Consider the following 115,343-nt stretch of genomic DNA (forward strand, 5'->3'; position numbering starts at 1 on the left):
TCACCTACAATGGCACGGATCTCAACAAGAGAAGTGAGGCGCAATTTTTAGATGATAAGAACAATTACAGCCTCACCCAATCTAGCACCAATAACGCCTTCAAAGGTGGAGGGGCGCAAAAGAAAAGCGAAGATCTCAAACTCACCCTCACCGCGCGCATTGTCAAGGTGCTAGAAAATGGGAATTACTTCATCCATGGATATAAGGAGATCCTTGTAGATGGGGAGAAACAGGTGATCGAGCTTAGCGGGGTGGTGCGCCCCTTTGACATCACGCGTGATAACACCGTGCAGTCCAAATACATCGCCAACGCCAAGATTTCTTACACCAATATTGGGGCTTTGAGCGCGAGCAACAAAAAGAAATTTGCCAACGATGTGTTAGAATCCCAATTCCCCTATTAAGGTGCGCATGTTAGCCTTGATCTTAGCGCGTGCGGGCAGTAAGCGCATCCCCCACAAGAACATCTACCCCTTTTTAGGCAAGCCCTTAATAGCCCATGTTATAGAGATCGCTATGTCCTCCCAACTCTTTAGCCAAGTGTTGGTTTCTACAGATAGCCCGCAGATCGCCAAAATCGCCCAAGATCATGGCGCGCATGTCCCCTTTTTGCGCCCCGCGCCTTTAGCCGATGACTTCACACCCACCCTCAAGGTTGTAGCGCATGCCCTCACACACTTGCAAACCCCTTTAGAAGACATGGTGTGTGTTCTCTATGCTACCAGTGTGCTCTTGCAAGCTAGCTACCTAAAAGAAGCGCGCCAAGCCCTTCTAGATCATCCCCACTGCAAATACGCCCTAGCCCTCACCCCCTATGCCTCTTCGCCCTATCGAGCCCTCACTGCCCAGATGACCCCTCTTTTTCCCCAGTGCTTGCAAGAGCGCTCCCAAGACCTCCAGACTCTCTACCATGACAGCGGGCTGTTTTACATGGGAATAGCTAGGCACTTCCTCCAAGAAGAACCCCTCCTAGCCCCCCACTCTTACCCCGTGCTTGTGCCCCATTTATACGCTCAAGACATAGACACCCTAGAGGATCTAGAATTAGCCAAACTCAAATACCAGCTTGTGCATGCCTGCGATCAAAATCCTAGCTGATGCCACGCCCCAAAGCGGGTTGGGGCATTTAAGACGCGCCCAAAAGCTCAAAGGGCATTTAGCCAACTTGGGGTTTAGCGCGCAAGTGCTAGCCCCCCACCCCTTGGCTGATCAAAACCTAGATTGGTTGCGCGCGCTAGAAATTGCCCCCCATGATGTGCTGTTCATAGATAGCTATCTAGCCCCTTTGGATTTTTACCACCATGCGCATGCGCATGCGCGCACCGTCGTTGTGCTAGAGGATAGTCCGCATGCCAACTTGCCTCCCAAGACTTTCATCATCAATCCATCTTACCAAGCCGAGCAACTCTACACCCAAATTAAGCCGCGCATGTTTTTGGGCTGTGCGTTCATGCCTTTTGAAAAGGCGTTCAAGCTGGATCACAAACCCCTAAAACCCAATCCCACCACCCTCTTGATGTGCTTTGGAGGGAGCGCACAAAGCCTGCCATTTTACCAACAAGCCCTAGAGATACTCGACAAAAGCCCCCTGCATGTCCAAGTGATCGCGCCCCCGCAATTGGCACTAGCCCTCCCCAAGACCTCCGCATGTGTGCATACCCATTTGGATTTGTTCGAGATTGCTAGCTTAATGCATGCTAGCGACATCGCGCTTTTGGGTGGGGGGGGGATGCTCTATGAAGCCATGCTAGCTCTAAGCTCGATTCTAGCCCTCCCCATCGCCCCCAACCAACTACACCAACTCGCAGCTCTAAGCGGGGTGCATGCCTGCTTATCTAGTAGCCTAGACACACTCTTAAGCGATCTAGCCCAATTTGGCTTAGCTACACGCGCGCGCATGCAAGTAGCCCAAAAAGCCCTCAATATCGGCTCTGCTCTCCAGTCCACTTTACAGGCGATTTTACTTGGATAACCCGCTGTGGCTTAGTTTTGACATCCCCCCCACCACTTTGGCTAAAGATGCCAAACCCTTGCACGCCTGCCATTTCATCCACACCACCCAAGCCGAACGCCTAGAGATTCTCTCCTTTCGCAACCATGCAGACACCAGCGCTTGGATGCTCAACGAGCACATCAGCCTAGAAGCGCATTTGCACTTCATAGAACAGCTCAAAACCCACCCCTCTAGCGCTTATTATCTCTTCAAACAAGAGGGTAAACTCTTGGGCGTGGGGTCTTTGACACGCGTCCATCCCATCCACCGCCATGCCTTTTTAGGGATTTATAAAAACCCCCACTTAGAGCATGTGGGCGCGCAAATCCTAGACGCTCTGGAATTTATCGCCTTTTACAAATTGCAATTACACGCCTTGCATCTAGAAGTGCTCACTAGCAACACTAGAGCCCTGCGCTTTTACCAACGCCATGCCTACCGCAAAGAGGGTTTTTTACGCGATTTTATCTACCGCGATGGGCGTTACTACGATGTGTGGCTATTTGTGAAATTCTCCCCTCTTAGCTATAATGCCACGAAAAAGAGTTAGTATGCCCGCCCCTTTTATTGTCGCCGAACTGAGTGCCAACCACGCCCAATCCTTAGAGATCGCCCTTAAATCCCTTGCATGCATCAAAGCCATTGGGGCTGATGGGGCTAAACTCCAAACCTACACCCCAGATTGTCTCACCCTCAATGTCCACAAACCCCCCTTCATCATTCAGGGCACACTATGGGATCAACAGAGTTTATACCAACTCTATGAGCGCGCGTGCATGCCCTTAGAGTGGCATGACGAACTCTTTGCATGCGCTAAAAGCTTGGGGCTAGAACTCTTTAGCTCCGTCTTTAGCCTCAAGGGATTGGAGCTCTTAGAAAAACTAGACTGCCCCAAGTATAAGATCGCCAGCTTTGAGATCACGCATCTAGAACTCATCACCCAAGTGGCTAGCACGCGCAAGCCCATGATTCTCTCCACAGGGATTGCCACCCACACCCAAATTTTAGACGCTTTGCAAGCCTGCTACAAGGCTAATAACTCCCAAATCACCCTCCTGCACTGCACTAGCGCTTACCCCGCCCCCTTGCACCAAGCCAATTTGCTAGCCATGCCCAATTTAGGCAAGCGCTACAAAGTCCTCTATGGCTTGAGCGATCACACTCTGGGATCTTTAAGCGCGATCATCGCGACCGCACTCAAGGCATGCATGATTGAAAAGCATTTTATTTTGGATAAGAACTTAGAAAGCCCCGATCAAGCCTTTAGCATGGACGCTGACGCGTTTGCGAGCATGATCGCCCAAGTGCGCGACACACATTTGGCTTTGGGCGCAGAAGAGGGCGCAAGCACCCCGCAGGGACAGCAATTTGCTAGAAGCCTTTTTATCACCAAAGCCCTCAAAAAGGGCGAAACCCTCACAAGAGAACACCTCCAAGCCCTGCGCCCCAATGCGGGGCTAGCCCTAAATTCCTCCCCCAAGTCTTAGGCAAGAGAGCCACCAGAGATTTAGAATACGCCCACCCGCTCACCCTCCAAGACATAGAACCCTAATCGCGCCCCTGTGCCAAGCACTTAGCGCACACCACGAACATTTTCATGTCATGGCTGACTAGCTTGGCTTGGAATTGTTTGGCGACCTCCATTTGGCGCTCCTCAATTTGGGCGTCTACAAACTCAATGATTTCCCCACATTGCAAGCAGATAATGTGATCGTGGTGTTCCTTGGCTGCGATCTCGTAGCGGCGACCATTTTTATTGGTTTCTAAGGTGTAAATAAAGCGTTCTTTTTCCAAGAAATTTAAAATGCGATAGACAGAGGAGATACTCGTATTCTTATCGCTCAAACGGATACTTTGGGTGATTTCTTCGGGGCTTAGATGAGTCCCGCTCTTGTATAAAACACTCACAACTTCTTCACGCTGTTTGGAATTCTTCAAACCATTTTTCCTAATTGAGACTCGCAAACGCTCTAAAATAGACTCTAGGGTTTCTAGTCGGCGCACAAACTCTCCTTAATTTGCTAATCCAAATGCCATAAATGCCATAAATGATGAGTAACTTCTCATGATAACATCATTTCTTAAACATGAATAAACAAGCACGCCAACAGCTGGCTATTTTACTTAAGCAAAATTTAGCTACAATCAGAGCAAAACTTTGTGGAGAGTTGGCATGAAAAAAGGAATCCATCCGGAGTATATCCCTTGCAAGGTAACCTGTGTTACCAGTGGCAAACAAATTGAGGTGCTCAGCACCAAAAGTGAATTACGCATTGACATCTCTAGTTTTTGCCATCCCTTTTACACCGGAAGCGACAAGATCGCTGACACCACAGGGCGCGTGGAGAAATTCCGCCAAAAATACAAATTGCAGTAGTTTTGCTAAGTCTGCTCCCCACCCCCATAGGCAATCTCAAAGACATCACTTTGCGCACGCTTGACACTTTGGCAAGTTGCGATGTGCTATTGTGTGAGGATGTGCGCGTTACCAAGCGTCTGTTGTTTTTACTCTCTGCGCAGAAGGTGTTGCAGATGCCCTCTAAACCCATGCACGCTTTGCACTCCCACAACCAAGAAAGCTTTTTAGCCCAAGTGGGGAGTGCTTTTTTCAAAGATCAGCATGTGGGCTTTTTAAGCGATGCGGGCATGCCCTGTGTGAGCGATCCGGGGGCTAGATTGGTGCGCTTCGCGCTAGAACATGGTCTTGAATACGAAGTCTTGCCCGGGGCTAGCGCGTGTGTGAGCGCTTATGGCGCGAGCGGGTTTGAGATGGGTGCTTTTTTCTTCGTGGGCTTTTTACCCCCCAAGAGCGTTGATCGGCGTGCCAAGATCGCCAAACTCAACGCCAGTGTTGCGGTTTTGCAGACCCAAGTGGCTTTGGTGATCTATGAAAGCCCCAAGCGCTTGCTAGACACTTTGGGCGATCTAGCCTTGCTGATCCCTAATTGCCCTGTATTTGCGATCAAAGAGATGACAAAACTGCATGAACAACGCTACTATGGCAATGTCCTAGAAGTGCATGGCAAACTCAAGGCTCTACCCTCTGTAGCCCTACGGGGTGAGTGGGTGTTGGTGTGTGGCTTGCACCCCTGCGCCCAGCCCACTTTGTCCTACCAAGAGATCGCTGATATGCCCTTGCCCCCTAAGATCAAAGCCAAATTATTGGCTAAACTCAAGGGGGTGTCTCCCAAAGCCCTTTACGCTTCGAGCATGCGCTCATGATTGTCTTTGGCAAGCGGGTGCTCTTGCACCTTTTGGCACACCACCCTAGCGTGATCCTAGAGTGGTATTTGGCTAAACAAGTGGATAAGACTCTCTTTGCGCGCTTGTGCGCCCATGCCAAAGAATACGATCGCCCCCTTGTGCGTGTGGACGCTAAGAAAGCCCAGAGCATGGCTAGGGGGGGTAACCACCAGGGGTTTTTAGCCAAAGTGCGTCCCCCTAGAATCGATTCTCTAGCTACGCTCAAACATTGCAACAGGCTTTTGGTGCTGTGTGGTGTGAGCGATGTGGGGAATGTGGGGGCGTTGTTTAGAAGTGTAGCATGCTTGGGTTTTGAGGGGGTGGTGATGGATACACCCTTGCCCTATGAGGGGTTAGCGCGCACGAGCATGGGCGCGCTCTATGAAGTGCCTTTTTGCGTGTGTGCGCGCTTGTTAGACGCGTTGCAAGAGCTCAAAAGCGCTGGAGTGCGTTGTTATGGGGCGCACACACAAGGGTGTGATGTGCGCCAAGTGGCGTTCAAAACCCCCTTGGCGATCTGTTTGGGTGCTGAGGGAAGCGGGTTATCTCCTAAGGTTTTACGCAAAATGGACGCGATCGTGCGTATTAACATGCATGGCAACATCGGTTCGCTCAATGTGGGTGTGGCCGGAGCAATTATAATGGATAGGACACAATGATGGACGAACAGGCAAAGCTAGCAGAATTAGACAAGAATTTAGAGATTCTCAAGGACAAGGGGATCGCCCAGATCGCGCAAACCACCAAGATCGCCAACCCCAAGATCAAGGCGATCCTAGAAAAACGCTTTGAGGATTTGCAGCGCGTGCACGCGGTGGGCTTCATCCAAATCTTAGAAAAGGAGTATGGGCTTAACTTGGGGCAGTGGCTCATGGAATATGACAAGAGTCTCTTTGTCAAACCCTCCATAGAGGATAAAGCTGACACGCCCGAAGAATCCCCCTTTGTCAATACCCCACGATCCGACCCTGAGGCTCTAGCCTCTTTCAAGCCTAAAAAGACTTCTAAGTGGGCGTGGGTCTTGCCCTTGATCTTATTGGCGGGTGCTGGGGGGTATATCTACTACAATAAATACGCTTCTTTAGCGCAACCAACTCCCCCACCTCCCCAAACCACTCCTTTGGAAAGTAACGCGCCCAAGAACGCCCCTTTGCAGGTAGAACCCACTCCCCCCCCCCAAGCCAGCACACAACCCCCTAGCCCACAACCCTCCAACCCCCCAGAGGACAAACCCCAGAGTCTCCAAACCCAAGAACCACCTCAGGAGTCCCCAGAGAGTGTTAAGCAAGAAACCCCCATTGATAAATCTAAAGTGATTGTGATCACCCCCAAAGAAGAAATTTGGATGGAGAGCATCGATTTGAGCAATAAGAAAAAAAGCCAAATCACCATCAAAGATCGCTTGATCTTAGAAACTAAGGGGCATAAGTGGCTGTTAGCCTTTGGGCATGGCAATGTGTCTTTGGAGGCTAATGGACAGGTTTCAGACTTCCACCAAGAAAGACCCTTAAGATTGCTCTATACCCCCAAAAACGGCTTGCGCCGTATCAGTTACGCGCACTATCAAGAACGGAGCAAATAAGTTTGAGAGTGCTAGCATGCCTAGTGTTGTGGTTGGGTTGGCAAGGATATTTGGGTGGCGATGCCCTAGAGGACAAGATTAAAAATCTCGTCGGAGAGAGGTTTTATCAAACCAATAGGAATTTCATCGCGCGGGTGTTTGCCAAGCGCGGTAATTTTTACACTCAAGGACAATTACGCGCCAAGAAGGTGGTGGATACCCTTAAAGACAATGGTCTTTTGCCCTTAAAGTTTGGTAAACCCGGGGTGTTGCATGTGAGTTTTCAAGCAAAAACCTCGCCTTTGTTGCTCTTAAAAACCACCCAAAGCGTGTTAGCCTCCATGGGCTATGCCTACTTCATGGTGTTAGAGGTGGATTACCAAGATTCTTGGAGTAAGGCGATCTTTGCGCTCAAGACCGAATACGCCCTAGACCCCACTCTCATCGCCGCCCTCTTTGCCAAAAAGGGCTTTGTTTTCACGGATTTAGAACGCCGTAGTTTGCAAGATTGGGTGTATTACTTTGGGGTGCGCACCCAAAATCGCCAATAGCGCGACTGTTATCCCCTCGGGCAATTATTTAAACCTCAAAGAGATTAGTGGGGAGTATTGGTTGGATATGGGCTATAGTGGTAGGTTGCACATTGTAGCTAATACCGATGCTTGGCATCCCCAAATTAGCTTTTTTGATTCATCCTTGCGCATGTTGGATTTCACCCATAGCCCCACCCCCACTTCCCAAATTAGCCTAGACATTCCCGATCGGTGCGTTTCATCAAAATTAGCGACACAAAAAACCCCTTGATCCTCAAGGCGGGTATAAAAGTGCTATTAGAACCTTTAAAGCACTAGATAATTGCCTAAAGGGGGGCTTTTATGTTATTATGGCGTTCTTAAAATTCGATCAAGGGAGTCGTTTATGAGAAAAATAGTTGTAGGCGCGTTGTTGTTTTCTGCTCTAGCGCACGCAAGCAGCATCGATACAGGCAAGCTGAGTATGAGTTTCACAGCGTTCAAAACGCCCAAAAAAGTCGGGGTAGAAGGCACTTTTGATGGGGTGAATTACCGCTTCAATAAAGACCATTCCAGTGTGGTGCGCATGCTAGATAAAGCCAGCGCGACCATAGATGTGTCGCATGTGAATTTACATGACGCGCTCAAAAGTAAGAATGTCAAAGAAGCCTTCTTTGATCTCTTTAAGGACAAGAATCTCAGGGTAACTTTTAGAGATATTGTAGCAGGCGAAAACCAAGGCACTATTTTAGCTAGCGTGCGCATGAATGCCAAGAGCGTCAAGGTGCCCATGAATTACACCATTGAGAAAGATCAGCTAGTTGTAACCGGCGTGCTAGATATTCTAGAATTTGGGCTTAAAAACGCGTTGGCTAAATTGGCTAAAGCCTGTGAACCCATGCACCAAAAATTGACCTGGTCGCAGGTGCAAATCACTTTCAAAGCGGGCTTAAAAGACTGATGGCAAAAAAACAGCTGGATCACGCTTTGTTGCACAGCATTAATGATTTCAACGAAGCCAAGCAGGTGATCGTGGGGGGGGTAAATTCCCCTGTGCGGGCGTTCCAAAATGTGGGGGGCACACCCCCTTTTATTTTCAAGGGAGAGGGGTATTCTCTATATGATGTAGATGGGAATTCCTATGTGGATTTCGTGCAAAGTTGGGGACCTCTACTCTTTGGGCATGCCAATTCCCAAATTCAAGAGCGCGTGATTGAAGTCTTGCAACGAGGTTTGAGCTTTGGCGCGCCCACAGAATTAGAAACCACTCTAGCTAAAAAGATCGTGTTGAGTTACGAGGGCGTGGAGAAAGTGCGCTTAGTCAATAGCGGGACAGAAGCGACCATGAGCGCGATCCGTTTGGCTAGGGCTTTTTCTCAAAAAGACGACATTATCAAGTTTGAGGGATGCTACCACGGGCATAGCGATAGCTTGTTGGTGGGGGCTGGGAGCGGATGTGCCACCTTTGGAGTGCCTAACTCTTTGGGCGTGCCCAAGAGCATCGCCCAACACACCCTAGTGGCGCGCTATAATGACATCCAATCGGTGCGCGCTTGCTTTGAGGCTAGTAAGAATGTAGCTTGCGTCATCATCGAACCCATTGCCGGGAATATGGGCTTAGTGCCGGCTAAACTGGAATTTTTGCAAGAACTCCAAACCCTATGTCAAGAACACCGCGCCGTGTTGATCTTTGATGAGGTGATGAGTGGTTTTAGAGCCGGAGCCCATGGCTCTCAAGATTACCACCATCTAGTGCCCGATCTAGTTACCTTTGGTAAAGTCATTGGTGGGGGCTTGCCTTTGGCTTGTTTTGGGGGTAGGGCTGAGATCATGGAATTATTAGCCCCTGTAGGTGGGGTGTATCAAGCGGGGACTTTGAGCGGGAATCCGGTGGGCGTGGCTGCGGGCATTGTGGCTTTGGAAAAAATCGCCCAAGATCCCAAACTGTATCCCAGATTGGAGGCGTTGGCTTTGCGTTTCACGCAGGGCTTAGAACAAGCCGCACAATCTTGCCATATCGCCTTGCAAACCTGTGTGCGCGGGAGCATGTTTGGCTTTTTCTTTAGCGAGCAGGAGGTGTGCGACTTTGAGGGGGCTAAGAGCTCTAGAAACGATCTCTACGCTATTTTCCACCAGAAGATGTTGCAAAAAGGGGTGTATCTTGCGCCTTCCGCCTTTGAGAGTGGGTTTATTTGCGCGCCCATGCATGAAAACATCATTGAGGCTTGTGTGCAAAAAGCCCAAGAGAGCTTTAGCGAAATGGCGCATGGACTCTGAGCCTAAATTCAAGCGGATCGTGGAGGGGGCGAGTGTTCTGAGTTTGGGGATTTCCATCGTGGTGGCCATCTTGCTAGGCATTGCCATAGGTTATGGGCTAAAACGCCTAACCGGTGTGGCTTGGTTGTTCTGGTTGGGGGTGTTTTGGGGAGTGGGGGGGGCAATTTTGAATGTTTACAAAGCCTACAAGCGGGCTAAAAGAGATTTAGATGCGTTGGCTAGTGATCCCAAATACCAAAATCGCGATGTGTAGTCTTAAGTGCGCCTTATTTGTGTTCTTGTGCAATGTGGGGGGGGCTGGTGGAGTGGCTTATGGCTGGGGGGCTGTGGGTTTACTCAATTTTGAAGGGGCTTTTATAGGCTTTTTACTGGTCTTGCTCACAGGATACCAAAAACTCAAAAACGCCTTGCAAAACCCCACGCAAAAAATCCCTTCTAAATTTGTGCTGGGCATGGAATTGGGCTTGAGCTGGGGCAAGATCGGAGCATACATGTTACTCTTGGGCGCGCTCTTGGCTCTCATGCGCTTTGGACTCTTTGTTCCCCTCCCCTATCTTTTGGGGCTTGGGGTGTGTTTGGGGAGCGCGCTGGGTCTTTGCCTGCTTAAAAAACCCTAGGCTTGTTTGAGCTTTTGGACGATCTGAGAAGTTTGCCTAGCAATCGCCCACTCTTCATTGGTTGGCACGCGCAAAATCTGCACGGCTGTGTTGGGTTGGCTTAGATTCACCACGCCCTTGGGCAAATTTTCATTGAGTTGCGCATCGAGTGCCATGCCAAAGTTCTCTAAATTGGCGCAAACGGCTTTGCGTAGGCGCGCGCAATTCTCCCCCACCCCTCCCGTGAAGATCAACGCATCAATTCTGCCTAGGGCTAATAAGTAAGACCCGATGTATTTGCGGATACGATAGGCATACATTTCAAAGGCAAGTTTGGCTTTTTCATCGCCTTGTTCGATCAACGCCTCCACGCTACGCATATCGCTTTTACCACACAAGCCCTTTAACCCGCTTTCTTTGTTCAACACATCATTAACCTCTTGTAAGCTCTTGCCCTGAATTTGCATGATATAGCCTAGTAAAGCCGGATCCAAATCCCCCGAGCGCGTCCCCATAATGAGCCCCTCTAAGGGAGTCAATCCCATAGAGGTGTCTACACTCTTGCCCTCTTTAATGGCGCACACACTTGCCCCATTGCCTAAGTGCAAAGAGATGGCGTTGAACTGATCGTAGGGGATGTTTAAAAACTTGGCTGCTTCCATCGCCACGAAGTGGTGTGAAGTGCCATGGAAGCCATAGCGGCGCAATTTGTAGGTTTCATAGAGATCATGGGGCAGGGCGTAGGTGAAGGCATGGGGGGGGATGCTTTGGTGGAACGCGGTATCAAAAACAGCCACTTGGGGGATGTGGGGGGCGCGTTTTTTCAGGGCTTGGATCCCCCTTAAGTGCGCAGGATTGTGTAGGGGGGCTAGGAAAGCGAGTTTTTCAATGTGGGCGATCACCCCCTCATCAATCAGTGTGGGTTCAATGAATAAATCCCCCCCATGCACCACGCGATGCCCCACTCCATCTACATGCCCCAAACTCTTTAACACCTCTAGATGTGCCAAAGTGTCCTCTATGTGTTGCAAACCGGCATCGTAGGTAGGGATGTCCAAACATTCCTTACTAATCTGGGCGTGCCCTTGGTGGGTGTAAATTTGGGCTTGCGAACACTCCCCGCCAATCTGCTCTACAATGCCCTTAGCCAGCACGCTTTTTTTCTCCATGTGGAACAACTGGAATTTAATAGAGGAACTCCCTAGATTTAAGACGAGAATACGCATGCTCTACCCCTGTGCTTGGATAGCGGTGATAATGATCGTGTTGATCACATCTTCTACCAAACAGCCCCGACTCAAATCATTGACCGGTTTTTTAAGCCCTTGCAATACAGGACCGATGGCTAGAGTTTTTGCGGTGCGTTGCACGGCTTTATAGGCGATATTGCCCGCGTCTAAATCCGGGAAAATAAAGACATTGGCTTGTCCGGCTACAGGGCTTCCGGGCATTTTCTTAGCCCCTGTTTTAGCATCGATAGCCGCATCAAATTGCAAGGGACCATCAATGAGAAGATTCTCATCTAAATGGCGCGCGATCTCCAAAGCCTCACGCACCTTATCTACATCAGGACCCTTGCCAGAAGTGCCCGTAGAATAAGAGAGCATGGCAATTTTGGGCTCGATACCAAAACTCTTAGCCGTGCGCGCGGAACTAAGAGCGATATGGGCTAACTCTTGCGCGCTGGGGTTGGGGTTGATCGCGCAATCAGCAAAGACTAGCACACGCGTATCCAAGCACATGAAAAACACACTAGACACCAAACTCACACCCGTGTGGAGTTTGATAGTTTGCAAGGCAGGGCGCACGGTGTCTGCTGTAGTGTGCGTGGCTCCTGAAACCATACCATCGGCATGCGCGCTATAAACCAACATGGTCCCAAAATAAGTCGGGGTTTTGACTAACTCTTGGGCTTCTTGTAGGCTTAACCCCTTGCTTTGGCGCAAAGCATAGAGGGTGTTAGCAAAATTGTCTAAATACTCAGAGGTATTAGGGTCTATGATCGTGCACGCTTGCAAATCAAGCCCTAAGTCTTTGGCATCTTGGGCGATCTTGCCAGCTTGACCCAGCAAGATGATCTTAGCGGCTTGGCTTTGGGTGATCGCTTGGGCAGCTTGCAGGATTCTAGGGTCTTGACTCTCGGGCAAAACAATGGTCTTGAGCGCGCCTCTAGCGCGCCTAAGCAACTCGGCTTGGAAGCGCACCGGGCTTAGGATCGCGCTCTTGCTTTGCTGGATGGCTTGTAGTGCTGGGCTTAAATCTTGTGGCAGGGCATCTAAATCCAAGACAAGGTGGTTGGTCTCACTCTTGTGATACCCCTGCGTCAAACTCAGCGGGTTAACAAGCCCAGCACGCACCAAGCTAGAGTGGGCTAGCGCGCACGCATGCGCGTCCCCTTGTAAAGCATTGATCACCACCAAATTCAGATGTTGGGCGAGTTTGGTAGCGATATTGGGGTCTAAGGCTTGCAAATTCTCCAACGCGCTAGAGCGCAACAGGAGATAATCCTGCTTGGCTAGTTGATCTTGATAGGCTTGTAGCCAAGGCGCAAAATCCCCTTTTTCTAACAAGGCGATGAGCCTAGGCACGGTCAGACCTAAGGTGGCTTCTACAACCTTAAAACTCTTAGGTTGCGTGGCGAACATGCCCTCTAAACAGGCTAAACTCTTTTCTTCTAGCGCGCCACTTGGCGCGATCAACAATATCCCATAACCCATTGGTCGTCCTTTATGTAAAGATAGTGTTATTATAACTTACTCTTGATCCAAGAGCTTTAAAATTTGCGCGACCACTTGGGGGGGGGGTTGGTTGGCGTTGATAATGTGTTGGGCTAGGCGCGCATACAAAGGGGCGCGCGCTACATAGAGCTCATAAAGGGCTTGTTGGCTTGTAAATAAGGGGCGTTTTGGGCTATCTTGTAACAACCGTGCGTGTAGAACTTCAAAATCGGCTTGCAAATAGCACACCACCCCGCTCCCTAGAGTATTATAAAGGGGCATACCCCCCCCAGTAGCTACCACGCAATTAGAGAGCCCGTTGAGGCGCGCGATGCATTGGGCTTCTAAATGCCTAAAATGCGCATCCCCATAGAGGGAGAAAATTTCCCCCACACTCAACCCCACTTCTTGGCAAATCGCCACATCGCTATCCACAAAGCCATAACCCAAATGTGTGGCTAGCAACTCCCCCACACAACTCTTCCCACTCCCCATAAACCCAATGAGCCACACCTTCATGCAAAGAGTTTGCTACCCAAAAATTCCCCTTGCATTTCTTGGGCGATCTCTAATAAGCGGTTGTATTTGGCGGTGCGCTCCCCCCTAGCTGGCGCGCCTGTCTTAATCTGGGCGGTATTAAGCCCCACAGCAAAATCCGCGATAAAACTATCCTCACTCTCTGCGCTACGGTGGCTCATCACACAGGCATAGCCCGCACGCTGGGCGCATTGGATTGTCTCTAAAGTCTGGGAGAGCGTGCCAATTTGGTTGGGCTTGATGAGAATCGCGTTGGCTAATTTGCGCGCGATACCTTGTTCTAAAAGGGCTTTATTGGTTACAAAGAGATCATCGCCCACAAGCTGGATTTTATTCCCCAAAGTGCTGGTGAGTTGCGCCCAGCCTTCGTAATCCTCCTCACCTAGAGCGTCCTCAATAGACACAATGGGGTATTGGCGGCACAGCACACTGTAATGTTCAATGAGCTCCTCACTCTCTAATTCCTTGTCCTCGCTATTGAGGGTGTAACGCCCTTGGGGGTTTAGCAGTCCACTACTAGCGATGTCTAAAGCCAGCGCGATCTGCGCGCCCGGCTTATAGCCTGCCTTTTCAATGGCTTTGAGCAACCACTCTAGGGGTTCTGTGTTGTTTTTAAAATCGGGCGCAAACCCCCCCTCATCGCCCACCCCCACGCTATAGCCCGCCTCAGACAACATCGCTTTGAGATGGTGGTAAACCTCCACACCCGCGCGCAGGGCTTCAGAAAAGTCTTCAAACCCTAAGGGCATGATCATATACTCTTGGAAGTCTAGGCAATTATTGGCATGCGCCCCCCCATTGATGACATTGAGCATGGGCACGGGCAAGATACGCGCGTTTAACCCCCCTAAGTAACGATAAAGAGGCAGGTGCAAGGACTGCGCGCTGGCGCGCGCCAACGCCATAGACACCCCTAAAACCGCGTTTGCGCCTAAATGCGCGTAATTGGGGGTATTATCTAGAGCTAGCATGAGCGCGTCTGCTCCAGCTTGATCATAGGGGTCTTTGCCCTGTAAAGCGGCGTTGATGTGCTGGTTGACAAAATTGCACGCTTGCAAAACCCCCTTGCCTAAAAACTTAGAAGAATCCCCGTCTCTTAGTTCTAGCGCCTCTTTCTTGCCCGTGCTAGCTCCGCTAGGCACGATCGCCACACCCACACTCCCATCGCTAAGAACTACCTTAGCTTTTAGCGTGGGTTGGGCGCGGCTGTCTAGGACTTGGCTGGCATAAATTTGTGCAATATGCATTCTATTTTCCTTAAATGGTGTGTAAGGATTTTAGCAGAGTATTGTTAGATTTGGACGATCAAAGCCAAAATCCTAAAATGTGCCTATTACGCGTTAGTGTTACTAAATGTAAGTCGCGCCACACCTAATTTATAATATTCAAGGTTTATTAACTAAACGCTTATTTTAGTGCACGACAATGCTCGGTAAATCTTTCAAGGGGATGAGATGGCAGAACAAGCGGAAGTTTATATTTACAGCGCGAAGCGAAGTCCCATTGGGTCGTTTAATGGGAGTTTGTCTAGCGTGCCGGCCACAACTTTAGGGAGTGTGGTGGGCGCACAAGCCCTAGAGGCTAGCGGGTTTGATTCTAGCTTGGTAGATACCTGCATTGTGGGCAATGTGATCAGCGCTGGACTCAAGCAAGCCCCCGCTAGGCAAGTTGCCCTCAATGCTAATTTGCCCAAGTCTGTGGGCTGTTTTTTGGTGAATGAAGCTTGTGGCTCGGGCTTGCGCGCGGTGATGCTAGGGGCTAATGCCATCGCCCTAGGGCGATCCCAAGTGGTTTTAGCTGGGGGGATAGAAAACATGAGCCTAGCCCCGCATTTGCTCATGGGGAGTAGGGGGGGGTTTAAAATGGGCGATGCCAAGTTAGAAGATAGCTTGTTTAAAGATGGCTTGCTAGATGCTTACCAGCACGCCTTAATGGGGGATTTTGCCGAAGGGTGCGCTAAGGATCACAAGCTGAGTAGAGAAGAACAAGATGGCTTTGCCAAACACAGCTATGAAAAAGCCCTCAAGGCACTTGAAACGAAGGCTTTTGATTTGGAGATCGTGCCCATTAGCGTTAAAGGCAAAAAGGGGGAGGTGCTGGTGAGCCTAGATGAGGAGCTAGGCAAGGTAGATTTTGACAAGGGCTTGAAACTCAAGCCTGCCTTTGATAAGGAGGGGACGATCACCGCCTTTAATGCCAGTAAGATTAGCGATGGGGCGAGCATGTTAGTCATTGCTAGCCAAGAGCTAGCCAAAGACACTTCTACTAAACCCTTAGCTAAAATCCTAGATTACAATTCTTTCAGCCACGATCCCCATCTCTTCCCCATTGCCCCTGCTCCGGCTATCAAAGAGCTTTTAAAACGCAACCACAAACAAGTGGGCGACATTGATCTCTATGAGATCAGCGAGGCTTTTGCGGTGGTGGGGCTTTTAACCCAAAGAGATTTGGGGCTCAAAGATACACGGGTGAATGTGCATGGGGGCGCGATTGCTTTAGGACATCCCATCGGGGCGAGTGGGGCTAGGATTTTAACGACTCTAGTCCATGCCCTGCATACCCACAACAAGCATTTAGGCGTGGCGTGTCTGTGTGTGGGGGGGGGCGAAGCGGTGGCGATGTTGGTTGAGAGATTATAGGGAGCGCAGATGAAGGTAGTTAGCAGTATTGAGCAAGCCATTGCAGGCGTGCAAGATGGCATGACGATCATGTTTGGGGGCTTTGGGCTGTGTGGCATTCCAGAGAATGCCATTTTAGCCCTAAGCAAAAGCGGAGTTAAAAACATCACTTGTATTTCTAATAACCCCGGGGTAGATGACTTTGGGCTGGGCTTGTTAGTGAGAAACAAGCAAATTAAAAAGATGATTGCTAGCTATGTGGGCGAAAACGCCACCTTTGAGCAGCAATTTTTAGCCGGCGAAGTAGAGGTAGAATTTAATCCTCAAGGCACTTTAGCCGAGCGCATTAGAGCCGGGGGGGCGGGCATTCCGGGCTTTTACACCCCCACCGGGGTAGGCACTATCATTGCCGAGGGTAAGGAGCACAAAGAATTTAACGGACGCACCTACATTTTAGAAACCGCACTTAAAGCGGATTTTGCTTTTATTAAAGCCCAAAAGGCAGACAGCTATGGCAATTTGATTTTCAATAAAACCGCGATGAATTTCAATCCCATGATGGCTAAAGCGGCTAAGGTGAGTGTGGTAGAGGTAGAAGAGATTGTAGAACTAGGCGCGTTGGATCCTAATTTTATCCATGTCCCCGGGGTGTATATCGATCGCATTTTCAAGGGGAGCTTTGAAAAGCGCATCGAACAACTCACACTCAAAAAGGGAGAATGATGGATTATAGCAACATGGGTTGGAGTCGCCAGCAAATGGCGCAAAAGGCGGTGGAGGATATTAAAGACGGGTATTCCATCAATCTAGGCATTGGCATCCCCACTTTGGTAGCCGATTTCATCCCCAAAAATATCCGGGTGATGTTGCAAAGCGAAAATGGGATGCTTGGCATGGGACCCTTTCCCACACAAGAAGAGGTCGATCCCGATCTCATCAACGCGGGCAAGCAAACCATCACGCAAGGGATTGGGGCGAGTTATTTTAGCTCCGCTGAGAGTTTTGCGATGATTAGAGGGCAACACATTGATTTAACGATTCTAGGGGCGATGGAGGTTTCAGCCCAAGGGGATTTAGCCAGCTGGATGGTGCCCGGTAAGCTAGTGAAAGGCATGGGGGGAGCGATGGATCTAGTGGCAAGCGCGAAAAAAGTCATTGTGCTCATGCAACACACCGATAAAAAGGGTAATTGTAAGTTAGTCAAGGAGTGTAGCCTGCCCCTCACAGGTCCTAAGTGCGTTTCTAAGGTGATCACCAATTTGGGGGTTTTTGCGATCAAAGAGGGCAAGTTCATCCCCCTAGAGTTAGCCCCGGGGGTGGATCAAGCCCCATTACCTTAAAAGGAGGTGCTAGAACATCATCATGCCTTATGTCATCACAATCCAAAAAACAGCAAAGGACGGACATGAAATACCTAGTCAATTTAGATAATGGCGGGACTCTCACAGATATTTGTGTGGTGCGCGGTTCAGAGGTGCGTTACACCAAAACTCTAACAACCCCCGTGGATTTATCTGAGTGCTTTTTTAAAGGCATCACAAAAGCCAGTGAGGAGATTTATGGCGCAGGTGGTTTTATCAAGCTATTGCACACCACTGAGCTGATTCGCTACTCCTCCACCCAAGGGACAAACGCCCTAGTGGAGCGCAAGGGACCCAAGCTAGGTTTGATCACCGATGATCCCCACTTGCATGCCAAACTCACCCAAAGCGCGAATCAAAAAGACCTCTTTGAAAGTTTGGTTGGCACGCGTTTAGTGCTCTTGGGTCATATCCACGATCCCCATAAAATAGAGAGTGAGTTGGTGAGCGCGGTTAACACCTTGACTAATAAGGGCGCAGAACGCTTGGTGGTGGCTATAAAGGATAAGGACACCGAAAGGGAGTTCAAGCATGTTTTTTTACTGCAATTCCCTAGGCACTTGCTAGGTTCTGTGCCCGTGCTCTTTTCATGGGAATTTACTAATGACACCAGTCGCACTAGACGCATTTGGTCAGCGTTGCTTAATAGCTTTTTACACCCCACGATGGAGCGTTTTTTATACTCTGCTGAACACCGCCTCAAAGCCCATAAGGTGAAAAATCCCTTGCTCATTTATCGTAACGATGGCGCGTCCTCGCGGGTGGCTAAATCTGTCGCGCTTAAAACCTATTCCTCAGGTCCTAGAGGGGGGATTGAGGGCACAAAAGCCCTAGCCAAAGCCTATGGCTTTAACCATGTCTTGATGGTGGATGTGGGGGGCACCACTTCAGATGTGGGCGAAGTGGAGGCACACAAGATCAAGACAGAGAGGCGCGGATCTGTGGAGGGGATTCAAATTTCTTTTGAACTCAGCGATGTGAAATCTTTTGGGGTGGGAGGTGGATCAATTTTGCGCGTGGATGATAAGGGCAGTATCACCGTGGGACCAGATAGCGTAGGGGCAGCCCCCGGACCGGCTTGCTTTGGCTTTGGGGGCAAGGAGGCGACCATGACCGATGTCAATGTGGCTTTAGGGATTATCGATCCAGACACCTATTTGAATGGGCAACAAAAACTAGACAAAGAACGCGCCATTCAGGCGATCAGCGAGAAGATCGCCAAGCCCTTGGGCGTGAGTTTGGAAAAAGCCCTATTTGCCATACAAGAAGCCTATGCCCAAAAATTAGCCACATGTTTGAGCGCGCATGTGCAAAAAGACACGGTGCTAGCAGCCTTTGGGGGCGGGGGACCTATGAGCGCGTGTTTGGCTGCAAAAAAAGCGGGCATCAAGCGCGTGATTGTGCCTAAATTGGCTGCGGTGTTCTCTGCTTATGGGATCAGTTTCTCAGATGTCGCCCAAACTTTTGAGCGCGACATCACGGACTTGAGTAAGTCTGAGATTGAAACAATCCAAGCGCAAATGCATGAGCAGGCAAAACGCCACATGTTCCAAGAGGGTTATAACTGGAATGAGTGCAAGCATGAATGGAAGGTGGTGGTAGAAAATGCCGATGGGTCTGAAGACCATGTTACCCACTTGGGGGACACCGCCCAAATCAATGTGGATCAAAGGCGCATTTTGGCATGCCATGTGCGCTACGAACTCTCCCACCCTAGTTTGCGCGCCAGCTTGCCCAAACCTAAAACCAGTGCCAAAGTGAGCGGTAGCCGTGAGGTGCTACAAGAGGAGGGGAAACGCCCAACTCCTGTGGTGATCTTGCTAGACCAACAAGCCGGCGCGCACATGGACGGTCCTGCCATTGTGGAGGGTCCCTATTTCACTACAAGAGTGCCTGAGGGGTGGAGTTTGCTCATCACCGACAATGGCGATTTGATTTTAGAAGACAAAGCTTAAGGAGAAACCATGCGCGTTCCCATGACAGAATACTTGATGATCGATCTCAATAGTGAAAGGTGGCTGTGCCGTGTGTGTGGGCATGACTTTGGGGATGCTAGAGACACCTATAAAAAAGGCACTCTCATTTACGATCGCAACCCCGAGGAGATTCACCCCCCCATTTTAGACCCCAAACGCTACCAATACACTTTCTCCCCCGATCCCAAATTTTGCCGGATCTATGAATACTACTGCCCCACCTGTGGGACCCAGATTGAAACCGAGTATGTCCCCCCCCATTACCCCCCCACCATTGACATGCTCTGGGACATTGACGACTTAAAAAGGCGTTGGCAAGAAATTGGGGAGGACCCAGAAACCAGCGTGCATTATGGTCCCGGGGAAAACGCCCAAGCGGATTTGCGCGCCAAATTTGACAAAAAATAAGGAGCTGGCATGAAACGCATTTCTGTAGACATTGGTGGGACTTTCACGGATTGCTTTTTTGCATGGGATGGGACTTACATTGAATCTAAATCCCTAACCACGCACCATAACCTCTCTTTGGGTTTTAATGCCGCGCTAGATAACGCCTGCAAGATGGCGGGACTTACCCGTGAGCAGGTGTTAAAAGAGGTGGATAGCGTGCGTTATGCCACCACTTTGGGCACAAACGCCCTCATTGAGGGCAAGGGTCCTAGAGTGGGAGCCATTGTTACGCATGGCTTTGAGGACACCATCCACCTTTCAAGAGGCAAGGGCTATGGGGAGGGGCTAGATGTTACCGAGCAGGGCAATATGCCCAATGCCCAACGCCCCGACCCCATCGTGCCAAGGCGTATGGTGCGCTCAGTCAAAGAGCGCGTAGATAGCGTGGGCGAAATTTTAGTCCCTTTGCAAAAAGAGGATGTGCGCAAACAGGTGCGCGATTTGGTGGATAATGGCGCACAAGCCATTGTAGTCGCGCTCACCAACGCCACAGAGAATCCTAGCCATGAGCAATTGGTGTTAGAAACCATCTTAGAAGAATACCCCGCCCACGAACTAGGGGCTATCCCGGTGATTTTAAGCTCCCAAGTCTCAGGGCGTAAGGGCGAATATGTGCGCGCCAACACCACCATCATTGATGCCTTTTTGTATGAGATCATGTTCCACGCCCTAAGCCAGCTTAGCTCTAACCTGCGCGATAGCGGGTATGGCAAGCCCATGCTGGTGATTCACAACAGCGGGGGGATGGCACAGAGCAACTCCACAGATAGCTTGCAAACCATCCACTCTGGACCTGTGAGTGGGGTGAGTGCCTCCCAGCACCTCTCAGAAACTACAGATATTGGCAATGTGGTTTGTATGGACATGGGCGGGACTTCCTTTGACATTGGGATTTTGCCCAAAGGCGGGGTCAAGCACTACGACTTCCAGCCTGTGATCTGCCGCTGGCTCGTAACCCTGCCTATGATTCACTTAAACACACTAGGAGCGGGAGGGGGGTCGATTGCCACCTACGATCGCATCCACAAAGCCGTTAAAATCGGACCTGAGAGTGCCGGCTCTGACCCCGGACCTGCTTGCTACGATCGCGGGGGACTTAACCCTACGGTAACCGATGCGGATTTGCTCCTAGGCTATTTGGATCCTGAAAATTACGCCAATGGGGTGATCCCTCTCAACCCCAAACGATCCAAATTTGTCATTGAAGATAAGCTTTGCGATTTTCTAGATTTGGATGTGATCGAGGTAGCAAAGGTCATCAAGCGCACCGTGGATGAGCAAATGGCAATTGGCATTGAAATGGAGCTTAGAAAAAACGGGGGCAATGTGGATGAATTCACCATGGTGGCTTATGGGGGTAATGGACCCCTGCATGCCTGCGGGATTGCCTACCATGCGGGCATTAGTAAAATTCTCTTCCCTCCCTTTGCGTCTGTATTCTCAGCTCTTGGGGCGGGCAATATGAAACCCCTGCACATCCATGAGCGCAGTGGCTACATCGTGCTTTACGAGCCCATTGAGCGCAAACTCTTTGATGAATACGAGCGCATGAACGAGTATATCGAGGAGCTAGAAAGACGGGGCAAGGAGGATTTACGCCGTCAGGGTTATGACATTTCAGGCGTGCAACACCGCTTGGAAATGGACATGCGCTATGGCAACCAACGCGTTACCACCTCTGTCGTGCTGGACATCAACCGCTTTAACCATGTGGGTGATGTCTTGCGCGCGATTCGCACTTTCTCAGATGTCTATGCTAAACGCTATGGTAAGGGGGTAGAAGCCCCAGAGGCGGGCGTGCGCGTGCAAACCGTGCGGGTGGCAACCTTCATTGAAACCGATGTGGTGCATTTTAAAGAGCTCTACAGCGATCACAAGCGCACAATCCCTAGCGCTAAGAGCCACCGCAAGGTGTATTATGTGGATGAAAAAGAACCCATTGAAACCCCTATTTACGATGAGAGCGTGTTGAACGCTAACTATGTCATCCACGGACCTGCCATCATCACCACCAAGAGCACCACCTACTTGATTGAGAAAAATTGGCGCGTAGAACCCACGCCTCAAGGTGCTGCTTGGCTTTTAAAAGACGGAGTAGATTCTAAATAAGGAGAGAACATGCAAAACCAAGGAACCCATGTGCAAGCCCACAAACACCCCCATGCCCACAGCCACCACGAACACGCCCCTAAAAAGGAGCTCAGCGCGGAGGAACAAGCGTGGGTGGATGATTTTATGAACGAAACCACCCTCTTTTTAGGTCCCGATCCAGCCATCATGCGCCACCACTCTATTGCTAAACGCACTCCCCTAGAAGAGGAGGTGCTTAAAAAAGGGGGTAATCCTCTGCTTTATGATAGGATTCGCCGCCGCCTAAGTGGCTCTTTAGATGAAGCTTTTGAGATGTGTGAGAGCATGGGGGCAGCTCCGGGGGCAAAATGGGCGGATTTATCCGTAGCGGTCTATACTTCTAGCGGGGATGTGTGCTACATGTCTAATCGGGGTGTGATCGCCTTTGCCGCTGTCTTGCACCACCCCATCCGCTACATCATGAAGTATTGGAAAGATGAGCCCACCGTGGGGATTCATCCCGGGGATGGTTTTTTCCACAATGACGCGCGCTTTGGGTGCGTGCATAACACCGATCAATCCATGCTCACTCCGGTAATTCGCAATGGAGAGATCATCGCTTGGGTGGGCGCGACCATCCACGAGGGCGAAAATGGGGCATGTGAGCCCGGGGGGATGCCCTCTGGCTCTGAAACCCCCTTTGATGATGGCTTGCGCGGGAGTCCTATGAAAATTGTCGAGCGGGGCAAATTGCGCCGGGATTTGCTCACCTTTTTGCAACACTCCACGCGCGATCCTAAGTTGATGCTCGCCGACATTAAGGTCAAAATGGGAGCAGTGCGCCGGGTGATGGACATTGTGGATCGCATGATCGATGAATATGGCATCGATGCCTTTGTGGGGGCAATTCGCATGACTGTGGAGGATGTGGAAAACGAAGTGCGCCGCCGTATCGCTGCCATGCCCGATGGCATGGTAACCGTGGAGCAATTTGTCGACTCCACACTCAAAGAAAATATCTTGATCAAATTTGCCTGCAAGATCACAGTCAAGGGCGATCACATGACTGTGGATTTGAGAGGCTCTGGCAAGGAGATCATCAACCGCGCCATCAATTCTCCCCTAGCCTCCACGAAGGCGTTCTTTGCCCAAGCGATCTTAAATCACTGGTGGCCCGATCTGCCCCGCTCTACAGGGGCGCTCTCACCCATTGAGATCATCTCCGATGAGGGCACTTGGGGGGATTGCTCTTATGACGCGCCCAATGGACAAAATTTGCAAGCCTCCTTTAGGGCATTTAGCGCTTTGCAGATCGCTTATGCCAAATTGCAATTCTCCATGCACACCAAATACGCCAATGTCCTAGCCCCTTGGTTTAACCAAATCAACGACTTTTTATGGGGTGGGGAGACTCAACATGGCGAGCAGGTGGGCAACTTGTGCGCGGATTTGAATGGCATGGGCGGGGGGGCAAAAGCCTTTAGAGATGGCGAGGATGCAGTCGCGCCCCTATTCTGTGCGATGGCAGACATTGGCGAACAAGAGGTGATGGAAGAAGAAGTGCCCTTTTTGCAACTGGTGAGTAAGCGCGTGGTGCGCGACAATCAGGGCTTTGGCAAGTATAGAGGGGGGATGGGCTATGAGATGATTGTGGCTGCGCGCAACACCCCCGAATGGGGCTTTATGACGGTTACCTCTGGGGCGAAGTTCTCTAGTGTCCCCGGGCTCTTTGGGGGCTATGGGTGTGCCACCTACCCCCTAGCGATGGTTAAGGGGATCAATATCTTTGAGATCATTAAGAAAAACCCCGAAGAGTTTGATCTCTCAATGGAGCGCGTGATGAATGAACGCCCCTTTAAAGGGGGGGTTTATACCACCTACCACATGGGCTTGCAATTTGACCGCTCCCAAGAGGGCGAGCTTTACATGATTGCCCAAGGCTGTGGGGGGGGTTATGGGGATGTGCTCGAGCGCGATCCTGAGATGGTGATGGAGGATTTACAAATCGGGCGCATCTCTGAACATGTCGCCTCCAACATCTACAAAGTGGTTTGGGACAAAGAAACTTTTGTCGTGGATGAGCAAGCCACCGCCCAGCTGCGCGCCAATGAGCGCAAAGCCCGCTTAAAAAGGGGACTGCCCTATGATGAATTTGTCAAAAAACATGTCAAGGACGAACCGCCCAAAGACCTTTACTATTATGGCTCTTGGGGCGAGGACAACCCTGAAGAGTTGATTGCCACCGTGTGGGATCACCACGGACCCAAACGCATTAAAGGCAAGCTCAAAGACATCCCCCTAGTGGTGATGCCAAATCGCCATGTCGTCAAAATCGCCCAGCTAGAAAAACGGGTTGAGGAGTTAGAGATCAAATACGAGGGGGGAGTTAGACCTAAGTTGGTCTAGGATTTTGCAAGCCCAGCTTGGGCTTGCGTTAGCTTAAAATTAAGCTACAATACCCTTTTTTCATACAAGGGGTTTGATGATTAGCGCAGACAAGAGTACAGCAGACAACAAGATCACAGCAGGCAATTTAAAAGAAGTCCTCCAAGGTTTAAACTTCACCCAAGAGGGCGATCTTTTCACCCACACCTACGGCAACCATGCCAAAATCAGCGTGGATTTCAACGCCAAAAGCATCACCTACTCCCCGCAAGATGAAAATTTTAAGGAGGGGGATTATCCAAGTAAGAAAAACCCTAGCACGGGCTTTATCATCCACCGCAACACCACGACCAATTTTAGCGCCCATGAAAATTTTGTCTGTTTAGTGGCACTGCATAAACTCTTAGCAAAGGGCTATGCCCCTGAGCACATCATTTTAGAGCCCACCTTTAAAGTCGGGCATAACCAGCAAGTCTATGGCGATATTTTACTGCTCGATCAAGAATTTAAACCCCTTGTGCTCATTGAGAATAAAACCTATGGGGGTGAGTTTAGCAAGGAGTGGAACAACACGCAAAAAAATGGCGGGCAACTCTTTAGCTATTACGCCGTGCATAAAGTCCCCTATCTGTGCTTGTTGGCTTTTGCCGATGCCCACACCTATGAAATGCGTTTGGTTTGCACCCTAGACAATGAAAAGCACCTACAGCGTATCAACAAGGACCGCAAAGAGAGTCAGAAATTGCGCGCCTTTGCCGACCCCACCAACGCCAACGCCCAAAGTTATTTTGAAGTGTGGAGTCAAACCTATTCTAACGCCTCCACCACAAAGGGCATCTTTGAAGAGGACATCCAAGCCTACCACATTGGCAAGGAAAAATACAGCCTCAAGGATTTATCTGTGGTGTCTGCTAGCCAAATTAGTGGCATTTACAACACCTTTGCCACGATTTTACGCCACCACTCCATTGGCAACTACGAAAACAGCTTTTATATTTTGGTGGATTTGTTTTTGTGTAAGGTGATCGATGAGATCAAAAACCCCCATGACTTGCAATTCACCTATAAGGGCGTGATCGCCGATAACCCCTTTGCCTATTGCGATCGGCTTTTAAATCTCTATGAAATGGGGGTTAAAGAGCTGTTTAACAAAGAGGTGATCAATGTCAAAAAAAGCGCGATTGGGGATCTCTTTAAAGAAGCCATGCGTTATGAGGGCAAGTTTAAAGAAAAGTTAGACGACATCTTTGATCAACAAAAGTATTTCAATATCAAAAAATTTAACTTCATTGAGGTGGAGAACGCGCAAGAGTTTTACCTCAATTTTAAGGTGTTGGTGCAGGTGGCAGGCTTGATCGAAAATTTTTACTTGAGCCAAAGCGAACACAACCAATTCTTAGGCGATCTCTTTGAGGGCTTTTTAAACAAGCACATCCACCAAACGGAGGGGCGTTTTTTCACCCCCACACCTATCACAAATTTTATCATCCACTCTTTGCCCCCCCTGCCAAGCCACCCCAAAGTGCTAGATTTTGCCTGTGGGGCAGGGCATTTTCTCACTGAGATGATGGCGTGTTACAAGGACGCACAAGTTTATGGCATTGAGAAAAATAAAGACCTCTCTAAGGTGGCTAAATTGGCGTGCATTTTTCACAACCCCAAGAGTCAAAGCCAAATCATCTTTCAAGACGCGCTAGATACGATCCAACAGCCCCACTCTGTGCCCTTTAAATTAGAAAGCTTTGATGTGATCCTTAGCAACCCGCCCTATTCTGTCAAGGGCTTTTTAAGCACGCTAGAGCAGGCGGTGATTAGCCAATTCACCCTAAGTCAGGGCATCGACTCTAAGAGCTATGAAAACAACAACGCCATTGAATGCTTTTTCTTAGAAAGGGCGTTGTCTTTTTTGAAAAAAGGGGGGCTATGCGCGCTCATCTTGCCCGTGAGCGTGTTGCAAAAAGGGGGGATTTATGAAAAAACCCGCGCCCTCTTGCTCGAGCATTTTAAAACCCTTTGCCTTGTGGAGCTCAATTCGCGCACCTTTGGTAGCACGGGCACACAGACTATTATTTTATACGCCCAAAAGGTGGAGAAATACGGCACAGACTTGCTAAATGCCTTGCAAAAGGCGCGCTTTGAGGGCGCAAACTTAAAAGGCGACTTTGCCCAAAACGCGCTTTTAGAGCACTATTGCGCCTTTAGAGATTACCCCCTAGAGGATTTTAAGGCATTCTTAGCCACGCAAACCCTAAGCCCCCATTTAGCCCAAGCCTTAGGCTTTAAAGAATATTTAGACGACTTTAACGCCAAAGAGCCCAAGATTTTTAAGCGCAAAACCCCCACTGAGGCGCAAAGAAAAACCCAGCAGAGTGAGCAAAGCCTAGCAGATTGGCAATTAGCCCAAGCCCTAGAGCAAATGCACGCCCTAGAGCTAGAAAAAATGCGCGCCTTTGCCAATATTAAGAGCGAAGAGGTGCTGATTTTAAAAAGCCCCCCGGATAAATTGGGCAGTGGGAGCAATAAGGCTAAGATTGTGGAGTTTTTGGGCTATGATTGGAGCAAGCGCAAGGGCGATGAGGGGATCAAATACACCAGCACACCTAGCACGCAGGACACAGAGAGCCAAACACTGAGCAATATCCAATCTGCCAAACACATCCAAACCCCGCTGTATAACCCTAGCGACCCTAATGATTCGAGCAAGCTTGCCTATAAGCTTAAAAGCTTTATGCAAGCCGTGCTTGAAAACGCTAAAACCCCCGCATACCAAGAAGAGGAGGGCTACCAGCTTTACACCAGCCCCCTAGTGCAGATGTTAGACTTCTCTAAAGGGGTGTTTGATTTGGCGATCAGTTTAACGCCCAAACTTGAGGGGGCTAACCCCTTTGCGGGGTGTAGGTATGCATTGGTGAAGTTGGGGGAGGTATTAAAGAGTATGGGTAAGGGCAAACGCCCCGCTTCATTTGAAAACCCAAAAGGCACGATTGATTTTTATAAATCCTCTTTAGAGGTGTATAAATGCGAGGCGCATGACTTTGATATGGAGGCGTTGGTGATAGGCGATGGGGGGAGTGCTAATGTGCATTATGTGTTGGGTAAGTTTGCAAGCTCGGATCACACCTATATTTTTACGGGGCTTAACCCCGCTGTGCGTTTAAGGTATGTTTATCTTGTGTTGCGCCACCATTTAGAGCTTTTAGAAGCGGGGTTTAAAGGGATTGCCCTGAGAAATATCGCTAAAAAATTTATTGAAAATATTGCTATCCCCCTACCCCCCCTCCAAGTGCAAGAGCAAATCATCGCCGAGTGTGCTAAGGTAGAAAAGCAATATCAGCAAATCCGCATGGGGATTGAGCAATACCAAGCCTTGATTTTAGCGGTGTTAGAGCGTTGTGGGGTTTGTCAGGGGCGAGGCGTTACCTTAGAGAGCCTTTTAGAGTCTTTAAGAGGGCTAGCCTTGGAGGTCAGCACAGACTTACAAGGGCTTTTAAAAACTCTACCCACCCCACCAAGCGGGGGATGGGAAACAATCTCTTTAAGCGACCCCAATAAATTTAGTCTAAGCATTGGCAAGCGGGTTTTAGACAGCGAGCTAGACCCAAAGGGCAAAATCCCCGTTTATAGTGCCAATGTGTCAAAGCCCTTTGGCTTTACCCATCAAGAGCTTTTAAAAGATTATGCAAGCGATTGCGTGCTGTGGGGCATTGATGGGGATTGGATGACTGCCTACATGCCCAAAGACACGCCCTTTTACCCCACTGATCATTGCGGGGTGTTGCGTCCCCTTGAGCCTAACATTAAGGCACAAATCTTACGCTATAGTCTCCAACAAGTGGGGCAAGAAGTGGGCTTTTGCCGTAATTTGCGCGCCTCAATCCAAAGAGTGAGCGCCCTTAAAATCCCCCTACCGCCCCTAAAAGCCCAAGAGCAAATTATAAGCGTGCTAAGCCACATTGAGCAAGAAATCACCCGCCTAGATCAAGAGATCGCCACCTTAGAGGGCAAAGAACAAGAGATTTTAAAGGAGTTTCTTAGGTGTAGCTAGCAAAGAGAGAGAGAGAGAGAGAGAGAGAGATCGCAAAAACTTAAAGCAATCTTAGAGCAAATCCAAAGCAAGCAAAAGGCTAAAACAAAATACCAAACCCTTTTACAAGCCATTTTGACCCACACCGGGCTAGCTAAAGACTCGCTAGAAAATTTGATCAACGCTTTGCCTAAGGCACCGGCTAAGGGGTGGGAGATGAAAAAGTTAGGGGAGGTGCTTAACCTAGAATATGGCAAGGCATTACAAGAGGGCAAAAGAAGGGCGGGCGGATATCCCGTAGTGGGCTCAAATGGGATTGTCGGCTATCATGATACCTACATTGTTAAAGCCCCTTGCATTATCGTGGGGCGTAAGGGCTCGGCTGGTAAAGTAACTGATATAGAAAAAGATTGTTATCCCATTGACACAACTTTTTATAACCAAATTGGATATCAGTGCCAAAGAGATTCCCTGAGGTCTTGGCAGAGAAACCTAACGCTTCTTGTGGATAATAAAAGGGTTAATCCCATGTGCTTGGAGTTGCAAAAGGGGCATAGAGAAATGCGTTAATGTGTGAAAAGTCTAAAGCAATTTGTGTGGCTGTCTTGCTAAATTGGGGCACTTTGGGATCATCTGGCATGGATTCTTTGATAAGCTCTAAAAGGATGAGCGCGCTAAAGAGATGCATCGCTTCTAGCATGGCGCGCTCTTTGGGGGTGTTTGCCTTGAATTGCTTTAAGATGGGGATGGCAACACTTTTGGCTAGCTGGATTATTTCTTGTCTTTGGGGACTTAGGTTTGTCAAAAAGGCATGCAAAGAGGGAGGGTGTGTGTGCCCATATAAGGCTTGTATCTTGTCAATGGGATTTGCCAATAGAGGGAGAAAGAGTAAGCCCATCCAAAGTAAAAAGGGCATAGATTGTCTTAAAATTTCATCTTTTTTAATACAAGGTAAACAAAACTTGAGTTTTTACCATACTAATAATAGGATTTCAACTGAATACTATCATCAATGCGGATTTTACTCTATATCAATGCGGATTTTACTCCATGTTAGTCAAAAATTCCCGACCGCGAAGTCCCTGCCACAGGGACTTGAAAACAAAAAAAGCCTAAAAGGTTAAAAAAGCTACGCTTTTTAAAAAGGGTTAAAAACCTGCATGCGCATGCGCATGCGCGCATAGCGCGGGCGCGCATAATGCGCGGGACCCGCGCGCGCATGCGCGAGCTTTGCTTAAAAAAAAACGAGAAATTTTGCTAGATCGTGGTGAATCGCTAGGTAAGCCAAGCTTGCGCTTGGCATTCATATTGCTCTTGGGGGCAAGCCCCCAAACCCCCAAGAGAGGGCTTTTGAAGTGAAGAGAAAGGGTAGATAGCAGAATGGATGATTCAAGAGTTTTTGGGAGAAACGCGGTTTGTGAAAAGAGGGGTAGAGCAGATATAGCGTTTAAAAGCCCGTACAACGCTTTGGAGAGGTGGAGGAGTGTAGGGTATGGGTTGGTGGTATTGTTGCGATTGTAGAGCCTTCTAGGGGGCTAGAAAGGGCATTCAAGTGTAGGGAAAGATGACAAAAACGATCTGCGCCTAGAAATCGCTCAAAAAATGGCTTTTTGGGTCTTGCATTGAGAGTTTTTGGAGCTTTGAGAAGTGGATGGGATTGTTTGTTTAGAGTGCTTGGAGTTTTTAGGCAAAAGTGCCTGTTTTTGTCTTGTCAAGCAAAGTGAAGCAAAGCCCTAAATCAAATATAGCGTTTAGAGCGATTTTAAGGGGTCATAGAGCGCAAGGTTAGTGGCAAACTATGGGTTTTGGGGGGTTGGAAGCGATTTTTGGGGATTGGGGTCATATATAACAAAAACCCATAATATGTGCTAAAATAGCCCCTTTTTTGAGGATTTCATGCAAGAAGCCAACACACCAACAAAGCAAACCAACAACCAAATCCCCCAAACAGGGCGCACAGAGTTATTTAAAACCATTTGGAACATCGCGGATAAATTACGCGGAGCGGTGGATGGTTGGGATTTTAGGCAATTCATTTTGGGCATGATTTTTTACCGCTATCTCTCGGAGAATCTCACAAGTTACATCAATGCCAACGAACAAGCCCTAGACCCAAACTTTAATTACGCCGCCTTAAAGGATGAAGAAGCGCAGATGGCTAAAGAGGCACTTTTAGAAGAAAAGGGCTATTTCATCCCGCCCAGTGGGCTTTTTAGCAATGTGCTTAAAAGGGCAGATAAAGACGACAGCCTGAACACCACCTTAAACCAGATCTTCCAAAACATCGAAGCCTCTAGCTTAGAGGGGGGGGCGTGTGAGAATTTTAAGGGTCTCTTTGCAGATTTGGACATGAACAGCGACAAACTGGGCAAAAGCCTTAAAGAGAAAAATGAAAAAATCATCAGCCTTTTAAAAGCCGTGGGGGGCATGCAAATTGGCGGCTACCAAGAGAGCGGGATCGATGTCTTTGGGGATGCTACGAGTTTTTGATGGGCATGTATGCCAGCAGCGCGGGCAAGAGTGGGGGCGAGTTTTTCACGCCCCAAGAGGTGAGCGAGCTTTTGGCTAGGCTGGTCCTCCATGGGCAAAAGGACATCAATAAAGTTTACGACCCCTGTTGTGGGAGTGGCTCACTCTTGCTCAAATTTGCCAAGATTTTAGGCAAAGAGAACATCAAACAAGGCTTTTTTGGTCAAGAGATCAACCCCACGACTTACAATCTTTGCCGGGCGAACATGTTTTTACACAACATTGACTACGATAAATTCAACATCGCCCACGGGGACACCCTCATAGACCCAAAACATGAAAGCGATGAACCCTTTGATGCCATTGTTTCTAACCCGCCTTATTCCACCAAATGGGTGGGCGATGACGATCCGCTGCTCATCCACGAATCGCGTTTTGCGCCAGCCGGCGTGCTTGCCCCCAAAGCTAAGGCGGATTTGGCGTTCACGATGCACATGCTCTCTTGGCTCTCCCCTAGGGGCACATGCGCGGTTGTGCAATTTCCCGGCGTGTTGTATCGGGGTGGGGCTGAGGCAAAAATCCGCCAATACTTGGTGGATCGTAACTTTGTGGATGCCGTGATCGCCTTGGGGGATAATCTGTTTTTTGGAACCAACATCGCCACCTGTATTTTAGTGCTGAGGAAAAATAAAAAGGACGATGCGACTCTCTTCATCGATGCCACGATGGAGTGTATCAAGGAGGACACAAAAAATAAACTCAGCCCGGCTAACATCGCCAAAATCCTAGAAGTCTATGAGAAACGCACAGAATGCCCGCATTTCTCTATTTTAGTGCCCTCCCAGCAAATTAGGGAGAATGGCTATAATTTATCCGTGAGTCGCTATTTAGACCCCAAAGAGGAGAGCCAAGATTTAGACATCACAGAGCTTAACCGCCAAATCGCCGCCATAGTGGCAAGGCAACAAGCCCTAAGAGAGGGGCTAGATGCCATCATTGCAGGGCTAGAGAGTGCCTAAGCACCCCCTAGAGAAGTTATTACAAGAGCATGCCCCTAATGGGGTGGAGTGGGTGGCAATTAAACAGATTTGTAGGCGTAATGCTGGCACAAATATAACCGCCACACAGATGAAAAACTTACATGTAGAAAGTGGAGCTGTGCGGATTTTTGCAGGGGGGGCGACTAGGGCAGATGTCCCACTTGAGAGTATTCCAAAAAAAGACATTATTACAGATGAAAGCGTCATTGTAAAATCAAGGGGATACATAGGTTTTGAATACTATAACCGCCCCTTTTCTCATAAAAACGAGTTTTGGTCTTATACGCCCAAAACAGACAGGCTGGTAGTGAAATTTTTGTATTACTATCTTTGTAGCCAACAGCCCTATTTTCAAAAATTAGCAAAAATGAGTGCTGTTAAAATCCCACAATTAAAGGTTAAAAATACAGACGATTTTCTCATCCCCCTCCCCCCTCTGCCTGTGCAAGAGAAAATAGTAACTATTCTTGATTGCTTTACAGAGCTTACAGCAGAGCTTACAGCAGAGCTTACAGCTAGAAAAAAACAATATTCTTACTACCTCAATGCGCTTTTAGACTTTGGGCGTGATCCCAGTGGGGGGGGGGGGGGGTAAGTCTTGAGTCTTATGATTTTACCCATGCCCTTCTCAAAAAATCGTTTAAGGTGGAATGGGTGAGGTTGGGAAACATTCTAACTTTAGAGTATGGGGCAAGTTTGCCCGCTCTAAAAAGGATAGAGGGAGATTACCCAATTATGGGTTCTAATGGTATTGTAGGCTATCACAATGTTTTTTTAGTAAAAGGTCCTACCATCATTGTAGGGCGTAAAGGTTCAGCAGGTAAAGTTAATTATACAGAACAAGATTGTTACCCAATCGATACAACTTATTTTGTGAAACTTAAAACCGATATAACACTTTTGAAATTCATCTATTATCTATTGCTTACTTTGCGTTTAGAAAATCTAAGAATTAGCGGGGGTGTGCCAGGATTAAACCGCAATGATGTTTATAAAATTTTAATCCCCCTCCCCCTCTCCCCCTCCAAGCCCAAATCGTAGACATCTTAGACAAGTTCCACGCCCTCACCACCGACCTACAGCAAGGCTTGCCCGCTGAGATACAAGCAAGGCAAAAGCAATATCATTACTATTTAAACGCCCTGCTAGATTTTAAGGAGAGTGCATGACCACTTTAGAAAAAATTGCCCAAGGGGAACTTAGCACTGTAGTGGCTCAAAAGCCCACAAGCAAGGCTAGAGCCACTGCCTACCAAAAAGAAGCAGAGTTAGAAACCTATTTGATCGAGCAACTCCAAGCACAGGGTTATACTTTGCTCAAACCCGCCACGCAAGAGAGTTTAGAAAAGAATTTAAGAGCCCAAATTGAAAAACTCAACAACCTTACTTTTAATGATTGGGAATGGAAGCGTTTCACCCAACAAATCAAGCCCACGAACGCCACCCCCACCGACAAAACCCGCACCATCCAGCACGAGAGCACCCAACTCTTTAAGTTTGACAATGGGGAGAGCAAAAACATCAAACTTTTGGATAAAGAATACATCCACAATAATTCTTTACAAGTGATCCACCAATACCCCACCCCAGATAGAAAGAACCGCTACGATGTCAGCATTTTAGTCAATGGCTTGCCCTTGGTGCATATCGAGCTGAAACAAAGAGGGGTGAATCTCAAAGAGGCTTTCACCCAAATCAGACGCTACCAAAAAGAGAGCATGGGCATTCCAAACAGCTTGTTTGGTTTTGTGCAAATCTTTATGATCAGCAATGGCACGCAAACTAAGTATTACAGCAACACCACAGCCAGCGATATGAGTAAAGATTCCTATAAATTCACAAGCTTTTGGGCGGATGTGCATAATGATTGTATTGAGGATTTAGAGGAGCTTATCCCCACTTTCTTTGAGCGGCACACTCTTTTAAGCCTGTTGCTTTATTACTGCGTCTTTACCAGCGAGTCTAAATTGCTTGCCATGCGCCCTTACCAAGTGGCCGCCGTAGAGGAGATTTTAAGGCAAGTTGCGATCACACATCACCAAAAGGACTATGGCAAATCTAAAAATGGGGGCTTCGTGTGGCACACCACGGGCAGTGGCAAGACTTTAACCAGCTTTAAACTCGCCCAACTGGCCGGGCAATTAGACTTCATTGCTAAAGTGGTCTTTGTGGTCGATCGCAAGGATTTAGACCACCAAACCATGAAAGAGTATGAAAAATACCAAAAAAACAGTGCCAGCTCCACGAAAAACACCAAAGCCTTGCAATACCAGCTAGAGCTAGGCGATCCAAAGAAAAAGACGATCATCACCACGATCCAAAAGCTCCATAAATTCATCAAGAGCAATCCTAAATCCCCTATTTTAGATCAAGAAGTGTTGTTTATTTTTGATGAATGCCATAGAAGCCAGTTTGGCAAAATGCACGCCGACATCGCGCGCGCCTTTAAGAAACACCATTTTTACGGCTTTACGGGGACACCTATTTTTGAGGCTAATTGCGATGGTAAGGATTATGCCATGACAGCGGAGAGGTTTGGCAGAGAGTTACACCGTTACACGATTATAGATGCGATCCGTGATAAAAATGTGTTGCCTTTTTTGATGCACTACTACGCTATAAACACAGACATAGAGCCAAAGAGCGAGGCGGATTTTACCCACCCCCAGCGCATCACCCAGGTTACGCAACACATTTTAGAGAGTTTTACAAAGACCACCCACAATAAAAGTTTTAACTCTATTTTGGCTTGTGCCAGCATTGAGGCGGCTAAAAAATATTACCAAACCTTTAAAGAGTGCGCGCATTCTCTAAAAATTGCCACCATCTACAGCTATAGCCCTAGTGATGATTTAGAAGATGAAAACAACGAAGAGACAGACAAGCTCAAGGATAACGACAAGGATTTTTTAAGCCACGCGATTCAAGATTATAACCGTCTGTTTGGGGATAATTACAGCCTTGAGCTTTTCAACGACTACTATAAAAATGTCTCCAAGCGGATGAAAGAGAAAGAGCTAGATTTACTCATTGTGGTCAATATGTTTTTAACCGGTTTTGATGCACCCACTTGCAACACCCTTTGGGTGGATAAGAATTTAAAATACCATGGCTTGCTGCAAGCTTTTTCACGCACAAACCGCCCTTATAACAGCGTTAAAAGTCATGGCAATATTGTGTGTTTCAGGCCTTTAGAAGACAATTTAAACGAAGCTTTAAAGCTCTTTGGTTGTGAAAACCCTCATGCCCATGTGATTTTAGGAGGTTTTGAAGAAATCTACAAAGAATACGAAAAGAAGGCATCTGAGCTTTTGATAAAGTATCCATTAGACACATTTTCTCAGCACACAATCACAGAAAGTGCGCAAGAAGCGTTCGTTAATCTCTATGGCGACATTCTCAAAAAACGCAATATTTTAGAATGCTTTGCCGAGTTTAGCGCGGATAAAGACCCCATAAGCCCTAGAGATTTACAAGACTATCAAGGGCATTATTTAGATTTATTTGACAAGTTTAGAGGGCATCAAGAAAGCCAAGACAAAGCACATCGGGAACTTGATGATCACTGTGTGTTTGAGATCGAGCTCATCAAGCAAGTGGAAATCAACATTGACTACATCTTAAATCTCATCGCACAAGGCACATCCGCAGAAGATGTCTTGCGTGCCATCAAATCTAGCCCCAAAATGCGCGGCAAACAAGAGGTGATTTTAAGCTTTTGGGAGCACTTTAAAAAATGCCCAGATCCAAACATCCATGTCAGTTTTAGAAATTACATGGACCATCAAAGAAAGCAAGAGTTTGCCCACATTATCCAGCATTACAAACTCCAAGAAAATCTAGCCCATGGTTTTATCGCCAAAGCTTTCAAAGACAAAAAAATTGACTTTAAAGGCACACAATTCCCTAAACTCCTGCCCCAAGAGAAAATATCTTTTTTTGCTTTAGACGCTAAGGGTCAGTCCATGCGTAACCAGTTAAAAAAGCAAGTCCAAGCCGTGTTGCAGGCTTTTTTGAAAAATACCATGACATTTCTAGTGGGGATTGGAGATGAGATAGACATATGCGCAAGTCCAAGCCTTTAAAAGCGACATTAGAAATCTCATATCCTTAAGAGCGTTTAAAGAACTATGGCAATGACATTACCAAACACAATGCCAGTTTAGAGTTCAATGCTAGGCTTTGGTTACAAGAATTGCGCGAGCAGAAATCTACTTGAGGCATATTGTGGATTTTTGCATGCAACTTGACACTAACAACCCTGCACGGATTGTGGGCGAGTCCTACTTAAGCAATGAGATAGAGAAGATCCATAAGCGTACAAGGAGAGATAAGTCAGCCCAAGAGGGTATAGAACAGCCAATTTGTTGATCTAAAAGCTTACAATTCGTATTTATTGCCTAATTTAACCTTGGGGTCTGTTATCGTTGTCATCAAACAAAACCATTTGCAAAATTTGATTTTTGATTTTAGAAAACATAGGCTAGATTTTAGGGATTTTTGCAGTCTTCTTATATAAAAGAGTGGATTTAAAACTGCCTAACTATTACAAAGTTAACATTGTTTTGGACTTATTCTCTAACCTTAGAAATGCTTGTTTTCATTGGGAAAATCTAGCAAAGACTAGAGTCAAAGATGGCATTGCTTATCCAAGACTTTCTGTGCGTGTTCTAAGTGGCGAGATGGGTATGGAAGTGCAAATATCTAGCGAATTTACAGAGTGGCTGAAAAAGCTTAAGGATTTTGGAAGACGGGATACAATTTTGCGCCGTATTGATACCCTGAGAGAAAATGGACACTTTGGCGATCACAAGCATATAAGCGGAAAGATTTTTGAACTATGAATCCACACAGGTCCAGGGTATCGGCTGTATGTGGCCAAGCGGTGTGAGACTTTGGTGATTTTGCTATGTGGAGGCGATAAAAGCACACAGCAAAAGGATATAATCAAGGCGCAAAGAATCTTAGAGGAATTGCCATGAAAGTAACCCTAAAACCCTTTGATGCAGCCGAGTTTTTAGACTCTGATCAAGTGCGCTTATCCTACCTTAATGCCGTTTTAGAGGATGGCGATATGACAGAACTTAAAGATGCCTTAGCAGTTATTGCAAAATCTAAAGGCATCGACTTACCCCCCTTTAAGGGGGATGCTTTGGAGTTTGCAAGAGTTTTAAAAAATTAGGTTTTTGTTTGCAGTCCTTAGAGATGTTAAAATGTCACACCGCTTAAAATGTTTCGCAGTGTTTAAGTGGCTTATAAGATTCATTACGGATAGGGTTTCATACGGTACCGGAGCAGACACCATGAGAGCTCCATGCATGGACTGAGTTGATAGCGTTAATTGAGCGGGGTTGCAAAGTTAATGTGGGCATCAAACCCTAAGATAGGGACTTACCCCTTTAATCCTACAAACAGCGTTAAGGCACAACTAAGCACTCCACACCCTTAAAAACCTATCACTCCACCTAATTTCACTTAGCTACACCCAGTGAGTATAATAAATCCTAAAGTTTCTAAGTGTTCTTATGCGTTATTGCTATTGCTCCTGCTCCTCTTGCTCTAATTCTGCCATTGCCTGATTATAACTATCACACTCTAGGACAATCTGATCTGTCAGGGTGCCGATCTCTTGGCTCTTAAAAGTGTGCTCCATAACAGATTCACAAAGACACTCGATCTCTAAGTGGCGTTTGCTGTAATCATAACGACCTGTCCATCTAGCTTGAGGGCAAAATTGGCATAGAGTAGGTAATATACAATCGGTTGGGATTTGCAAAGCTTCTCTATCTTGCTCACTGAGCTTAAAATTTGCCTCTAGTCTTTCTTGTAAAGCCTCAATTCCTTCTCTTTGTCTGCCTTTAAGGTGCTCAGGGTTGTTGATAATCGACTCTCATCTACTTTGGACGTGGCAAACTCCTTTGTTAAATTTTAAATCCACCACCCTTGCTAGGGTTTTTGGGTGTTTCTTGTGGCGTGAGTGTAGCACGCTGGGGAGTGGATTGATCTGTGGTGGGCGATTTGACCTCTTGGACTGGACTTTGAGTATTGTCTAGACTTTGAGTGGGTGTTGTGGGCGATCTGAGCTGGTAGATGAGCTTGTTTATCTTGGGTAGCTCGGGAGCAAGCTTATATAGGGGTATTTTATAGGGAGGCTGAAAGCCTGCGGGAATATGCGTTAGCCACACTCGTAGCTCAAAAGTAGTCTTTCCTGTCTTTTTACAGAGTAGTTTCTCTATGTAATCGCAAACATCTCTACCTTGCTTGCCCTTGCTGGTAGGTTCAGCGAGCCCATCATACTCTCCTTTTAGAGCGTTGAATATAAACTAAAAAAGCCCCGCAGGGTAAACTAGCCAAATGAGCTCGCGAATGTCCCTCCAGGCAAATCCAAAGCTGTTCCACATAAATTAACGATTCTGTCGTTGTAAGAATTTAAGAAAATCACAGGCAAGACCATACCCATTGTCGCAAGCTTTTGTGTAGTACAGTACAGTCTTCTTATGGCTGACAGGAACACCCTCTCCATACTCGTGCATAATTGCCAAATAAAAGTAAGCCACAAGATTTCCCATTTTTGCAGACGCTTTATAATACATCAAAGCTTGAGAGTAATTTCTAGGAACGCATTCACCATGCTCATAGAGTGTTGCGAGATTAAGATAAGCCACAGCATCTCCCTTAGCCCCAGCTACCTCGTAATATTTTATAGCTTTGTCACAGCTTACAGGAACGCCCTTGCCATATTGATACATAAAAGCCAAATTATTGTAAGCTGCAGCATCCCCCTTAAATCCAGCCTTCGCATAATATTTCATAGCCTCGCTGTAGTTCATGCTTTCATCTTTTTTTAGCGCCAAATTAAAATTTTCCTCAGCACTATCCAATACGCCCACAGGGACTTCCTGCGGTGTACCCTCTTGTACCATTATTGGGCCAAAAGGAGGATTCGGCTCTTGTGCACGCAAACCTACATACATACACACCAATAGCACCGATAGACACACGACACACACCGAACCCAAAACGAATACGCTTCTTTTTTTAGTAAATACATCTTTGATATTCATCTTGATCCTTTATTTTCTAATATCATGCCGCATGATAACTTAAAAAAACTGCTCGTCAATGTCTGGAGGTTTTATCTCCTCATCCAACACAACCTCTTCATCTTACGAATTACTTTGTCTAAAATATTTTCGTGCAAGTGGAAGCGTTTTTAATGCCTTTTAGAGCTTTCAGATGCATCTATGAGGGAGATTTAGTACTAGAGCCATATTTCAAGTCAATGTGCTTAAAACGTATTTTAAACTTAAAAGCAAATTGAGCAAAAAGTGAATCTTATCCGCAAAAGGATGAAAGATTTACGGCAAAAAGTGAACAAAGTTCACTGGTGATGGTGAGTAAAAGTGAAAAAGTTTACTACAGTGCATTAGCCATAAGCCCATATTAGGAAAACAGCATCGTTCTTAGTTATGATTTTATAAAGAAAATTTTGTGAGTCTGAGACTTGCTATTGATGATTTGCCTCATATCAAGAGCGGTGAGAGTGGGAATCATTTATGTTATCGATATCCAGCCAACAACCCTTTTTTAGAATTTGTGCGCGATAGCAGTGTGTTGAGCGAACATGCAAGTCCCAAGAATAATCCGCAACTCATCCAGACATGGAGTTTTTAAAGGATGATCAAGACAGGGGGGAGTCTTACCCCATACTCCAACCCAAATCTGGTTATGCTAACACCTATGCCAAAATGCATTGGGAACAGCCCGCCCCTATCATCCCAAGAAATTTTGCAACACCCAGTAGCTCAAGGTGTATCCACCCTAGAGATTCAAGGGCTCTGAGTATCAGAGAGGGGGCGCGCTTGCAGAGTTTTCTAGATAACTATGTTCTCTATGGCAGTGCAAGTGCTAAGAGACTACAGATTGGGAATGCAGTTCCCCCACTTTTAAGCATATCTTTAGCTAATGCATTCAATTGCTATCTGAAGGAATTATAAATGTTTGGTGCTAGTGATTTCAAGAAATATCGTAATAACTTAGGTTTTAATTCTCAACAAGATTTTAAGGTGTTTTTGAGTGCCAAAGATATTAGACCACAGGTCGATTTTGCATACATTGATGCCCTAAATTTGAGAATTGATGAGATATTTCGCAAAACTGAACTCTATCTACTATAAGCCTTGCAATGTGGACGCTTCTTTACAAAATACTCTTCTAAACATCTATCAAATCATCAAAGATCAAAATATCTTAGAGAAACTTAACAATCAGGGTAGGCGCAAGGAGGAAGTTTATTTTAGCTGGATGCGTGGGTTTTTAGTTTGCGAATACTTTAAAGAGGCTTTAGCTACCATCTTTGGCGTTTCTGTAGAAAAAATACGAAATATTGGAGAAGATGATTTTTCTAACATAGAAGTGTTTAAACGAACCCCCGGAGCTGATTTACAAATCGCTCAAACAAGATTAGAAATCCAAAGTGGTTTTCAAGGCGTTAATGACATTAAAGAACACAAAGTGAGAGAGGCTAAACGGGTCTTTGAAAATCAAAAGCAAGAGACTCTTGTTATGCATGTCGATCTCTTCAATGGGCAAGTAGCTTTGTCAATATCTCTCAAATTGAGAGTAACGATCTCAATTGGATTACTAAACAGCAAATGGAAGGACAGAGTGTTTTTAACATAGGACAAAATCACTTTAAATGGCTTCTAGGTAGCCCTCCCCCTAAGATAGCTACAATACTCGCTGATTGGTAAGAGTAGTCCTGCACAAGCATTTGCTATCATTCACTAACAAAATGAGCAGGATTTTGTTGGATTCTATCTAAGGGATATAGTTGGGTCGCAAACGCTGACTTCGAATTAGACCAAAATAACTCCATGTATTTCTAAGTTCTTATATTGTAGAATGTTGTAGCGTTGTCAAGGTCCTCCTGCTTTTGATTAGTAGCAAGAATGAGGGTGTGTGCTGTAGTTTTCTCGACTTCACCGTGGCGTCTGTGTTTGTTTGGAATTGCTGGATTTGCATACGATCAGTGGAAGCGGAGGTGGTGATAAAATTTGGAATGCAGTGCTGACGCACTGCTTACATTTTGTCTTATGGAAAAGACTCCCCACATCCCTCTTAGGCTTTCGAGAAAGAGATGAATTACTAAATAATGGACAGAAATATTCAGAGATTTTCAAATCACTTTAAGGGGTTATCTAGTGGAGTTAAAAAAGGGAATGCAATCAATTTCAAAAGAGGAAGAGCGCAAGATCTTTCAGAGGTACGAGCGAATAGCTAGGTCTCTAATTATGGATTTTTGGGGATTGGATAGAGAAAAAGTAAAAGAAGTGAAGGTGGAAAGTTATTGTTTTTTTGTTGGTTCTTACGGGAGGGGTACGGCAATCGGGTCGAGTGATGTCGATATTTTGATGTGCTTACCGGAAAAGGAGTTTTATCGTTTTAGTGCTTATAAGAACAATGGACAATCCTCGTTAATCCAAAATTTTAAACAAGAAATTCAAGACAACGATGCTAGATTGGCTAGTGTAGAGGGTGATGGACAAGTAGTTGTTATAGAGTTTTGTGATGAGACAATCTTTGAAATTCTGCCGGCATTTAAAAAAGTAGGAACAATAGGAAAATACACTTACCCAGAATATATCCATCCGGATAGTAATAAGGGTGGAAAATGGAGATCGACAGATCCGTTAAGGGAACAAAAAGCAATTCGGGACAAGAATCGAAAGAGTAATGGTTTGCTTGTTGATACTTGTAGGTGTATACGAAAAATCAGAGATGATGAGGGATTATATGTCCCGGGCTGTGTCATTGACAGTTTTGCTTGTGATGCAATTGGGCATTGGAAATGGAAAGATCCGAGACAGGGAAGTATGGGATTTGGAGGTAGCAACTCTACTTTAAATCAATTTGTAAGACGATTATTGTCGATGGCAACAAAGGATTTGGGTAATTCACTAAAAATGCCAGGAAGTGGAGATATTGTAAGGGTTCAACGAGATGAAGTAAAGAACTTGGTAAAAATTTTAGAGTGTATCTCATGAGTTTAAAGTTGTGTTATAGGGGTGCTCTCTTGCAAGAGATTAAGGAGTCGTATGGTAGAGTGACTCACAGCAAGACAGCTTTTAATAGAGAGTTGAAAATTAGGGAGCGAGATTATAAATGTTTTAGATGGGGGCAGGTGACTTTATCTGTATTGACTTTCGTTTGTTCGTCAATCTCTATCGGCTTTAGTCATTGGTCTCTGCCTTGGTTAGGAGTGTTTCTTTCCATGCCTTTACTTGCGCTTAACCTTTATGTGAAAGAAACTGACATTGTGAAAGAGATAGAGTCGTATAGACAAGGTGCCGATGAACTTTGGTTTATTTGTGATAGGTATATCGCATTGATGACAGATTTTCAGGTACTTTCTGATGTAGAGATTAGAGATAAAAAAGAGAAGCTAGATAAAAAGCTTGGAGAAATTTATAAAAAATATCCGAAAACAAACCGCAAGGCTTATGAACAGGCTAGACAAGCTCTCAAATCAGAAGAGGAGCAGTTCTTTTCTGAGGAAGAGTTAAATAAGATATTGCCTAGGCATCTGAGGAGCAGATGTTGGTGCGGGTGTAAAAATAGCTGTACTGTTAAAGAGGACTCCTCGGCATGAGGGTTGCCCTATTTTAAAAGTCATCCTTGTATCTGCTTGAGTCATTTGCGCGTGAGGTTTTGCGAAGTGGTTCTTTATCCATCTGTTTTTTAATATCAAGTGGTTTAAGTTGTTGCTGGGTTGTTATCGGTTGTCAAAGATATAAGGCATTACAGCTTGCATCGCTCTCTTGAGTATGTTTTGTAGCTTTTGGCTGTGATCTTTAAGAGTATCTGCCAAATCCTTTCTCCTCCTTATCTTGCTTGCTCTCTACAGGGTTTATAGGAGAGTTTATAGCGGTCTTGTTTTTTCACTCCGTATTTGCTACTTCAAAAGTAGCTAGGGCTATAGTCTTGATTCTGTGAAGTCTATTTGCTTCGTCTTCGGCTTGATTAGCCAAAAGCTCTAGCTTTCTAAAATGCTCCCGTTCATAGCCCTTTGGATTGTTTCTAAGACTTAATTGAGTGTATCTACTTCCTCTTGTTTGGCAATTAATTTACTCTTTGTCGTGTCTAGTTCTAATTGAAGGGTTTTTAATTTGGCCCTGTATTTCTTTTTGCCAGCATTAGCTATCATTGCATAGGCTCGACCACCTAAGTGCTTGCGCTTGCTTGTTTCTACACATTCCCCTCTCTCATAGCATAAGTTCACAACTTTATCCAAACCTACGGGACTAAATCTATGACATAGATGCTAGATGGTGTACATCAAGTTAACGTACCACACATAACGCCTGATGTCTTTTACTTCCTCTGTAATCCTTTGGGGGGATCATAGGAAACTTGATTCCCGCTTGGATGGCTCCATGTTCTTTAATTCGGACTCGACCACCCACACTTAAAGAGAAGCTGAAAACCGGTATGAGATAAAGTTACTACGACTCTAGATGTTGTCTGATAGTTGAACACTTCACACTAGATCAAAGACTAAGAGAGTCAGTTGCAACAGATCACAAGCGCACCTGCAACCCTCCTCCACCATAGTGTCAACATCCCATTTGCCTCCTACAGATTTCCCAAACTGCTTCTAAACATGTTATTACTGAAGAAACCGCTGTAGTTTCAATCAAAGGAGCCATACATTGTCCAAAAACAAACCCAAAAAAGGCACAAAAAATGACAATTCAGAGAGCCCACAAACCGCTCAAGATCAAAGATAGTGTTTTTAACCCCGTAAAGGGGTCATACAGCGCGATTCAGACAAAAACCATACCCCCCTAAGACACCCCCCACCCCCAAATGTGCTTAGAAAGCTATTCTGAGCGTTTTAGAGCATACAACCCAACTACCCTTCTACTTCCCAAGCTCATCTAAGCACTCAACTTCCCAGTGTATTGTCTACCCCTTCCACACTGTTCAATCTTTCCAAACCTCACTTTTCTCTTAACATCTCACTTCTAAAGTCTATCTCAAACCGTTCAATCACCAGAAACCACCAAACTTAACCAGCTCAAGTCCAGCAACTAGATCATCACCGCATCGCTTAATGGATGTGTTGCAGAGCGTCTTTAATGTGCTATGTGCTATGTGGCACATGACTATGCCATGCCTTTGCTCCTTTCACTCTTTTGCTTCCAAGATGTGTTTCAAAATGAGAATTGGTGAGATTTGTAATTGTGTGTGTCATCCTCATCTCTCCTAGTCATCAAATCTCACAAGTCCAACTCCACTCTACACCACCCAAAACACATCTTCTCTGTCCCTCACTTCAAAACACCTTCATAGACCCCTCTAAAACGCTCTACAATCAACGATATGCCCTCAACCCAATCCAAACTACCTACACCCCCAAAGCGTTCTATGACCTTCTAAACTCAATCTCTCCCACTTCAAAAGCCACAGGGGGATGTGGGGGTCTTTCCCCACAGACAAAATGTAAGCAGTGCGCTAGCACTGTATTCCAAATTTAATCAAAATCCGAACATTTTTTTGTTTAAGAAAACCCCGACTCACGGGCGCGCATGCACGGGCGCGTTTTTTAAAAATAGTTTTTTCTTATAGTTTTTCATGAATGATGGTAGAGAGGTGCTTTTTTAACTACAAATTGGGGGTTTTATGACGACAAATTGAGTAATTAGCGACATTTTTAAAAAATACGCTACAATACTTCAGATTTGGTGTCACAGCTTAAAGAAAATAATAGAGACGGCTACGAAAAATACACTCACTAAGCAACTCAGAGCCCTGCAAAATGATTTAGATACAATTCGAGTTTTAGAGGTTCAAAACGACAAAAACCTCGCTCGGCTTGCTCAATTGTCCGAAGAAAAAGCCACAATTAATTATTAAGGAATTGGTGCAAACAGTCTTAACTAACAAGTGGGGTAGCGATGATACGGATGGCATTAATACTTCGCAAGAAGCTATAAAAAGCTTGATGCACTTTGCTACCTTAATGGGTAATTTGCAAGATAGGCTAGCCAACACCACTCGCCCAGTTTTAAGAGAGCTTAGAGACTGGCATTGAGGACTGTGTTGAGCATATGCAAACTATACTAATATCAAAATTAGCACCAAGAAGTGAGTATGTCCTCCCGGTCATCCAATCTGCCCCTCATGTGGATAAGGGAGGAGGGTTTGTCTTTCAAGCGAGTTGTAAATCTTGCATACGAAAAAAACGAACACTTTCTAGAGTTTTTACTGCAGAACCTAGGGCAAAAACTCCAATAGAGTAACGAAAATTAACCTACAAGCCGGGGGAGCCCCCGTTGAATTTCACGCCTATTGTTGCATAGATAGGGTAAAAAGCTCCTTAACAGTATGAAAGCACAATCGTAAAACAAAATGAGAGTATGCTAGGTTGCATGAGTAGAAAAAAGAAAGCAACACAGAGCATAAAACCCCATGTAGCACTCCCCACGCCTTTTGGATTGAAAGACTTTGAGAATAAGTTTTGGCGTTTAAAAGAGAAAAAATTATTAGTGGATGTGCACATAGGTTGCGTGTATGCTGATAAAGCTAAAGTGTGTGGGTATGGAGCGGTGATCACTCTGTTTTACAAGGAGAAAGATCAAACTATCCCACTAGAACAAAGAAGGCTTGAGTCATGGCAACGCCTAGAACACATCTTGCAAGGTGTGCCACCGGCTAGCGTGTTGTCTTGGGATTTAGATCGAATGTACTTGTATGTTCAAAAAACCATTCAATCCATTTAAGGATATTTAAGTTATTTTTCGTAAATTTTCTCATCGTGTCTATCAGAACGCCAACGAAATTTTTACAGGAGTGAACACCACTCCGCTATCCCTTAGGGTTTGCACTACATCAGGGAATACTTTTCTTAAGATGCCAATAGCACCATTAACATCGGCATTTAAAAACTTACCCGTGCTAGATTTAAAAAGACCTCGTTTAACGCGTTTGCCTAAATATTGCTCGTGATGTTGCATAGACTCATTAGCAAGGTGGTCGCATTTACTGGTATAATTCTCTTCAGTGAGAATCAAATCTATCCCAGCAAGCTCGCACTTATAGGCTAATTTGTCTAAGAAAGACTGATAAGGGATAGAAACAAAGTTTTGATTATTTCTCTTGCCTAGTCCTATCTGTTGTTTCCAGCCATCGTTCTTACCTACAACAATAGTAGAAATGCGGTGCTGTAAGCAGTGTTGGATGAGATAACAACTAGCCTTGTGCATAAAGTTATTAAGTTTGCAGTCCCTCCACAAGGCTAACCTACCTAGTCTTTTAGTCCAAAACCGCTTATTGGACAATTTAGCTTTAGCTTGGTAATGCGCTTTGAGTTTGTTAAACCACTGATTGACAGACTTAACACCTCCGCCCTTGATAATAAAAGGTCTAGTTTGATTATCTATTGCAGTTACGAAGTTGTTCAGCCCTAGGTCTATACCCATAATGCCATTGCCTTGCGCTTGTGGCGTTTGTGTAGTTTGTTCGTGGATCACTTCCACGATAAAACAAGTAGTCTTAGGGATGAAGCGCACTTGCTTTATCCTAGAAGTAGTTCGATCAACTTTAGTGATTAATCGTTTGAGATTAGCTCTTTCTGGGAATTTGATTTTAGTAAGAGTGCCTTTGGTAAAAGAGATTTGTTGGTTAGTGCAAACCCCCACAGCTACGCCCTCTTGTCCTCTAGGCTTAAACTTAGGGATTTTAGGACGAGAAAAGAATTTAGAGGGTTTAGCCTTATAAGCTTTAATCGCTTTAAAGTAAGACTTCCAGTTTTGGCACAATAGCATAATAGTTTGCTGGGCACTTTGAGCAGGCAAGGCTCTATAGTCTTTTTGGTTTTCCTTAACAAAACGATTAATCAAATCATAAGCAGTTGGCAACTTAAAGCCAGCAAGATAGTGTTCTCTAAGGATGAAATTAGCATAGTTATAGAGATTTTTAGATAAGTGGCAGAAACGCCAAATTCGTTTAAACGATGGGTGGTTAGGCTTGATGATATGCCTTTCAGTCAGTTGCATCGCTTTCACCATTAAGTGCTTCAATCAGACTAGGATTAGCTCTAGCTTCCATCAATAGCTTCTTAGCAATCCTTCGTTTAGAATACATTTTCATAGAAAAAGAATGGATTGTCTGCATAATATCCTCAAAGAGTTCTTGTTCTAAGCTCTTAGACTCACAGGAGTTAATGACGATGATCTGAGTGCCATAATCACTAAATAGTCTTTCTACCAATTCATAGCTTAGTCTAGCTAGTCTATCCTTGTAAGAAACATAGACTGCTTGGATTTTATAGTCCATTACATCATAGAGCAAGTCAATAAAGCCTTTTCTATCTAAAGTCATCCCGCTCTTAATGTCAGAATAGATTTTATCCACACTAATGCCCTTAGCATTCAAGTAAGCAAGGCTGTTATCAATCTGGTTTTGCAAGTCCTGTTTTTGTTTAGCAGTAGAAACACGGGCATAAACAACATTCCAGCGCCCATCCTCAATCCCTAGAAGTTTATAGACATCCGCATCGTAGTACTTATAATAACCATTGGGCTCTTGCTCGACTCGTATTTTCCCGTCTCTGACATATTTCCAAAGAGTAACACGGCTAATTTTAAGGAGTTTGAGAACTTCTTTAGATTTCATTAAGATATGTTTTCCATTATTTTTTTTATGATTTTAGGGTGTAAAATTTTACCGGAATGATAGGGCAAGACTTGTCTAATCTTGCCTTTTAAATAAATCCTACATCCCAAAGCACATCTTCTCTCCTCCACTTTTAAACACCTCTAACTCGCCCTAAACCAGGTCCAAAAAAAGGTAGAAACACGCCAAAAGGTCTATATCCAAAAATATAAAAACAGGCGAGATACAAGAAAGCGATACCTTGATCTGTGATGCTATTTATGGAAATGATTGCAATTTTTGACAAGCATTTCACAAGCGCACTTTTCCGCATTCTTGGGGAAATAGGGAGAGCTATGCTAGAGCTTGTATTAAAGTCCTTGAACTCAGAGATCGGGAAAGTAGCGTTTTGTTACATCTGAAAATCTTGCAAAATTATGCGGTGTCAGCCTAGATACAGCAAAAAGAGCTCTGAGGACTTTGGTAGAAAAAGTTTTGTAACCACTCACAGCGCGCGGAGGCGCGTATAGAGTCAATGGGGATATGATCTTCAAGGGCGGATATAAAACTAGACACACAATCGTATTTAGATTCCACGAACGCGAGGAGGAGATTCGGCGAGAAAAAAGCCAAAAGCGACCGCAGAGTCCAAAGCAGAAACCAAACAGACAAAGAGTTAAGAAAAAATGAAACACACAACATGCGAAATCTACATACCCGAGAATTTAGAGTGTGAGTTTGATAGGAACAAATTTCTTTCTACTGTGGTGTCAAATTATGCTCTCACTCCCCCAATAAAGAATATAACTTACCTTTGCGCATCACTATACAAAAAACTTCCAAACAATGCTGCGCTTTCAGGTTACGATTTTGGGTGGACACGCCCCTAAAACAAAAGCTTTAAACTGCATTTAAACTAATTCACACTAGAACACCCACAGCGAAAACCTTTAGAAGGGGGGCAGGTGTGGCAACATTTGATCCGAAAGCCTTTATCGCCGAATACATGCCTGAACTCCCCCCTTTAGAGGAAGTCCCCGAGTTCAATCTATCCCCCACGCCCCGCCTCACACTGCGTGGCTTTAACAACCCCAACAATATGGAAGAACAGCGCAAGGCAAAGTCCTACATTTTAAAAACCATAGGGCACTTTGACATCACCAAGCGCGAGCACAAACAGCGCGAAAAAGCCGACATGGTGCACTTTGTCCTACACAACGCCCAACACTTTTCCATCGCCCTCATCGTGCGCGTCCTCTTAGAATCGCGCGGGGAATTTAGCAAAACTGCGCGCCAAATCTACAACTACACCATCAAAATCGCCCGTTGGGTGCGCACTTACCGCCAAGAGGGCGAAGCAGGCCTGCAACTCAAGCGCGGCAGAGTGCCCGGGCAACACGATTGCAAACGCCGATTCAACCTAGAGCTCATCAAACAGGCTATCTTAGCCCTAGGCTCAAGCGGGCAGCACCACTCTTATGCGGCCTATTACCGCTACTACCTAGAGCTAGAGCGCGCCAAAAATCCCCATTTCAACGCCGCCTATTCCAAATTCACCGAACATGCCAAGAGCATCATAGATTCGGACAAATGCGTCCAGAGCGTGCTCATCGCCCTCTCTTGCCCGAAGTTTTAGACCCCGCGCGCCCACCATCAAAAGAATCCAAGACGCAAAATTAGCGCGGATGTTTCTACACCAAAGGCGCGCTGGGTGCGCTAGCACCCAAATAGTGTTAGTGGGATTTGGTGCTATGGCGCGCTAGTCTGCTCCTCATTTGGCACAACTAGGGGCTCACTTAAGTCTGTGGCGGTGTTTAGAGCGCGTTTTTTGGGAGTAGAAACCCCCTTGCTATGATCGTTGTCTGTTTTTTTGCCACTGGACGCGAGCGCGCCCACATTGGCGTTATTAGCGTTATTCACCACACTCTCTAAAGCCTTTTGCATATGGTTTGGGGAGTGGGAACGGTTGTAGGGGATGTTAAAGAGATTTTAAAATACGCATGAAAATCTACTTCTCATCAACACCACTGAACTAAAAATCAAAAACATAGAAAAAAATGCGCTACAATGCATCCATGCCAATGGTAGTTAAAACTTCATCTGTTTTTGATGCGTGGTTAGAGAATTTGCCAAATCCTACAGCTTTATCTGCCATAGCCAAAAGATTGGACATGTTGCGTACCCATGGGCATCTTGGCGATCACAGGCACATCACGGGGCAAATCTTTGAAATGCGTATCCACATAGGTGCAGGTTATCGTCTCTATGTGGCTAAAAAGGCAACATTCTAGCCATCTTGCTCTGTGGTGGGGACAAAAGCACGCAGAAAAAAGACATCCAAAAAGCTCAAGAAATCCTAAAGGAGTTTGCATGGTAACTTTCAGTGACCTTGACATCAGTCGTTATCTCAACACAGAAGAAAAATGCCTAGCCTACTTAAACGCCATGCTAGAAGATGGAGATGAAGCGCAGATCAAACGCGCCCTGCAAGACATCGCCAAAGCCAGGGGCAAGACCCTTAAAACCCCGCATAAAAGTCTTTTGCAAGCGTTGAAAGAGCTGGGGATCAAACTAGAAGCCAAAGCATTTTGATATGCTTATTTAAAATTCAAAAAATTCAAGCGAGCTATACTCAACAGTACTCTTTGGATCGCTTTGAACGGGTCATAGAGCACGAGGTTAGGAGTTGGGAGTATCAGACTATAGTTTTGGAGTTTAAAGCGGTTGTGGGGGGATTGTGAGAACTTTAAAAAACGATGTTTGAAAAAACTCAAGACAAGGATAGCTGACAACAGCTTGGGTTACAAGATATCCTTGCACAGGCGATGGAGTGGTTTTTAAAAACCCTTTGACAGAAATCCCACTCGTCTTTAGCGGGTAGGATGAATGCCATAATTTGTGGTACAATGCTTCCATGCATTTGTATTTACGGCAGAGGGTGTCGAAAGTTACACCTTTGGGGATATGATGCATGAGACCTATAGGAAATTGTGTTGGAGCTCAAACTCTGTAAAATCCTTCTATCCATAGGGACATAGAGTGAGAACCAAGCTCTCTCTACGAGCAACATCGACCTAGGAAGCCCGAGTGTTTTTAACATTTGGTGCTTCACCAATATTTGCAAGCAGTACTACTTGATGTGCAAATTCGGTTTGAATTGTTGCGATTATCTCGCGACCTTGATTGTGCCAAACTTCGCATGATAGCGTTTGAGAGTGTGCCAGATTGTGAGATTGATAAAATTAAAGACCAAGTAAGATCAACCATTGCTCACTACAAAAATGATAACCCCGAAACCGCATTAAAAATCCCTTTGCATGTTGTGCTTAAAATACAGATTGTGCTCGCGCAGTATGCCTATCGGTTTGACTTCTATGACCCTTACGATGATACGTCTGTGTATATCCAACTTTTGCCATTTTGCCAAACCCCTAGACATAAAGAGCTATGGGAAATAGAAGTTATTGCACTCAACCCTAACAACCCTAACAACCCTAACAACCCTAACAACCCTAACAACCCTAACAACCCTAACAACCCTATAAACGATGGGCTAGCAATCATCTTAGAGCACGCCACAGAGTGGATAAATTCATACCACGATACACCCCCACATCGCCAAATACTTCTAAGCGGGATCGGTGCAAGGGCAAGGGCAAACGCAGAGGCAAGAAGTAGATCAAGAGTAGATTAAAGCCCCTACGGCGTTTGAGTAGCAAACTAGCCAAAGCGAGCGTTAGCGAGTGTGCCCTTTATGGGCTTGCAAAGTTTGCCCTTGCAGGGGGCTTTTTGTGGAGTTGTATAAAAACTCTTTTTGCTTGCAATTCGTGCTAGAATACTAGGGAGATCAATACAAGGGTATTCTATGGCAAAAGACTACAGCAAGATGAGTAGGCGGTTTTTAGAGGGGCTAGAGAGCCGATTAGGCAATGAGATTATTAGGCTCAGAGATAAATACCAAGACACAAAAGCCAAACATGAGAGGGAGCTCAAGGCTTTAAAGAGCAAGACTGAGCGAGAGATTGAGGCGTTTAAGCCAAGATGAACAAAGGGATTGCAGCGTTTGAGAATAGGGGGAAAGAGAGCTTGAGGCTATCAAAAAGCAGGGCGAGGATAAGACAGCGGAGCGTGTTGCAATGCACTCTAAAATGTATCTCTCGCCTATTTTGTGGGCTTGCTCCGCGGTGCAAGTGCTGATAACTCCGCCCTCTTTCTCTAGCTTGTTGATCCATCTAGGGAACAAATAGCTAGGGGGCAATTCTCTCGTGTTGTGATCTAGCTGTTTCTTGTTTCTTTTGAGCTTCAAGCTCACAAACCCCGCCCCCTCATTTTCTTTGATGAGCTCTCTAACCTTTGCCTCAATCTCTGCTTGCTCTTTGCTATCTGTGGGGGGCGTTAAGGCATTAGGCACTAGGGGGATATTTCGGGGGGTTGGATAGGCTCTAGTTCTTGCAAGATGTCCTCAATCTCAAAGGGTATATTTATGCTATTTTCTATTTCTACCTCATTGTCCGCATTGTCTAAGAGAGCTTGTAAGGGGGCTTGGGTTTGCTTTAAGTTTTCTTGTTGGCTGTTTGTGTTATTATTTGGCACTTTGTTGCTCCAAAATAAGGTAGGGTTTTAACTTTCGCTGTGTCAAAGTTTGGGTTAAAACCACTGGACGGGTTTACGCTAGCCAACACATTTAACTCGTTGTCTTACCAAAAACTAACCTAAAATCCAAACAAACCCCGATGTGCGTTCGCTTTGTCTGTCATCAAAGATAGGTCTAGTTATTCTAACAACTAGACCTAGCCACTTGTCGCCATTAACAACTAGGTTCAGTTATTCTAATAACTGAACCTCACAACTAAAAGCCAAAAATCCCAAAAAAGCCCTTGCCATTTCTTGAACTCTGTAACCCTTGTCTGATCCTGCGCCCTTGTTTTAGCAAACGTTTCAGATTGGCACGGCATTAGCTTACAAATGCCTTAACTCTCATTTTCATTGCTTAATCGTCTTTAAGCTAGGTTTGGCGGTGCGCTTGTTTCTTTTAGCTATATGGGCTTAATTTACTTGTGCGCCTTTGGCTCAAGGTTTAAAGTGGCTATCTATGCGCGCAACAAACCTACGCGCCTTTGGCTCAATATTTTGGCTCTTGCTTTTGCAACTAGGGGGTGTTGTGTCGGTTTTATCCACAAGATGAGAATTTGGGGCGTTTTGGCATTGGGGCGTTCGGACGACTTCTAACAGCCTATTTTCACAGGTACAATGCCCTTGTGTGCGGGGTTGCTAGCATTGTGGGGAGTGGCTCTCAAGTAACTGTTTGTTGGCTGTTAGTGGCTGTTAGAAGTGGGTTTTAACACCCCGCAATGCCCTTGTGTGCGGGGTTGCGTGGGATCAAAATGAGCGGTGTTTAAAAAATCCAACTTTAACTTGACTTATTCTATTTTATTGATATTACCATTGTTCGTTTCGTCTTATTTACTTTTTACATTTTTTCTTGGAGTAAAGGTCGTTACATAGCTAACACTTCTAACACCATCGCATTTTAGGGCATCGCACTTTTTGGTGTTATAGTCCCAAAACCCCGCACACAAGGGGGCTACAAGATGTTAGAAGCACAAGTCCCGAACAGCCTCTTACAAGGGGCAAAACCTCTAACAGCTAACAGGCATAACTCGGGTGGATTTTTGCTCTATAACTGAACTACCTACAACAACAAAAAACGCCCACAAACCTTAAATTTCTCTCTCTTAAAGACATGGAGCTTTCGTAAGATGTCGGGTATTTGGGTCTAGTTAAAATCCATCATCTGATCGCACACACTGCATTTTGTTCTTTTGCCTTTGTCTTACGGCGGCGTGTGGGCTTTGGGGGGGCGGGGGTGTGTCAGGCGGGGCTGAAAGCTCTGCACTGCCAAAGCTCTGAAGTAAGCTATGACTAAGTGGCGGGCTTTTGTTCTTTGCCATCGCTTGATCTGATAGCGTGCAAGATGTGAAACTACTCCCAAAGCTCAACGCCAAAACACGGGGGTCATCATTAGTAAGGACAATGATGTTAAAATAACCCAAGTCAAATTTGAAAGTGAGTTTCTTTGAGCAAGAGTGATTGGCGTTTTGGGTTGGTGTTGGTCTTTGTGTCTATTCTGCTTTAAAGCGTGAAGTTTCTAACGAAATTGCAAAAGCTTTTTATCATGGCTGATTACTAAGGGGCACACCGCTAGGATTGACTTTGCTTTCATGTCCTCTAGTAAGGTGTTTCTTGCATGGTTATCATTTCTCATTGTTGTTTAGTTATGCTACAATGCCTTCATTACCAATAAAGGATGTCCATGCCACAAAAACCAAGTTCCCAAGAATACGCCAAAAAGCTCCAAAAAGTGCGCGCTAAGTGCAAAGAGGGACTAAAAAACCCCGAAATCTTGGCGGTTTATCAACGATTGGCACAAAAGTAGGTATTTTATCTCGATCTGCAAACTGCGGTTGAAATCCATGATGAAATCCTAGAGATCACGCAACAAGTAAAGTTTTAGGTGTAAGTATCCAAACACTGGGAAGCTGGGAGAAAAAAGGTTTGCTAAGGCCGATAATCACATAGGAGGTTTTTTGTGCAATACAATCCGCAGTTTTTAAACAACAAGAGCATATTAACTCCACGACAAAAGCAACAATTAGACGTTGTGGATTATAACTTTAGTGATTTTATAGAGCTACAAGGGTGTATAGAAAAACTGCGTTTTGATTTTATCTATTCTTCTGCCCAAATTGAGGGTAACACTTATAGTAAGTTAGATACGCTTGCCTTGCTAGAAGAGGGGTTGACTGCGGGGGGCAAGAAATATAGCGATGCCAAGATGATTTTAAATTTGCGCAATGCCTTTGATATGATCCTTAAAGAAAATTTGCCCATTAGCCTAGAAACCTGCCAAAACCTGCATGCGATTTTGTCTGATGAGCTGGTTACCCCAAATAATTGTGGCATAATGCGTAATCACGATATTACAGGGATAATAGGCACTTCTTATCTACCGCTCGCTTATGGGGATAAACTCCATACAGAGATGAAGTTTTTATTCAAAACTTATGAAACTATTGAACACCCCTTTGAGCGGGCTATTTACTTGCACAACAACCTATGTTATTTGCAATATTTTGAGGATTGTAATAAGCGCACAGCAAGGTGTATGCAGTTTTTATCATTAAAGAATGATAACAAAATGCCCTTAGTGCTTATAGAAGATGATCCTAACTTATACAAACAATATCGGGGAGCCTTGATCGCTTATTATGAAAGTGGAGATTATCAAAATTACTTGGATTTCTTTTGTAAGGCTTACCAAAAAGAAACAGAATTTTTGCAAGAGGTCCAAGAATTAAATAAATGCCATGGCAAGAGTAAAAAGTAGAATCACAGATCAAAAGAGTGGCAAGAGCGAAATCACTCTAATGCCCACTAACACAAGGCTATTTGTGGTAATCTCCACCTCTCTTATCCTCGTGGGCTTGCTCTTGGAGTGTGGGTGCTAGTTTTTGCCACTCCCTCAAACGGGCGACATCTTCCAACAACTGATCGGCACAGCCTTTCAAATACTCGGCATTATCGGGGTCTAGCTTTTGCGTGAGCAGATACACTTCTCCCAATAGCGTTTGCAACGCCTGCTCTTGGGTTGTTTGCAATAGGCGGGCGTTTTGCTCCTGCAAATCGGCGATGGTTTTGTCTTTAGCCCTATTTTGTTCTTGTAGAGATTTATTCTTCACTTGCAACTCTTTAAGGGCGTGGTTATCTGTGGGCTTATCCACAATAGGGGCGGGGGCGGTTTTCACCTTAGCTTTGATTGCTTCTAGCTTGTCTTGGGGTGTGAGACTGCTGTCCTGCTCCTTTAGATCAAGCAATGCGCTGTAAAGGGCGTTTATGGCGTTTTCTAGGTTTGCACTGATCTCCCCCGTCTCTTTTGCTTCTTTCTTGGTACTCTCTTTCTCTTTGGTGAGCGTGGCGATGGTGTCGTTTTTATCCTTGATAGCTTGGGCGTGTTCTTGCTCTTGGGTTTTTAGTTGTTTCTCTGCTGTTTGGGTCTTGCCCGCCTGCTCTTGGAGCTTGGCAATGCACTTTCTAAGCTCTTTGATAGAGTATGCAAGGATATTAAACCCAGACCCGCCCACCTACTCGCAAAGCGCGGCTAAATCTGCACTGGCTTGTCTAATGTCCTTCTTAAGTCTATCTCTACCCTCATCTACCCTTTTGGGAATATGGTTACTCACCAAACAGCAAAACAACCTCAGATCATCTAGCTGCCTATGGGGACTGAGGTAATCCTTGTATAGTTCCTTGTATTACTCGGCGGTGGCATTTACCTTGTCCTCCACTTCATCGGGGCTTAGATAGCCATTGTCTTTGGCAAACACCGCCCCCATATCCCGAAAGATAGCCAAAGCCACACGCTGAAACTCTGCAAAATCTATCGCTTGCTCTTTTGCTTGCTCTGCCCATTGCTCTAGCTGGCTAAAATGCTCCCGCTTAAAGCCTTTACCCACCATTGCCTTGCGCAATGCTTTGCAAAACCCTTTATCTTATCTTGCCTTGCCTTGCGCTCTTGCTCTAGGATTTGCTAGGCGGTGTTGGCTTGCTCTTGTAAGGCTTTTACCTCATTAGGGGCTAAGTGGTCTTTGTATTGCTCTTGTATCTCTTTCTTGGTGGTTTCCTAGTTGCCCTTGTGCTTGCGCTCTAGCTTGCTCCATTAACCGCCCATAAGCTCTAGGCTCAATGCGTTTGCGCCCACTCTTCTCTACATACTCGCCCCTTTGCATACCCAAGATAGTAGCGACTTCCGTTTGCATGTCCCTAGCCACTTGGCGTGTGATATACTCCTTACGATACATGCTCTTGTCTGTAATGGGGTGCAGGGTTACAAACTCTAAAGGGGCGTGGTGGTTGATCTGTTCTTTTCCCTCATCATCTACATACCCCTCATCTATATGGATAGCAATGTAATAGCATTGAAATCCATACTTATCCCTGAAGTGTTGGGCTAGTTGCTCTAAGTTTTGCATGGTGCTGGTATCCTTGAGATTAACTACCGCACTCTAGAGATAACTCTTGGCTTGGCTTCTCTGCTTAAACTGCTGATAATAAACTACCATTGCCTTTCTGCACAAGGCTATCTCTTAAGGCTAAAAGCCTCCTGCGCACTCCTATTGCACTCAACGCCTAACCCACCACTCTCTAACACATAGCTAGGTGCAATACTGCGGTCGTTGTGATTGACTTGATATTTAACTTCGTGGGTTTAAAATTGACTGAGGCAATGCTCCCCATTGACTAACCCCTTTGGTGTGAGTTTCCCATCTCTCTAGGTGAAGAGAAGGTTTTACTTGCCCTCTCCTTGCTTCTTAATGAGCATTTGGCTTGCTTGTTTTTGCTGTTCTTTGATCTCATCAACCTTAGCACCTGCTATTCAAGGTTATGTTTCGCTCTATCGCGCTCAAACTCTGCTTGCAATTTGTTTGTCTAAGCGCGCTACCTTGTCCGCTAACTCTCGGGTTGTCATTTTGTCTAAGGTTTTCACGCTTTTGCCCTTTTGGGTCTGTGTAGGTTTATCACTCATAACTTTATTTCCATGTGGTTGTCCTGCGCCTTTAGCTTGCACACCCTCATCTGATTGATTATCCACATTATCCATAAAAAACCCCTTTAAAAAACATCGTTACATTATACCACACTAAAAGCCCCGCAGGGCAAATTTTTCAAACGCTTTATGTGTGTCCCTTTAGGGTGGAAATTTATAAATTTTCCACCCCCGCAAGGGGGGACACTACGCAAACTTGTTTGGTAAGTTTGCCCTGCGGGGCTAGAGATAAGATAGATGAGTTAGGTTATATACATAGGTGTTGATTAGATGTTAAGACTACTTAATCAAAATAGAGGAAGTAATGCGTGCACACAACCACCAAAGAAGTCAGCGATGAGATTTGCCATTAGTGTCCCTAAGCCTAGCAACTTGTCGAGTTTGAGAAGTGGGAGCAGATCGCGCTAGGGGTGATTGAGTATGATGTGTCTGTGGCGCGTTTTAGCGAGGGCTATAGCACCAAGCACCAGCGCGCTGGCAAGAATGTGATAGGCTTGCACCCATTTCTCTTTTACGATGTGGATAACGATAAGGACGGCAAGAAAAAGCCTTTGAGTGTTAAGGGCGCGTGTGATCTGTTAGCACGCTATGGCATTGCCTTTGCCATCGTGCCTTCACGCAACTACAAGAAACTCAAAGAAAACGATTCACGCCCTAATGTAGAACGCTTTAGGATCATCATTCCCCTTGAGAGTGCCCCGTCTATTGAGCTTGTCAAGGACAAAGAGTTGTTTCGCAAGTTTCAAGAGCTGTTTGCTCAAAAACTAGGATTAATCACTTATGTGGAGATGCCCCCTTAAGAGATATGGCACGCTACTATGCCAAGCACGAGACACCGCCATTAATGCAACCTATCATCATGCAAGGGCGTTTAGCACGCGTAGATAAGATACTTCAAATGGCAACACAAGAGATCACCAAAGCACGCCAAGCAAAAGAGGTGCGCCTAGCACAAGCAAAAGAGAGATACATGCACCCTACAACGCCAAAAGCACATTCTATGTCTGTAGGTCAAAGGAGCATTGTCATTGCAGATGTGCACAGAATCAATGCGATCCCCATTGCTGATCTCATCAAAATCTTAGAGAATGTGGTGCAAGAATACAAGGAAGGGAGTTATCGCATGCTCAAAACCGCTACGGCTAAGTATTCCATCACAGAGAATAACATTGCCTATGACTTTAAGAGCGGAGAGAAGTATGGCGTATATGCCTATCTTGCACGACAGTTCAGCACCTCTGTGTGGAATAACATCGCGCGCAAACTAGGAAAGCGATTAGGTTGTAGTTTTCTTATGCTTGACCCAGCCTTTGGTGATGTACTTAGAAACGCGATAGCTGGAGCGCATAGCCGACAAGAGGTAGAGCGCACACTCAAAGCTCATTATGGTGTGTAGTTTGTCAGATTTAAACACAACTACATTAGGGTAGCAGATCAGTATTTGGACTGCCCAAGTGTAGAAGATAGAGAACGCTACCTAGCACTGCCTCCTGTTGGCTAAAAAATCCTCCACTTCACTTAGGTCAATTCATTGAGGCCTTATACTTAGGTAAACTTGCTGTGGTTAGTTTGCCCTGCGGGGCTATAATCCTGCGAGGCTAGCAAGGAGTTCAGCACGACAACCGATAAAGAAATTCTACGCGAGCAATGGTTCTTGCTAAAGATGAGCTACTTCAGAGAGCTTGAGCGTTTGCGTGATGGTGCAAGAGTGCTTGATGAAACAGAACGCACAAAACTAGCTCACAAACTCTTACAATGGCAAGAGCAAATCCAAGCAATGGAAGCAGAACTAAATCTGCAAGAAGGGAGTAATTAGCATTAGTGTTCCAACGGCAATAGAAGTGATAACGAAGTATGTGAGCATTGAGTTTCCAGTTTTTGATTTGCACATATACCGATTTTTCTGTTTAATTTGCTAACAAATCCTCCACTTCACACCTAGTCGTCCAACTATGACTCGTGTCGATCCAACCGACACCACTCAACCACACAGAATCTCTTTCTCAAAAGCTACGCGCGCCTCCTCCGATGTGCTATGGAGCGACCAAATCTACTAGGCGCGCAATCCCACATCGTGGACTTAATTAGAGTGTAATCTAATGTGTTGTTATGGTTTAGATGTGGTGAGATGATGAGGTTGAGGTTATGAGATCGATGATGTCTTTTGTTTTTTGTATTCTAACATCATCGCTGTGTACTTTTAGTTTTGGAGCTATGTGAATTCCTGCTTGAGTTTCTCCTGTTAGGTGTGCTAGGGCAACATGTAAGCCGTTAAGTCTTGCATATTTTATGGATGGAAGTATATCTGTGTCTTTACAGAAAATTAAAAGACGATCTGCGAGTTTATTGTGGGCGATGTGTGAAATGTCTAATCCCAAAAGCATATCTACTTGTTTTTGAACGATGTTTAACTTTGCTTGTTTATTTTTCCTTTGATAATAAATTCCTTTGAATTGCAGTGTTCCTAATCTAAGTGCTACAAATTTTTCATAGGAAATATTATTGATAAATTCATTGATCTTGTTGAACCGGCATTTCATCTTTTCAGTTTGATCTTGATTGTTTTCGAGGTAATGAGAGAGTTCGGAATTACTTTCAGCTTTCTTTTTTAAATCAGCAGGGTTAGTGGGTTTTGCTGTATAGAAGAAGATTCGGTATAGCATTTCATCTTTTTCTAAAAAAGAGTGGATCATAGTCATAATATTAGAACATTTGTTGTAGTCAAAATGTTCTTTGAAGTTTGGATCAGCATTTTGGAGATAGATTAAATCTCTTCTGAGATTTTCCCAATCGATAAGAACAGCAACCTTCATACTTGCCTTTCTTCAAAAGTTTTTAAGGTGAATTGAGTTTGAAGCACAAATAAAGTTGAAAGCAGAACCATTCATTCCCTATCCACAACGGACTAAACATGTGGATGTTGGGGAACTGAACTTGGGATCTTAATAAAATTAGTATTAAAAGTAGCTTAATTTTTTAAGAATATCAATAGAAAATGACCTTAAAAATTGGTTAAAAATGACTGCTCCTATTAATTTAAATAAGCATTCATTAAGAATTTAATCAAATTAAAATGAAAAATAATTGTAAATTAATAAATTTTAATAAAATTTAATTAGGTCAAAAAACCCTTTCTAAGCTCTCCCTCCAAAATCGAATAACCCCCTAAAATAGGGCACTTTAGCCCTCGCGGCACTTGAGCGACAAACTTTAGCAAGCTTGCGAGCGACAACCATCGGTTGGAAAATTTGCTTGTCAACCCTTAAAGGGGACGCACGCGAGCGTGCTTTGGCTAGTTTGTCCTGTGGAGTAAAAAACCTTCAACTTTGTTTAGTAATATCTAGCAGTTTATAGTAAGATGTTACAACACGCGTTGCCGCCAAAGAATTGAAAGTGGTTTAAATGAATAGAAGGAGTTTAAGATGATTTTAACTCGATATACAGTGGAGAGGGCAAGAGTGGCGGAAAGGAGGTTGTGCTATGTTGACTTTAGTTACATTAATATCAGCGTTAGATTTGGTTTTGGCTAAGTTTCATTTGATAGATATCATAGTGATTTTTACATATTGATATCGTAGGTAGTGAGCTTTGGGGGCTTTCGGTTCTTTGGCTGGTTTTGTTTATGTTTTTGAGATTTGTCTCTCTTGTATTTTTTGAAATTTTGGCAGATTGAGGGGGTCTTTCTAGTAGAATGTGAAGGATTCTAGGTGTGTTACCGCGTGGTTAGTTTACCGACCACCCCTCAAGGGGACGCTCATAAGTTCGCTTGTTAGTTTGCTCTTGCAGGGGGCTAATCTTGTGGGCTTATTGATTTTATCAAGGAGTTAGTTCAGTATCGTAGCCCTACATTGACTTCGATATAGTCGCCACCTCCTTCAAATTCTACATTGCACCAGTTATTACTCCCTAGAGTGCGCTCCGCTATTCTCCGCTATTCTTTGTAGTGTTCTGTCCCAACAGAATTGCCCTGTTTGAAAATCTCCTGTTAAACATCCACGCACAAAAGGGAATGTGTTCATGATGCTGAGAGATTGTCCCACCATGCTGAGTGCACGATCATAGACTTCTTGAGAACCCACGCATGTAGTGCCTAAGCAGCAGCATGAAAATTTTGCTTTTGGATTGCGTTTGCCATTCTCGCAATCCCCTGGGGATGTTATCCATTCTGTAGCGTTGATTTTGACTAATGTCCACTCGGGTATAAGGTCGCCACCTTGAGTAATAGCTAGATCGATAAATTCATTATTTCCCACATAGATGGCTACACGGTCAAAAATCGCACTATCTTCAATGTGTGCGACTGTCCCTCTTGCTAGGTAGTTGTCTAAAATCGTTGCCATGTGTGTAATCCTCCCCAATTTTTGCCAGCCGTGCGGCTTGTATGGACCTGTGCACCAAGATGGTTGTCCCCACATGGCACACGATCAAGCGCAGTATCGAAGAGTTTGAAGCCAAGACCAATGTCATAGAAATCCCTCACGCATACACTTGCAAGGACAGGTTCTGCTTCCATTGCAATAGTATTATGAAAGCTCACTACCGCACGTTGGGCTACCAAGAAACGCTAGCCGATCACATCTCAAGTGGCAAAATCGATTTGGAGAATTTGCGCTTGATGATGGTGACTATCAGTCCCAAGAATGTGCCACTAGGCGATCTACGCAACACTGTGAAAGCCTTGAATGCGCATATCCATAGATTATTGCAATCCACCAAAAAGCTCAAATACCGCTTTGCTCCCCAAGCTATATGGGGCTTTATCAGAGGCACAGAGGTGCTAGGGGATAGCTTTGAAACCCAGCTAGGCATTGGAATGACCCATCCCCATATCCACCTACTCTTTGCCGTAGACTGGGATTATTACACCTCCATCATCCCCCCCAAACCCAGTAAGGCAAAGAGACCTAGAAAGTCTAAAAATCCTAAAAAACCCAAGTCCCGCTACCTCACACAGCAAGATTTGAGTAAAATGGTAGCAGAAGAGTTTGCAAGAGGCATCACCATTGATCACGATTATAATATCGTGCTCGATCCCCTAAATCCCGTTAAAACCCCCAAATTTATGCAACTAGAAGGTTGCAATGTGGATATGCGCATCGTCTTTGATGGACGCAAGTTTGCCAACCGCTATAAGAATCGCACTCAAGAGCGTATGCAAGCCAATCTACACGCTGCAATGCGAGAAGTAGTTAAAGGGATGAAGTTTAGCAGTACGGATGAGAACATTCAGCCAGATTTGCAATTTGCCCAAGACTTCTACGATGAGATCAAAACTAATGCCAAAGATGTCTTAGTCTACCCCGATAAAGGTGCTCTAAGCCCTGAAATGTTGCGCAGAATAACTGAAATTGACCGCAAGAATGCCAAAGAATATGAGGAAACAGGCAAGTCCTATGCACCCCTATTTATACAGCTTGCCGAACAGATGAGAGGGCTCAGAAGCTTTGGTAGCGGAGGTATCTTTGCCAAATGCAAACTAACCACTACAAATTGCGTGGATGAACCGCCTCATAAAGCCTCCATCTTTGAGGCAAGCGATGAGGCTTACCACGCTCCATCCCCCAGAGGTGAGGACAAAAAGAAGCCACTAGGTCAATACCTGCAAGAACAAGGGGCGTGTGAGCTACGCGAAGTTAAAACCTACAACCAAGTTGTAGGCAATGAATGCCAGATACTACAAGATGCCTATGGTTTTGAGCTATCAGACTTTGTTAAGGGCTTCATTGACAAGCGGATCAATCTCTTGAGCCAAGAGGAGAGATCGCAAACACAGCGCATATACAAGGCTGTTTCTAAGGGCATTAGAGATCTGAAAGAGTATTTGAATGAAAAGCAGATGGATATCAGAAATCTATCTGAATGGAGCAAGGAATACCCCTATCAATTCAATGTGTGGCACTTACTCAGAGGTGGCACTTACTCAGAGTCTGTTGCGCCTATGCGATAGATTGCATTGGCAATGGCAAGCAGAGTGTATTCTTGCACGAGAACATCTTAGATGAAGAGTTATGCAAAGTAGAAAAGACTTTAATAGGTGTCCATGGTGCAATAGATGTAACAATGGATAGTAGTTGAAGCAATGAGAAAAAATTCTTAGCCCTCGTGGCACTTGAGCGACAAATTTTTCCACCCCTCTGCAAGGGAGAGGACACTCGCTAACGCTTGCTTGGAAAATTTGCCACTCAAACGTCGTGTGGGCTTGAAGAGATTTTAAATGGTGTGGATTGTTAGTGTATAAGCTTTTAATCTCCATACCTCCTAAACCAATTCTCAAAGTGCTTCACGCTTTTAAACACAAAAGGTTCTAAAGCTTTTCTTGGTTTGTCTATGTCTTTGACATCCACTTGGATTTGTCCGCTCTCCAGTGTAGAGATGTGTTTGATTTTGAGATAAGAGGGGATAGCATTGGTGTTCATGTAGAGATTTCTGCCAATGTATTCTGTGAAGTCATTGTTGGGTTTTGTTGCTCGTGTCCGTTTAACTTGTTGGACTTGGTGGGCTCTTGTGATACCTTGAAAGGTTTTAAAGCCATCCTCATTTGTTTTTGATTGGATTGTAGTCTCTGTAGGTTGTGGAGTTTGTGTTGCTTGTAAGTCTAGGGGTTGGTAGCCAGCATTAGCGATGCTCTCTAATAAAGTTTTTTGATTGGGTATCGCCACGCTTTTTTCTTGAAATTCTTTGTGATCTCTGTAGTATTTTGCTACAACCTTGTAACCCTCTTGCTCGCGTTGTATGTTCTCAATCACAAAAAAGACATTGGGCTCTTTAGGTTTGCAAAACGCCATGCCTAGAGTTTGCATCATCGCCTCATCTTGTTTGGTTTGTTTGCGTTGTTTGATGGATTTCTTGATCTCTTTGATGGCTTGCTTGCTTGTAATCTCCCATGCGATGGTTCTCAAATCTCTTTGGGCTTGTTCTTTGTCCTTGCTTGTCTTAGTGAGTGGTTGGAAGTAGAATTGGATGTGGGTGATGCGATTGCCCATGCCCTTAGTTTTTAGTTTCTCATAGCAAAGATTTTCAAAGTAGGGGAGCTTGTGGAGCTCTTTGAGAGCGGGTTTGAGGATAGCGCGTTCAACTACTTCAAGTAACTTGACACTTGCAGGTATCCCCATCAACTCCCTAAACTCACTCCACTCTCTCTTAGGAGGCACTCCCGTGCTTTTCCATTGCTTAAGTAGTCTATAAAGAGTCTTGGCGTATTTGCTACGGATACCCTGAAACTCCAAGAGTTCAAAGGAAGTGAAGTTAGCGTTTAAGAAGTTGAGCAAGTAACCAAAGTAAGGCATATTCACTTGGATTTCTATGCTCTTAACTTGAGTCTTTTGGGTGTCATGGTAGTTGATCGCAAAGGTCTTAAAGAGCATGTGGCTTTCATCTCTCTTGGGTAAGAGTATCCAAAAGTTAGCTAGTCTAATATTTTTCCAAAGTCTTTTGACAACACCGCTCAACTCATTTTTACTGATTTTAACCGCATGCACCATCGCTTTAATTTCATCAATGTTAAACATCAAGAGATCGTCTTGCTTATCCTTGAGCTTTTGAAAGATCGCAAAGAGCAAGTTTGTTTCTAGTGTGCCCAGCTTGCCTAGAGACACAGAATTGACATCGTTATGAAAAGTAACATACTTTTCAGCAATAGGGTTGGGAAGTATTGGGGTGTTTTGTGTGATGGCTTCGGTTTTTATGGGTTGCTGTGTTGGTTGTGCGGGTGCGAGTTCTGGGCTTGTGGGGAGCGTGGTGGGTTGCTGATCGTGTATGTTTTGCGTAGCTATGTCTTTGGGTTGGACTGTAATTGTCTGTGTGGTTAGCTCTACAAGCTTTTTGAGACATTCGGCTTGTTTTTGCTCTAAAACTTGCTTGATCGCAATATCGCTTTCTGTATCTATAAGGGTTTGTAAAGCTTTAATCTGTTGAGCTATAGCTTGCTGTTGAGACAATATATCCATAACCAAACCTTTTATCTTTACCTGCATAAACCGCATAAAATGTGATTTTTAACTCCCTTGTGTAGGGACTTGAGCCACAAAGTGTCAGATCACTTCGTGTTATCCTGTACCCTTTAAAATCCTCTCTAAAGTTGGCTATTTTTTTCATCTATTTTTTTCTCTAAAATTTTCAAAATTTTTAGCTACAATCTGCGGGCAAAAAACATCGAAAAATAAGGGAAAGCGATGGCTTATAAGCTTGTAGATGCGCCACTGGATTATAAGCCTGATCTAGATTGGATTGATGAGATTGTCAAGCCCAAGAGGGCTAGACTTAATAGAGACACTTATGATGCCAAGCTCTTAATCCGTTTCAATGATTTTGTGCAAAGGGGCGCGCCTTCTGTATTCAAACACGATGAAACAAAGACCCCTGTAGTGATCAAAAACATCGGGCAGATGAAGCGCGCGCATTTGAAAAACGCGCTTATCTATGCGTTCAAAGGCACGGACAAGGGATTAGCCTACACCTAGTGGTTTGAGCAAAAGAGTACGAGGGACATTTTAGAGGAATGGACATCAGGCTTTGACATGCTTAGAGATTGCAATGAAGCGATGCATTTAGTCTTTTTTCTCAAAGAAAAATCCGATGAATTGCTGATGCATATTTACTCCATATGGTGGTTCCATACGGGAAGGTAGCATTAGCTAACACAGGGTGGGGGCTTTATAGACACAATGCACCGGGCTGGTGGTATCATGGCTATTACGATGCAAGTGGGAACTACAAAACAGGACAACACGATCGCGAATACGGACTTAACGCCGATGTTACTATTTCCCAAGTGAAGTGGCATAGTTTTGTGCTCACGCTCACCCCGGGGGATACTCTGCGCGCCTACAAAATAGGCAGTAGCGCCGCACCTTTTTATCTCTGTGTGTGGGACTTTAAGGAAGTTCAGTATTCTTTGCCTTTTGCATGAGGTTTTAGCAAGGATTTAAGGGGGAGAATTTAAGAGAAGTGGTGTTATATTCTCTCTAGGACATGGGGGCTCTCTTTTGGTTATTTGGAGAACTAGGCTTAGACTTAGGGGTTAGGGGCTATAGTGGGTGATGCCCCAAAAAGAGAGGCAACCATGCAAACACTGGTAATAGCGTTGGTGGTTATGACGGTTCTAGCCATGCCATTACATCAACCACATGGGCGGGCAACCGCCCTACTACCAACGCTATTATTCCTAACCCTTGCTTTAAAACTTCTTAACCCTTGCTACCCTCTAAAAATGCGCTAAAGTGGGGCTATGCTAGAGCGCAAGGAAAAACCCCAAGTGAGGGCAAAACAATTTTTATTGAAGTTGGCGCGCGAGCCGGGCATTGTGGTTTTGATCTTAAGCATTGTGCTTGCTAATGTGAGCGTCCTTATAGACTTTTATCAAAAATGCCATTTAAGCATTCTCTACTTTTTGAGTTGGTTTTTGGGGTGGGGTGTTTTTGTGATTCTGCTTAACATGGTGCATTGGAGTTACGGGTTAAGGTATGATACTCTCCCGGGCGTGTTCATCGCGCTTCTTGCATCTAGCTATGCTCTTTATGGCTTGGTTTGTTATTTTCAAAAACGATACAAGCAGATGCTGACATGTTGCCATGTCTTTTTATTTTTATCCTATCTATTTTGGATTTGTGTGATCTTGATGGCTTTTGTGCCTTTTAGATAAATGTTATCTAATTTTGGTTAAAGTCGCCATTATCATCAAGGAGTTTTCATGAGCGAGAGCGAAAAATTACGCGCGGACACCACCGCGAGCATTGGCGATCCTAGACAGCTAACCATGTCTTTTTTGGTAACCCCCAATATGGTCAATTTCAACAATGTCATGCACGGAGGCGAGTTGCTCAACCTTTTAGACAAGGTCGCTTATGTGTGTTCTACGCGTTATTGTGGCTATAGCACGGTAACCTTGAGTGTGGATCGCGTGTTGTTTAAACACCCTATCCCCATTGGCACTTTGGTTACCTTTTATGCTAGCATCAACTATGTGGGCACAAAAAGTTGCGAAGTGGGGATCAAGGTGATCTGTGAAGACTTTAAGGCTAAAACAGCGGTGCACACCAATAGCTGTTATTTTACGATGGTGGCTATGAAGGATGGCAAGACCATGCCCATGCCCCCCTTTGTCCCCCAAACAGACAAAGAGAAAGAACGCCATGAGCGCGCGATTAGGCGTAAAGAAATGCTCAAACGCACCCAAAAAGCCGCCCTCAAAGAGGAGCAAGAACGCCTAACCCAAGCCCAACAGAGTAGTTAGACTAAGGGGCATGGTGGTGTTAAAAAGAATACAAATTAGCCGATGTAGGCTTATCTTACTTGAAAGGGGTTTTTGTGAGTAGTTCTTCTTTGCTAGTTAAATGGGGGGGGGGGGGCGATAGCCATCCTCTTAATGGCTGGTTGCACCACTAAAATTGCAGAGATTAAGCCAAACCAGCCAGTAACTGGAGAAATGCACAGTGTCTATGGGCAGGCGTGCGATTATTTCACTTGGCCTTATGGTTCGGTGGATGATTTAAAACAACAAGCGTTACAGCAGGCGCAAAGTCAGGCTAACACTTTCGCAGAAGCCGAGCATGCTGAGGACACTGCGGATGCGTTAGCCGCCCGCGGATATAAAACTGGAGTTAGAGTCGCCAGACGAGAATGGGAATTGGTCAATACCACAGTTAAAAAAGAAATCTGGCCTTGGTTTTATGGACTTTTAGGCATGAAATGCGTGAAAGTGCAAGGTTCTGCGCGTCCTAGACAATGACAAAAAGAGGGGCTTACTCTTTAAGGGGGCTAGCCCCCCACCAACCACTCTATAGCGTTTTCATAACTCTTTGTGTTCGCCAAATTTTGATAGGCAATATCAAAAGCACAGCCGTGATCCACGCTGGTGCGTTTAATGGGCAGATTTAAAGACACATTGATACTCTCTTCAAAATACAGGGCTTTGAGCGGGGCTAGTCCCACATCGTGATAAAGTGCGGCAAAATAGCAGTGCTTTTGTCTAAAGTGGGGCGCAAAGGCACTATCAGCCGGGATAGGTCCTAAAAATTTTGGTGTTTTTAGCGTGTGGTTAGCCTGATTAATCGCCTCTTGCACGATATGATCTTGCACCCCAATCGCCCCTCCATCCCCACAATGTGGATCAATCCCTAAGATCACAATCTGGCTAGCTTGGGGTAAGACCCGCCCCAAAGTGTGTAAAAACTCTACTAGGGGCTCTAAGCGCACGCGCTCACTCACTGCGCTTAAGGGGATATGATCGCTAAAGAGGGCGACCCACAAGCTAGGGCAACCAAGCATCATGATCGCCTCTTGTTTGTAGCGATCTCTTAAAAGCGCGGTGTGTCCAGGCGCGCTCACCCCGGCTAATTGCCATGCCTTTTTGTGAATGGACAGAGTGCATACCCCGCCCACCTCTTTGGAGTCGGCTAAATCAAGGGCGTGTAGAAAGCTAGCATAGCTATAAAATCCGCTTTCTTTGGTGATTTGGGCGGGCTTAATGGGGGGCAGGGGGGCGTTGATAGCCACACATTGCATATTTTCTAGGGTGGTAGTGTAGGCATGATCTAAAAGTGCGTCCGCGCGCTCTAAGAGTTCTTGATGCACGCAGTAGATCGGTTGGCAGATTTGGCTAATCTTGGCGTGGGCTTTAAGGGCGATCTCTAAACCTACACCATTGACATCCCCAATAGAGATGGCTATTCTAGCGCGCAATTCTGATTGCCTCTTGCATGTCTATAAGCGCACGCTCTAAGCCTACAATAATCGCTCTAGCCATGATCGCATGCCCAATATTGAGCTCTTGCAAACTTGGTATGCGTGCCACCAGCCCCACATTAAAATAATTCAAACCATGCCCAGCGCACATCTCCAGCCCCATTTTCTCCCCGGCTAAGGTGCTTTGCTCCAACTCTTGCAAGCTTGTATCTAGGCGCGTTTTTAGGTTAGCGTGATCCAAATTGAGGCGGTTTTTATGGTGTTTGAAGTTGGAGTAAAGGGTGTTGTAAAGATTGCTAAATTGCCCCGTGTGTAACTCCACCACACGCGCCCCCAGATCGCGCGCGCGCTCTAAGTTTTCTAAACCCGGATCAATAAAGAGGGCGACCTCTATGCCATGTTCTAAATAAGTTTGGATGGTTTGGGGGAGTTGGGGGTGTTTTAAGTTAAGCCCCCCCTCTGTGGTGATTTCAGCGCGCTTTTCGGGCACTAAAGTAACCTTAAAGGGGCGTTGTGCGCATAAAATTTGCGTGATCTTAGGATCGATCGCGCATTCTACATTGACTGGCATGGGGGCGTGTTTGATCACACTAGACACATCGTCTTCATGGATATGGCGGCGATCTTCTCTTAAATGCAAAGTGATCAAATCCACGCCCACATTTTTAGCAATAAAGATCGCCTCTAGGGGGTCGGGCTCATGGATTTTGCGCGCCTCTCTGAGCGTAGCGATGTGATCGATATTCAAACCTAAGCGCAAGAAGACTCCTTAGAGTGGTTTAAAAGCCATTGATAAAGGGTTAAATACCCGCACACAAACACCCCAATCAAGCTTAAAAGCGCATAAGGGTGGTGGCGAGTAACAAAGCTGACCAGCATAAAGGGGAGATTTAAGAGCACCACCACCAAACCCGTTAGGGCATTGGGGTTTAGGGGGGTGTTTTGGCGCGATAGAGTTTTAAAAAGTAAGGTGTGCAGGTGTAGGGCATCGGGCAGAGTGGCTTTTTGCTTTTGGAGTTTGCGCCTAGCAATGGAGAATAAAACCTCTGTTACCGGATACACCATTAAAGCCAGCCCAAACCACACGCTCACCACCCCTCTAAGGGCTAAATCCATCAAACTTACCCCACACACTAGCCCCAAGAGGTAAGCCCCCCCATCGCCTAAGAAAATATACCCCTTAGGGAAATTGAGCACTAAAAAGCCCAATACCCCTAGCAAGAGGGCTAAGAGTGCGGGGTTAGGCTCAATGGCATATAAAATCCCTAACGCCACCACGCTCAAGCCCCCAGCCAGCCCATTAAAGCCATCAATGATATTCATCGCGTTGATCACGCCCACAAGCATAAAGACGCTAAAAAACCATGCAAACCAAAGGGGCAGGGTAAGCAGGGGATTAAAATCTCTCAAAACAAGCGACCCCGTGCTCACCAGCAAGCCCACACCCGCACTTTGCAACAAAAGGCGTTTTTTAGGGCTTAAAGGGCGATTAGCATCCTCTAAAAATCCGCTAAGAAACACCAAGATTCCACCTATTAGGATATTCCAAGACAATCCACCGCTTAGCACAAAGACTAAGAAAATCCCTAGTCCCCCCGCGCGCGGGTTTTTTGGGTGTGGAAACCTTGGGGCTTGTGGGCATTATCCACAAACAAAGACGCGCGCCTAGAGTAAAAAATCACCCCCAACGCACAACAAAAACTAAGCAGGAAATAGATCCACATACCCGCATTATACCTAACAAAATGCTATAATGGGGGTTATGCAAAAAATCATGCGAGCAGGTTTGGCGTTGTTACTCTGTGCGCGCTTGGAGGGTGCGCCTAGTGCACAAGAAGTCAAGATTTTAGAAGATATTGGGGATGTCTTGCGCTTGATGCCCATTTTTGTGGGGGTAGTGAGCCTTGGTATGCGCGATTATAGAGGGCTAGGGGAATTAGCCATAGGGAGTTTTGTAACCCAAGGGGTGATTTATGGGATCAAGGGAGCGTTCCAAAGCGCGCATGATCGCGGGGTTAAAGTGCCCTTTGCTAAACGCCCTTGTTGTGATAGCTGGCGGGGGATGCCCAGCGGGCATGCCGGGGGGGCATGGAGTGCAGCCGGGTTTGTGTTTTATCGCTATGGCTGGAAACCGGCTTTGCCTGTGATCGCTTTAGCCGTATTGACTGATGCGAGTCGTGTGGTGGCGCGCAAACACACGATTTTACAAGTGGTGGTGGGGAGTTTGATTGGCTGGGGTTTTGCCTATCTCTTTACCTCCAAATACCGCCGCAATTGGGAGCTTTATCCTGAAATTGGGCTAGATGAAAAGAGAGGGGCGCATTATGGGTTAGCAGTGCATTATAGATTTTGACTCATTGCTATTCTTAGGGGATAATGTTAGAATTGCTCTTTTTTTAGGGGGTGCGTATGCGCTTAGGTTCCAAGATGTTGCTCAATGTGTTTTTATCTCTAGTGGCGATGGGGATTGTTGTCCTGTGCGTAGCCGCCTACATGCGCAAAGAACTCGTCTACCACATCACCCACATTGCCAAAAAGCAAACATCGCCAAGAAGGAATACAATCTCAAACACATGTATTCTGTGCTGGAATACTCCTTGAGAATTTTCCACCGCACACAGAATCAAGAAATGGCTTTACAATCGGCTCTAGACCTCATTGCTGAGATCAATAATAGCCCAGACATTTACTACATCGTGGCGGTGGATAAGACCGGCAAGGTGATCTACGATCCAGTCATGCCCCATATGCAGGGCAAGAGTGGGTTAGAACTCAAAAGCACTGATGGGGTTTACTATGTGCGCGCATTTTTGGACACAGCTAGGGCGGGTGGGGGCTATGTGCGCTATGAAATGCCTAAGGTGGCTGGGGGTGTGCCTGAACCCAAAGTGGCGTATGTGCACTTTGATCCTGAAGAGAATTTGATCTTTGCGGTAACTTCTTATTACAGCGACATCGCCCAAGACGCACAAGCCCTAGCCAAGATGGCTAAAGCCCAAGAAGCTAAGGAATGGGCGACTGTGGTGGGGTTGTATGTCTGTGTGATTGTGGGGATTCTCCTCTGTTCGGCTCTATTCATGCGTTGGACGATTTTTACACGCCTAAAGACTTTAATGTCCAAGGTGGTCGCTTTCACGCAAGGAGATAAGGATTTAACCAGCCGTTTCCCTCCCGATCATTCTAAAGATGAAATCGCCCAAACCGGAGCCTTGATCAATGGTTTTGTGGAGGACATCCATGGCGTAGTTAAAAACATCTCGCAACACAGCGTGCAAAACCGCCAACTTGCCACTTCTTTGAACACGATCATCGCCCAAACCACCGCCAACACCCAACACAGTATCCAAGAGATCAAACAGCTTTATAACACCTCTTTAGACCTCTCAACAACGATGAAAACCTCTTTGAACGAAGCCCAGAGCGTGAGCGACAAATTGGGTAAAACCCAAGATTCGATCAACCAATCCAATAGCGCGCTAAGTGGCATGTTAGGGCATATCATAGAGAGCGCGCAGACTGAGGAAACCCTAGCCTTGCAAATTGAACAACTGAGTAAGAACGCGGACAATGTCAAGGCGATTTTGCACATCATTGACGACATCGCTAACCAAACCAATTTGCTCGCGCTCAACGCCGCCATTGAAGCCGCACGCGCGGGCGAGCATGGCAGAGGCTTTGCGGTGGTGGCTGATGAAGTGAGGAACCTAGCCGCGCGCACGCAGAAATCTCTTTCTGAGATCAATTCCACCATTGGGGTGATTGTCCAAGAAGTTAATGATGTGGCGACTCAAATGGGGCATAACTCTAAGAAAATCCGCGATTTGAGCACCAATAGCGCGCAGGTGCAACAGAGCTTTGAGGGCATGAGCGTGGAGATGGGGGGCATGTTGAGCGACACCCAGAACTTTATCCGCAATTATCTCAAAACCAGCGAAGACATCGCAGGCATGATCGCCAAACTCAACTCCATCGAACAGAGCACCCAAGAGGGCGCGCGCAATACCCAAGAAGTGCTAAATCTTTCCAATTCCTTGCACACCTCAGCCTTGGAATTAGACGCTAATATCAAACAATTTAAGATTTAGAGGGTTTATGCTGTAAATTTTGCTTTATGGTGTATATTAGTGCCTGCATATCTATTCAAAGAGAGATGGCATGCGTTTGAGTCTAAAAATCGTGGGAAATCTCTTTATATCTTTGGTGGTGATGGGGACGATCTTGGTGGTTGTGGCTGACTATAAGAGACACAAATTAGTGCAGGATATTATTGAGGAGACCGAGCAAGATGACATCCAAAAGAAGGAATACGCTCTTAAATACATGTATGGCTTATTGGAGCGTTCCTTGCGCGTGTTTTACCACACCCAAAGCAAACAAGAAGCTGTGCGCTCTATTTTAAACTTATTGCAAGAGATCAATGGCGACACTAGCATCTACTACATCTTGGTGCTAGAAAAGACCGGAACAGTGCTTTTAGACCCAGCTAACCCCTCCCATGAAGGCAAGAATGGTCTCGATTTAATGAGCGCCGATCACATCGCCTATGTTAAAGATTTAATCGAGCAAGCCAATGCGGGCGGGGGGTATGTGCGCTATAAAGTCCCTAAAAATGTGGGGGGTAAGCCTGAATCCAAAGTCGCCTATGCCCACTTAGACCCTTCTGGAAATCTTGTGCTAGCTGTTACTTCTTATTACAGCGACATCATCAAGGATTTTGGCACTTTGGAAACACGGGTTAAAAAACAAGATAGGGATGATGCCAAAATCTTGGTGGCATGGAATGTGAGCATCATGGCAGGCATTGTCGCCATTTCGGCTATTTTAATGTATTTCACCATTTTTAACCGCCTCAAGGCTTTGGTGACTCGAATCGCCACCTTTTCGCATGGAGATAAAGATCTCACCAGCCGTTTTAAGGTTACCTATCCTCATGATGAGATCGGGCAGGCGGGAACTTATATCAACCACTTTGTGGAGAGTATCCATGAGGTGATGAAAAATGTCCAGCACCACAGCATGGAAAATAAAACCTTAGCAGATTCGCTACAAAAGTTTATCACCAATGCCACCGGCTACACACGCACCAACCTTGCAATGATTAGGGAACTCCACCTCTCTTCTTTGGATTTTTCTAACACTATGGGGGTGTTAATCGGGGAAGCTCAGGAAGTGGGCAGCAAATTAGGCAGGACTCAGGACTCAATCCATGTCTCCAACACTTCGCTTGCTGGCATGCTCGATTACATTTTAGAGGTCGCGCGCACAGAAGAGGAGCTCTCAGTGCAAATTGAACAGCTCAGTAAAAATGCCGACAGTGTGAAAGGGATTTTGCATTTCATTAACGAAATCGCCGACCAAACCAATTTATTAGCCTTGAATGCCGCCATCGAAGCCGCACGCGCGGGTGAACATGGCAGAGGCTTTGCGGTGGTGGCTGATGAAGTGAGAAACCTAGCCGCGCGCACGCAGAAATCTCTTTCTGAGATCAATTCCACCATTGGGGTGATTGTCCAAGAAATTAATGATGTCGCCAGCCAAATGAATCATAATTCCAAGAAAATCAAGGATTTGAGTGAGAATAGTTTGGAGGTGCAAAAGAATTTTAAAGGCATGAGCGCGGATATTGAAACCATGATTGAGAACACGCATGGGTTTATCCGCAATTACACAAAGACGGGTGAAAATATTAGCGCCATGCTTGAAAAGCTCACCAATGTTGAGAAAAACGCCCAGCAATCCGTCCAAAATGCGCTCAAGGTGCTAGAGTTAGCCAATTCTCTACACACCTCGACCGTGGAATTGGACTCAGACATCGGGCAGTTTAAAATATGATATGCTAATATGAAAGCTTTTAACACAAGGGTAAAAATGCAAACTCCATTTAGGAAAATCTCAGATTACGCCATTGTAGGGGGGCTTAGCGCGGTGGTGGTAGTGGCTTTGGCTGGTTGTAAGGACGATTCACAAAAAGCCCCGCAAAACACCCCAGAAAAGCCCAAAGAAAGTAGTAGCCAAACCCAGCAGATCAAAAAGGGCGCGCTGGTGATCTTGCAAGAACAGCCCGATAAGAGTTACAAGGTGGCTGAAGAATACCCCAGCGACAAAACCCGAGTCGTGGTGCGCGACATGCAGGGCAAGGAGCGCATGTTGAGCGATGAAGAGGTGCAAAAGCTTATCAAAGAGGAGGAGGCTAAGATAGACAAGGGGAGCAGCCAGCTGACCAAACCCCCCGCTGAGGGAGGGGGCTCAGGGCTTGGCATTGGCGCGGCTATTTTGGGGAGCGCGGCTGGAGCTATTTTGGGGAGCTACATTGGCAATAAGCTTTTTAATAATCCCAATTACCAACAAAACGCCCAGAGAAATTACAGCTCACCCCAAGCCTACCAACGCAGCCAAAATAATTTTAGAGGAACGGCAGGCACGCCTCCAGCTAGCCCCAACCGTAGCGGGTTTTTTGGATCGCAAAACCACAGCCCGACCACAAGCCCAGCGACAAATGCGAGTCCAAGCTCAGCCACAAGCCCGGCTAACCAAAACAGACCCCTAGCCCATCCAACCACCCCCTCAACCCCCACACAAAACACCACGCAACAGGGGCGTAGCGGGTTTTTTGGAACGCAACGCGGATCTAATATTTCTTAAAGGACAACCATGCGCCTTAAAACTTTAAACCCCTTGAGTGCCCAAGCCTTAGAGGAGATCGGACTAGATTGGCACACCGATTTAGATGCTAGCCCCTATATTAGCAATGATTTAGTGGTGGTGAGCCAGCAAGAAGCCAATGCCTATTATGAAGCCTGCAATGAACTCTATGACATGTTTGTAGAGACCGCGCAGATGGTCATTGATCAAGAACGCTTTTTTGAGCTAGATATTCCTAATAGCTTGATTCCTATGATTAAGCAAAGCTTTGAAGAAGAGGTGCATTGGCATATTTATGGGCGTTTTGATTTAGCTGGAGGGTTAGATGGACAGCCCATTAAGCTTTTGGAGTTTAACGCGGACACGCCTACCATGCTCTATGAGAGTGCTGTGGTTCAATGGGCTTTGCTCAAACACAATGGCTATAATGAGGATTTGCAATTTAACAACATCCATGAAGCTTTGAGCCAGAATTTTAAACGCCTTGTAACTCTGAGCGAGGATGTGAGTGCTTTTGAAAATATGTATGAGGGTTGGAAGATTCTCTTTTCTAGTGTGCGGGGGAGTTCTGAGGAAGAGAGAAGTGTGAAATTTTTACAAGATGCCGCGCAAAGTGCGGGCTTTCAAACGCATTTTGCTTACATGGATGAGGTGCAATTCAACGCACAAACGGGCGTATTCTTTGAGGGCGTGAATTACGAGTTTTTATTTAAGTTAGTGCCTTGGGAGAGTATCGCCATTGATGAGCCCGAATTAGCCTTGCTCATGCAAGACATGATGGCTAACCAAAATACTATTTTTTTAAACCCCGCTTATACGCTCCTTTTCCAAAGCAAACGCTTTTTAAAGGTGCTTTGGGAGCGCTACCCCAACCACCCCCTGCTTTTAGAAGCCAGTTATGAGCCCTTGCAAAACAAAAAACAAGTGCGCAAGGTTTCTTTTGGTAGAGAGGGGGCGAATGTGCAAATTTTAAATCCCGATTTGAGCGTGGTTTTCCAAACACAGGGGGTATATGGTAATCATAAGCCGGTGTATCAAGAATACGCCCCGCTTAATAGGGTGGGGGAGTTTTACTACCAACCCAATGTGTTTTTTGCCTATGAGGCGTGTGGGCTGGGTTTTCGCAAGGGGGGGCTGGTGATGGACAATTATTCTAAATTTGCTAGCCATATTTTGCAATAATGTCCCTGCAAAACCTCTACAAATTCCACGCTTATGCTAGCGTGTTTTTTCTGCCCGTGGCGTTGCTGTTTGTGGTTAGTGGGGTGGCGTTTTTGTTGGGTTTCAACGCCAATAGCGGAGCGCAGATCACTAAGTGGAGTGCGCCCCTTGCACCCAAAGAAAAAGAATTAGAATTTCTCCTAGACTTTTTAAAACAAAAAAACATCGCCTTACCCTCTAAGATTGAACCTAGAAGACACAAGGGGGCTTTACTCATTGGCACGGCGGGTTATGAGATCAATTTGAGTGCTAAGGGGGATAGAAGTGTGATCACAAGTATCCGGCGCAGCGCGCTAGGGGTGATCATGCAGGTGCACAAGGGTAAAGCGGGCAAGGCTTTAGAGATATGGGGAATTATCTTTGGGGTGTTCTTGTGCTTGTTCTATGTGAGTGGTCTGCTTATGGGTTTCAAGCGCAAAAACACCAAGGGCATCTTCATCGCCTTTATCTTAGGGCTTAGCACACTGGGAAGCTTGCTTGCGTTAGCCTAGAGCCACCCCTTCTTTTTGAAATACAAAATAGGCAGAATTGTAGAAACAATCATCGCCACGATCGCCACCGGGTAGCCAAATTCCCAGCGCAATTCAGGCATGAACTCAAAATTCATCCCATAGATTGTCCCAATTAGAGTAGGGGGCATCATCGCCATTGTCGCCACGGTAAACAGTTTGATGATCTTATTTTGCTCTACATTGACTTGGGAAGTGAAAAGGTTTTGGATATTATCTAGGGCGTTGAGATTAGCCGTGCTAAACTCCACTAAAGAATTAAAATCCTTGATGATGATATTAAAATCGTTCTTGGTTTCGCTATCGACCTTGTTACTCTTTAAAAGGGCGGTGATGATGCGCCGTTTGTCAAATAAAGAATCGCGCAATTCCATGTTAAATTCCTGCAAGAAAGAAAGAGAAATTAAGGTTTCCTCATGGGTGCAAGCCTCTAAATCAAAGACAATTTGCTTGCGCAACACGCTGGTTTCGCGATTGACTTCCTCTAGGCAGTCTGCGCCCTTTTCAAAGTAGAGCTCTAGGATTTTAGCCAAGATGTCAAAGCCGTCATGGAATTTTTTGGGGCTGGCTAGCACGCGCCGCTGCACTTCTTGGAAGATGGGATAATCTCCACTATAAAGCGTGAAGAGGATATTATTGGCGATAAAGTAGGTGATGGCTTGCGTGTGGAAAGCTAGGGGCGAGTCTTTGTAGATAAAGTAGGTGTTGATCGTGATAGAAGTGCTGTTTTCCCAATACTTCACCACCGCGCTTTTTTCGGGATCCTCATAGAGATTGAGATCGTAATTTTGCGCGATACAGCAGAGTTCAGCAAAGGTGGGGTTGATGAGTTCATACCAAAGAATATTTTGTTCCTCAAAGGGAAAACTCTCAAAGCCCTGAAAAGCGAAGATTTCAACAAAATCGTGATTCTTGGCAAAGACATTGATCATGCGCGCTCTTGAGTCTTGCGATCCAACACTTCAAAGGCGACTAAAATCTTGCCCTCTAAGAGCTCCAAACTCGCCCCCCCGCCTGTGGAGATGAAACTCACACTGTCCTTATAACCCGCACGCGTCAAGACATCAATAGTATCCCCCCCTCCAATCAAAGAGAAAGCATAGGTATTAGAGATACTATGAGCAATTTGGAATGAGCCCCGACTGAAAAGAGGCACTTCATAGACTCCAAGCGGTCCGTTCCAAATGATGGTTTGGCTGCTGGCAATCACCAAAGAGAAGAGCTTAGAGGTAGCTGGTCCAATATCAACAGCCATATGATTTAAGGGAATGTCTTGGGCGGGAGTGATTTGCACATGATCGGTGTAATCCGTGTGGGTGCTACTCACCACATCCACAGGCAAATACACATGCACACCCTTTTTTTTAGCCACTTGCAAAATCTCTAAGGCTTCTTGAACCAAATCCTCTTCCACGAGGGAAGCTTGCATGTGGTAACCTAAGGCTTTTAAAAAGGTGTTACTCATCGCGCCCCCGATGATGATCTTATCCACGCGATCTAAAATATTGTGCAATAGTTTGAGTTTAGAACTCACCTTAGAACCCCCCACGATCAAGAGCACGGGGCGCAAGGGATTGGCTAGAGCCTTAGCAAAGGAGTTGATCTCTTTTTTAAGCAAAAAACCCGCGACCTTAGTGGGCACAAATTCAGCAATCCCATAAGTGCTAGCGTGTTTGCGATGGCTCGTGCCAAAGGCATCATTGACATAGACATCGCACAAACTGGCTAATTCTTTGGCAAATTCTGGATCGTTTTGCTTTTCGCCCCTATAAAAGCGCAAATTTTCAACCAAAACCACCGGGTTAGTGTGTGTGGCTTGCAATTGTTTAGCCATTTCCAAAGAGTGCGCAAAAAAGACCTCTTTATTGAGTAACCTCTCTAGGCGTTTGACTAGATGGCTGAAAGAAAATTGACTCTGTTTATCCCCATCAAATTGGGGTTCAGGTCGCCCTAAATGCCCCACCAACACCACTGAGCGCGCTCCATTGTCAATGCAGTAATTGATCGTAGGGATGCTTTCGCGCATGCGCGTGTCTTCTGTGATATTGAAATCTTTATCCAAAGGCACATTGAAATCCACGCGGATCACCACATTTCGATCTTGCAACGCCACATCTTGGATTCCCAAAACCTCTTGCATGCGCTTAATTCCTGCTAGCATGTATCCCTTTCATTGTGTAATAAGCCATCTCCACTAGCCGTTGAGAATAACCCATCTCATTATCATACCACGCCAATATCTTAGCATGGTGTTTATCTAAAACTAAGGTTTGATCCTCAATATAGATCGCGCTATAGGGGCTATCAATAAAATCGCTAGAAACTCTTTGGTGGGTATCAATGCCTAAAATGCCCTTTAAATGCGTGCGGCTGGCTAATTGCATGCTCGCATGGATGCCCTCTAAGCTCATCTCTTGATGGGTATGCACACTCAAATCAATCAAGCTCACCACCGGAGTGGGCACGCGCAAGGCTAAGCCCTTAACTTTAGGGGCTAGATGGGGCAAGATGTGGGCTAGAGCCTTATTGACCCCGGTGCTCGTGGGGATCATATTTAACCCTGCGGCTCTAGCACGGCGTAGGTCTTTATGTTTGGAGTCTAGAAGATTTTGATCGTTAGTGTAGCTGTGAATCGTGCTCATCAACGCGTGTTCGATGCCAAAATTTTCATCAAGCACTAATAATAGCGGGGCTAAGGCATTAGTGGTGCAAGAGGCGTTGGAGATGATGGGTTCATTGGCATAAGCGCTGTGATTCACGCCATACACAAAAGTGGGGGTATTGGTGGCTGGCGCAGAAATAATAACGCGCTCTATGGCATTTTTTAGATGCGCTTTAGCTAGATGGATGTCGTTAAATTTTCCCGTGCATTCTAAAACCACCTGCGCGTTGCCAAAATCTAACTTAGAGGGATCGCGTTCTTGCAAAAAACGCACGCTTAGGCTATTGCCCATGCACAGATGTTGCGCATCTATCTTTTCTACGCGCATGTTGTGCCTATGCAAAGAGTCATAACGCAACAAGTGAATCAGGGTGTCTAAATGGCAAGTAGAATTGAGGGCGACTAACTCCATGTCCTCGCGTTGTGCCACAATGCGCGCGGCACACAAACCAATGCGCCCTGTCCCGTTGATCGCCACACGCACCAAACTAGCCCCTTTAGTTTTTATTAAAACCTTGTATCATACAATAGCTAACTTGAAGGGCTCTTAAAGGCGTAATTGACGCGATTAAAGCGATTTTGTAGTATAATGGTGTCCGTGTTTTGCGAGAAATTACAATGGAAGGAAGCGCGATGAAAAAATTGGAGTTTTTGGACTTGATGCAAAAGGAAGGCGGGTTTAAAGACAAGAAAGAAACAGAGGCAGCGTTGAATGGCTTTGTCAAGGCGGTAGAAAAAGCTTTGAGCGGGCATGAGAGCGTGGAGTTAGTGGGTTTTGGGAAATTTGAAGCCGTTTTGCAAAAGGGCAAAAAAGGCAAAGTTCCCGGGAGCGATAAGAATTACACCACTAAGGACAAGATGGTGCCTAAGTTCAAGCCGGGCAAAGTACTTAAAGATGTGGTGGCCGCTTCTAAAGTGGCTGTTAGCAAAAAGAAAAAATAGTGTCCTACGCGCCTAGGGCGCGCTTGTCCTTGTAGCTCAGTTGGATAGAGCGTACGATTCCTAATCGTAAGGCCGTGGGTTCAAATCCCGCCAAGGACACCAAGCAATTCACATAGGGAGTTCGACTTGCGTTCTAACTTTTTCTGGTGCTTGTGTTGTTTGTGGACTTTTGGGGTTTCTGTGCACGCCCTAGAATTAGAAGCATACCACCCCACGGGCACTCTAGCTCTAGGAATCGAGCAGTTAGAAGCCATAGAAGAGAACAAGTTTGCCAACACTACCGGAGGGGCTTTAGGCTTGTCTGAACTCATTAAAAACGCCGACAATAACTATTCTTTGCAAGCAGCCCGCCTACAGGTGAGTCAAGCCCTCAAAAACCATGCCATCGCTAAAGCTAAGTTTCTGCCTACCATGACGAGCAATTACACTTTTAACCGCCGGGACAGAGACACGCCTTTTTTCCCCAACTATAATATGCAACTGCTCAACACGAATTTAAAATTGAACCTTTTCAATGGCTTTAGCGATGTCAACAATGTGCGCGAGAAGTCAGCCACCTACCGTTCCAACAGCGCTAACATGGAGTACACAAAGCAGAGTATTTACTTGCAAGTGGTGCAGCAGTATTACCAGTATTTCAACAACCTAGCCCAACTTGTAGCCCTGAAGCGCAAGCTGGCTGAATTGCGCGCGGACATCAAGCGTGTTAGCCAACTCTTCGATCAAGGCTTGACAACCATTGACAATTTAGAAAGCGCTAAAGCGCAGGGAGCGCTGAGTGAAAACGACATCACAGACATGGAATTTTCTATTGAGCAGAATCGCCTGACTTTGGAGTATTTGACCAATTCTAAGATCCCTTCTTTGAAGCGCACCACGATTTTGGAACCCAATCTAGGACTTAAAGAGCGCGCGGATTTGCGCGCGCTAAGAGAGCAGATCACGGCTATCCACTACCAAAATAAGCAACTCAATTACTACCCCACAATCGATGTCAATGACGATTGGCAATACTACATTGAAAAGCCTGCTTTTGCCCGGGGCAAGGATAACAGATTTGGCAACCTCTTTCCTAACCAACAAAACACCTTTGGGATTGTAGTCGGGCTTAATATCTTAAATGACATTGGCATTAACTTGCAAAAGCAGTATTTGCGCCTCAACCAACTCTCTCAAGAAAAAACCCTCATGTATAAAAAAATGGAGCAACAAAAGGACGAACAGCTTTACCGCAAATCCTTAGACATGGCGCGCTCTAAAATCCGCAGTTCTGAAGCGAGCTTGAAATCGGCTACCGTGTCTTATGAGAGCATTAAGAAGAAATATAACGCGAGTTTGGTGGATTTCACCACCTATTTAAGAGCCCTGCGCACGCGCTTTGACGCGGAGGTGATCTACAACCAATCGCTCAATAATTATGAAATGCAAAAAGCCAATTATATTTTTTACAGCGGACACCATATCCAAGATTATGTGCGCTAAGGATCAACCATGAAAGCTATGTTATGCGTCCTGCTGTTGTTAGTGGGACTTGGGGCTAAAGAAGTGTATGCAATTTTTAATGTAGAAGCCCTAGAGGATGCGAATTTAACCTTAGATTCTTCGGGCATCGTGGATGCCATTTATGTGGATGTGGGGAGTGTGGTCAAAAAGGGGGATATTTTGCTCACCCTCTACAATAAAGATAAAAAATCCCAAGTGGATTCGATTGTCCAGCAGTTTAATTTCATGCAAAAACAATACGAACGCTACAAAAAAATCGGGGGCGCAATCGATAAAAACACTTTGGATAAGTATTATGCGGATTATAAAAAACTAGAATTTGATCGCAATTATGCCCAAGCGGTGGTGGAAAAGACGATTCTAAAAGCCCCCTTTGATGGCGTGATCGCCAGTAAGAACATTGAGCTGGGCGAGGGTATGGGGGCTAATAATACCATTCTCTTTAGGCTTGTGAGTAAAAAATTAAAAATGGTTTTAGAATTTGATTCTAAATACCTCCCCGATGTCAAGGTGGGGGATAAATTTATCTATAGTATTGATGGTAATCCCCAGAAAAAACAAGTGCTCATCACCAAGATTTACCCCACTATTGATGTGAGCACGCGCAAGGTGAGCGCAGAAGCCCTCTTACCCCCTAATAGCACTTTAGTGCCCGGGGTCTTTGGGGATGGGTTTATCCAATAGGGGGGTTGCGTGTATAAATTCGCCATTGAAAGACCTGTTACTACCCTAATGTTTGCCCTCATGGTGGTCTTTTTTGGCACCATGGCACTCAAAAAAATCAGTGTGGCGCTTTTCCCTAATATTGACTTCCCCATCGTGGTGGTCAAAACCGCTTACCCGGGGGCTAGTGCGGACATTGTAGAGAGTAAAGTAACCGACAAGGTAGAAGAAGCGGTTATGGGGGTGGATGGGATCAAAAAAGTTACCTCCAATAGCGCGCGCAATATTAGCATTGTAGTGGTGGAGTTTGTGCTAGAAAAACCCATCACCACCGCGCTCAACGACATTATCAACAAGGTGTCTTCAGTCAGCTTTGATGATCCCAATATCCGCAAGCCTGCCATTGATAAGGTAGACACCAGCGGACAGGCAATCCTCTCTATCTTTTTAACTAGCAAGCAAAAAACTTTAGCTGAGATCAACGACCACGCCAAAAACATCATCAAACCCATGCTCCAAAAGATCGATGGTGTGGGCGGGGTGCAGTTGCAGGGCTTTCAAGAAAAGCAGGTACGCATTTATGCCGATCCTAGCTTGATGAATAAATACGGGCTCACTTATGTAGACCTCTACAACGCCCTTAAAACCCAAAACCTAGAGATGGACGGGGGTAAGATTGTCGGGGATCAAAAGAATTACGCTATTTTAGTAGATGGCAATAGCTATACCCTAAACGATCTAGCCAATATCCAAATTGGCAACCATGTGCGCTTGAGCGATATTGCTACCCTTGAAAAGGGCATCGATCCAGACATCACTTACGCGAGTTATGGGCACGAACAGGGCATTGTGCTAGAGGTACAAAAGATCGCCGGGGCTAATGAAATTAAAATCGTGGATGGCATTTATAGGGAAATGGAGGCGATGCGCGCGCTAAGTCCGGGCTATGCTTTGCGCCCCTTTTTAGACACCACAGACTACACCCGCCACTCCATTAAAGATGTCAAGTTTGACTTAATCTTAGGGGGGATTTTAGCGATCTCTGTAGTCTTTGTGTTTTTAAGAAGCCTCTCTATCACCTTTGTTTCAGCCATGAGTATCCCTATCTCTGTGATGGGGACTTTTGCGCTCATTGATTGGATGGGCTTTTCTTTAAACATGCTCACCATGGTCGCCCTCACCCTCTCCATTGGGATTATTATTGACGATGCGATCGTCATTATTGAAAATATCCACAAAAAATTAGAAGCGGGGATGGATAAAAAGAGTGCTAGCTATGAGGGCGTGCATGAGATCGCCTTTGCCATCATCGCCATCTCAGCGATGTTATTATCCGTATTTATTCCAGTGGGGAATATGAGTGGGATTGTAGGGCGATTTTTCCAAAGCTTTGGGATCACGGTCGCGCTGGCTATTGTGATCTCCTATGTGGTGGTGGTAACAGTCATCCCCATGCTAAGCTCTATTTTAGTGAGCCCCAAACCCTCTGCACTCTATAAACGCACCGAGCCCTTTTTTCAAGGCATGGAAAAGGCTTATGCGCGTTTATTAGCTTGGATCTTAAATCATAAACTGATCGTGGGGCTAGTGGTAGCGGGCGTGTTTTTATCTTCTTTGCATGTGGCTAAAAAGCTGGGCATGGAATTTATGTTGCAAGAAGATCGGGGTATGTTCTATGTCTTTGTGAAAGCCAATACCGACATCAGTCTTAAAGAGATGTTGAAAAAAATGCAAGCCCTGCAAGCGGTGATCGAAAAAGACCCCGATGTGGAATTTGACTCCATGCAAGTGGGTTATGGGAATATCCAAAGCACCTTTAAGGGAAAATTCTATGTGCGCCTAAAAACTCCCCACACCAAAAACCAATTTGCCATCATGAAAGACTTGGGGGTTAAACTGCACGCCCTACCCGAAGCTAAGGATTTGGTGTCTATCAATCTAGCCCAAGTGCCCTTGATTGGCGGGGGGGATAGTTCGGCTTTTCAAGTGTATGTCTATGCGTCCTCACAAGCCTTAGTGGATAAAAGCGTGGCGGGCTTGAAAAAATTCTTACTAGAGAGCCCGGAGCTAAAAGGCAAGGTCGCAGGCTATCACACCAACACCTCCGACTCCCAAACCCAATACCAGCTAAGGGTTTTGCGCGCGGCGACTACAAAATACGGGGTGAGTGCCCAAGCGATCGCCTCTGTGGTGAGCGATGCGCTCTCTGGAGAAAACCGCGTGAGCTATTTTAAAGAACATGGCAGAGAATACGACATCATCATCCGTGTTCCCGCCAATAAAAAAACAGACATTGATGCGATCAAACGCCTACAAATCCGCAATAAAGAGGGCAAATTGATGTTTTTAGACGGGTTGATCGAGATTACAGAGCGCAAGGTCGCCTCTAATATCACCCGCTATAACCGCCAACGCAGTGTAACCGTGCTAGCTAGACCCGCTGATGGGGTGGATTTGGGCGAGTTATTGACCCAAGTCCAAAAGCACTCTAAAGAGTGGTTAGCACAAGGGGTAGCCTACACCTTTGCAGGGGATGCCGACAAACTCAAAGAGAGCAACCAAGCCTTTGGGGTGGCGATTGCCACAGCGTTTATCCTCATTTATATGATCCTAGCTGCGCTTTATGAATCGTTTTTAGAGCCCCTAATTATCATGGTTACCATGCCTTTAAGTTTCTCTGGGGCGTTTTTTGCGCTAGGTTTGGTGCACCAGCCTATGAGCATGTTTTCTTTAATGGGCTTGATTCTTTTAATTGGCATGGTGGGCAAAAACGCCACTCTCATTATTGACATTGCCAACGATCGGCGCAAAGAAGGGCATGGCATTGTGGAGGCGATCATTTTAGCCGGAGAGTCGCGTTTGCGCCCCATTTTAATGACCACCATTGCAATGGTGTGTGGGATGTTGCCCCTAGCTCTAGCTAGCGGGCAGGGTGCGGCGATGAAATCCCCTATTGGGATTGCCATGAGTGGGGGGCTGATGGTATCTATGATGCTAAGCCTATTAGTCGTGCCTATTTTTTATCGCCTCTTAGCTCCCTTAGATGATAAGATTAAGAGATTTTATCGGGGGGTTTGATGAGAATATTGGCGGCGTTTTTATTGTGTGGATCGGCTCTTGTGGCAGATAATCCATCTAAAAACCGCATTTTCATCGGGGTGAACACGGGCTTTCAAACCACCAAATCCACTTCAACGCCCTGGCAAAATAACTTTTTATGGGGGATTTATGGGGGCTATCAATTTGACGCGCATAAATACTTTGCCCTAAGGGTGGATATAGACTACATCATGGCGCTCAGACCCACCGCCCTACACACTAGAGTGTATTCTTTTTTAAGCGCCAATGTGGATATGATCAACGACTTTTACCGCCTCTCTAAAAAAATGGTAGTGGGCACTTATTTGGGCTTGGGGTTTGGGTATTTTCAAAGCGCAGAAGTCTTAAATAGCTCCGTGAGCGCGCGCAATTTTATGGGTTATAATGGGGTTTTCAATGTGGGTTTGGGGGGCACAATCGAACAGCAACACCGTGTGGAGTTGGGTGTAAAAATCCCCTTTGGGAGAATCAAATCCCTTAATCACCACGGATTTATCCAAACCTACTATTGGATCGCCTCTTACGCCTACTTGTTTTGAACACTCATAGGACTCATTAAGTCCAGTTTGCATGGAGGCAACTGGGGACTAAAAGCCAATAAGGTGCATGCATTGGTGTCTGTAGAGCGCAAAACGCTTATTAAGGCAAGGGAGCAAACCTAACTACTGGCACTAATTGGTGCGATCTAAGCTGCACGCGATGTTCTCTTGCACTTTTCACTCTAACAACAAAAACACGCTCAATACACCCAAAGACAAGAGGCGTTTATACGCGCTATTAGAGCCGATGAAAGCGGGCATCTAGCGGCTTTTTTGGCTGAAGCGGCTAACTCTAGCGTGCAGGCACAAAGCACCCTCAAGGGGATTTTAAGCCAGACCACAAGAAACCTCCAATTAGAGCTAGAACGCCTCAATTTAAACGCGCAGGATATTTGATGCGGAAAAATTTTGCCGTTTCATATTTGCTATATGCATAGTAGCTACATTCTTAAATAAAGCTCACAAAGAGCGCAACCCCACAATGATGCTTTCAATGTTTTTGTCAATGTCTGCTCGGCTGTTAACCACGGGGACGGGGAACTGGATGGCCGCTACCAAAAACCCCTCAATGGGTTTACCCATACTTCCAATGCTACCCATAAAAACTCCTTGTGAATAAAATAAGCAACTAAAGTTGCTTGCGGAGCACTAAAAGAACTCTTTTAATACAGGGTAAACAAAAGGAGGATTTTAGGGACTCAGGAATGCCCATCCATCCCTAAAAGATAGACTTGGGAATAGGGAGTAACACAATAAAGCTCACAAAGAGCGCGACCCCACACACAAGAAACATTGAAGTGAAGCTCAAATGCCCTAGAGCTAGGGTAAAGATAAAAGAAAAAAGAGCTTGGAAAATCCCAAAACTCATCGTAACAAGGCTGGAAGCTTGCACGAAATGCGCCTTGCCCATGATGTGGAACGCCATGGTGCTAGTGAGGGTTAAATTCCCCGTTGTGCCAAAACCCATTAGAAAAATAGAGAGATCTAACCAAAAGAGATGGGCAGAATAAGCGGCAATGAGACAAGAGAGGGTTTTGAGGCATAAGATAATGCTGGAAGCGTGTTTCAAACCCACCCATTGGGCTAGCGAAGCGCTTAAAATCGTGCCTAAAGCCGCCCCAAAGCCAAAAAATGCCCATGACGCGCCCGCGCTTGCGTTACTAAAATGCAAGAAGCGTACCAAGTAATCCACCCAAAAGAGTGTGTGGGGCAGATAGCCAATGGCGTTTAGCACAACAGAGATCAAGAGCAAGACAAAGAAGTAGGGGATTTTAGCACTCTGTCGCGTAGCAAGATCTGGCTTAGGGGGGTGGAGTGTCCTTAAAGAGACGCTAGAAATGAGAAAGGCTAGCAAACTAATCCCCCCTAGAAACACCCACGCCCAATCAATGGCGTGGGCAAAGTGGGGCAGAATAAATCCGCTAAAAACAGCCCCCACCCCAATCCCACTAAAAATCAAACCGCTCACCAGCGAACGGGATCGCTCGCGCACAAAAGATAGGCATAGGGGCGCAGAAAGCACCATCAAGCACGCCGAGGCGATGCCCGCTAAAAAACGCCACACCCACGCCCAGACAAAGGGCAGGGAATCAAAAAAGCAGGCAAAGAAACTCAAAGCCACCACCAAGAAACTGATCTTGGCAATGCCTTCTAATGAGAGGTATTTTTGCAAGAAGTTGAGAGCAGCACTCCCAAAGATATAGCCCACCATCACCGCGATACCCAGCTGGATACTTTGGGCTTCGCTAAGCTTGCCTGAGAGGATCAAAAAGGGGATCAAGACCACATAGCCAAATCGCGCCAAACCATTGGAAACAAAAGTCGCCAAGAAACAAGCAAAGATACGCGCTCTCATACACACAGCCCCAATCTTTCTAAACATCTTATTTTAGCATGCCTGATGAGGGCAGTGCTTAAGCTTGTGTAAAAAGTCATTGCGGATATTAGCAATGCGGGTGTGCAAAGCACTTAGGCGCAAGCTGGCTTTAAGATAATTGCTAGACTTCTTAATCCTGTCATTCTTGGTTTTTGAATGGCGTTTTTTGCTAAGTTGTCTAGCAAGTCTTTGAAGCCGTCTTGTCAGCCTAGCTAAGGGCTTGGGTGCGCTAATTTGCAAACCATTAGATAGACTGACAAAAGCTTTAATACCTGTGTCAATGCCTAGAGCGTGGTTATTTTTAATAGGTTTATGGGTGCGCTCAAACTCCTCTTGTGTGGTGTTGATTTGGATTGAAACGAAAAACTTAGAGCTGTTTTGTGAAATAGTCGCCCCATTGATTTTGCCTTTAAATCTAAGTTTCTGCGTCATTTTGATTTTAGGCAAGTTAGGGATTTTAAGATAGTCCTTTTTATCGCCCTGAATAATCTTTATCTGATCTCCACCAATGTAAAAGCTCCCTTGATATTCTCTTTTCTTTTTGAATTTTGGATAACTCACCTTACCTAACTTCAAATCTCTAAAAAACTTGTCAAAGGCTAGTTTTAGGTGTGTAAAGGGCTGGGCTGTGGCGTATTTGGTAACCTCATAGACAAAGGGGTATTTTTCTCTTTTAAGAGCGTTAAACTCTTTTTTGAGGGCAAAGCGGTTAGATTTAATGCCATTTTGATAATTCTCTCTCCACTTAGCCAAGCCCCAATTATAAGCTAATCTGGCACAGCCAAAAGCCTTTCTAAAGTGAGTCTGTGCCTTGTTGTTAGGCTGTAGTTCAATCTTGTGGGTGAGTTGTAACATGATCCTCTACCACTTCTTGCATTTGTTCTTGAGATCCATGGGGTGTTTGTCCAAGAAGTCAAGCCCAATTCCAAAGCCGAAGAATTAGGCTTCAAACATGGGGACATCATTAGCCAAATCGAGATGATCGCGGTGCACAATATTGAGGATTTCAACCACGCCATGATCAAGTATAAAAACATCCCCAAACGCTTCTTAGTCTTTGATCCTAGCTTGGGTAATTTCAAACAGATCATCGCCAAGTAAGACGCGCTAGGCGCGCTTAAGCTTGGCTCTTGTTTATACTGGGGGGAGTTTGCACAAATACTTTTAGTTTCTGCTCTGAAGGGCTTAAAGGCTCTGTGCTTTCTCTAAGCAACATGACCACACTGCAATCATCGGTTGTTTTTTCTTTCACGCGTGTTTCTAGCAAGTTTTCTAGGGCACTTTGGACTTTGTCATGCAACCCCGGGGTGCGTGCGACATTCATGTAATCTTGCAAGAGAGGGACTAAAATGCGCTCTTTGTTTTTATAAAACGACTCGCCCGCGCCATCAGACATCAACACAAAGCCGCTAAAATTTTTCGTGCTCAAGTTGCCCTTAAACATTTTGACACTCAAGGCGGCATTTTTGGAGGTGGTGAAGATGGTTTCATTGCTAAATTCGCCATTGTCCGGGTGGCTGGCGACCACTAAAGTGCGATCTTTTAACACCCCACAAATACCATCCCCCAAGTGCAATAATAAAAATTCATCGCCCTTAATCGCTACCACAAGCAAGGTAGAGGCGAGATCGTGCAGATCGCAGGCTTTATTTTGGATCACCTCTTGGAGTCTTTGGCAGTTATGTTGCAATGTAAATTTAAAGCGCGGGGCAGATGGGCTAGATTTTTGAAACTCTTTTTTGAAGCGTTCTATGAGTCTCTTTTCCACATCAAAGCCCTTTTCTAGGTTATCTAAACAAGAATCAAGGGGAATGGCGTTGAGAGCGCGCAGGTCCTCAGCGCGCCAAAGGGTTTGGGCTTGGAGTTTCTGGATGTATGTTTGTAAATCTCCACAGCAAGAGATCAGAGAGCTTAAGGCTTGGTTTAGTGTTGTGTCCAAGCTTGTAACTTCATTTGCAAAATTTTCTAGCTGTTTTTGGCACTCTTGCATATTCTTAAAATCTTGAGCTTGTGTTTCTAGGGTTTTGATGTGATCTAAAAAGCCATTGTATCTAGGGGCAATTAACACATCTTTTGTAGTGGAGGTTTGGAGCGGTTGGGGGCTATCGAGTTTATTGTTTCTTATAGCCTCTCTCACATTGTTAAAAGCACGCGGACCTGAAACTTGCCCGGGCAAACTCAAACTCAAAGCTTTGAGATCGTGGTTAAGTTGCGTGCTTTGTGTAGCATAGCCTCCATAGAGCTTAAAGTCTTTTTGTAGGTTCTCTTTTTGAGTGGCTAATAAAATACTTTGCATGGTTTGCCAAGTGTAGGGCGCGCTCACACCCATAAGCTTATTGTGCAACTTGTCTAAATCTGCGTTTAAATTCTCCTCTAAGTGCAACACATCGCGCTTTAAACCTTCAAACTGCCTTTCTAGGCGTGCGCATTCCTGCTCTTTGGTGTGTATTTGGTTTAAAAGATCGCTTTTATAGGCTTGTGTGGTTTTGTTGGCTTGCTGGATTTGCGCCCTGATTTGCTCAAGATGCCTCCTAAGCTCTTTGTGCCTGCTCTTCACAACGATTGATAAAGAGTCTAAACTTTCCTCATCCCATTCCTTAAAATCGACACTTTCTACTCTGTCTAAAAACGCTTGATAGCTCTCAAAACAGCGCACAATTTGTTGTTTTAGGGTGTCTTTATGGCTGATAATCGCCCTTTGTATCCGTTCTAGGTTGTAGTCTTTGAGGGCTTTAGAGGGCATGGTTAGTGGCGTGGAGCTGGGTTTAAAAAGAGGGGTGTTTTCTAAGGTGTGGAGCACCCCCTCCGATTCTGTTTGAGTGTCGCTTCCTAAACCCACTAAGTCCAAACACGATTGCAAAAACCTTTTAAACCCCCCTTTACGCTTGTTTTTGGCTTTCTCAGTAGCCTTATCGATCTCATCTTTGATGGTATAGTATTGTTTCTCTATGGGGGCGATTTGTTTAAATAATTCCTTAGAACTCTCCTCACTAAAGAGTGCCAAATACGCCCTCTTAATTTCCTCCTCTAATTTTTCAAGCGTGTTTTTAAGCGGACTAAATTTGAGTTGGTAAGCCTCGCCTTGAAAGGCGCGTTGCAATGTCTTGATTTTCTCACCCATACCTACTAGGGCATTTTGGATAGGTTGCTGGGCTCTCTCTTGGCATCTTTGGTGATCTTGAGCGGTGTATTCTACTAAGGCTTGCACACTCTCTAAAAGAGGCAATTTATGCCCCTCTTGCCATGTTTGTATGTCTTTAATTTGCTCCAAAATAGCTTGAAAAATACCCTCAATATCGCTTTTATCGCGCTGGAGTGCGTTGGTCTGCTCGATAGAGAGCTCTTGCAAGGCTTGCAAGACTCGCCCCAAAAGCGCGCCACTAACCTCTTTGGGGTGTGCCATATTGATATAGCGTGTGAAATTTTCGCGTAGGTCTTGGGCTACGATTTCTGTCGTTCTTTGCGCGCCCAAATGGGAGAATCTAGCCGAACCTGCGCCATCGGCTAGGGCGATGATGGCGACTTCACCCGGTGCGCTGTAGGTTGTAGGCTTAGGGGGGTAAATTTTATCTTGGCAGGGGATGGGCGGGTCTTCTAATTCATGCCCTCTGCCCCGCACAGCGTGCCCGATAGTGTGCCAAATTTCAGACATCCATTTCCGCCCAATCGTCCATAGGAGGCATCGCTACCGTTTGTCCGGGGCGCGACTGAGAAACCACGGCAATACTGGCTGCTAGCCATTTAAAAAACTCTTTAAAATTTAAGCCCTTCAATTTGACAGGGCGGCGTTGTGGGGAAAACTGCCCCAAAGTGTTCGCATCGCCTCCCTCTACAATGATGGGGAAGATTGAGAGTTTCTTGTTATTAGCTAGATCGCTCGATCGCCTAGACGCACTGCTAATGTCATCTGTGGGTTCGCCATCAGTGATGATGACTAGCCATGGCTGAAAATACTCCGTGCCATTGTCTTTATATTCTTTTTTGCGCTCTTCAAGCCTATCAAGGGCTTCATTCACCGCCGCACCCATAGGGGTATATCCTCCCGCATTGAAGCTAGGCGCGGATTGATCGCGAATACTTTCAAAGTCTTGCACGAGATCCACCCCATTATTGCCAAAGGTTACAATGCACACATCCGCGGCTTGTTTGGCAATAGGGTGGTCATTGACGGCTTGGTAAAACAAATCCACGCCTTGATTGACCTCGCCAATGGGCGCACCACTCATCGAGCTACTGGTATCCAAACAAAGACATACCGGGACTCTCTTGGTGGGGTTGTCGGCTAACTCATTGTCGTATTCTGTGTCTAAATCACTCATTATTACTCCTTTGTTGTGGTTATAGTTGTTGGTAGAATTTGTTTAAGACATCTAGCCATTTGGGTGGGGAGAGGCGTTTTTTAGCGCTGTAAAATTTGCCCCCTTTTTGAAAACTCCCATAAAAACACTCTTGTAATTGGGGGCTCAAGCGCACCCAGCTATCCCTAGCTCTACCCTGTGGCACTAAGGATAAGTCGCCCCCATTTAGAGGGTAGGCAAATGCCCCCTGTTTCATTGCCTCATCGCGTCCTAAACCCTTATGGTTATAAGGATGCACGCCTAGGGTTAGAATCACAAATAATAAACACGCCACGGCAAAGTATTCATCGCTTTTAGAGCGCATCACCTCGGTCATGTGCTTGCCTAAGTGCTCTGGCACAAGGTAGGCGGGGTCGGCAACCGGACAGGGGTATTTATCTATTTGGTAGCTATCACAATCAATGAAAAACATCTCCGCGTTTTGGGTAAACATGAGATTATTAGGGTTGATGTCGCCCACTAGAATCCCCTTGTCATGCAAGGATTGGATGGTTTTTAAAAAACTCATGCACAGGCGCACCAAATCCTTTGTGCCCCAGTTAGGGATATGCGTGGCTTTATCCTTAGAGCCCCCTAAAATGTGCTGTAAGGTCTTGCCCTCTGCTTTAGGCATTAAATAACCCACGCATTCACCCTGCTGGTTTTTGAGTAGGCATGTGGGCATGCACACTTGTTTGCTCACTTTAGCTTTGACAAGTAGGGCGAGTTTCTTAGGGGTGTAATCAGGCACGCCCCCGGTCCGCACGCTCTTATGCTTGTGCCCATAGATTTTAGCCAGCATGGGCGTGTTGGTGGTATAAACAATCCCCTCGCCCCCCTGACTTAAGACCTGAATGAGACTAACGCTGTGTTGCTTGCCATTGTGGTTGTAAAACGCCTCCTCTCCCTCTTGGGGGATAGAGTTTAGTTGCAATTTACCCGTAGATATATGGGGTTTGTGGTATCTAGGCTTGCTAATATCCTCCTTGACCTGCGCGTTGAAAAATTCAAAACACTTTTTAGACACAGAGAGAAAAAGAATCGTGCTTTGTTTGGAGCGCGTGGCAATTTGGGCTAGGGCTTTGTTTCTAGTGAAGAGTAAGTTTTTCTTAGATTTAATGATCTCTGTGAGTGTCCCGGGCACGCTGACAACCTCCCTTTGGATGGAGAGATACCTTTTATAAGCCTTTTGGTAATGCGCATCGCTGGCGCGTTGCTCGTTGATGCGCTCTAAAACATCCTCGGGCACCCCGATTTTTTTCTGAGTCCTGTGTAGAATTTCTTTAAGGGAGTCGTTGTAGATCTTCCAAAAAACGCCATTGACTAAAGCACTCTCGTCAATCAAAAGCGTGTCATGGCTTTTAATCAAAGCCAATAAATCGAGCTTTTGCTTCATACCAAACTCCTACAAACCGCACTCTCCCCCTCCTAGCCCCTAGCCCCTAGGTGAATGGGTGAATGGGTGAATGGGTGAATGGGTGAATGGGTGAATGGGTGAATGGGTGAATGGGTGAATGTAGCATAAAAAGGTAAATAAAGCAAGGGGATTTACCCCATTGTTTCAAAATTCAAAACAATTTTGTTACCCTCCCCAAACTCATAGCATATTAGACTCGCACTAAGCGTGCAAGTCCATAGCTATTTTTTGTAATCCTCTATGGCTTTTTCTAACACCTCCTTAGCTTGGGCTTTGTTGCCAAAACCTTTCACCTTCACCCATTTGTCTTTTTCTAAATCTTTATAGGTTTCAAAGAAATGTCTGATTTTTTCTAGGGTGATGGGGGGTAAATCCTCTAGGCTTTGGATTTTAACATAGCGCGGATCGATTTTTTCTGTGGGCAGGGCTAAGAGTTTTTCATCTACCCCGCCCTCATCTTCCATAAACAACACCCCGATTAAACGGCATTTGATCACACTCCCTGCCTGCAAGGGGTCTTCATTGAGCACCAAAATATCAGCCGGGTCGCCATCCCCGCCCAAAGTGTGGGGCACAAAGCCGTAATTAGCCGGATACACCATAGAAGGGTAGAGCACGCGATCGACTACAACCGCGCCACTTTCTTTATCCACTTCGTATTTCACTTTTGAGCCATAGGGGATTTCAATGATCGCATTGATCGCATCGGGGTTTTGTCCGGTTTTGATGTGCTGGATTTGCATGATTGTCCTTATAAAGTGGTTTTGATGTGTTGTTCTATATCGCTTACAATCTCCTCAATGCCCCGCTCTCCATTGATTTCTTGATGCACCTCTAGGGCTTTGTAAAACTCTAAAATACTCTCTAAAGGCTCTCTATACACCTGCATGCGCTTGTTAAAAACCTCTATGTTGTCATCATCTCCCCTTGAGCGTCCTAACACGCGCTCTCTAGCCACTGGTTCGCTCACCTTGACTTCCACCACGCCCTTTAAGCGCACTTCTTCTTGGGCTTTGAGCATGCGATCTAAAGCCTGCATTTGCTCCACACTGCGCGGGTAGCCATCTATGATAATGGTGTCCTTAGGGGCGTTTTTAATGGCGTTGATGATTGTATCTACTACAATTTCTAAGGGCACTAAATCGCCCTTATTAGTGTATTGGGCAATTTGTTGCCCGCGCTCACTCTCTTTGGCGATCTCAGCGCGCAAGAGATCGCCAGTAGAATAATGCACCATCTGCGCGCTATTACGCTGGGCAATCAGCTGTGCGTCTGTGGTTTTGCCACTCCCGGGCGCGCCAATAATCAAAAATAGGTTTTTCATCAATGTTTCCTTTCAGGGTTTCTTAAACGGATATGCAATTCTCTTAATTGCTCCTCAGAAGCGCGGCTAGGGGCTTGGCTGAGTAGGCAGGTAGCTTTTTGGGTTTTGGGGAAGGCGATCACATCGCGGATACTGGGCACTTTAGCCAGTAACATCACGAGGCGATCCAGCCCTAAGGCAAAGCCCGCATGGGGGGGCGCGCCATAGCGCAATGCCTCTAAAAAGAAACCAAATTTTTCTTGCGCCTCACTTGGGCTAATGCCTAGCAACTCAAAAACCTTAGCTTGAATCTCCTCTTTGTGGATGCGCACACTCCCCCCGCCCAACTCTACTCCATTGAGCACAATGTCATAGGCGATTGAGCGCATCTCCTCTAGGTCTTCATTTTCTAAATCTTTGGGCATGGTAAAGGGGTGGTGCGCGGCACTGAGTTTGCCCTCAGCACTCTCAAACATAGGAAAATCTAGCACCCACAAGAGATTAAAGGTGTTGGAATCAATGAGGTTTAAATCCTGTCCTAATTTCAGACGCAAACGCCCCATGTAATCCCAGACGATTTTTTTTGCCCCCGCACCAAAAAAGAGAATGTCCCCCACCTGCGCCTGCGTGCGCGCTAAAAGCTCTTGTAGGCACTCTTCACTTAAAAATTTTACTAAAGGACCTTTAGCCCCCTCTGCTTTGATTTGCAAATAAGCTAGCCCCTGTGCCCCAAAGCCACGCACAAAACTCTCTGCCTCGCTCAAGTATTTACGGCTAAGACTATCCCCCCCGGGCACGCGCAAAGCTTTAAAGCGGTTCTTTTTAGGATCGCTAGCGATCTTTTTAAAGATGTCATTGCTAGAATCCACAAAGAGATCGCCCACTTCTATTAAGGGCAGCTCAAAGCGCAAATCGGGCTTATCGCTCCCGTATGTCTCCATTGCCTCCATGTAGTCCATGCGTTTAAAAGGGGTCGCTACCTCTATGCCCACGCTTTTAAAGACGGCTTGCAGTAGAGTCTCAGCCACTTGCAACACATCCTCTTGGGTGCAAAAGCTCATCTCCACATCCACTTGGGTAAATTCGGGCTGGCGATCGGCGCGCAAATCCTCATCTCTAAAGCATTTGACAATCTGGTAATAGCGATCCATGCCCGCCACCATTAAAAGTTGCTTAAAGAGTTGGGGGCTCTGAGGCAGGGCAAAGAATGCGCCATCATGCACACGGCTAGGGATTAAGAAATCTCTAGCTCCCTCGGGGGTGGTTTTAGCCAACATGGGGGTTTCTATCTCTAAAAAGTCCAAACTATCTAAACAATCGCGCACTGCCTTAGCCACACGGCTACGCATTTTAAAGATTTCATAACTCTTAGGGGCGCGCAAATCCAAAAAGCGGTATTGCAAGCGCAAATCTTCATTCACGCTTGAATCCCCAATGGCAATGGGGGGGGTGAGACTCTTATTTTCAATACGCAAGCTCTCTAGCACCACCTCCACCTTACCGGTTTTGAGTTTGGGGTTTTCTAAACCCTCCCCTCTCAAGCGCACGATTCCCTGCGCAATCAAAACAAATTCATGGCGCACTAAATTAGCCTGCTCATAAGCGCTCGAATTAGGATCGCACACCAATTGCACTAACCCGCTTTTATCGCGCAAATCAATAAAGATCACCCCCCCATGGTCGCGGTAATTATGACACCATCCGCACAGCTCTACCCTCTGCCCCAACAAAGATTCGCCCACTTGGGCGCATAAATGCGTCCTTAACATCAATTTCCTTTTATTCAGACTTGCAAATACGCGTGCAAGAGTTCTTGAATTTCATCTGGATGGGATTTGATCACAAAGCCATCGGCATGCAAAGAATCAGCAAGCTGTTTATTAGACTCGCTACTCATCGAAGAATTGATAATCACGGGCAGGTGCTTGGTGCGCGCGTCCTCTTTAATGCGCTTGAGCACCTCAAAGCCAGACACGATAGGCATTTCTAAATCGGTGATCACCGCCCCCACTTGATCTAACATATTGTCCTCAAATAGGCGTTTGAGTAGGGCTTCTCCATTGGCAAAGCTCTCGTATTTGAGATGGAGATTTTCCACGATCTTTTCTAGATTTTTCATCGCCACTTGGGAGTCCTCAGCGATGAAAATTAGTTTATCGCTTTTAATAGCCTCCACAAATTGCGCTTTGAGATAATCCAATTCTTGCAAATCCGGGAAGGTGTCTATGAGCATACGCTCCACATCTAAGATTTGAATCACGCGATCCTGTTCAAAACGCGTGATCGCGCTCACCTTACCCCCCGCTCCAAAGCCCTGTTTATCCCCCACACTCACATCGCTCCAATTCTTATGCACAATGCGCTTGATCGCAAAGATTTTTAACCCCACCACACAGCTAGAAAATTCACACACGATCACCAAATTTTCTTTACTCTTGATGGAGGCATCGCCCAAGTCTTTATTGGGGTTGCTAGGCTCATAGTGTAACCAACGCCCCACATCAATCAAGGGCACTGATTCCCCCCTAATGGTTAAAAAGCCCACCATCATGCCCTCATTGCCCCCCACAGTTTCGGTAACATCGCCATCGTAATAAATGATTTCACGGATTTTAAAGATATTGATCCCATAGAGTTCAGCGTCATTATTGGAATCATCGCTCAGCGTAAAACACAGAAACTGGGCTTCGTTATTCAAATGCAAAGAGATCGTGGTGTCCACATCGCTAATCACACTCATCCTTTGTCTTAATGAAAGTCCGCTATAATTTTTCATTATAGCAAAGACTGGACAATGATACAAACTTTTCACGATTACCAAGTTCTTATAGAACAACTCTGCCAATACGCCTACCACTACTATGTGCTAGACAATCCCCTCATTAGCGACTTTGAGTATGACAGCCTCTACCAGCAAGCCCTCACATACGAACGCGCCCACCCCGAGCAGATTTTAGAACACTCCCCCACCCAGCGCGTGGGCGGGGCTTTGCTTGCGTATTTACCCAAACACACCCATTTAGAGCGCATGTGGAGTTTAGACAATGTCTTTGATGTAGAGGGTTTGCAAACTTGGATAACACGCATTTTTAAAGTTTATCCCCATGCTAGTTTCACCTGTTCGCCTAAGCTCGATGGGGTTTCTCTCAATCTTTTTTACGATCAAGGCAAATTAGTGAGCGCGACAACGCGGGGCAATGGCATAGAAGGCGAATTAGTTACCCACAACGCTAAGACTATCCCCTCAATCCCCCTGCGTATCGCCTATATGGATCCCCTAGAAATCCGCGGGGAAGTTGTGATCGAGAACACAGATTTTGAAAATCTCAACGCGCAACGCCTAGATCAAGGACAACCCCTCTTTGCCAACGCTAGGAATGCCGCTGCAGGGAGCTTGCGCCAGCTCGATCCCAAAATTTGCGCCGCGCGTAAACTCACTTTTATGCCTTGGGGTTTGGGGCATTGCCACCCTAGCAAACCTAGCTTTAAGGCGATGATGGAGGCGATCATGGGCGATGGCTTTTTGCCCACACGCTTTATCGCCTGCGCCCATTTAGCAGACATCGAGCGCGCCTACGCCACATTGCATGCCCAGCGCGCGCACGCCCAAGTGGGTATGGATGGCATGGTGGTGGTGGTGGATGATTTTAGCATGCAAAGAGAATTAGGTTTTACCCTCAAAGCCCCCCGCTTTGCTATCGCCTATAAATTCCCTGCTCTTGAAAAACACACCAAACTCCTGGGCATTGTCCCCCAAATTGGGCGCACGGGGGCGATCACCCCTGTGGCGATCTTGAAACCCATAACACTCGATGGAGCGCGCGTTTCCAAAGCCACACTGAATAATTACACGGAAATCCAGCAAAAGGGCTTTATGCTCAATGACATGGTGGTGGTGATTAGAAGTGGAGATGTGATCCCCAAGCTCATCAAGCCCCTAGAACACCTACGCGATGGCTCACAAACCCCCATTATCCCCCCCACACATTGCCCCGCCTGCGCCACTCTTTTAGCCCAACAAGAGCTCAAGCATTGCCCGGTTTGTAAGATGTCCTTGCTCTTGCAAAACAAGCCCAATTTCTGCCCCACCTGCCATGTCTTTGTGCGCAAATACGCCAAAAATGCCCTAAGCACGCGGTGTTTAGCGTGTGAAGGGGCGTTGGTTTGCAAGCCCTTTTGCCACCGTTGCGCGCGCGATCTTAGCCATAGGGATCGCGCCCTGTTCTGCCCCAACCCCCACTGCCCCCCCAAGATCAAGGAAAAAATTGTGCATTTTGCCTCTAAACATGGCTTAAACATCGCCGGCTTGGGCGATAAAGTGGTGGCGCAATTACTAGAGGCTAAACTCATTAGTAATATTGCAGACCTCTACACCCTCAAACTAGAGAGTTTATGCGCCCTAGAGGGCTGGAAACACAAGCGCGCCCAAAATCTCTTAGAGGCGATCGCCAACACCAAGCGCGCCCCCTTGTGGCGTTTGATCAACGCGCTAGGAATCGAGCACATTGGCAAGGGGGCAAGCAAAGCCCTAGCCCAAGCCTTTGGCTTAGAGGTGTTTGCAAAACGCGCGCAGGATTTTAGAGCCTTGCCGGGTTTTGAGCATAAAATGGCTGGCGCGCTGGCGCGATTCTTGCAGGACAATGGGGCTTTGCTAAAATGTTTGCTTGCGCTTATAGAACCCACACCCCCGACTTCTTCTCAAGAATCCTCTATGTTCAGCCAAAAAAACATCGTGTTGAGCGGCACTTTTAGTATCTCTAGGGAAGCCTTGAGCGCGCGTTTAGAAAGTTTGGGCGCGTGTGTGAAAAGCAGTGTGAGCGCGAGCACCCACTTACTCATTTATGGAGATAATCCGGGGAGCAAGCTAAAACGCGCCCAAGATTTAGGGATTGCCACCATGGATCAAGCCCAGCTATGGCGCGCGCTCAAACATTAACCCCTCCTTTGTAACCTAGTCCCTATCTGAGACGACTTTATAGCCCTGTAAGGCAAAGAAGATGATGTAGAAGTAGCACACCATGGGCACTAGAAAAGAGACAATAAGCCCCATACTATCGGCTACCAAACCTTGCACGGGTGGGATGAGCGCGCCCCCGACAATGGCAATACAGATGAGCCCAGAGGCTTGGCTGGTGAATTTACCTAGATTTTTAGTCGCTAGAGAGAAGATGGTGGGGAACATAATGGAATTGAAAAGCCCGATCGCCAATAGGACATAAATAGTGGCATGGCTATCAAAGATAATAGCCAGCACCAACAAGAGCGCGCTCATGGCTGCGTTGAACGCCAAACATTTATTAGGCGCGATCTTAGCCATGATTGCGCTCCCTAAAAAGCGTCCTACCATCGCCCCGCCCCAATAGAAACTAATGAAGTGCGTGGCGGTTTTGCTGTCCCAACCTGCGACCTGTTCCATCGTGTTGACTAAGAAAGTCCCAATGGAAACTTCTGCGCCCACATAAAAGAAAATGGCTAACGCCCCAAAAACTAGGTGGCTGTATTCAAACATACTCTGCTTGCCATCGTGGTTTTCCTCACTAATTTGCTCCGCGCGCTCGCGCACATCGGGCAATTTGAGCAAGTAGAACACGACAGCTAGTAAGATCGCCACCCCGGCAATGATCAAGTAGGGCACTTGCACGGATTGGGCTTCTTTAACCTTATCCACCACTTCAGCCGTGCCAGAGATGATGAGCAACGCCCCAAAGTGTGGACCTAAGAATGTGCCTAGTGAGTTGAAAGCCTGCACCAAAGTGAGGGCGGTGGCTTCCTTGCCTGGGGCTAGCAAAGTTACAAAGGGGTTACCCGCGGTTTGCAAGAGCACAATCCCGCTCGCTAGGACGAAGAAAGCGCCCAAAAAGATGGGATAAGAAGCCATAGAAGCGGCCGGGTAAAAGAGGACACAGCCCAAGGCGGTGATTAAAAACCCCCCCACTACCCCAGCCGGGTAGCCAATCTTATCTAAGAGTTTCCCAAAAGGTCCCCCCATGATAAAATACGCGCCAAAGAAACAAAATTGGATCAAAGATGCCTCAAAGTAGTTTAACTCAAAGATTTTCTTCAAGTGGGGCATCAAAGCGTCGTTGAGCACTGTGATAAAACCCATCATGAAAAACAATCCCGTCAAACTGGCCAGGGCAAAATTATTATTCTTTGTCTGCATGTAAAACTCCTTTATTGTAGGTTTTATAAAGATGGATGAGATGTTGTGTTGAGCTGTCATGGGGGTTTTGTGCGCTCCCCTCGCGCAACTGGGCTAAAATGTCCTTAGCTAACTCCTTGCCCAATTCCACCCCCCATTGATCGAAACTATTGATGTCCCAAATAGCCCCCTGCACAAAAATTTTATGTTCATAAAGCGCGACCAAATTCCCAATACTCCTAGGAGTGATCGCATCTAATAAGATCATATTGCTGGGGCGGTTGCCCGAAAACACCCGGTGAGGAGCAAGCGCGCGCGCGCTGGGGGTGTCCATGCCCTTGTCTAAAAGCTGCTTGAGTGCTTGGTTATAGTCCTTACCTTTCATAAACGCTTCCGCTTGGGCAAAGACATTGCTAAGGAGTATTTCATGGTGGCCGGGTAAATTGCCCTCCTTACTCAAAGAGGCGATAAAATCAATGGGGGTTAAATGCGTGCCTTGATGGAGCAGTTGGAAAAAAGCGTGTTGGGAGTTGATTCCAATATCCCCCCAAATAATGGGTCCGGTGTCATAATCCACCACCTCCCCCCCCAAAGTGGTGCGTTTGCCATTGCTCTCCATGTCTAACTGTTGGATAAATCTAGGAAAATAACGCAAATATTGATCGTAAGGGGCGATCAAGTGGCTACCCGCATCAAAAAAATTCACATACCAAATCCCTAGCAGGGCTAAAATCACGGGCATGTTGTGTTCAAAGGGCGCGTTTTTGAAATGCACATCCATCTCGTAAGCCCCCTCTAGTAGTTCTTGAAAATTCTCCTTACCTAGATAGATCATAATAGAAAGCCCAATAGCCGACCACAAACTATAACGCCCTCCCACCCAGTTCCAAAACTCAAACATGTTAGCCGTGTCGATCCCAAAATCTTGCACGGCTTGCTTATTCGTAGAGACCGCTACGAAGTGCTTGGCAATGTGGGTTTCATCATGGGCATGGGCTAAAAACCACGCGCGCGCGCTCAGGGCATTTGTTAAGGTTTCTTGGGTAGAAAAAGTCTTAGAAGCCACAATAAAGAGCGTGGTTTCTGGGTGGATCTTATCTAGCACGCTTTGGATTTGAATCCCATCCACATTAGAAACAAAATACATATTCAAGCGCGGGTGGGCATAGCGTTTTAAAGCTTTGCACACCATCAACGCGCCCAAGTCTGAACCCCCAATGCCAATATTGACCACATCGGTGATGATCTGATTGGTGTAGCCTAGCCAGTGCCCGCAACGCAGAGCATCGCTAAAGTCCGCCATGCGCGCAAGCACCTCGCGCACTTTGGGCATCACATCTTGCCCATCTACCATGACTTTTTCGCAGGACTGGTTACGCAGGGCGGTATGTAATACCGCGCGCCCCTCTGTGGTGTTGATCTTTGCGCCTGAAAACATGGCTTGAATTTTGCGCTCTAGGGCGCATTCTTTTGCTAAATCTTGGAGAAGTTCCAAGGTTTCATCATTGATGCGGTTTTTAGAATAATCTAAAGACAAACCCCCCACTTTGAGAAAATAACGCGTGGCGCGTTTGGGATCACTAGCGAATAGATCTTTCATGTGCGCTTGCTTTAAGGCTTGGAAATGCGTTTCTAAGGCTTTGAAAGCGTTTAAGGCGGTCAAACTCATGGATGCACCCTTAGGTGGTTATCCAACGCCACAGCCACACCCTTTAAACCCGGGTGTTTAGAGAGCACCACATAGACGGGGATAGCCGCCAAATACGCCGCAAAACGCCCCTTGTTTTCAAAACGCAGACGGAAGGGCGAGGTTTTAAAATAATCAATGAAGCGCGGGATAATCCCCCCAGAGAGATACACTCCCCCGCGCGCTCCCAAGATCAAAGCCATGTTAGAAGCCACCGTGCCTAGAATGGTGCAAAAAATATCCAAAGTCAAACGGCATAGGGGGGATTTGCCACTGAGCGCTTGTTGGCTGATAACTTCAGGGGTCATTTGGGGGGGTTGCATCCCCTCTCTATCAGCTAAAGCGGCATGGATGAGCACCAGCCCCGCCCCGCTTAAAAAACGCTCGGCAGAGACATGCCCATACTTTTTACGCGCATAATGCCAGATCATAATCTCCGTGTCATCAAAGGGCGCAAAACTCACATGCCCCCCCTCGCCCGCTAGAGCGGTGTAAGAGCCATCGCAACAAGGGATGAGCGCGCTCACTCCAAGCCCTGTGCCCGGACCTAAAACCAGCTTGGGGGCGTGCAACTCGCACGCGCTCCCCCCCACTTGCAATAACTCTTCTGTGTTGAGCTTGGAGAGGGCGTAAGCTTGGGCGGTGAAATCGTTGATGAGGATCAACACCTCTAATTTCAAAGCTTGACGGGTGGTTTCAATGGAAAATGCCCAATGGTGGTTGGTCATTTGCACCCAATCGCCCACTACAGGGTTAGCGATGGCGATGGCGGCGTATTTGACGGGGGGGTTATTGGTCTTGGCTAGATAAGCCTTGATCGCATCCACGACGGTGTTATAATCCTGACAGGCAAACACCTCAATGCACTCAATTTTATCAGGGGCGACCTCTAGCCCAAAACGCGCGTTTGTGCCTCCAATGTCAGCTAAGAGGCGGGGGTAAGTTTTATCGGGTGTAGAAGACATGGCAGTTTACCTTTTTAGAATGTAAGATAAAAGAAATGGGGAGTTTGGGGTTGATCCCCTTAGCAGCCTCATCAAAAACCCTGCGCTTCTCCTCCCCTGAGATGAGCAACCAAGTTTCTTTACAACTCTCTAAAGCGTGCAAACTCATGCTAATGCGCTTGTGGGGGGCATTTTGAGGCGTGGTGAGCACAAGGGGCTGGGTGGTGCTTAGGGCGTGTTCGTATTCAGGCGCATCGGAGAAAAGCGAGGCGGTGTGCCCATCCAAACCCATGCCAAGCAGGGCTAAATCAGGTTGTTTGTAACTCTCGAGGGCTTTTGCTAAGATCATCTCGGGGGGGAGGCTAGCATCTGTAACTAAGGGGGTAAAGGGTGCTTCAATTTTAAATTTAGAGCGCACTTTGTCTAAAAAATGTCTATGGATCAAGAGCGCGTTGCTATCCTTATGATCGGGGGGGACAATGCGATCATCTACTAAGCTTAAGGCGCAACGATCCCACGCCACATCTTCTCCTACCAAGCGTTCTAAAAAGGGAATAGGGCTTTTGCCCCCTGAGAAGGCGAGATATGCGGTTTTGTTGCCAAGATTGTGCAGACTCTGTGCAAATGCATAGGCTAGCTTGGCATAAATTTCTGTATCGGAGTGTTCCACAAACTCAAACACAGCCCACCCCCTTTGCCCACGCGCGCCCCTCTCTCTCTAGTAGATCAAAGGCTTCTTGTGGTCCAAAACTCCCCGCTGGGTAGAAATACAAGGGAGTTTCATTGGCTTGCCAGCTTTGCAAGATGGGATCAAGCCACACCCACGCGGCTTCTAATTCGTCTTGGTGGTTGAAAGCACTTTGATTAGAGTCAAAGACATCTAAGATCAAGCGTTGGTAAGCGTCCATGCCACTCTCTAGGGCTGTTTGCAAGGTAATGGGGGCTAGATTCAAAGAGATCGCAGGATTGGGCTGGATGGTAAAGATGAGGGGACTACCCCCCTTAAAGCTAACCACCACTTGCACGAAAGAAGCTCCCATGCGCTTGCCCGTGCGCAAATAAAAGGGCACACCCGCCCACTCGGGGCGCGCAATCTCTAATTTGAGCGCGACAAAGGTTTCGGTTTGGCTATTAGGATTGACATGGGGTTCTTGGCGATAGCCTACAAAATCTCCATGTGCGCTGTATTGGGCACGCACCACTTGGGCTAAGAGGGCTTGGTGATCTAGGGGTTTGAGGCTTTGGAGCAAGGCGCGTTTAGCCTGGCGGATGGAGGAGGCATCTAGGTTTGAGGGCAGGGGCATGGTGAGCAAAGTGAGCATTTGGAGCATGTGGTTTTGGAGCATGTCGCGCAAAGCCCCCATAGGGTCGTAAAAGCCCCCCCGACTCTCCACCCCCAAAGTTTCGCACACACTCATTTGCACATGATCGACATGGTCTTTATGCAAAAGGGTTTGTAAGAGCGCATTAGAGGCGCGCCAATGCAAGAGATTTTGCACACTCTGTTTGCCTAAGTAATGATCGATGCGATAAATCTGGCTTTCTTGGTAGTGCTGGGCGATGCTTTGATGGATGGCGCGCGCGGAGTGTAGATTCACCCCTAGGGGTTTTTCTAAGACAATTTTGACTTTGGGGGCATTTAGCCCCACTTGGGCTAAGTGTTCGCACGCGATTGCAAAAAACTCCGGAGCGATAGAAAAATAAATAATTGTATTGGGGTGGAGAGGACACTTTGTAAGCGCCTTGAAATCCTGCGCTTGGGTTAAATCCACCGCTACATACTCAATGTGTTGGGTAAAACTTTCCCATAATGTCAGATCAAGATTTTTAAGATGGGGTTTTGTTTTGGTGTCTAATAGGTGCAAAAACTCTGCTTGGCTAAGACGCGAACGCCCTGTGGCTAAAATACTAGGGGTTAATAGTTGATCCTTGTAAGCTTTATAAAGGGCAGGAAAAATCTTGCGCAGGGCTAAATCCCCCGTTGCGCCCAGCAAAATAAAACGACCTTCACGCATACAAATCCTTAAAAGCCCACCTAGGGCATGGGATACTTTTACCAAAAAGATAGCATACTTTAGGCGCACACTACACGCATAAGGATCGCCAATGGCACTAAAAGCCCTAGAGCATGTTACAAAAATAATCAGAGAACGCAGCAAGCCCACCCGCCAAGCTTATTTGGAGCGTATCGCGCAACATCAAGGTAAAATCGCGCGTAAGGACTTGGGTTGTGCGAATCTAGCCCACACTTACGCCAGCCTGCCTCCCCACCTCAAAGACACGATCAAAGACACCCAAAGACGCAATTTTGCCATTGTCTCGGCTTACAATGATATGCTCTCTGCCCACCAGCCCTTTAAAACCTACCCCGATCTGCTCAAAGAAGAGCTAGCTAAACATGGTTTGAGCGCGCAATTTGCTGGGGGAGTGCCGGCAATGTGCGATGGGATCACGCAAGGCTATGAGGGCATGGAACTTAGTCTCTTTTCGCGCGATGTGATCGCGATGAGTAGTGCGATCGCGCTCTCTCATAATGTCTTTGATGGGGCGTTTTATTTGGGGGTGTGTGATAAGATCGTGCCCGGGTTACTCATTGGTGCGTTGCATTTTGGGCATTTGCCCAGTATCTTTGTGCCCTCAGGTCCGATGACTAGCGGGATTTCTAATGCGCAAAAATCCAAAACGCGCGAACTCTTCGCCCAAGGTAAGATCACGCGGGACGCATTGTTAGAGAGTGAAATGCAATCTTACCATTCTGTGGGCACTTGCACCTTTTATGGCACAGCAAATTCTAACCAAATGATGGTGGAGCTGATGGGCTTACACCTACCCAATTCGGCTTTCATCAACCCCAACACTTCTTTAAGGCAAGCCCTAGTCAAGGCGGCTGCGACACACATGGCAACTCGAGAAGTCAAGCCTATCGGGGTGTTGTTGAGTGAAAAAAATATGATCAATGCGATGGTGGGCTTGATGGCAACCGGGGGATCGACAAATCATACCATCCACCTCGTGGCGATTGCCAAAGCCGCGGGGATCATCATTAATTGGGATGATTTTGATGCGATCTCTAAGCTCACCCCCCTGCTTGCGCGCGTTTATCCTAATGGCAAAGCCGATGTGAATCAATTTGAAGCCGCTGGGGGGCTGGCATTCGTGGTGCGCGAATTGTTGCGCGCTGGGCTCTTGCATGAGGATTGTGAGACGATCGTAGGAGTTGGGCTAGAGGCTTACACTAAAAACCCCTATCTGTTAGAGGGCACTCTCACTTACAAAGAGGGCGTATTAGAGAGTTTAGATACCAACATTGTGCGTCCTGTAAAAGAACCCTTTAGTGTAGATGGGGGCTTAAGAACCCTCAAAGGCAATCTAGGGCGCGCGGTGATCAAAATCTCTGCTGTGGCTGAACAACACCAAAAAATCCAAGCCCCCGCTCTTGTATTTCACTCCCAACAAGAGTTTTTAGATCGTTTTAAACAAGGGGATTTGAATCGCGACTTCATCGCAGTGTTACCCTATCAAGGACCACGGGCTAATGGTATGCCCGAGTTACACAAACTCACCCCCATTCTAGGCACACTCCAAGATCAAGGCTTTCAAGTGGCTTTGCTCACCGATGGGCGCATGAGCGGAGCATCGGGCAAAGTCCCTGCGGCGATCCATTTAAGCCCAGAAGCCCTATTAGGCGGGGCGATCGCGCTCTTGCAAGAGGGCGATGAGGTGCTTTTGGACGCTAAAAAGGGGGTTTTGCAAGCACTTGTCAAGCCTACAGAGTGGGAGGCTAGAAAAGCCAACCCCGCGCCACGCGATCATTTTGGGAGTGGGCGCGAGCTTTTTAGTGGCTTTAGAAGTGTAACCACTAGCGCAGAAACTGGGGCAACAAGTTTTGGAAATTAAGGAGTCATCAATGCAAGCACAAGAAGTTTTAAACACCGGTCCGCTCATCCCCGTGATCACTTTGCAAGACCCCAAGCAGGGCGTGCCCCTAGCTCAAGCCCTTTTAAAAGGGGGGATCAAAATTTTAGAGATCACCTTGCGCACAGCAGGCGCGCTAGAGGGGATTGCCCTGATTGCTAAAGAAGTGCCCGAGGCGATTGTGGGAGCGGGCACAATTTTAAATGCCTTCATGTTAGAGCAGGCAAAAAAGGCAGGCGCGCGCTTTGCCATTAGCCCGGGGATCAATGCCAAATTCGCCAAAGAAGTCCAAGGAGCTGACATCGCTTTGATCCCGGGTGTGGCGAGCGCGGGGGAATTGATGTTGGCTTTAGAATATGGCTTTGAGGCGTTAAAACTCTTCCCCGCTGAAGCGGTGGGGGGGGTAAAATTGCTTAAAAGCTTTAGCGCGCCCTTTAAGGGGGTGCAATTTTGCCCCACTGGGGGGGTTAGCTTAGAGAACATGGGCGCGTATCTAGCCTTAGAAAATGTTTCTTGCGTGGGGGGTTCATGGCTCACCCCTCAAGATTTAATGGCAAAGGGGCAATGGGATCAAATCACCCAAATTGCTCAAAAAAGCCTGCAAGCCACACAGGGGCTATAGTATAATCGCGCTAAAAAGGATTGGAGTATGCTAACTTCAGAAAGCCCTTGGTTGGCTTTGCGTGCCTCAGCGGGGAGCGGGAAGACCTTTGCGTTGGTGTTGCGTTATGTGGCGTTGCTATTGAAGGGCGCGCGCGCCCATGAGATTTTAGCCCTCACTTTCACCAATAAGGCGGCTTTGCAGATGCAAGAGCGCATCACTCAGGCTTTAGAGGACCTTTTAGTCGATGGGCAAAGTGGGGGGGGGAATGTGTTTAAAAACGCCGCCCTCTTAGACGCGTTGGCACAACAATACGCCCTTGATCGCCCCACTATCGCGCACCTTATTCCCAAAGTTTACGCGCAATTCTTACAAGATGATGCCCAGATCATGACCATTGACGCGTTTTTGCAGAAGGTGTTACGCAAGTTTAGCTATTTTGTGGGGGTGAGCGCGTCTTTTAAAGTGAGCCATTTGGGCGCAGAAGACAAGATGCTAGGCTTTTTAAACACACTTAGCACCAAAGAGAAGAGTCGCTTAGAACTTCTATGTGTGAATCTACTGAGCGCGGGCACAAGTTTTAACGCCCTTTACGCTTTGGATTTTATCTTGACCCTCTACTATAGCGGAGTTGACATCGATGCTTTGCAACGCGACACACATGACTTAAAGGCGTTACAAGAGCAAATTGTCCAAGAAGCGCGCGCGCTCCAAGAGAAAATCCTCTTGCGTGTTAGCACCCCAAGCGCTAAAAAAGCCCTCAAATGCGACTCCATCCAGGACATTTTGGGCTGTGTTAAACCCATCACACAGGGTGCGCATTACCACTATTTTAAAACCGCCAAGCTCCAAGATCTAACCCCGGATTTTCAAGCCTTGCATGCCCTCATTGTGCGCTATTACCAAGCCCAAGAACGCGCCGTTTTTAAAGATTTGCACTATTTTTTAAATCGCTACCAAACCCACACCCACAGCCCCACAGCTCTCGATTTCAACGCGATCGCGCTCAAAACCCACACTTTATTAACCCGATTGCTAGATAAAGACTTTTTCTACTTTAGACTAGATAGCCGTATTAGCCACATTTTAGTGGATGAGTTTCAAGACACCAGCGTGTTGCAATACCAAATTTTGCAACCCTTGATCGCAGAAATCAGGGCAGGCAAGGGGCAGAATCTAGCCCAGCGGAGCGTGTTTTTTGTGGGCGATGCTAAGCAGAGCATTTATGGCTTTAGAGGGAGCTATAGCGATCTCTTCGCGCAGGTGTGCGATCAATTCCCCAGCAAACCCTTAATCCACAATTACCGTAGCGATCGCGTTGTGCTAGACTTCATCAATGAGAAATTCAAAGCCGTTTTTGAAGGTTACCAAGTCCAAAGTGCGCATGCTAAGGCTCAAGAAGGCTATGTCAAGGTATGCCAAGTTTCTAAGGACGATCGCTTGAACACACTTTGCCAAGAGGTGAGCGCGCTCTTGCAAGCCCAAGTAGACCCCTCAGAGATCACCATCCTCTGCTTTAAAAATGACGATGTTACCACCATCAAAAACCATCTATTAGAATCTAAAGACCCTATCTTAGAGGGAATCCCCATCATTAGCGAAACAGACACGCGCCTATTAGCCCAAAGGGAAGCAAAAATTTTAATGCACGCCCTCAAGCACGCCCTAGCCCCCCAAGCCCACAAATCCTACCACCGCGCATGCATGCTCAAATTGCTAGGTATGCCCTTGAGTGCCTCTTTGGATTTGCCCGATTACAACACCAATTTAAGCGCCTTTATTTTGAATTTTATGCGCGCTTTTGGGCTTTATAGCCCCCCTGCGCGCCACTTTTTAGAGCTCTCCTTAGCCCATCATGACAGCGCGCGTTTCATAGAGAGCCTTGAAAAAGAGGATTTGGGTTTTAGCCATCAGGGCGCACAGGGGATCAAGGTGATGACGATCCACAAGTCTAAGGGCATGGAGTTTGGGCATGTGCTTGTGATCGAGCCTTTCAGTGGCGACAAACCAGATACCTCTAAGTTTTTTACCCTCTATCTTGAAAAACGCCTCAAGCCCTTTTATCGGCAAAAGCAACGAGAATATTTTGATCCGGATTACGCTAGGGCGTTGCAAATTTTTAAAGAACGCAACGCCAAAGAGAAGCAAAATGTCCTCTATGTCGCCTGCACACGCGCCAAGCACAGTTTGATTATTGTGCAACAGACAGAAGGAAGCGTTTTTAAAACCCTAGACCTCCAGCCTTTCACACAAGGCACTATTGCTCCCAGCCCCACTCCCCCCAGCGCGCCCTCACTAGAGCATACCCCCGCTTTGCTAGAGAATCAACGCGCCTTTGGCAGACAAAATGATCACTTACTACAAGAAGAGGAAAACCCACAACTCTCCAGCCAAGCGCTTAGATTCGGGGAAGTCTTGCACAAGGCTTTAGAATTGCACTATGGCTATGGCGTAGCTTTGGGCGATCTTGCCCCCTATTTGCACCACCATTATAGCTTTATGGGCGTGGATATACCCCAAGTGCTGGCGCGTGTGCAGGCTTTGCAAGCCAAGAGCGCTTTTCAGGCGTATTTGCAAGCGGAATTGCGCGCAGAAGTGTGCTTTAAAACAGGTCAACAGGTGTGGCGCATGGACATGCTAGCTTGCGATCCACCCACCAAAAGGCTTTATATTTTGGATTACAAGAGCGGAGAAACTTACCAGCACAAGCACCGCCAACAGGTGCTAGGTTACCAACAACGCGCCCAACATCTCTACCCCCATTGCCAAGTACAAGGTGTGTTGATCTACGCTTTGGAGTCTGGCGTGCAGGTGCGCCCCATTTCTTTATAAGGACAGCGATGACACAACCGCCCAAGAATCTTTTTTTAGACTTCGTCAAAAGCGAATCCTTCAGCGGGATTTTTCTCTTCATTAGTGCCGTGTGGGCGATGATCTATGCCAATTCTTTTTTGTCTGCCTATTATTTTGAATTGTGGCACACCCAAGTGGGCTTTAGCGTGGGGGAACACCACTTTAGCTTTTCTATCCACGATTGGATCGATGATGTGCTCATGGCTTTGTTTTTTCTCTTGGTGGGGCTAGAGATCAAGCGCGAGGTGCTCTATGGAGAGCTTTGCGGGTTTGCCAAAGCTGCATTTCCAGTGATTGCCGCTTTGGGGGGCATGATCGTCCCGGGCTTGATTTATCATAGTTTAAATGCGGGCACAGCTAGCGCGCATGGCTTTGGGATTCCTATGGCTACAGATATTGCCTTCGCCTTAGGCGTGATCTTGCTCTTGGGCAAACGCGTGCCCCCCGCGCTCAAAGTCTTTCTAGTAACTTTAGCCGTAGCCGATGACTTGGGCGCGATCGTGGTGATTGCGATCTTTTATAGCTCTAATTTACACATGGTGTGGCTAGCTGGATCGGGAGGGATTTTGCTAGCATTAATTTTGCTAAATATACTGGGGGTGCGCTATTTGTGGGCGTATTTACTCTTGGGAGTGGGCTTGTGGATCACCACGCACAATAGCGGAATCCATGCTACCATTGCGGGCGTGGCGTTGGCATTCACCATTCCCATTAAAATTACCCAGCGCAAACAAGTCGTGCATAGCTTTAGCGCGATGATGGAGAGTTTTAAAAGCGCGTTCAATCCCAAGACGCATAGCACCAACAAACCCCTAGATCAAGACCAACGCGACATTCTCTACGCCCTCCAAGACGCGACTAGAAATCTACAAAGCCCCCTAGAGCGCCTAGAGCACGCTTTGCACCCTTATAGTGCTTACTTCATCATGCCCTTGTTTGCGCTAGCTAATGCGGGGGTGGCTATTAGCAAGGAGCTCAATTTTAATGTGGATGAAATCCTATGGGGGGTGATTTTAGGGCTAGTGGTGGGCAAACCCATTGGCATTTTTGCTATCACCTTTTTAGCTGAGAAACTTAAAATCGCCAAACGCCCCGATGGGGTGAGTTGGGCGCAGATTTTAGGAGCAGGCATGCTAGCTGGCATTGGCTTTACCATGTCGATGTTTATGTCTAATCTAGCCTTTAATAACGAAGACGCGATGGAGGTTTCTAAGATCGCCATCTTGTTAGCTTCTCTTGTTGCTGGGGTGCTAGGCACGCTGTATTTGGTGGTGATCCATAGAAAAGAAAATCTTAAAGCCAAGCCTTAAGTAAAGTTATTATAATTGGGGTTTTGAATCTCACAAGGGAGTTATATGGGTCAAACTAAGGAAATTCTCACTTCGCTCTTGCCTTTATTGGTGCTCTTTGCGATCTTTTATTTTCTCATTATCCGCCCCCAGCGCGTGCAGGCAAAAAAGCATAAAGAAATGCTGGAGGGCTTGCAAAAGGGAGATAAAATCGTCTCACAAGGGGGGCTTATCTGTGAGGTGATCAAGCCTGAGGCGAATTTTTTTAAAGTGAGATTGAACGAAGGCTTAGAAGTCAAGTTGGCTAAAAATTATGTCGCTTATAAGCTAGATGAGGAATCCACGAGTAACCCGGTTTCTTTAAAGAAAGAGGCACAGTAGTCTTTGGGGCGGGTGTTTAACGCGCGCTTGCTAGTCTTTGTGATCGCGCTTGTCTTTGGCGTGGGGCTTTCTCTACCTAGCCTGCTACAGACCAAGGGACCTAAGATCACGCTAGGGCTAGATTTAAGGGGGGGCTTGAGTTTGTTATTAGGGGTGCAACTTGAAGAAGCGCTCAAGAACAAATACACCTCCATAGCCACCTCGCTAGATTACGCCTTTAAAGAACAAAATATTTTAGTCAAAGATTTGCGATCCTCTCTGCAGGGCGTGGAGTTTGAGCTTTTAGATTCGGATGAAACCAAAGCCTTAGAGAAAATTTTAGCAGACTTTAAAAAAGAAGGTGTGCAGGTTGAGCGCGCCCAAGAGCGCTACACCCTCTCTTTGGGTTTTGAAAAGACTCAAGATTTTCAGCACCAAACCCTCTTGCAAGTCATTAGCACCATTAGAAACCGCCTCGATCAATTTGGGCTTGCTGAACCCACGGTCTTACAGCAGGGCAGGGACGCGATTTTAGTGCAATTACCCGGCATTAAGACCCTCGCAGAGGAACAGCGGGCTAAGGATTTGATCACTAAATCCGCGCATTTGCAGATGATGGCAGTCGATGAGGAAAAAAACCCCTATTTGGCAGAGTTGAGCCCAGAGGAAATCCATAAACTAGGCGATGTGATCTTACCCTATGCGCCCCAAAGTGGGGGAGCGGGTCAGTTACTCTTAAAGGCAATCCCTATTTTAGATGGAGAGATGCTCACAGACGCGCAGGTGGCTTATGATAAAAATAATCAACCTGTAGTGAGTTTTAGTTTAGATTCACGGGGGGCTAAGATTTTTGGGGATTTTTCAGGCAACAATGTGGGCAAGCGCATGGCGGTGGTTTTAGATAATAAGGTCTATTCTGCTCCCTATATCCGCGAGCGCATTGGGGGGGGGAGTGGGCAGATTAGCGGGAGCTTTAGTGTGGAGCAGGCTAGCGATTTAGCCATCACGCTTAGAAGTGGGTCTTTGAGCGCGCCCATTAGCGTGTTAGAAAAGCGCATCATCGGACCTAGTTTGGGCGCAGATAGTATCCGCACCTCTTTAATCGCGCTAGCGGGGGCATTTGTCTTAGTGATCGCCTTTATGATTTTTTACTACTCTATGGCGGGCGTGATCGCCAGTGTGGCATTAGTGGTCAATCTCTTTTTGATTATCGCGGTGATGGCACTCTTTGGGGCAACTCTGACTTTGCCGGGCATGGCAGGGATTGTGCTCACCGTGGGGATGGCAGTAGATGCCAATATTATCATCAATGAGCGAATCCGTGAAGGGCTTAGGGGCAATGAAAGCGTGGTGCAAGCCCTGCATTCTGGCTATGCTAACGCCTCGCGCGCGATCTTTGACTCCAATCTCACCTCTTTAATCGCCTCCTTTTTACTCTATGCCTATGGCACAGGCTCGATCAAGGGCTTTGCGCTCACCACGGGCATTGGCATTTTAGCCTCCATTCTAACTGCTATCATTGGCACACAAGGTTTTTACCAAGCCATTGCCCCCAAACTCTCTAAAAAGAAGGGGCTTTATTTTTGGTTTGGGATTAACTTGAGCGCACGCTCTAAACCTCCCAAAAAGGTTAAGCATGGAACTCTTTAAGTGGGTGCGAGTCTTGGATTTTATGGGCTATGCCCGCTTCACTCTGCCCCTCTCGGGTGTAGTGGTGTTGGTGTGTTTAGGCTTGATGTTTTTCAAGGGCTTTAATTTAGGGGTGGATTTTTCTGGGGGGAGTGTGGTGCAGGTGCGCTTTGAAAAGGTGGTTAGTGTCGCTAAGGTGCGCGAAGTTGTTTCTACCCAATTTAAAGGCGTGCAGGTGAGCGAATTTGGCGCGCCTGAGGAGATGGTGATTAAAATCCCCTTGCTAGCTAGGCAAAATGGGGCTAAACAAGATTTAGGCGTGCAAATTAACCACTTGCTTAGCCCCCTAGGCAAGTTTGAGATTCGCAAATTGGATAGCGTGGGACCTAGGGTGGGGAGCGAGCTTAAGGAAAAGGGGGTGTTGTCGCTGGTTTTGGCT

Annotated in this window: 102 protein-coding genes, 1 tRNA gene and 9 pseudogenes (2 of these 112 cut by a window edge); 71 read left to right on the forward strand and 41 right to left on the reverse strand. The window is 46.2% G+C overall.

Annotated features, from left to right (window positions below):
- The 5 genes and pseudogenes from flgH to pseI form a co-directional block, all read left to right on the forward strand.
- Positions 1 to 404, forward strand: the 3' portion of a protein-coding gene (gene flgH, locus EAO37_RS00250) for a flagellar basal body L-ring protein FlgH (protein ID WP_162982270.1). The gene continues 295 nt to the left of window position 1, outside the view; only the last 404 of its 699 coding nucleotides appear in the window; the start codon falls outside the window, past its left edge; it ends in the stop codon at positions 402 to 404.
- A 7-nt stretch (positions 405 to 411) separates the two neighbouring features.
- Complete coding sequence (pseF, locus tag EAO37_RS00255) at positions 412 to 1,098, forward strand: pseudaminic acid cytidylyltransferase (protein ID WP_120950868.1); 687 nt, start codon at positions 412 to 414, stop codon at positions 1,096 to 1,098.
- A complete protein-coding gene (locus EAO37_RS00260; RefSeq protein ID WP_120950870.1) occupies positions 1,073 to 1,972 on the forward strand; it encodes a hypothetical protein in 900 nt (299 codons plus the stop codon). Before pseF ends, EAO37_RS00260 begins: the two co-directional genes overlap by 26 nt.
- Complete coding sequence (pseH, locus tag EAO37_RS00265; protein WP_120946332.1) at positions 1,965 to 2,543, forward strand: UDP-4-amino-4,6-dideoxy-N-acetyl-beta-L-altrosamine N-acetyltransferase; 579 nt, start codon at positions 1,965 to 1,967, stop codon at positions 2,541 to 2,543. The genes EAO37_RS00260 and pseH overlap by 8 nt, the downstream gene beginning before the upstream one ends.
- A 1-nt stretch (position 2,544) precedes the next feature.
- Positions 2,545 to 3,545: pseudogene (gene pseI / locus EAO37_RS00270) on the forward strand (pseudaminic acid synthase).
- Here pseI and EAO37_RS00275 read toward each other — a convergent pair.
- On the reverse strand, positions 3,542 to 3,997 hold the full coding sequence (locus tag EAO37_RS00275) for a Fur family transcriptional regulator (RefSeq protein ID WP_120946335.1): 456 nt from the start codon (positions 3,995 to 3,997) through the stop codon (positions 3,542 to 3,544). The pseudogene pseI and the gene EAO37_RS00275 overlap by 4 nt on opposite strands.
- Before the next feature lie 169 nt (positions 3,998 to 4,166).
- On the opposite strand from EAO37_RS00275, the gene rpmE reads away from it, so the two are divergent.
- From rpmE to EAO37_RS00320, 10 genes are all read left to right on the forward strand, one after another.
- Entirely contained in the window at positions 4,167 to 4,370 is a 204-nt protein-coding gene (gene rpmE, locus EAO37_RS00280) for a 50S ribosomal protein L31 (RefSeq protein ID WP_120946337.1), read from the forward strand.
- Positions 4,371 to 4,372: 2 nt separating this feature from the next.
- Complete coding sequence (gene rsmI, locus EAO37_RS00285) at positions 4,373 to 5,215, forward strand: 16S rRNA (cytidine(1402)-2'-O)-methyltransferase (protein ID WP_120946339.1); 843 nt, start codon at positions 4,373 to 4,375, stop codon at positions 5,213 to 5,215.
- Positions 5,212 to 5,895 carry an RNA methyltransferase gene (locus EAO37_RS00290; RefSeq protein WP_120950872.1) on the forward strand — a complete coding sequence of 228 codons (684 nt, stop codon included), beginning with the start codon at positions 5,212 to 5,214 and terminating at the stop codon, positions 5,893 to 5,895. The genes rsmI and EAO37_RS00290 overlap by 4 nt, the downstream gene beginning before the upstream one ends.
- Positions 5,895 to 6,818 (forward strand): hypothetical protein, encoded by a 924-nt coding sequence (locus tag EAO37_RS00295; protein ID WP_120950874.1) that lies wholly within the window; start codon positions 5,895 to 5,897, stop codon positions 6,816 to 6,818. Before EAO37_RS00290 ends, EAO37_RS00295 begins: the two co-directional genes overlap by 1 nt.
- 23 nt (positions 6,819 to 6,841) lie before the next feature.
- A complete protein-coding gene (locus tag EAO37_RS09460; RefSeq protein ID WP_240451660.1) occupies positions 6,842 to 7,348 on the forward strand; it encodes a hypothetical protein in 507 nt (168 codons plus the stop codon).
- Positions 7,320 to 7,601 (forward strand): hypothetical protein, encoded by a 282-nt coding sequence (locus EAO37_RS09465; RefSeq protein WP_240451661.1) that lies wholly within the window; start codon positions 7,320 to 7,322, stop codon positions 7,599 to 7,601. Before EAO37_RS09460 ends, EAO37_RS09465 begins: the two co-directional genes overlap by 29 nt.
- A 114-nt stretch (positions 7,602 to 7,715) precedes the next feature.
- Entirely contained in the window at positions 7,716 to 8,270 is a 555-nt protein-coding gene (locus tag EAO37_RS00305) for a YceI family protein (RefSeq protein ID WP_120950876.1), read from the forward strand.
- Complete coding sequence (gene hemL, locus EAO37_RS00310; protein ID WP_162982271.1) at positions 8,270 to 9,586, forward strand: glutamate-1-semialdehyde 2,1-aminomutase; 1,317 nt, start codon at positions 8,270 to 8,272, stop codon at positions 9,584 to 9,586. The genes EAO37_RS00305 and hemL overlap by 1 nt, the downstream gene beginning before the upstream one ends.
- Entirely contained in the window at positions 9,576 to 9,839 is a 264-nt protein-coding gene (locus EAO37_RS00315) for an AtpZ/AtpI family protein (RefSeq protein WP_120950878.1), read from the forward strand. The genes hemL and EAO37_RS00315 overlap by 11 nt, the downstream gene beginning before the upstream one ends.
- Entirely contained in the window at positions 9,796 to 10,203 is a 408-nt protein-coding gene (locus EAO37_RS00320) for a hypothetical protein (RefSeq protein WP_240451662.1), read from the forward strand. Before EAO37_RS00315 ends, EAO37_RS00320 begins: the two co-directional genes overlap by 44 nt.
- On the opposite strand, the gene EAO37_RS00325 is transcribed toward EAO37_RS00320, so the two are convergent.
- Genes EAO37_RS00325 through eno form a run of 4 tightly spaced genes read right to left on the reverse strand, consistent with a single transcriptional unit; the run spans position 10,200 to position 14,683 of the window.
- Positions 10,200 to 11,408, reverse strand: coding sequence for an acetate kinase (locus EAO37_RS00325; protein ID WP_120945137.1), 1,209 nt, complete (start codon positions 11,406 to 11,408; stop codon positions 10,200 to 10,202). The two genes, EAO37_RS00320 and EAO37_RS00325, sit on opposite strands and share 4 nt — an antisense overlap.
- 3 nt (positions 11,409 to 11,411) lie before the next feature.
- Positions 11,412 to 12,899 (reverse strand): phosphate acetyltransferase, encoded by a 1,488-nt coding sequence (gene pta, locus EAO37_RS00330; protein WP_120945139.1) that lies wholly within the window; start codon positions 12,897 to 12,899, stop codon positions 11,412 to 11,414.
- 36 nt (positions 12,900 to 12,935) lie between these two features.
- Positions 12,936 to 13,418, reverse strand: coding sequence for a shikimate kinase (locus tag EAO37_RS00335; RefSeq protein ID WP_120945141.1), 483 nt, complete (start codon positions 13,416 to 13,418; stop codon positions 12,936 to 12,938).
- Positions 13,415 to 14,683 (reverse strand): phosphopyruvate hydratase, encoded by a 1,269-nt coding sequence (gene eno, locus EAO37_RS00340; protein ID WP_120945143.1) that lies wholly within the window; start codon positions 14,681 to 14,683, stop codon positions 13,415 to 13,417. Before eno ends, EAO37_RS00335 begins: the two co-directional genes overlap by 4 nt.
- Positions 14,684 to 14,890: 207 nt before the next feature.
- On the opposite strand from eno, the gene EAO37_RS00345 reads away from it, so the two are divergent.
- The 9 genes from EAO37_RS00345 to EAO37_RS00385 all read left to right on the forward strand — a co-directional run bounded on the left by EAO37_RS00345 (position 14,891) and on the right by EAO37_RS00385 (position 28,890).
- Positions 14,891 to 16,075 (forward strand): thiolase family protein, encoded by a 1,185-nt coding sequence (locus EAO37_RS00345; protein WP_120950880.1) that lies wholly within the window; start codon positions 14,891 to 14,893, stop codon positions 16,073 to 16,075.
- A 9-nt stretch (positions 16,076 to 16,084) separates the two neighbouring features.
- Positions 16,085 to 16,777 (forward strand): CoA transferase subunit A, encoded by a 693-nt coding sequence (locus EAO37_RS00350; RefSeq protein ID WP_120950882.1) that lies wholly within the window; start codon positions 16,085 to 16,087, stop codon positions 16,775 to 16,777.
- Positions 16,777 to 17,394 (forward strand): 3-oxoacid CoA-transferase subunit B, encoded by a 618-nt coding sequence (locus tag EAO37_RS00355; protein ID WP_120950884.1) that lies wholly within the window; start codon positions 16,777 to 16,779, stop codon positions 17,392 to 17,394. Before EAO37_RS00350 ends, EAO37_RS00355 begins: the two co-directional genes overlap by 1 nt.
- A 65-nt stretch (positions 17,395 to 17,459) precedes the next feature.
- Positions 17,460 to 19,370 (forward strand): hydantoinase/oxoprolinase family protein, encoded by a 1,911-nt coding sequence (locus EAO37_RS00360; RefSeq protein WP_120950886.1) that lies wholly within the window; start codon positions 17,460 to 17,462, stop codon positions 19,368 to 19,370.
- A gap of 9 nt (positions 19,371 to 19,379) precedes the next feature.
- Positions 19,380 to 19,799, forward strand: a complete 420-nt coding sequence (locus tag EAO37_RS00365; RefSeq protein WP_120945154.1) for an acetone carboxylase subunit gamma — start codon at positions 19,380 to 19,382, stop codon at positions 19,797 to 19,799.
- Between the two features lie 9 nt (positions 19,800 to 19,808).
- A complete protein-coding gene (locus EAO37_RS00370) occupies positions 19,809 to 21,950 on the forward strand; it encodes a hydantoinase/oxoprolinase family protein (protein ID WP_120950888.1) in 2,142 nt (713 codons plus the stop codon).
- A gap of 9 nt (positions 21,951 to 21,959) precedes the next feature.
- Positions 21,960 to 24,317, forward strand: a complete 2,358-nt coding sequence (locus EAO37_RS00375) for a hydantoinase B/oxoprolinase family protein (protein ID WP_120945158.1) — start codon at positions 21,960 to 21,962, stop codon at positions 24,315 to 24,317.
- Positions 24,318 to 24,393: 76 nt separating this feature from the next.
- Entirely contained in the window at positions 24,394 to 28,341 is a 3,948-nt protein-coding gene (locus EAO37_RS00380; protein ID WP_120950890.1) for an N-6 DNA methylase, read from the forward strand.
- A gap of 195 nt (positions 28,342 to 28,536) precedes the next feature.
- Entirely contained in the window at positions 28,537 to 28,890 is a 354-nt protein-coding gene (locus EAO37_RS00385) for a restriction endonuclease subunit S (RefSeq protein ID WP_240451663.1), read from the forward strand.
- Here the strand turns inward: EAO37_RS00385 and EAO37_RS00390 are convergent.
- A complete protein-coding gene (locus EAO37_RS00390) occupies positions 28,841 to 29,236 on the reverse strand; it encodes a hypothetical protein (protein ID WP_240451664.1) in 396 nt (131 codons plus the stop codon). The genes EAO37_RS00385 and EAO37_RS00390 overlap by 50 nt on opposite strands.
- Positions 29,237 to 30,216: 980 nt before the next feature.
- Here EAO37_RS00390 and EAO37_RS00400 point away from each other — a divergent pair.
- From EAO37_RS00400 to EAO37_RS00430, 6 genes and pseudogenes are all read left to right on the forward strand, one after another.
- Positions 30,217 to 31,808: pseudogene (locus tag EAO37_RS00400) on the forward strand (type I restriction-modification system subunit M).
- Complete coding sequence (locus EAO37_RS00405; RefSeq protein ID WP_120950894.1) at positions 31,801 to 32,424, forward strand: restriction endonuclease subunit S; 624 nt, start codon at positions 31,801 to 31,803, stop codon at positions 32,422 to 32,424. The pseudogene EAO37_RS00400 and the gene EAO37_RS00405 overlap by 8 nt, the downstream one beginning before the upstream one ends.
- 59 nt (positions 32,425 to 32,483) lie before the next feature.
- Positions 32,484 to 32,998: pseudogene (locus EAO37_RS00410) on the forward strand (restriction endonuclease subunit S).
- Entirely contained in the window at positions 32,995 to 35,913 is a 2,919-nt protein-coding gene (locus EAO37_RS00415) for a type I restriction endonuclease subunit R (protein WP_240451665.1), read from the forward strand. Before EAO37_RS00410 ends, EAO37_RS00415 begins: the two are co-directional and overlap by 4 nt.
- A 438-nt stretch (positions 35,914 to 36,351) precedes the next feature.
- Positions 36,352 to 36,672: a hypothetical protein gene (locus EAO37_RS09470; protein ID WP_240451666.1), complete on the forward strand. Its 321-nt coding sequence runs from the start codon at positions 36,352 to 36,354 to the stop codon at positions 36,670 to 36,672.
- A 134-nt stretch (positions 36,673 to 36,806) separates the two neighbouring features.
- The gene (locus tag EAO37_RS00430) at positions 36,807 to 37,010 is read left to right on the forward strand and encodes a hypothetical protein (protein ID WP_240451667.1); all 204 of its coding nucleotides are present in this window, start codon (positions 36,807 to 36,809) and stop codon (positions 37,008 to 37,010) included.
- Positions 37,011 to 37,364: 354 nt separating this feature from the next.
- Here the strand turns inward: EAO37_RS00430 and EAO37_RS09100 are convergent, their stop codons facing one another.
- Entirely contained in the window at positions 37,365 to 37,604 is a 240-nt protein-coding gene (locus EAO37_RS09100; protein ID WP_162982905.1) for a hypothetical protein, read from the reverse strand.
- A gap of 628 nt (positions 37,605 to 38,232) precedes the next feature.
- Positions 38,233 to 38,892: a tetratricopeptide repeat protein gene (locus EAO37_RS00435; RefSeq protein WP_120950896.1), complete on the reverse strand. Its 660-nt coding sequence runs from the start codon at positions 38,890 to 38,892 to the stop codon at positions 38,233 to 38,235.
- A 430-nt stretch (positions 38,893 to 39,322) separates the two neighbouring features.
- On the opposite strand from EAO37_RS00435, the pseudogene EAO37_RS00440 reads away from it, so the two are divergent.
- The 5 genes and pseudogenes from EAO37_RS00440 to EAO37_RS00470 all read left to right on the forward strand — a co-directional run.
- Positions 39,323 to 39,825 (forward strand): annotated as a pseudogene (locus tag EAO37_RS00440) (DNA cytosine methyltransferase); the annotation flags it as partial.
- Positions 39,826 to 40,581: pseudogene (locus EAO37_RS09475) on the forward strand (restriction endonuclease).
- Between the two features lie 450 nt (positions 40,582 to 41,031).
- Positions 41,032 to 41,874 (forward strand): nucleotidyltransferase domain-containing protein, encoded by an 843-nt coding sequence (locus EAO37_RS00450; RefSeq protein ID WP_120950898.1) that lies wholly within the window; start codon positions 41,032 to 41,034, stop codon positions 41,872 to 41,874.
- Between the two features lie 29 nt (positions 41,875 to 41,903).
- Entirely contained in the window at positions 41,904 to 42,479 is a 576-nt protein-coding gene (locus EAO37_RS00455) for an SLATT domain-containing protein (RefSeq protein WP_162982906.1), read from the forward strand.
- A 2,782-nt stretch (positions 42,480 to 45,261) separates the two neighbouring features.
- On the forward strand, positions 45,262 to 45,612 hold the full coding sequence (locus tag EAO37_RS00470) for a hypothetical protein (protein WP_205589711.1): 351 nt from the start codon (positions 45,262 to 45,264) through the stop codon (positions 45,610 to 45,612).
- A gap of 42 nt (positions 45,613 to 45,654) precedes the next feature.
- On the opposite strand, the gene EAO37_RS00475 is transcribed toward EAO37_RS00470, so the two are convergent.
- Both EAO37_RS00475 and EAO37_RS00480 read right to left on the reverse strand, forming a co-directional pair.
- Positions 45,655 to 46,887: an RNA-guided endonuclease TnpB family protein gene (locus EAO37_RS00475; RefSeq protein WP_120951055.1), complete on the reverse strand. Its 1,233-nt coding sequence runs from the start codon at positions 46,885 to 46,887 to the stop codon at positions 45,655 to 45,657.
- A complete protein-coding gene (locus tag EAO37_RS00480) occupies positions 46,874 to 47,506 on the reverse strand; it encodes an IS607 family transposase (RefSeq protein WP_120950905.1) in 633 nt (210 codons plus the stop codon). Before EAO37_RS00480 ends, EAO37_RS00475 begins: the two co-directional genes overlap by 14 nt.
- A gap of 946 nt (positions 47,507 to 48,452) precedes the next feature.
- Between EAO37_RS00480 and EAO37_RS00490 the strand changes: the two genes are divergently transcribed.
- A complete protein-coding gene (locus tag EAO37_RS00490; protein WP_120950909.1) occupies positions 48,453 to 49,121 on the forward strand; it encodes a hypothetical protein in 669 nt (222 codons plus the stop codon).
- Between the two features lie 113 nt (positions 49,122 to 49,234).
- On the opposite strand, the gene EAO37_RS00495 is transcribed toward EAO37_RS00490, so the two are convergent.
- On the reverse strand, positions 49,235 to 49,405 hold the full coding sequence (locus EAO37_RS00495; RefSeq protein WP_162982907.1) for a hypothetical protein: 171 nt from the start codon (positions 49,403 to 49,405) through the stop codon (positions 49,235 to 49,237).
- A 450-nt stretch (positions 49,406 to 49,855) separates the two neighbouring features.
- On the opposite strand from EAO37_RS00495, the gene EAO37_RS00505 reads away from it, so the two are divergent.
- Entirely contained in the window at positions 49,856 to 50,077 is a 222-nt protein-coding gene (locus EAO37_RS00505; protein ID WP_120950913.1) for a hypothetical protein, read from the forward strand.
- A 968-nt stretch (positions 50,078 to 51,045) separates the two neighbouring features.
- Here EAO37_RS00505 and EAO37_RS09105 read toward each other — a convergent pair.
- Complete coding sequence (locus EAO37_RS09105) at positions 51,046 to 51,213, reverse strand: hypothetical protein (protein ID WP_162982897.1); 168 nt, start codon at positions 51,211 to 51,213, stop codon at positions 51,046 to 51,048.
- Between the two features lie 137 nt (positions 51,214 to 51,350).
- On the opposite strand from EAO37_RS09105, the gene EAO37_RS09110 reads away from it, so the two are divergent.
- A complete protein-coding gene (locus EAO37_RS09110; RefSeq protein ID WP_162982908.1) occupies positions 51,351 to 51,530 on the forward strand; it encodes a hypothetical protein in 180 nt (59 codons plus the stop codon).
- A gap of 365 nt (positions 51,531 to 51,895) precedes the next feature.
- Here EAO37_RS09110 and EAO37_RS00520 read toward each other — a convergent pair whose 3' ends face one another.
- A complete protein-coding gene (locus tag EAO37_RS00520) occupies positions 51,896 to 52,078 on the reverse strand; it encodes a hypothetical protein (protein WP_120950919.1) in 183 nt (60 codons plus the stop codon).
- A 1,720-nt stretch (positions 52,079 to 53,798) separates the two neighbouring features.
- Between EAO37_RS00520 and EAO37_RS09780 the strand changes: the two genes are divergently transcribed.
- Positions 53,799 to 53,921, forward strand: a complete 123-nt coding sequence (locus EAO37_RS09780; protein WP_276206391.1) for a hypothetical protein — start codon at positions 53,799 to 53,801, stop codon at positions 53,919 to 53,921.
- Positions 53,922 to 54,146: 225 nt separating this feature from the next.
- Positions 54,147 to 54,872 carry a Fic family protein gene (locus EAO37_RS00530; RefSeq protein WP_240451669.1) on the forward strand — a complete coding sequence of 242 codons (726 nt, stop codon included), beginning with the start codon at positions 54,147 to 54,149 and terminating at the stop codon, positions 54,870 to 54,872.
- Positions 54,873 to 54,930: 58 nt separating this feature from the next.
- Here the strand turns inward: EAO37_RS00530 and EAO37_RS00535 are convergent, their stop codons facing one another.
- The 4 genes from EAO37_RS00535 to EAO37_RS00550 all read right to left on the reverse strand — a co-directional run bounded on the left by EAO37_RS00535 (position 54,931) and on the right by EAO37_RS00550 (position 57,143).
- Positions 54,931 to 55,626: a hypothetical protein gene (locus EAO37_RS00535; protein WP_120950925.1), complete on the reverse strand. Its 696-nt coding sequence runs from the start codon at positions 55,624 to 55,626 to the stop codon at positions 54,931 to 54,933.
- 171 nt (positions 55,627 to 55,797) lie between these two features.
- The gene (locus EAO37_RS00540) at positions 55,798 to 55,998 is read right to left on the reverse strand and encodes a hypothetical protein (RefSeq protein ID WP_162982909.1); all 201 of its coding nucleotides are present in this window, start codon (positions 55,996 to 55,998) and stop codon (positions 55,798 to 55,800) included.
- A 114-nt stretch (positions 55,999 to 56,112) separates the two neighbouring features.
- Positions 56,113 to 56,514, reverse strand: coding sequence for a mobilization protein (locus EAO37_RS09375; RefSeq protein WP_205589712.1), 402 nt, complete (start codon positions 56,512 to 56,514; stop codon positions 56,113 to 56,115).
- Positions 56,515 to 56,945: 431 nt separating this feature from the next.
- The gene (locus EAO37_RS00550; RefSeq protein ID WP_120950929.1) at positions 56,946 to 57,143 is read right to left on the reverse strand and encodes a hypothetical protein; all 198 of its coding nucleotides are present in this window, start codon (positions 57,141 to 57,143) and stop codon (positions 56,946 to 56,948) included.
- A 356-nt stretch (positions 57,144 to 57,499) separates the two neighbouring features.
- Here EAO37_RS00550 and EAO37_RS00555 point away from each other — a divergent pair, with 356 nt between their 5' ends.
- The gene (locus tag EAO37_RS00555) at positions 57,500 to 57,889 is read left to right on the forward strand and encodes a hypothetical protein (protein ID WP_162982910.1); all 390 of its coding nucleotides are present in this window, start codon (positions 57,500 to 57,502) and stop codon (positions 57,887 to 57,889) included.
- A 5-nt stretch (positions 57,890 to 57,894) separates the two neighbouring features.
- Complete coding sequence (locus EAO37_RS09480; RefSeq protein ID WP_240451670.1) at positions 57,895 to 58,485, forward strand: hypothetical protein; 591 nt, start codon at positions 57,895 to 57,897, stop codon at positions 58,483 to 58,485.
- 718 nt (positions 58,486 to 59,203) lie between these two features.
- On the opposite strand, the gene EAO37_RS00565 is transcribed toward EAO37_RS09480, so the two are convergent.
- Entirely contained in the window at positions 59,204 to 59,902 is a 699-nt protein-coding gene (locus tag EAO37_RS00565) for an NYN domain-containing protein (RefSeq protein WP_120950933.1), read from the reverse strand.
- 1,086 nt (positions 59,903 to 60,988) lie between these two features.
- Entirely contained in the window at positions 60,989 to 61,429 is a 441-nt protein-coding gene (locus EAO37_RS00570) for a hypothetical protein (protein WP_120950935.1), read from the reverse strand.
- Positions 61,430 to 61,470: 41 nt separating this feature from the next.
- Here EAO37_RS00570 and EAO37_RS00575 point away from each other — a divergent pair, with 41 nt between their 5' ends.
- Positions 61,471 to 63,036, forward strand: a complete 1,566-nt coding sequence (locus tag EAO37_RS00575; RefSeq protein WP_162982911.1) for a protein rep — start codon at positions 61,471 to 61,473, stop codon at positions 63,034 to 63,036.
- Between the two features lie 295 nt (positions 63,037 to 63,331).
- On the opposite strand, the gene EAO37_RS00580 is transcribed toward EAO37_RS00575, so the two are convergent.
- Complete coding sequence (locus EAO37_RS00580; RefSeq protein WP_162982912.1) at positions 63,332 to 65,035, reverse strand: replication initiation protein; 1,704 nt, start codon at positions 65,033 to 65,035, stop codon at positions 63,332 to 63,334.
- 225 nt (positions 65,036 to 65,260) lie between these two features.
- Between EAO37_RS00580 and EAO37_RS00585 the strand changes: the two genes are divergently transcribed.
- The 5 genes from EAO37_RS00585 (at position 65,261) to EAO37_RS00605 (ending at position 67,815) form a co-directional block, all read left to right on the forward strand.
- A complete protein-coding gene (locus EAO37_RS00585) occupies positions 65,261 to 65,548 on the forward strand; it encodes a hypothetical protein (RefSeq protein ID WP_120950942.1) in 288 nt (95 codons plus the stop codon).
- Between the two features lie 143 nt (positions 65,549 to 65,691).
- On the forward strand, positions 65,692 to 65,997 hold the full coding sequence (locus tag EAO37_RS09115; protein ID WP_162982913.1) for a hypothetical protein: 306 nt from the start codon (positions 65,692 to 65,694) through the stop codon (positions 65,995 to 65,997).
- Between the two features lie 318 nt (positions 65,998 to 66,315).
- Complete coding sequence (locus EAO37_RS00595; protein WP_120950946.1) at positions 66,316 to 66,729, forward strand: hypothetical protein; 414 nt, start codon at positions 66,316 to 66,318, stop codon at positions 66,727 to 66,729.
- Between the two features lie 48 nt (positions 66,730 to 66,777).
- Positions 66,778 to 67,320, forward strand: coding sequence for an acyl-CoA thioesterase (locus tag EAO37_RS00600; protein WP_120945631.1), 543 nt, complete (start codon positions 66,778 to 66,780; stop codon positions 67,318 to 67,320).
- Positions 67,321 to 67,512: 192 nt separating this feature from the next.
- Positions 67,513 to 67,815, forward strand: coding sequence for a hypothetical protein (locus EAO37_RS00605; protein ID WP_162982898.1), 303 nt, complete (start codon positions 67,513 to 67,515; stop codon positions 67,813 to 67,815).
- A 29-nt stretch (positions 67,816 to 67,844) separates the two neighbouring features.
- Here the strand turns inward: EAO37_RS00605 and pdxA are convergent, their stop codons facing one another.
- The 3 genes and pseudogenes from pdxA to EAO37_RS00620 all read right to left on the reverse strand — a co-directional run bounded on the left by pdxA (position 67,845) and on the right by EAO37_RS00620 (position 70,495).
- Complete coding sequence (pdxA, locus tag EAO37_RS00610; RefSeq protein ID WP_120950950.1) at positions 67,845 to 68,768, reverse strand: 4-hydroxythreonine-4-phosphate dehydrogenase; 924 nt, start codon at positions 68,766 to 68,768, stop codon at positions 67,845 to 67,847.
- Complete coding sequence (locus EAO37_RS00615; protein WP_120950952.1) at positions 68,758 to 69,531, reverse strand: pyridoxine 5'-phosphate synthase; 774 nt, start codon at positions 69,529 to 69,531, stop codon at positions 68,758 to 68,760. The genes pdxA and EAO37_RS00615 overlap by 11 nt, the downstream gene beginning before the upstream one ends.
- Positions 69,522 to 70,495, reverse strand: a pseudogene (locus EAO37_RS00620) (MraY family glycosyltransferase). The gene EAO37_RS00615 and the pseudogene EAO37_RS00620 overlap by 10 nt, the downstream one beginning before the upstream one ends.
- A gap of 29 nt (positions 70,496 to 70,524) precedes the next feature.
- On the opposite strand from EAO37_RS00620, the gene EAO37_RS00625 reads away from it, so the two are divergent.
- The 7 genes and pseudogenes from EAO37_RS00625 (at position 70,525) to EAO37_RS00650 (ending at position 77,125) form a co-directional block, all read left to right on the forward strand.
- On the forward strand, positions 70,525 to 71,124 hold the full coding sequence (locus tag EAO37_RS00625) for a phosphatase PAP2 family protein (RefSeq protein WP_276206393.1): 600 nt from the start codon (positions 70,525 to 70,527) through the stop codon (positions 71,122 to 71,124).
- A 56-nt stretch (positions 71,125 to 71,180) separates the two neighbouring features.
- Complete coding sequence (locus tag EAO37_RS09120; RefSeq protein WP_162982914.1) at positions 71,181 to 71,372, forward strand: hypothetical protein; 192 nt, start codon at positions 71,181 to 71,183, stop codon at positions 71,370 to 71,372.
- Entirely contained in the window at positions 71,345 to 72,856 is a 1,512-nt protein-coding gene (locus tag EAO37_RS00630; protein ID WP_162982915.1) for a methyl-accepting chemotaxis protein, read from the forward strand. The genes EAO37_RS09120 and EAO37_RS00630 overlap by 28 nt, the downstream gene beginning before the upstream one ends.
- Positions 72,857 to 72,926: 70 nt before the next feature.
- Positions 72,927 to 74,603: a methyl-accepting chemotaxis protein gene (locus EAO37_RS00635; protein ID WP_120950954.1), complete on the forward strand. Its 1,677-nt coding sequence runs from the start codon at positions 72,927 to 72,929 to the stop codon at positions 74,601 to 74,603.
- A 36-nt stretch (positions 74,604 to 74,639) separates the two neighbouring features.
- Positions 74,640 to 75,272 (forward strand): annotated as a pseudogene (locus EAO37_RS00640) (UPF0323 family lipoprotein); the annotation flags it as partial.
- 150 nt (positions 75,273 to 75,422) lie between these two features.
- Positions 75,423 to 76,595: a glutathionylspermidine synthase family protein gene (locus EAO37_RS00645; RefSeq protein WP_120945617.1), complete on the forward strand. Its 1,173-nt coding sequence runs from the start codon at positions 75,423 to 75,425 to the stop codon at positions 76,593 to 76,595.
- On the forward strand, positions 76,595 to 77,125 hold the full coding sequence (locus tag EAO37_RS00650; protein ID WP_120945615.1) for a PepSY domain-containing protein: 531 nt from the start codon (positions 76,595 to 76,597) through the stop codon (positions 77,123 to 77,125). Before EAO37_RS00645 ends, EAO37_RS00650 begins: the two co-directional genes overlap by 1 nt.
- Here the strand turns inward: EAO37_RS00650 and corA are convergent.
- Genes corA through gap form a run of 3 tightly spaced genes read right to left on the reverse strand, consistent with a single transcriptional unit; the run spans position 77,122 to position 80,289 of the window.
- Positions 77,122 to 78,075 carry a magnesium/cobalt transporter CorA gene (gene corA / locus EAO37_RS00655; protein WP_120945613.1) on the reverse strand — a complete coding sequence of 318 codons (954 nt, stop codon included), beginning with the start codon at positions 78,073 to 78,075 and terminating at the stop codon, positions 77,122 to 77,124. The two genes, EAO37_RS00650 and corA, sit on opposite strands and share 4 nt — an antisense overlap.
- Entirely contained in the window at positions 78,072 to 79,304 is a 1,233-nt protein-coding gene (locus EAO37_RS00660; RefSeq protein WP_120945611.1) for a phosphoglycerate kinase, read from the reverse strand. The genes corA and EAO37_RS00660 overlap by 4 nt, the downstream gene beginning before the upstream one ends.
- A complete protein-coding gene (gene gap / locus EAO37_RS00665) occupies positions 79,288 to 80,289 on the reverse strand; it encodes a type I glyceraldehyde-3-phosphate dehydrogenase (protein WP_120945679.1) in 1,002 nt (333 codons plus the stop codon). The genes EAO37_RS00660 and gap overlap by 17 nt, the downstream gene beginning before the upstream one ends.
- Before the next feature lie 149 nt (positions 80,290 to 80,438).
- On the opposite strand from gap, the gene EAO37_RS00670 reads away from it, so the two are divergent.
- The 7 genes from EAO37_RS00670 (at position 80,439) to EAO37_RS09785 (ending at position 86,947) form a co-directional block, all read left to right on the forward strand.
- Positions 80,439 to 80,747, forward strand: coding sequence for an HU family DNA-binding protein (locus EAO37_RS00670; protein WP_120945609.1), 309 nt, complete (start codon positions 80,439 to 80,441; stop codon positions 80,745 to 80,747).
- Positions 80,748 to 80,772: 25 nt separating this feature from the next.
- Positions 80,773 to 80,849 (forward strand) — tRNA-Arg (locus EAO37_RS00675).
- Between the two features lie 132 nt (positions 80,850 to 80,981).
- Complete coding sequence (locus tag EAO37_RS00680) at positions 80,982 to 82,229, forward strand: TolC family protein (RefSeq protein ID WP_120945677.1); 1,248 nt, start codon at positions 80,982 to 80,984, stop codon at positions 82,227 to 82,229.
- A 9-nt stretch (positions 82,230 to 82,238) separates the two neighbouring features.
- Positions 82,239 to 82,934, forward strand: coding sequence for an efflux RND transporter periplasmic adaptor subunit (locus EAO37_RS00685; RefSeq protein ID WP_120945607.1), 696 nt, complete (start codon positions 82,239 to 82,241; stop codon positions 82,932 to 82,934).
- A 9-nt stretch (positions 82,935 to 82,943) separates the two neighbouring features.
- Positions 82,944 to 85,991, forward strand: coding sequence for an efflux RND transporter permease subunit (locus EAO37_RS00690; protein WP_120945605.1), 3,048 nt, complete (start codon positions 82,944 to 82,946; stop codon positions 85,989 to 85,991).
- Positions 85,991 to 86,551: an outer membrane beta-barrel protein gene (locus EAO37_RS00695; RefSeq protein ID WP_120945603.1), complete on the forward strand. Its 561-nt coding sequence runs from the start codon at positions 85,991 to 85,993 to the stop codon at positions 86,549 to 86,551. The genes EAO37_RS00690 and EAO37_RS00695 overlap by 1 nt, the downstream gene beginning before the upstream one ends.
- Positions 86,552 to 86,824: 273 nt before the next feature.
- The gene (locus EAO37_RS09785) at positions 86,825 to 86,947 is read left to right on the forward strand and encodes a hypothetical protein (RefSeq protein ID WP_276206394.1); all 123 of its coding nucleotides are present in this window, start codon (positions 86,825 to 86,827) and stop codon (positions 86,945 to 86,947) included.
- A gap of 84 nt (positions 86,948 to 87,031) precedes the next feature.
- On the opposite strand, the pseudogene amiF reads toward EAO37_RS09785, so the two are convergent.
- The 3 genes and pseudogenes from amiF to EAO37_RS00710 form a co-directional block, all read right to left on the reverse strand.
- Positions 87,032 to 87,151: pseudogene (amiF, locus tag EAO37_RS00700) on the reverse strand (formamidase); the annotation flags it as partial.
- 118 nt (positions 87,152 to 87,269) lie between these two features.
- A complete protein-coding gene (locus tag EAO37_RS00705; RefSeq protein WP_120951057.1) occupies positions 87,270 to 88,406 on the reverse strand; it encodes a YbfB/YjiJ family MFS transporter in 1,137 nt (378 codons plus the stop codon).
- An 11-nt stretch (positions 88,407 to 88,417) separates the two neighbouring features.
- Positions 88,418 to 89,282 (reverse strand): annotated as a pseudogene (locus tag EAO37_RS00710) (transposase); the annotation flags it as partial.
- A gap of 42 nt (positions 89,283 to 89,324) precedes the next feature.
- Here EAO37_RS00710 and EAO37_RS00715 point away from each other — a divergent pair.
- Positions 89,325 to 89,528 carry a hypothetical protein gene (locus tag EAO37_RS00715; RefSeq protein WP_205589516.1) on the forward strand — a complete coding sequence of 68 codons (204 nt, stop codon included), beginning with the start codon at positions 89,325 to 89,327 and terminating at the stop codon, positions 89,526 to 89,528.
- Positions 89,529 to 89,544: 16 nt separating this feature from the next.
- Here the strand turns inward: EAO37_RS00715 and EAO37_RS00720 are convergent, their stop codons facing one another.
- From EAO37_RS00720 to EAO37_RS00750, 7 genes are all read right to left on the reverse strand, one after another.
- Positions 89,545 to 92,079 (reverse strand): protein phosphatase 2C domain-containing protein, encoded by a 2,535-nt coding sequence (locus EAO37_RS00720; RefSeq protein WP_120950958.1) that lies wholly within the window; start codon positions 92,077 to 92,079, stop codon positions 89,545 to 89,547.
- Positions 92,072 to 92,746: a VWA domain-containing protein gene (locus tag EAO37_RS00725; RefSeq protein WP_120950960.1), complete on the reverse strand. Its 675-nt coding sequence runs from the start codon at positions 92,744 to 92,746 to the stop codon at positions 92,072 to 92,074. Before EAO37_RS00725 ends, EAO37_RS00720 begins: the two co-directional genes overlap by 8 nt.
- Before the next feature lie 19 nt (positions 92,747 to 92,765).
- A complete protein-coding gene (locus EAO37_RS00730) occupies positions 92,766 to 94,160 on the reverse strand; it encodes a protein kinase (RefSeq protein ID WP_120950962.1) in 1,395 nt (464 codons plus the stop codon).
- A 242-nt stretch (positions 94,161 to 94,402) separates the two neighbouring features.
- A complete protein-coding gene (gene ppa, locus EAO37_RS00735) occupies positions 94,403 to 94,924 on the reverse strand; it encodes an inorganic diphosphatase (RefSeq protein WP_120950964.1) in 522 nt (173 codons plus the stop codon).
- Positions 94,925 to 94,932: 8 nt separating this feature from the next.
- Positions 94,933 to 95,505, reverse strand: a complete 573-nt coding sequence (locus tag EAO37_RS00740) for an adenylate kinase (RefSeq protein WP_120945828.1) — start codon at positions 95,503 to 95,505, stop codon at positions 94,933 to 94,935.
- Complete coding sequence (aspS, locus tag EAO37_RS00745; RefSeq protein ID WP_120945830.1) at positions 95,505 to 97,253, reverse strand: aspartate--tRNA ligase; 1,749 nt, start codon at positions 97,251 to 97,253, stop codon at positions 95,505 to 95,507. Before aspS ends, EAO37_RS00740 begins: the two co-directional genes overlap by 1 nt.
- Before the next feature lie 14 nt (positions 97,254 to 97,267).
- The gene (locus EAO37_RS00750; protein WP_120951059.1) at positions 97,268 to 98,218 is read right to left on the reverse strand and encodes a chemotaxis protein; all 951 of its coding nucleotides are present in this window, start codon (positions 98,216 to 98,218) and stop codon (positions 97,268 to 97,270) included.
- A 60-nt stretch (positions 98,219 to 98,278) separates the two neighbouring features.
- Here EAO37_RS00750 and ligA point away from each other — a divergent pair, with 60 nt between their 5' ends.
- The gene (gene ligA / locus EAO37_RS00755; protein WP_120950966.1) at positions 98,279 to 100,420 is read left to right on the forward strand and encodes an NAD-dependent DNA ligase LigA; all 2,142 of its coding nucleotides are present in this window, start codon (positions 98,279 to 98,281) and stop codon (positions 100,418 to 100,420) included.
- A 15-nt stretch (positions 100,421 to 100,435) separates the two neighbouring features.
- On the opposite strand, the gene EAO37_RS00760 is transcribed toward ligA, so the two are convergent.
- From EAO37_RS00760 to EAO37_RS00780, 5 genes are read right to left on the reverse strand one after another with little or no spacing between them, the layout of a single operon-like run.
- The gene (locus EAO37_RS00760) at positions 100,436 to 101,647 is read right to left on the reverse strand and encodes a sugar MFS transporter (RefSeq protein ID WP_120945833.1); all 1,212 of its coding nucleotides are present in this window, start codon (positions 101,645 to 101,647) and stop codon (positions 100,436 to 100,438) included.
- Complete coding sequence (pgi, locus tag EAO37_RS00765; protein ID WP_120950968.1) at positions 101,631 to 103,295, reverse strand: glucose-6-phosphate isomerase; 1,665 nt, start codon at positions 103,293 to 103,295, stop codon at positions 101,631 to 101,633. The genes EAO37_RS00760 and pgi overlap by 17 nt, the downstream gene beginning before the upstream one ends.
- Positions 103,292 to 104,278 carry a glucokinase gene (locus EAO37_RS00770; protein WP_120945835.1) on the reverse strand — a complete coding sequence of 329 codons (987 nt, stop codon included), beginning with the start codon at positions 104,276 to 104,278 and terminating at the stop codon, positions 103,292 to 103,294. The genes pgi and EAO37_RS00770 overlap by 4 nt, the downstream gene beginning before the upstream one ends.
- A complete protein-coding gene (gene pgl, locus EAO37_RS00775) occupies positions 104,259 to 104,939 on the reverse strand; it encodes a 6-phosphogluconolactonase (protein WP_120950970.1) in 681 nt (226 codons plus the stop codon). Before pgl ends, EAO37_RS00770 begins: the two co-directional genes overlap by 20 nt.
- Positions 104,932 to 106,272, reverse strand: a complete 1,341-nt coding sequence (locus EAO37_RS00780) for a glucose-6-phosphate dehydrogenase (protein ID WP_120950973.1) — start codon at positions 106,270 to 106,272, stop codon at positions 104,932 to 104,934. Before EAO37_RS00780 ends, pgl begins: the two co-directional genes overlap by 8 nt.
- Positions 106,273 to 106,363: 91 nt before the next feature.
- On the opposite strand from EAO37_RS00780, the gene edd reads away from it, so the two are divergent.
- The 7 genes in view from edd to secF are tightly spaced (at most 45 nt apart) and all read left to right on the forward strand, a layout consistent with a single transcriptional unit that may run on beyond the window.
- Positions 106,364 to 108,154: a phosphogluconate dehydratase gene (gene edd, locus EAO37_RS00785; RefSeq protein ID WP_120950975.1), complete on the forward strand. Its 1,791-nt coding sequence runs from the start codon at positions 106,364 to 106,366 to the stop codon at positions 108,152 to 108,154.
- A gap of 10 nt (positions 108,155 to 108,164) precedes the next feature.
- Positions 108,165 to 108,794: a bifunctional 4-hydroxy-2-oxoglutarate aldolase/2-dehydro-3-deoxy-phosphogluconate aldolase gene (gene eda / locus EAO37_RS00790; protein ID WP_120950977.1), complete on the forward strand. Its 630-nt coding sequence runs from the start codon at positions 108,165 to 108,167 to the stop codon at positions 108,792 to 108,794.
- Between the two features lie 27 nt (positions 108,795 to 108,821).
- Positions 108,822 to 111,605 (forward strand): RecB-like helicase, encoded by a 2,784-nt coding sequence (locus tag EAO37_RS00795; protein WP_120950979.1) that lies wholly within the window; start codon positions 108,822 to 108,824, stop codon positions 111,603 to 111,605.
- An 8-nt stretch (positions 111,606 to 111,613) separates the two neighbouring features.
- Positions 111,614 to 112,936: a sodium/proton antiporter NhaA gene (gene nhaA, locus EAO37_RS00800; RefSeq protein ID WP_120945840.1), complete on the forward strand. Its 1,323-nt coding sequence runs from the start codon at positions 111,614 to 111,616 to the stop codon at positions 112,934 to 112,936.
- A gap of 45 nt (positions 112,937 to 112,981) precedes the next feature.
- Positions 112,982 to 113,296 carry a preprotein translocase subunit YajC gene (gene yajC / locus EAO37_RS00805; RefSeq protein ID WP_120945841.1) on the forward strand — a complete coding sequence of 105 codons (315 nt, stop codon included), beginning with the start codon at positions 112,982 to 112,984 and terminating at the stop codon, positions 113,294 to 113,296.
- Between the two features lie 3 nt (positions 113,297 to 113,299).
- Positions 113,300 to 114,925 carry a protein translocase subunit SecD gene (gene secD, locus EAO37_RS00810; RefSeq protein ID WP_120950981.1) on the forward strand — a complete coding sequence of 542 codons (1,626 nt, stop codon included), beginning with the start codon at positions 113,300 to 113,302 and terminating at the stop codon, positions 114,923 to 114,925.
- Positions 114,912 to 115,343 carry the 5' portion of a protein translocase subunit SecF gene (secF, locus tag EAO37_RS00815; protein WP_120950983.1) on the forward strand. The gene runs 540 nt beyond the window's last position, so only the first 432 of its 972 coding nucleotides appear in the window; it begins with the start codon at positions 114,912 to 114,914; its stop codon lies off the right edge, out of view. Before secD ends, secF begins: the two co-directional genes overlap by 14 nt.

The sequence above is a fragment of the Helicobacter sp. L8 genome (genome assembly GCF_003660355.1).
Taxonomy (GTDB): Bacteria; Campylobacterota; Campylobacteria; order Campylobacterales; family Helicobacteraceae; genus Helicobacter; species Helicobacter labacensis.

What these genes read in the sequence shown, in the direction of transcription:
- pseF (WP_120950868.1), top strand. Translation starts at nt 412, where the DNA reads ATGTTAGCCTTGATCTTAGCGCGTGCGGGCAGTAAGCGCATCCCCCAC.
- EAO37_RS00260 (WP_120950870.1), top strand. Translation starts at nt 1,073, where the DNA reads ATGCCTGCGATCAAAATCCTAGCTGATGCCACGCCCCAAAGCGGGTTG.
- rpmE (WP_120946337.1), top strand. Translation starts at nt 4,167, where the DNA reads ATGAAAAAAGGAATCCATCCGGAGTATATCCCTTGCAAGGTAACCTGT.
- EAO37_RS00290 (WP_120950872.1), top strand. Translation starts at nt 5,212, where the DNA reads ATGATTGTCTTTGGCAAGCGGGTGCTCTTGCACCTTTTGGCACACCAC.
- EAO37_RS00295 (WP_120950874.1), top strand. Translation starts at nt 5,895, where the DNA reads ATGGACGAACAGGCAAAGCTAGCAGAATTAGACAAGAATTTAGAGATT.
- EAO37_RS00305 (WP_120950876.1), top strand. Translation starts at nt 7,716, where the DNA reads ATGAGAAAAATAGTTGTAGGCGCGTTGTTGTTTTCTGCTCTAGCGCAC.
- hemL (WP_162982271.1), top strand. Translation starts at nt 8,270, where the DNA reads ATGGCAAAAAAACAGCTGGATCACGCTTTGTTGCACAGCATTAATGAT.
- EAO37_RS00315 (WP_120950878.1), top strand. Translation starts at nt 9,576, where the DNA reads ATGGACTCTGAGCCTAAATTCAAGCGGATCGTGGAGGGGGCGAGTGTT.
- EAO37_RS00320 (WP_240451662.1), top strand. Translation starts at nt 9,796, where the DNA reads ATGCGTTGGCTAGTGATCCCAAATACCAAAATCGCGATGTGTAGTCTT.
- EAO37_RS00325 (WP_120945137.1), bottom strand. Translation starts at nt 11,408, where the DNA reads ATGCGTATTCTCGTCTTAAATCTAGGGAGTTCCTCTATTAAATTCCAG.
- pta (WP_120945139.1), bottom strand. Translation starts at nt 12,899, where the DNA reads ATGGGTTATGGGATATTGTTGATCGCGCCAAGTGGCGCGCTAGAAGAA.
- EAO37_RS00335 (WP_120945141.1), bottom strand. Translation starts at nt 13,418, where the DNA reads ATGAAGGTGTGGCTCATTGGGTTTATGGGGAGTGGGAAGAGTTGTGTG.
- eno (WP_120945143.1), bottom strand. Translation starts at nt 14,683, where the DNA reads ATGCATATTGCACAAATTTATGCCAGCCAAGTCCTAGACAGCCGCGCC.
- EAO37_RS00345 (WP_120950880.1), top strand. Translation starts at nt 14,891, where the DNA reads ATGGCAGAACAAGCGGAAGTTTATATTTACAGCGCGAAGCGAAGTCCC.
- EAO37_RS00350 (WP_120950882.1), top strand. Translation starts at nt 16,085, where the DNA reads ATGAAGGTAGTTAGCAGTATTGAGCAAGCCATTGCAGGCGTGCAAGAT.
- EAO37_RS00355 (WP_120950884.1), top strand. Translation starts at nt 16,777, where the DNA reads ATGGATTATAGCAACATGGGTTGGAGTCGCCAGCAAATGGCGCAAAAG.
- EAO37_RS00360 (WP_120950886.1), top strand. Translation starts at nt 17,460, where the DNA reads ATGAAATACCTAGTCAATTTAGATAATGGCGGGACTCTCACAGATATT.
- EAO37_RS00365 (WP_120945154.1), top strand. Translation starts at nt 19,380, where the DNA reads ATGCGCGTTCCCATGACAGAATACTTGATGATCGATCTCAATAGTGAA.
- EAO37_RS00370 (WP_120950888.1), top strand. Translation starts at nt 19,809, where the DNA reads ATGAAACGCATTTCTGTAGACATTGGTGGGACTTTCACGGATTGCTTT.
- EAO37_RS00375 (WP_120945158.1), top strand. Translation starts at nt 21,960, where the DNA reads ATGCAAAACCAAGGAACCCATGTGCAAGCCCACAAACACCCCCATGCC.
- EAO37_RS00380 (WP_120950890.1), top strand. Translation starts at nt 24,394, where the DNA reads ATGATTAGCGCAGACAAGAGTACAGCAGACAACAAGATCACAGCAGGC.
- EAO37_RS00385 (WP_240451663.1), top strand. Translation starts at nt 28,537, where the DNA reads ATGAAAAAGTTAGGGGAGGTGCTTAACCTAGAATATGGCAAGGCATTA.
- EAO37_RS00390 (WP_240451664.1), bottom strand. Translation starts at nt 29,236, where the DNA reads ATGCCCTTTTTACTTTGGATGGGCTTACTCTTTCTCCCTCTATTGGCA.
- EAO37_RS00415 (WP_240451665.1), top strand. Translation starts at nt 32,995, where the DNA reads ATGACCACTTTAGAAAAAATTGCCCAAGGGGAACTTAGCACTGTAGTG.
- EAO37_RS00430 (WP_240451667.1), top strand. Translation starts at nt 36,807, where the DNA reads ATGAAAGTAACCCTAAAACCCTTTGATGCAGCCGAGTTTTTAGACTCT.
- EAO37_RS00435 (WP_120950896.1), bottom strand. Translation starts at nt 38,892, where the DNA reads ATGAATATCAAAGATGTATTTACTAAAAAAAGAAGCGTATTCGTTTTG.
- EAO37_RS00470 (WP_205589711.1), top strand. Translation starts at nt 45,262, where the DNA reads ATGAGTAGAAAAAAGAAAGCAACACAGAGCATAAAACCCCATGTAGCA.
- EAO37_RS00475 (WP_120951055.1), bottom strand. Translation starts at nt 46,887, where the DNA reads ATGCAACTGACTGAAAGGCATATCATCAAGCCTAACCACCCATCGTTT.
- EAO37_RS00480 (WP_120950905.1), bottom strand. Translation starts at nt 47,506, where the DNA reads ATGAAATCTAAAGAAGTTCTCAAACTCCTTAAAATTAGCCGTGTTACT.
- EAO37_RS00505 (WP_120950913.1), top strand. Translation starts at nt 49,856, where the DNA reads ATGGTAACTTTCAGTGACCTTGACATCAGTCGTTATCTCAACACAGAA.
- EAO37_RS09110 (WP_162982908.1), top strand. Translation starts at nt 51,351, where the DNA reads ATGGCAAAAGACTACAGCAAGATGAGTAGGCGGTTTTTAGAGGGGCTA.
- EAO37_RS09780 (WP_276206391.1), top strand. Translation starts at nt 53,799, where the DNA reads ATGCCACAAAAACCAAGTTCCCAAGAATACGCCAAAAAGCTCCAAAAA.
- EAO37_RS09375 (WP_205589712.1), bottom strand. Translation starts at nt 56,514, where the DNA reads ATGCAAAACTTAGAGCAACTAGCCCAACACTTCAGGGATAAGTATGGA.
- EAO37_RS00550 (WP_120950929.1), bottom strand. Translation starts at nt 57,143, where the DNA reads ATGGATAATGTGGATAATCAATCAGATGAGGGTGTGCAAGCTAAAGGC.
- EAO37_RS09480 (WP_240451670.1), top strand. Translation starts at nt 57,895, where the DNA reads ATGGCACGCTACTATGCCAAGCACGAGACACCGCCATTAATGCAACCT.
- EAO37_RS00565 (WP_120950933.1), bottom strand. Translation starts at nt 59,902, where the DNA reads ATGAAGGTTGCTGTTCTTATCGATTGGGAAAATCTCAGAAGAGATTTA.
- EAO37_RS00570 (WP_120950935.1), bottom strand. Translation starts at nt 61,429, where the DNA reads ATGGCAACGATTTTAGACAACTACCTAGCAAGAGGGACAGTCGCACAC.
- EAO37_RS00575 (WP_162982911.1), top strand. Translation starts at nt 61,471, where the DNA reads ATGGACCTGTGCACCAAGATGGTTGTCCCCACATGGCACACGATCAAG.
- EAO37_RS00580 (WP_162982912.1), bottom strand. Translation starts at nt 65,035, where the DNA reads ATGGATATATTGTCTCAACAGCAAGCTATAGCTCAACAGATTAAAGCT.
- EAO37_RS00585 (WP_120950942.1), top strand. Translation starts at nt 65,261, where the DNA reads ATGGCTTATAAGCTTGTAGATGCGCCACTGGATTATAAGCCTGATCTA.
- EAO37_RS09115 (WP_162982913.1), top strand. Translation starts at nt 65,692, where the DNA reads ATGGTGGTTCCATACGGGAAGGTAGCATTAGCTAACACAGGGTGGGGG.
- EAO37_RS00595 (WP_120950946.1), top strand. Translation starts at nt 66,316, where the DNA reads ATGCTAGAGCGCAAGGAAAAACCCCAAGTGAGGGCAAAACAATTTTTA.
- EAO37_RS00600 (WP_120945631.1), top strand. Translation starts at nt 66,778, where the DNA reads ATGAGCGAGAGCGAAAAATTACGCGCGGACACCACCGCGAGCATTGGC.
- EAO37_RS00605 (WP_162982898.1), top strand. Translation starts at nt 67,513, where the DNA reads ATGCACAGTGTCTATGGGCAGGCGTGCGATTATTTCACTTGGCCTTAT.
- EAO37_RS00625 (WP_276206393.1), top strand. Translation starts at nt 70,525, where the DNA reads ATGGGGGTTATGCAAAAAATCATGCGAGCAGGTTTGGCGTTGTTACTC.
- EAO37_RS09120 (WP_162982914.1), top strand. Translation starts at nt 71,181, where the DNA reads ATGCGCTTAGGTTCCAAGATGTTGCTCAATGTGTTTTTATCTCTAGTG.
- EAO37_RS00630 (WP_162982915.1), top strand. Translation starts at nt 71,345, where the DNA reads ATGTATTCTGTGCTGGAATACTCCTTGAGAATTTTCCACCGCACACAG.
- EAO37_RS00635 (WP_120950954.1), top strand. Translation starts at nt 72,927, where the DNA reads ATGCGTTTGAGTCTAAAAATCGTGGGAAATCTCTTTATATCTTTGGTG.
- EAO37_RS00645 (WP_120945617.1), top strand. Translation starts at nt 75,423, where the DNA reads ATGCGCCTTAAAACTTTAAACCCCTTGAGTGCCCAAGCCTTAGAGGAG.
- EAO37_RS00650 (WP_120945615.1), top strand. Translation starts at nt 76,595, where the DNA reads ATGTCCCTGCAAAACCTCTACAAATTCCACGCTTATGCTAGCGTGTTT.
- corA (WP_120945613.1), bottom strand. Translation starts at nt 78,075, where the DNA reads ATGATCAATGTCTTTGCCAAGAATCACGATTTTGTTGAAATCTTCGCT.
- EAO37_RS00660 (WP_120945611.1), bottom strand. Translation starts at nt 79,304, where the DNA reads ATGCTAGCAGGAATTAAGCGCATGCAAGAGGTTTTGGGAATCCAAGAT.
- EAO37_RS00670 (WP_120945609.1), top strand. Translation starts at nt 80,439, where the DNA reads ATGAAAAAATTGGAGTTTTTGGACTTGATGCAAAAGGAAGGCGGGTTT.
- EAO37_RS00685 (WP_120945607.1), top strand. Translation starts at nt 82,239, where the DNA reads ATGAAAGCTATGTTATGCGTCCTGCTGTTGTTAGTGGGACTTGGGGCT.
- EAO37_RS00695 (WP_120945603.1), top strand. Translation starts at nt 85,991, where the DNA reads ATGAGAATATTGGCGGCGTTTTTATTGTGTGGATCGGCTCTTGTGGCA.
- EAO37_RS00705 (WP_120951057.1), bottom strand. Translation starts at nt 88,406, where the DNA reads ATGAGAGCGCGTATCTTTGCTTGTTTCTTGGCGACTTTTGTTTCCAAT.
- EAO37_RS00720 (WP_120950958.1), bottom strand. Translation starts at nt 92,079, where the DNA reads ATGTCTGAAATTTGGCACACTATCGGGCACGCTGTGCGGGGCAGAGGG.
- EAO37_RS00725 (WP_120950960.1), bottom strand. Translation starts at nt 92,746, where the DNA reads ATGAGTGATTTAGACACAGAATACGACAATGAGTTAGCCGACAACCCC.
- EAO37_RS00730 (WP_120950962.1), bottom strand. Translation starts at nt 94,160, where the DNA reads ATGAAGCAAAAGCTCGATTTATTGGCTTTGATTAAAAGCCATGACACG.
- ppa (WP_120950964.1), bottom strand. Translation starts at nt 94,924, where the DNA reads ATGCAAATCCAGCACATCAAAACCGGACAAAACCCCGATGCGATCAAT.
- EAO37_RS00740 (WP_120945828.1), bottom strand. Translation starts at nt 95,505, where the DNA reads ATGAAAAACCTATTTTTGATTATTGGCGCGCCCGGGAGTGGCAAAACC.
- aspS (WP_120945830.1), bottom strand. Translation starts at nt 97,253, where the DNA reads ATGTTAAGGACGCATTTATGCGCCCAAGTGGGCGAATCTTTGTTGGGG.
- ligA (WP_120950966.1), top strand. Translation starts at nt 98,279, where the DNA reads ATGATACAAACTTTTCACGATTACCAAGTTCTTATAGAACAACTCTGC.
- EAO37_RS00760 (WP_120945833.1), bottom strand. Translation starts at nt 101,647, where the DNA reads ATGCAGACAAAGAATAATAATTTTGCCCTGGCCAGTTTGACGGGATTG.
- pgi (WP_120950968.1), bottom strand. Translation starts at nt 103,295, where the DNA reads ATGAGTTTGACCGCCTTAAACGCTTTCAAAGCCTTAGAAACGCATTTC.
- EAO37_RS00770 (WP_120945835.1), bottom strand. Translation starts at nt 104,278, where the DNA reads ATGTCTTCTACACCCGATAAAACTTACCCCCGCCTCTTAGCTGACATT.
- EAO37_RS00780 (WP_120950973.1), bottom strand. Translation starts at nt 106,272, where the DNA reads ATGCGTGAAGGTCGTTTTATTTTGCTGGGCGCAACGGGGGATTTAGCC.
- edd (WP_120950975.1), top strand. Translation starts at nt 106,364, where the DNA reads ATGGCACTAAAAGCCCTAGAGCATGTTACAAAAATAATCAGAGAACGC.
- eda (WP_120950977.1), top strand. Translation starts at nt 108,165, where the DNA reads ATGCAAGCACAAGAAGTTTTAAACACCGGTCCGCTCATCCCCGTGATC.
- EAO37_RS00795 (WP_120950979.1), top strand. Translation starts at nt 108,822, where the DNA reads ATGCTAACTTCAGAAAGCCCTTGGTTGGCTTTGCGTGCCTCAGCGGGG.
- nhaA (WP_120945840.1), top strand. Translation starts at nt 111,614, where the DNA reads ATGACACAACCGCCCAAGAATCTTTTTTTAGACTTCGTCAAAAGCGAA.
- yajC (WP_120945841.1), top strand. Translation starts at nt 112,982, where the DNA reads ATGGGTCAAACTAAGGAAATTCTCACTTCGCTCTTGCCTTTATTGGTG.